We start from the raw sequence: 115,343 nt of genomic DNA on the forward strand, positions 1-115,343 counted from the left end.
CGGCCAAGGCAAAGATTGAAAGCAATCTTAAAGGTCAAAAATTCACGCTAGAGAGCATTAAAGTATCTGGAGAAAAAATAGCAACCAAAACATTGGCGGCTGACAGAGTAAACTTAGATATACCAACAGTACACTGCGAAGTAACAGCACCTACAATCTGCACTCTCCCAGAAATAAGCAGTCAGTTTGGAATTATCAACACCGAGCAATTTTCCCTTTCTGGAGACCTCAATTTTCTTGATAGTATCGTTACCATCAAAAATGGTGCTGCAGCGCTGGACAGTGAATTTAATAGTAACAATTTAGAGATTGAGACATCGGAAAAGTACAAGGTTAACTCTTCAGCCAAAGGCAAGCTATCCCTGCAACACAATAAGCTAACAAGTCATAGTCAAATTAAAGCAGGTGCAATTAAAATTGATTTAAGCGGCTCTTACGACTTATCAAAATCCTCAGGTGGAGTTGAATTTTCCGTTCCTGAAGTTACCTTTAGTACGGATCGCTCTCTAAACGATACGATCCAGGGGCTTCCCCTCAATATCGTCTCGGGCAGACTTTCTGCCGGTGGTTCTGTGTCTTTGCCCCCCCGGTCCAAAGATAGTATCCATGTTTCATTGGACGATATTGCAGCAACCTATAAGGATAGTTTTGCCACCGGAATCAGTGGAGATCTAAAAGTAGAAAACGAAGATGGGCACTGGATCACACCTACACCATACTCACTATCGATAGAATCTATTAACGCGGGTTTACCAGTAAAAAATATCCAGTTATCACTGCAACTGGATAAACAGAAAGATATTACATTGCATAATTTTTCTGCTGACTTTTTGCAAGGCAAGGTTACTTCATCAGCCCTTATTTGGAATCTCGCTGAAGAGACTCGAAAAAGCATTGTACATGCACAAGGTATTTCTCTAGAGGCTTTAGCACAGGAGACGGACTCAGAGAACTTTGAGGCCAGCGGGCTAATTAATTTAGAAATCCCCATTGTAACGGGGCCTGAGGGTATCACTGTGGAAGCCGGTCACCTTCAGGGTGAAGCTCCAGGCGGACGCTTGCGCTACTACGGAGCCTTTTCTCCGCAGATGCTGGCAAGCAACCCTCAACTCAAGTTGATAGCCAATGCATTGGAAGATTATGAGTTTCAAACACTGGAAGGCAGCATAGACTATCCAGCCAGCGGAGATCTCCAACTACAGCTAAAGCTGGTTGGGCGAAGTGAGGCTATCGATTCTGATCGAGACCTGGTGATCAACCTGAACCTTGAAAACAATATCCCAGACATGTTGCGCTCATTGCAAGCCAGTCGTGATTTGACTGAAACCCTAGAAAAGCAGCTGGACCAATAGGTCAGGAGTGAAGTAGCCTTTATTGGTATGTACAAGCCTGCTTGGTTCATCACCGGTTAAGGTTGACTCAATAAAATACTTGGGTCTGCCGGCATCCAACTCACCTGCTGAACCAGGCAGGTAACACGGGCTAGGTACAAAAAGTAAAAGGGTACCAAAGAGGTACTGTGAGGAGTGTCAGATGAAAGCCAGCCGACTGATTCCTATGGGGCTGCTATACGCTATGGTTGCTACAGGGTGTACACCCACTGTAGCGGTAAAGGCTCCCAGTGAGCCAATTACAGTAAACCTGAATGTGAAAATTGAGCACGAAATTCGGGTCAAGGTCGACAAGGACCTGGACAACCTGTTTGAAGACAAGGAAGGGATTTTCTAAGGAGGCAAATATGAAGACATTAATGAAAGCCTTTTTGGCACTGAGCTTATTAATCGCCCTGCCTGCAATGGCAATTTCCCTAAATGAAGCCAAAAGTAAGGGCCTGGTTGGTGAAGCCAATAGCGGATACATCGCTATCGTAGATGCCAGCTCACCAGAACTGGAAAAACTGGTCAAAGAAGTGAATGCCAAGCGAAAAGCTGCTTACGCTCGAATCGCTGAGCGCAATAAAATTGATATAGCCCAGGTGGCAACACGCGCCGCTGAAAAGTTGGAAGCCCGCTTGTCACCCGGAGAATACTACCAGGACAACCTGGGACGCTGGGTAAGGAAGTAACTCATAGCACGAAGACTTCAGCTCAGCAAGAAGAGATGATAAAAAACCCCACAGCCAGAAACTGGCAGTGGGGTATTATCAAGGAGTAGAGGCTACAAATTGCCAAATAGTGAATGCCCGTCGAGCCCCTGCTTCTCCATAACCTCTCTTAAACGTTTCAGTGCATCCACCTGTATCTGCCTGACCCGCTCCCTGGTGAGACCGATTTCACGCCCTACTTCTTCCAGGGTGCTCGCTTCAAAACCGCGCAAACCAAACCGCCTAGAGACCACTTCACACTGTTTGTCAGGTAACTCTCCCAACCAGCGGTTGATGCTGTCAAAAAGGTCCCTGTCCTGTAAAAGCTCTGCTGGGTCAGATTCCTGCTGATCGGGGATGGTATCTACCAAGGTCTTCTCAGAAGAGGGCCCAATGGGAGTATCTACAGAAGTAACCCGCTCATTGAGCCCCAGCATACGCTCGACATCTTCGACTGGCTTCTCAAGGAGGGTCGCAATTTCTTCTGCGGATGGCTCGTGATCCAGCTTTTGCGCCAACTCTCGAGATGCACGCAAGTACACGTTTAACTCTTTCACGACATGGATGGGCAGGCGTATGGTCCGGGTCTGATTCATTATGGCCCGTTCTATCGTCTGACGTATCCACCAGGTGGCGTAAGTGGAAAAGCGAAAACCTCTCTCTGGATCAAACTTCTCAACTGCTCGAATCAGGCCCAGATTGCCTTCCTCAATAAGGTCCAGCAGTGCCAAACCTCGGCTAACGTAGCGGCGAGCAATCTTTACAACAAGGCGAAGATTGCTCTCGATCATTCGTTTTCTTGCCGCAGCATCTCCACGCAAAGCCTTGCGCGCGTAATACACCTCTTCTTCTGCGGTCAATAGGGGGGAGAATCCAATTTCATTGAGATAGAGTTGAGTAGCGTCGAGATTTTTCTGCAAATGGCCATCGCCATCCAATCTACAAACTCTACTTTTCTCTGCCTGGGAGGGTGCGGAACTCTTTTTAGCCGCAGATTTCCGCGTGCGACTAACACCTGCTTCAGTTGAACCTAATTTCTGCTCATCATTTTCAACGTCTAACTCAGGAGGAAAGTCTTCTGCCTGGCCAGCCATAGACTGGTCTTGCCGTTGTGCTTCCATTTCCCCTGCTCCTTGTACTTTGCCAATTTCAGCCGCACAACACACTCGGACATTGATAACACAACTATCAATGCCGCAGGTATGTGGCGACAGCCACTGAATCGGCTGACCCTGGGATGGCCACGATTACAGTGACTACCTCAAGTGGTACTAGTTAAAAGTCCATTTTTATTTGCAGAGCTTTACTGCGGCCGTGAACTTACGGTAAGTAGGCAAGAGGGTCTACTGGCTGACCGTTTTTGCGAATCTCAAAGTGGAGCTTGTTGCGGTCGGTACCACTCGAACCCAGTTCCGCTATCCTTTGCCCCGCCTTTACCCTGCTGCCCTCCTTTACGAGCAACCGGTGATTGTGTGCATAGGCACTGAGGTAAACCTCGTTGTGCTTGACGATCAGCAGCTTTCCATAACCTCTCAAGGCGCTTCCTGCGTAGATCACGGTGCCATCAGCCGCTGCCAGTACAGACTCACCCTTTTCACCCGCGATATCAACTCCCTTACGCAATGGGTCCCCAGAGTGGAAGTGACTAATCACTTTCCCCTTGGCGGGCCAGCGCCAGTTGACCGATCCGCTCCGGCGAGATGCTGTTGATTGGCGCTTTGGGCTTGGTGTTAAAGATTTTTTAGCAGTGGTCGTTTGTATTGTTTTCGGTTTAGCTTTTGCGACTGGCACTTTTTGCTTCTTTTGCGTGCTGGCAGTGCTCTTGGTTGGCACTGAACCCGTCAGCCTGATTCTCTGCCCAGGATATATTTGATAAGGGGAGCGGATACCATTTATCGCCGCCAATTGGCGAAAATCCTTGCCGTAACGCCAGGCTATCGAATAGAGGGTATCCCCTTTACCTACCGTGTGGTGGGTAATTTTGATACTCGGGGGCTGGCGTAGGGAGCTTGAGGGAGCCTTATGGCTGGAACAGGAGGAAACGGCCTGCAGCAGAACCAGCAAGCCTAATATTTTAAACACCCCCCACAAACAATGACCGATTTTAGGGAGCTTGTTCCGCCAACATCGGCGCTCAAAAGGTTGCAAAAGATGACATTCCATTATTCTCTTTTTACATCAGACCACGGCATTTATGGAAAAAGTGTCTAAAGAAAAGCTCCAAAAATCTCTGGAAAAGTTTGATAAAACGCTGCCATACCGAGATTTTCCAGATCTTATTGCGGAGTGGCGCAAGACTTCTCTCTGTGCACCTTGCCAAAGAAGTCTACAGCGAGAACTAAGAGCGCTGCCACTAGAGCCGCAACAATTGCGCCCCCCAAATGAGCACTGTCGCCGGTTTGCTCGACATAAGTTAGCGGAGAAGTGTTGGATAGCAAAGGGGCCAATTTGCTTGATGCTTCGATTTCCCCGGACATTGGCAGTTTCCAGGGCCAAATAATCTTCAAACTACCCAACAAAACCCCGGCAAGAAATGCCAGTGTCCTGGCTACATATTTGTGCATCAGCCAAGACAACAACCGACTGAAGAGCATCAGTCCTATTGCCGCCCCTGCCGCAAAGCACAATAGGTTTGAAATTTGGAGTTCATGAACTGCAGCTAAAACCTTGGGGTATATCCCGATTAATAACAGCAGGAAAGCGCCGGAAATTCCCGGCAGTGCCATCGCACATATTGCCAAAGCACCTGATAAAAACAGCGTAAGTGGAGTTGCCGGTATCTCCGAAGGCCGCATCTCGCTCACTGTTACTGCAAGCGCAATACCCAGTGCAAGAAAAACCAAAACAGATGGCGACCACCGGGGGATATTTCTCACAATGGGAACAATTGAGGCGAGAACCAAACCGAAAAAGAAAGACCACACAACAATTGGATAATTTTGCAGTAAGCCACTAATCAGGTGGGCCAAGCTAAAAACGCTCAACAATACCCCAAGGAAAAGAGAGAGCAAAAAGCTCCCATTAATATAGCGCCAAGTGGATAGAAACCCCTCCTTCCGCCACACTGTAATACAATGCGGGCCTATTCGACTGAGGGAGTCCAAAAGCTCCTGGTAGATGCCGGTAATAAAGGCAATAGTTCCCCCGGAAACACCGGGCACCACATCGGCAGCCCCCATTGCCATTCCCCGCAAAAGCACTCCGGGGTAGCGACTTTTTAGAACCTCAGCAAATCTCATCGAACCACGCCACCGAGTAAAGGCACGAAACGTACCGCTTCCAACTTTTCCACATCAAACTTATTACTATCCTCACGACGAGTCACCATCGTCAGGTATTGCTGCTCAGCCCCCACCGGAATTACCAAAACTCCATTGGGAGCCAGCTGTTCTCGCAGCTCATCAGGAATCATCGCAGGTGCTGCTGCAGCCAGGATAGCATCGTAAGGACCCTCTTCTTTCCAACCAAAGCCCCCACTGCTGAGCTTGTACTCTACATTGCTATAACCCAGCTCCCCCAACCGATGGCGAGCGGTTTCCAACAGAGGTTCGACACGCTCGACGGAATAAAGTTGTTCGACCAAGCGAGCAAGAATGGCCGTTTGGTAGCCAGAGCCCGTACCCACTTCCAGAACTCGGTGCAGAGACTTGGCTCTACTCAGTAAGAGTTCAGTCATACGGGCGACAATGTATGGCTGGGAAATGGTTTGGCCATACCCTATGGGCAAAGCAGTATCTTCATAAGCCCGAATAGCCAGGGCCTCATCCAAAAAGAGATGTCGAGGTGTAGATGCCATTACATCCAGTACCTCCTCGTTGGATATCCCCTCTTCCCGCAATCGCTGGATCAAGCGATTACGGGTTCGCTGGGAAGTCATCCCCAGACCTTCTTGTCTCAAGCGATCCATATTCTTTTCTTGTCCATGATTTGTGCAACAGCGCCAGTCACCTAAATACAAATTTTATGTGCACTGTTTAACATTGACCAGCTGAGCTATCTCCCGTAGCAAAGCCGTAGCAAAAGTACCTGGTGGCAAGGCAAATTCGACGATTAAATGATCACCTTCCCACTCATAGCGAAACGCCTCCGGGGATAAAATCATGGCCCGGCGTTCCTGGCTAAGACCGCAGTGCTCCAGCCAGTTGCACCAAGGCTGCCACGGAGACAACACTTGCTCTTCCAACTGCCCCAGGGCATCCGTTGACAGGTTTCTGCCACGCCCCCAAAGAGGCCCGGTTGGGTAGTCTTCAGGCTCTCCAACGAGGGGGCTCTGCCAGGTTCCGGTGTTGACTCGTTCAGCCAAAACCTGGTTGAACAGCCAGCTACGGGCAGCAGACATGGCGAAGGCCTTTTCGCTTTTGCGGCAACGACCGTCCTCTTCAGCTAAGTTTTTTGCCAAGCTAAGGTTATTGCCATCAATCCCAAAGCGCTGTTCACCGAAGTAATTGGGCACCCCTTTGGGAATCAGCTGAAGTACTTCTTCTGCTTTGTCCTGATCACCTTCTACATTGCGCAGACGAATCTTGAAGCGATTCCCCATATGCTCTCCGCGACGCAACTTGCGTGGCCCCCGGAAGGCCTGGAGCAATGAAATCTCATCGCTGTTAATTTGCGACCAGTCTGCTTCTGGCTTTTGTCCGAGCCATACACTGAACCATTGAGTGGTAACAGCATGTCGGTCTTTCAATCCATAAAAGCTGGCATCCCGGCTTTGCACCCCGGCTAACTTCGCCAATTCCTTGGCAACCCAGGCGGTATTTGCCCCGCGCTTTTTAACCTGTAAGTAAACATGCTCACCATCTTTATCAGCCGGTGGCATAGCCAGTTCATCGACAATAAAATCTTCTGGTTCTGTGCGAAAATCGCCAGAAATTACCGCACCCCCAAGCGCTCGGGGCCAATCCAGATTCCAAACTTCAGACATCTTTGCGCTCTAATAAAACAGTAGCTTGCGCGGCGATACCCTCACCGCGACCAGTAAATCCAAGCTTTTCTGTAGTGGTTGCTTTGACACTGATCGCATCGCAATCAACACCACAGTCAGCGGCAATATTGATCCGCATTCCATCGATATGCGGAGCCATTTTGGGGGCCTGGGCAATCAACGTCATATCCGCATTAACCAGGCGATACCCTTTACTATCGATTAACCCAACAACATGTCGAAGCAGGTTTCTGCTATCCGCTCCGGCAAATTGTTCATCGTTATCGGGAAAGTGCTTACCGATATCTCCCAGGGCCAGAGCCCCCAGTAAGGCATCCGATAGGGCGTGCAGTAAAACATCCCCATCAGAATGAGCTACCAAGCCATACCCATAGGGGATTTGTACTCCTCCGAGCACTACATGATCACCAGGGCCAAATGCATGCACATCAAAGCCCTGGCCTATTCGAAAACTCACTATCGCTTATCCTCAGTCGGGGAGTAGCGCAGACGTAAAATAGTTTCTGCAATTATGATATCGGCGGGGTGCGTCACTTTAATATTGTCACTATCACCCGTTACCAATTGCGGTGAATGGCCAAAAAACTCCAGTGCGCTGGCTTCATCGGTTACAGCAACCCCTTGCTCCAGGGCTTTACCAAGGCATGAGTGCAAAGTGCTGAGAGGGGCACGTTGCGGGGTTTGCGCCAACCAAATACTTTCGCGGTCAACCGTTTCTTCCACACAGGCTACACCGCCAGTCATATGACTGCGCTTTAATGTGTCGCTTGCGGGGCGCGCCAAAAGTGCCATCGGTGAGACTTCGTCACTGAGTAAAGCGCAAATATCGCGCTCAGACACACAGGGTCGTGCAGCATCGTGGACTAAAACCGGAGTATCGCCGCTTTCTCGCCCCGCCAGGAAATCCAGGGCGGACTGAACAGAGTCTGCTCTCTCAGCTCCACCAATGACGGTGTGTACCAAGGGGTGGTTTGCTTCTTTCAGGTGAGGGAAGTAGGTATCCTGCTCCGATAGCGATACTACAACGCCAGCCAAACCTGGCCACCCAAGAATATTTTTTAAAGTCAGGGATAGAAGTGGTCGCCCGAGCAATGGCAGGTACTGTTTCGGGCGATCAGCCCCCATACGTTTGCCAACGCCGGCAGCGGGTACAATGACCCAATAATCCTTAATCAATTTTCAGCCTCTTCCTTATCCAGGAAGATAAACAGTGTTTCCCCTTCCTTGATCAGTCCCAGGTCATAACGGGCTTTCGCTTCCACACCATCAGTGCCAACTTTCAAACTGCGGACTTCCCTAAATAGTTGACGGTTTTCCCGCACCAGCGCGATATTTTTTTCTTGCTGTTGGGCTAATTGACGCTTGAGACGGGTAACTTCGGCGAGACTACCTTCACCAACCCAAAGTCGGTACTGGGTGGCGAGGAGCATAATGGTGAGTATTGCCAGCAGCCATTTCATACGAGATTACGATATTTCGCTTGTTCGTATTTATAGTACTACAAAGAGGGGCTGGCCCCTCTTTGTAGTACTTGCACGCTAATTCAAATAATTGATTACTTGAATTCAGCGCGGCCGCGATAAGGAGCGGAGCCATTCAGCTCAGCTTCGATGCGCAGCAGACGGTTGTACTTGGCTACGCGGTCTGAACGGCAAAGGGAACCGGTCTTGATTTGACCAGCAGCAGTCGCAACCGCCAGATCCGCAATAGTAGTATCTTCGGTCTCACCGGAGCGGTGGGAGATCACAGCGGTGTAGCCCGCATCTTTAGCCATTTTGATCGCATCCAGAGTCTCGGACAGAGAGCCGATCTGGTTGAACTTGATCAAGATAGAGTTACCGACACCTTTCTCGATACCTTCCTTCAGGATCTTGGTGTTGGTTACGAACAGGTCGTCACCTACCAGCTGTACTTTTTCACCAATTTTGTCGGTGAGCACTTTCCAACCGTCCCAATCACTCTCGTCCATACCGTCTTCGATAGACAGGATCGGATAGTTGGCGGACAGATCGGCCAGGTAGCTGGCAAAACCTTCGCTATCGAACTGCTTGCCTTCGCCAGCCAGATCGTACTTGCCATCTTTGTAGAACTCGGAAGAAGCGCAGTCCAGAGCCAGGGTAATGTCATCGCCCAGGGTGTAACCGGCCTTTTCTACCGCTTCAGCGATGACTTTCAGTGCCGCTTCGTTGGAAGGCAGGTTCGGAGCAAAGCCACCTTCATCGCCAACTGCAGTGTTCAAGCTGTTGCTGGACAGTACTTTTTTCAGGGAGTGAAAGATCTCAGCACCTTGGCGCAGAGCTTCAGCAAAAGATTCAGCCTTAACGGGCTGAACCATAAATTCCTGGATATCCACATTGTTATCAGCGTGCTCACCGCCATTGAGGATATTCATCATCGGCACCGGCATAGAGTACTCGCCCGGAGTGCCGTTTACCTCAGCAATATGCTGGTACAAAGGGATTTTTTTGGAAGCAGCAGCTGCTTTAGCGGCAGCCAGGGAAACCGCCAAAATAGCGTTGGCGCCGAAGTTCGCCTTATTTTCAGTGCCGTCGGCATCGATCATCGCCTTATCCAGGGCGCGCTGATCGGTAGCATCCATACCCTTGAGCAGGTCGGCGATAGTAGTGTTGATGTTTTCAACCGCTTTCAGGACACCCTTGCCCAAGTAACGGCTTTTATCGCCATCGCGAAGTTCCAGCGCTTCACGGGAGCCAGTGGAGGCACCGGAGGGGGCGCAGGCGGAGCCAATAGAACCATCCTCCAGGATTACATCGGCTTCAACGGTAGGGTTACCGCGAGAATCCATTACTTCAAAGGCTTTAACAGCGACAATCTTGCTCATTTACAATGGGCTCCGTATTGGTACTTACTGAAAATAGGTTTTCGTAAATCAGACGTTATGCACTTTTGCTATAGCACTCAGCCTAAATAGCAGAGAGGAAAGTGCTGCGCGCCCGATCAGGGCGCGCAAAAATATCTCTTTTTTATTTCGTATCCAGCGGCTCAAAACCTTTGATCAGGTCATCTACCGCTTTCATCTGCGCCAGGAATGGCTCCAGCTTCTCCAATGGCAATGCACTGGGACCATCACACAATGCTTTGTCTGGATTCGGGTGTGCTTCCAGGAACAGGCCGGCAATACCGATAGCCAAACCTGCGCGGCCCAGCTCAGTGACCTGTGCGCGGCGACCACCAGAGGCTGCACCGGAAGGATCGCGCATTTGCAGTGAGTGGGTGACGTCAAAAATCAGCGGCGCGCCACCGGAGGCATTGATCATGGTGCTGAAGCCCAGCATATCCACAACCAGGTTGTCGTAGCCAAAGCAGGCTCCGCGCTCACACAAAAGAATATTTTCGTTGCCGCACTCAGCAAATTTCTCCACCACATTTTTAACTTGCGGCGGGCTCATAAACTGGGGCTTTTTGACATTGATCACTGCACCAGTCGCTGCCATAGCGGTGACCAGATCAGTCTGGCGGGCCAGGAAGGCCGGCAGCTGAATAATATCCACGACTTCGGCAACCGGAGCAGCCTGATGTACTTCGTGGACATCGGTAATCAAGGGAACTTTAAAGGTATCTTTAATTTCCTGAAAAATTTTCAGGCCTTCTTCCATTCCCGGTCCGCGATAGGAATTGATGGAAGAGCGATTGGCTTTGTCAAAAGACGCTTTAAAAACATAGGGAATACCCAGTTTTTCAGTGACTTTTACATAGTGCTCAGCCACCTGCATCGCCAGGTCGCGGGATTCCAGTACATTCATACCGCCAAACAGCGCAAAGGGCTTATCGTTGGCGACCTGGATATTTCCGACTTCAATTGTTTTCACAGTTTACTCCCTGTTATCTCCGCCTCAACTAACTTAGAGCTAAGGCGGAATTATTTTTTAACCCTGGTTTTCACGCTGCTTCATTGCGGCGGCAACAAAGCTTTCGAACAGCGGATGGCCGTCGCGCGGGGTTGAAGTAAATTCCGGGTGGAACTGGCAAGCAACGAACCAGGGATGGTTCGGCAATTCAACCATTTCTACCAGGGTATCGTCTGCAGACCAGCCGCCAATTTTCAAACCAGCTTGCTGCAGGCGATCAACGTAGTTGTTGTTCACTTCGTAGCGGTGGCGGTGGCGTTCTACAATGACGTCTGCGCCGTAGATATCGCGAGCCTTGGTGTCTTTAGCCAAGCGACACTCCTGACCGCCCAAGCGCATGGTGCCACCCAGGTCGGACTGCTCGTCGCGCTTCTCGATGTTGCCTTCGCTATCGATCCACTCTGTGATCAGGCCAATAACAGGGTGCGGGGTTTTAGTATTGAATTCAGTACTGTTGGCACCTTCGAGGCCGAGCACATTGCGCGCGAACTCGATAACCACAGACTGTAAACCGAGGCAGATGCCCAGGTAAGGAATATTGTTTTCACGAGCGTAGCGAACAGATTCAAGCTTGCCCTCTAAACCGCGTTCACCAAATCCACCGGGAACCAGGATTGCATCGGCATCCTTGATCAGGTCAATGCCGTTCTCACCCTCAACGTCTTCAGCGTTGATAAAGTCGATATCCACTTTGCAGCGATGCTTGATACCCGCATGGGTCAGGGACTCGATCAGGGACTTATAGGCATCCAGCAACTCCATGTATTTGCCAACCATGGCAATTTTCACTTCATGCTGCGGGTTCAGCTTGCCATCGACCACTTCATCCCACTCGGAAAGGTCTGGTGCCTGGCATTCCAGCTGCAGTTTTTCCACAACGATATCGTCGAGGCCGTAACTGTGCAGAAGACGCGGTACGCCGTAGATGGTCTTAGCATCGGGCAGAGGTACAACAGCGCGCTCTTCCACATTAGTGAACAGTGCGATCTTGCGGCGGGAGTCCTCATCGATCTCGCGCTCGGAACGGCACAGCAGAATATCCGGCTGCAAGCCGATAGAACGCAACTCTTTAACAGAGTGCTGAGTCGGCTTGGTCTTGGTTTCACCTGCAGTGGCAAGGAAAGGCACATAGCTCAGGTGGATCAACAGGGCTCGATTGGTGCCCATTTCCACACGCAGCTGACGCACAGATTCCAGGAACGGTTGGGATTCGATATCACCTACGGTGCCACCGATTTCAACAATAGCGACATCGACATCGCGGCCACCTTCTACAACGCGGCGCTTGATCTCGTCGGTAATATGGGGAATCACCTGTACGGTGCCACCCAAGTAGTCACCACGGCGCTCTTTGCGCAGTACGGTTTCGTACACGCGGCCGGTGGTGAAGTTGTTACGCTTGGACATCCGGGTACGGATAAAGCGTTCGTAGTGACCCAGGTCCAGGTCAGTCTCGGCACCATCCTCGGTGACATACACCTCGCCGTGCTGGAAGGGACTCATGGTACCCGGGTCTACGTTGATGTAGGGGTCCAGTTTGAGGATGGTAACCTTGAGGCCGCGGGCCTCGAGAATGGCGGCCAAAGAGGCGGAGGCGATACCTTTCCCCAACGAGGAAACCACGCCACCAGTTACAAAAATATAGCGCGTCATGCAAAACCTTGGTCAGTTGAGCGCTCGATGAATGTCGAGCTTACAGGGCTGGCCCGGGCGGATAATCCAGCTTCTCCCGGTGCCTTTTAGACGGGGCGCCAGGGTAGCAGAAACCCCCTTAACACTCAATCGAAAAACCGCCAGCCGGGTGGTTCATCCGGGATGGCGCAGCCTGCTTTGCATGAAAAGAGCCCCGCGACAGCCACCAGATCATCCCCCAAAAATACCAATGGGACACGATCCCTGAGCCAGGGCTCAAGGGCCCACTCCTGCAAGAGCTTCTTAAGCGTTTGTGACCTGGAGCGATTTACCGGATGAGCACGCTCCCCTCCTCTGCGATAACACACTCGATAATCGCCCACTGGCCAATCCGACGAGGGCCGAAGAATGCCACCCGCTGGCAGAGCCAGATTAGAGCGGCCATCCCAGTGCCAATTTTTATCGGGTTTATTGGCAATTGGCGCCAGCTCAGGGGTCAGGTAAAGGCGACTCCGAAAACGTCGTACCACTTGCCCACCCAAATTAACTTCAAGCTGTGCATCCTCTGCCGCATGAGTCACCTGGGAAAGCGCCTGATTTAATAGGGCTGACTCTGGCGGCTGCCCCCCTTGGCCCAATACCCAATGCCGCATAAGGTTTTTACGGCGCCCCTCGCTAAGGCTGAAGAAGCGAGGCAGGGCCAGACTTTCGCCAAATCGCTCCGCCTTTAAATCAGCCTCCTCCAGGTCAGCAAGTGCCAACTCAGACAGCAAGTCCGCAGACTCCCTCAGGTTCTCCGCTGCCCGAGCGATCTGGCGACTCGCTCCCCAACGCTGGTTGAGCAGTGGAACAACTCGATGCCGCAAAAAATTACGCTCCAAGGCCTCATCCGCATTGCTGTCATCTTCAATCCAGCTCAATCCGTGAGCCTCAGCCCACTGCTCTAGCCCTTTTCGCCCCGCCCTGAGTAGAGGGCGCAGTAAGTACTTATTATCTCCGATAGTTCGACTCTCGGACATACTGGCCAATCCCAACACGCCCGCGCCCCGCATTAAGCGCAGCAGGAAAGTCTCAGCTTGGTCATCCGCGTGGTGACCGAGCAGAATTTGATCACCTTCGGACATCACCTGATTGAAGGCCTCATATCTCGCCCGGCGAGCCCCCTGCTCCAATCCGCCATCTTTGTAATCAACAGTAACCTGAATGGCTGTAAAGGGTACCGCCAGACTTTCAGCAAACTCTTTACAGTGAGCCAGCCAAATGTCCGCATTTGTATTTAGGCCATGGTGAATATGAAGCGCACGCACGGGAACCTGGCAAGTTACCAGAAGGTGCAGGAGAACAGTGGAGTCCAGACCACCAGAAAACCCCACCCACAACTGGCCGCTGGCAGGGTGGGACTTTAGTAACCCCTTTATCAGAGTTGGGAGTTTTTCATGGAGGTCTACGGGTTTCACAAGGGATCGAGCCAGAATCAAATTTTCAAAAGTATACCGCCAAACCCAGCAAAGGCGGCTAGAGCCCTTTAGCTGGGCTCTATAGCACCCTTCTCACTGCCAGCCCTGGCTTCGCAATAAAGCCGGCGGTACTCGGTCGGCGTCATACCAACCATTTTCTTAAAAAAGGAGTTAAATGTAGCCTTGGTATTAAAGCCCGAGGACAACATTACCTCCATCACGGTGAGCCCCGCATTTTGCGGCTCCCGCAACATCCGTTTTGCCTCATCTATACGGTAACGGTTTACAAACTCGAAGAAGTTGCACTGAAAATGACGATTAATCGTCTGTGAAAGCAACCTGCGTGATACCTGTAACTGCCCTGACAACTGCTCTAGGGTAAGGGCTGGAACCAAGTAAGGCTTTTCTTCCCGCATATAATTTTCAATTTGGGCTGCCAACTCCAGATCAATCTCAGGCTCCCCATTAGCATCCTGTTCCTGGTCAGAACCTACATCTTCCCCGGACTTCTCCACTTCATGCCCATCGCCCTCAAACATTGAGGAGTAACTGAGACTGAAGAAGATCATGGCACTAACCAAAACAAATACGGCGTAGTTACTAAACAGCCCCATCGCTCCAATATCCAACTGGAGCTGCCACTCCTGCGCCAACCCTACCGCCAGGTTAATCACCAGAGCCCAAATACGAACCAGCAAGAAGCCCCAGATCAACACCAGCAGCCAAGTCAGGTCAATTTTCTCAATACTGGAATGATTATCTCGAATCTGCCTGCGGCATCGACGCACCTCAAAAAGACACAAAACACCGAAAAGTACCCGAAGCGATTCACGAGCCAATCCCAACAAGTGATCGAACATTGAGCCAGTAGTTAAATTCTCCCCACGCAGCATGGCTGTCTTGGTTTCGCTATCAAATTGCCAGTAGGAGAAATATTCAAACACGACTGCCAGAAAAAAAGGCAGCAAGTACCAAAGGTCCCGCCTGGAAATCCTAAACCCCTCGCGAGTTAAGGAGCGGGTATACCAAAGTAACAGGGGGCCTTCTAACCAGTAGGCTGCGCCAAATACAAAAAACAAGTTCGGGGAAGTCTCAATGGACCAACTGCGGAAACCCTCACCAAAATTAATCAGGATATCCAGGGGAATAGCGGCTTGTGAGAACAGAAATAGCGCCAACAAGGTGTTGCTGAAACGCCGCTCACGACGAATCACTAACAACAACAGTGCAAAAAGAGCGCACTGATAACTGGTCATTATCAGAACAATATCGTGGAAATTGAATAGTAAAGCGTCCATTGATACTCAGATAGCCCTTCTACCTAGGGAGCCTCTGAATAACTCCATAATGCCTCTGCGGGTCTTGAAGGCTGCAGATGTTAGGCGCAGCTCGCTGCGAATGGCCTAGCCCTTTGCAAGAGCTGCAACGCAGCAGCTGTGGCCTTCAAGGCCCGCCCTTCGGGGCTTGCAGAGCGATTCACACTCCGCGTTGCAACTTCTTGAAAGGTCTAGACATTCCTGCGAAGCCGCGCCTTGATTGTGAACCGCTCTGCATGCCAGAGGTATCACGGAGTTATTCAGAGGCTCCCTAGAAAGATATTACCACTAAACCACCATCGGCCCGCCCAAATAAGGGGTAAAGCTTTAGGTAATACCTGAATTTGTACGTCCAGATTTGGGTATTACCACAAATCAAGACGACGAGTTTAAGCCCCAAAGACAAAATCTCCCTACCAGTATCGATTCACTAGAAAAGAACTAACTCTTCAAGCAACAAGAGGAGACCGGGATGATAAACCGTCGGAAATTTATTCAAGGACTGGCCACTGTGGGCGGGACCTCTCTGGCCCTAACCTGCACAGAGCAGCAAGCTCTTGCGGCAGCAGATAATTTTTTCAAATCGCGAAGAACTGACGCCTACCGGGCACGACTTTTCTCTATTGAACAACTCACCACCCTGCACAAAATCTGCTCCTACCTGATACCCGCAACGGATACTCCCGGCGCAGCTGAAACAGAGTGCCATTTATTTGTCGATCACTATTTAACCGGCTGCATAGAAGAGCAAACCCAGCTAAAAACCAAAAAGCTCTTACATGAGTTGGATGAGCGTGCCACCACCCGGTATGGACACCCCTTTATTCATCTTGCCCCAGAACAATCGGTTGCTCTACTCGAATCACTCGACACCGGAATAGCCCCCTTTAACCCAGACTTACAGCAAGATTTCAGGAATCTTAAATTCCTGGTGTGCCTTGGCTACTACACCAGCTTTACCGGAGCCACCCGTGAGCTTGCTTACCAAGCAATTCCCGGTGGGTTCAAAGGTTCAGTTCCCTTGGATCAAACCGGGAAGGCCTGGGGTTCACTGCCACGTATTTAAAGGAAAGTACTATGCAAAATGATGAATTATTGATCCAAAAAGAAAGCCAGGTATTTGACGCAATCGTTATAGGGTCAGGTATTAGCGGCGGCTGGGCAGCAAAAGAACTAACCGAACGGGGATTAAATACCCTGATGATAGATCGGGGCCGGATGGTAAAACACGGTCAGGACTACCCCACAGAAAACAAGGGACCTTGGGAATTCCCACTCCGTACTAAAATGAATCTGAAAGAGAAAAAAGAAATCTACCCAATACAAAGTCGTAGTATTTTTCTCAATGAAAGCACCAAGCATTTTTTCTGTAATGACAGCGACCAACCCTACTCCACAGAGCCCGGCTCAGACTTTACCTGGATTCGCGGCAATCAAGTAGGGGGCAAAAGCCTTCTCTGGTTCCGGCAGTCATATAGATTTAGTAACCACGACTTTCTCGCAAACAAACGTGATGGCGTAGGAGTTGATTGGCCCATTCGCTACAAGGATATTGCACCCTGGTACAGCAAAGTCGAACGCTTTGCCGGAATCAGTGGCAATACGGACAATATTGAGCAACTGCCAGACTCCGAATACCAACCACCATTTGAGATGTACCAGTGTGAACAAGACATCAAGTCCAGGTTTGAAAAGCAGTATCGTGATAAGCATTTCATTATTGGAAGAGCTGCTCACCTGACCAAGCCAAACCGGGAACAGGTAGCCCTAGGCCGATACAACTGCCAGGCTCGTAACCAGTGCCAACGAGGCTGCTCATTCGGCGGCTACTTTTCTACACAAAGCGCCACCATGCCAGCCGCAATGAGAACCGGCAAACTACAAATTGCCAGTAATAGCGTGGTACACAGCCTTATTTACAACTCGCAAAAGAACCGAGTAGCTGGCGTAAGGGTAATCGACAGCGAAACCCTGCAACAACGAGAGTATTTTGGCCGAATCGTTTTCCTCTGCGCATCCACATTGGGCTCAACCCAAATACTCCTCAACTCAGCCAACAAGCATTTCCCCAAGGGGCTCGCCAACAGCTCTGGTGTACTGGGCCACTACCTAATGGACCACAATTACAATGCCTCAGCCCACGGCTTTATTGATGGTTATGAAGATGAGTACTTCTCCGGGTGGAGACCAACCGGCATCCTGATTCCCAATTTCCAATATCGCCCCGAACTTTACCGGAAACACTACAAGCGCGGCTACCAGGTTTCAGGAAGCGCCTATCGGCAGGACTGGCGGACAATGGCTGCTTCCGAGGGGATTGGAAAATCTTTCAAAGAAAAACTGCAACAACCTGGGCGCTGGGGATTTTGGATTGGTGCACAGGGAGAGATGTTACCGAGACACGAAAACCAGGTCAGGCTCCACTCCACCAAAAAAGATAAGTGGGGAATCCCGCAACTACATATCAATTGTCAATGGTCTAAAAATGAGCGCCTAATGATGGAGGATGCCTGTGAGACCATGCAAGCTATGCTTAAGAATTTGGGGCTAAATGAAGTTAGTGGACAAGTCACTAGTGATAAATATCCCCCTGGAAGTGCCATCCATGAGGTAGGCACAGCACGAATGGGTAGTGATAAAACCAACTCAGTTTTAAATGGGTACAACCAATCGCACGACATACCCAACCTTTTTGTAACCGATGGCTCCTGCTTCGCCTCTTCAGCAGTTCAAAACCCATCTCTAACTTTTATGGCATTAACTGCTCGAGCCGCAAACTATGCAGCCAGCGAACTTTCTGCGGGGAGATTATAAAAGTGATAAGCCTACGAAATTTATCTCGCAATCTGTTTACAGCTATTCTCTTGACAACTTTACCTGTCTTAAAATCAGTCGCAATAGAAGTGAATATGACTACTGAGAAAATTGAACCCCAACTCGGGGTTCAACTATGGTCTGTTCGCCATGAGTTAAACCGGGACTTTTCAGGCACACTAAAAAGACTAGAAGCAGCAGGTTTTAATGCGATAGAACTGGCTACGGAACTAGGTCCGTACAAAGAAAAGCCAAAGGAACTCCGCTCTCTACTGGAGCAATTAAAGCTAAAAGTGAGCGGTGCACACGTTTCTATTACCCAGCTGCTCCCGGAATTAATAGATACAACGGCCACTTATTACCAGACCCTGGGTGCCGAATACCTAATCGTTGGCTGGGACCCGAGAAGCTGGAACCCTAACGGGGTAGACAAGTTAATATCGCAGCTTCGCAGTGCGCAATCCGCTCTTTCCAAGTACGGTTTGAAAATGGGATTTCATAATCACGATAAAGAATTTTCCACCTATCAAAACACAACTTTCTGGGACTATATATCCCAGTCTACTGATGACAATTTCATTTTGCAGTTAGACATCGGCTGGGCTTCTGCGGCAGGCAAAGATCCTATCAACTATCTAAAACGATATCCGGGGCGAACCTATACCACTCATTTTAAATCCTGGGTTCCTGATGAGAATATTAACAATAAAGCTATAGTCGGCATGGATCTAATAGATTGGCCTTCAATTATTGAGGCCAGTATCGAAGTCGGCGGCAGCCAGTGGATTATTCTTGAGCAGGAGACTGCGCCAAAGGGCATGGAAACAATAGAGGCACTTATAAAATCAAAAGCAAATCTTCAGCAATACCTTTCATCGTATATCTCCACTAGAAAGGATATGAAATCATGAAATGTCTATTCCCCGCTCTATTGACTTTGATACTTCAAGCCAGCAATTGCATAGCAATAACAGCCGCCCCAGAAACTTACAACTATTTAAGAATTCCCTATCCGCTGGAAAAACAGCACACCATTCAAGAACCAAGCATCGCACCTTCAAAAATCACCATCACCGCCACAAAAGGCAGCGATTTATTCACCAATGCCGACAGCTCTTATCAAATAGACAATGCCCCAAGATTAATTTTCATACCGAAAGCTGACTTTATTTTTTCCGCAAAAGTCTCTGTAGACCTTGAGAAAAGCTATGATGGAGCCGCTTTAATTGTTTATGCAGACGAGGGAAACTGGGCAAAACTTCTACTTGAGAGGTTTAACTCTGGCAGAAATGGCATAGCGTCTACCGTGGCTTATAAAGGTGGTGACGATGCCTATCATATAGAAACCCGGAGGGAGTATAGCTATCTAAAAATTGCGAGGAAAGGAACTACATACTTCTTTTATCACTCAGAGGATAGCAGACACTGGTCATACCTTCGATCATTTTCCCTGCAGACCTCCAAGCCCACCAGGATTGGTTTTCTCGCCCAATCACCTACAGGCCCCAAAGTACAAGCTTTGTTTTCTGATATTAACTTTGAGGAAAAAACAATTACAGACTATATGCAGGGAACCTAACGACCCGACTATCGTCTCGAAGAAAAAACTTCGAGAGAACATTAATAACAGCCTTCGAGATACATAGCTATGACAAGCGCAACTTCTGTCATAGCTATGCTTCTTCAAGCCACCCGGGAAATGCTTGTCATCAAGCAGTCCGCGCCAAGGGCCTGTTTAGACCAAGAAGATACCCAGAGAGAAGCTGATAAAATTCTTCAGGCTTTTCCAGCATAGGGCTGTGCCCACAATCATACACTTCACAATAATCCAAATTATCATTCTGGGAGGCCAGCGACCGCCAGGATTCAGCCGGTGTTATTTGATCGAAGTCTCCCCATATTAATTTGATCGGGCACCTAACTTTCTTCAAGCTGCCATGAACATCATACTTCCTACTTATATTTAGCCATTTAACTACCGACTTAAACGTTTCGTTGGTGGAGAAAATAGTATTAATATCAGCCACGCCCTTTTCATAATCCGGTTTCGGCAGGCGGTTAATATCTCGGAAGACCCGCTCACAAAGTATATTTGCTGCTCCAGGTACCGACCCGCGTAAATCAGAAAGGGAAACTCCTGCCTCCAACTCCTCAAGCCCCGGGGCTCCACTGATAACCACCCCAGCTACCAGTTCAGGATATTTTGCGGCAAAATCTAACGTAATAAGCCCACTCATCGAGTTGCCGACCAAAATATTATTATCCATATCTCCATTTAACTGGAGACACTCTCTAATCATTTCGTGCGCCGAATCCAACTTACCCATAAAAACCTCAGGGATAGATGGCTCGAAAACAGTTATTTTATGCCCCTGCTGCCGGCAAGCATCTGCAACCTGATTCCAGATCCATCCACGCGCGAAAAGTCCTGGTAAAAAAACGATATGACAAGGTGCCATTAGTTCCTCCAATTCCATTTCAAGTTAATTTATCCGCACCATCCCCGGCACCACCATGACCGAGGACCTCAAAATGCACAAAATCAAACAGGGAACCAACCCACCATAACCGCCATAATTCAATGGAAGGCCAGGTCTGAAAAGTAAACACTCGAAAAATAACCAGCAATAAGAATGCCAACTATCCAAGAGCCCTAATTTTGAGAGCGAAGTCATACTAACCAGAGTGGAATGGCAGCTTCATTTCAAATCAATTACCTTTCTGTTCCCGAGAAAATGGAACCTGCGCAAAGCCTACCCCACTCCAAAATTTAAATAAGATTAGAAAATAAAATTTATTGAATTATTTATTCGCCTGCACGTTTGCAGTGCCTGACAACTCAATACAGCACCAATAGCGGCAATAATTTTGTGACAAGTAATACTATGAAGGCGTGAAATAACAAAAATCAGGAGAGGTAGATTTATCGTGGGATAACGCTATCCAATATACTAAAAATGGAGAAGGAAATAATACACTGCGCTCGGGACCCTATGAGGCATGGATGCCGATTAGGAGCTTACAGGGATGTATTCACAGCGTGTCTCGAGTGAAGTGTATTCTTTCCTTCCACCCCAGTATTAAATATATGGGATAAAAGAAATAGTAATATCTGGAAAGAAGAGATTGGCGGGCAAAGAAGTGCCAACGGGATAGAACATCACACTGGCACCGTTCCTGTGAGAACAAATTATTTCAGCCGCTAACCGGAACCAAAAAACAGGCTCCGGTTAGAACTGAGGGTAATTAGCCCTTTAAGTGTGTTGTAACTTAACCGTCACAACGAATATCAGCAGATACTCCAGCTTCCGGGGTCAACTTAACGTTGGCAACCGCAATAGCCATCGGAGCTTCACTCTCCAAGCCAAAGGCACTAAACACCTTGCCAAAATCCGCACCGGCTTTTACAAAGCACTGCAGATCTACAGAAACCCGGGTCCAGCTTTTCTGCTCCATGGATTTCAGCGCAGACTCCAGCGGTACCTTGGCAGAACAGCCATCTCCACAGTTCATGGTAGCCACCACTGGCTTTTCAATTGGCTGATCGACACGGATATTCAGTGTCAGCGCAGATTTCTCTTCCAGGTAGACATTCAGGTCCTGCATATATTCAGCAGACAACTGAACTGCACCAGGACGCAGGCCTTTCCAGGTAATCAGTCGAGCATCTTCTTGGGAAGACATATCGATGGAGCTGACAGTGATGTTTTTATCGTCTCCGCTAACCGCGAAGTTACCGTGCACAGGTACAACCTCTGCCCCAGCTTCAGCAATATTTAACACCCAGGGAGCTTGCGGGCGGGATACCAACAGCCAGGCTTCTTCCAAACCGCCACCGGCACTGGATTCACTGGTCTCCGGCAATTCGTTGCTCACCAGGGATTCCTGTTCAGCAGCCAGGCCATAGCCCAACTCAAACAGTGGCTCGTAATTCTCGTGGTAAGGATTCAGGACATTCTGATAGCTGTGCATTGGCCAGCTGAATGGCAGCTTGCCGGTAAAGTCGTAACGGGCTTCCCCATCGGCGCCTTTAATCAGCACATCTGCAACACCAGCACCTTCAGAGCCAGGCAGCCAGGCGGCAACAAAGGCATCGGATGCATTCAATTCACTGTTAATCCAAAGCGGACGACCGGACAGGAACACACTGACTACCTGAACACCCTGCTCACGCAGTTTTTTCAGCAGCGCCAAATCCTTCTTGTTACCGCGCTGGTATTCCAGGTTGGTAATATCGCCGTGCCACTCTGCATAGGGCTCTTCGCCAAATACAACAATAGCAATCTTGGGTGCCTTACCATTGGCAAAAGTAGCATCTGAGAAGCTGCCATCCGCACTCAATACCGCTTCACCGCCAGCGGCTTTAACCGCCGATGAAATACCTTCAAAGATTGAAGTCGCACCGGGGAAGTCTGCGCGCGTGTTGCCGGTACCCTGCCAGGAGATCGTCCAACCACCACTCTGCTTGGACAAGTTATCCGCACCATCGCCGGCAACCAGAATATTCTGGTCAGCAGCCAATGGCAGCAGCTTGTCGTTGTTTTTCAGCAATACCAGGGATTTGCGTACCGCTTCACGAGCGATTGCGCGGTGCTCCGGGTTGCCCAGGATACCATCTTTGCCTGCCAGCGGCATATTGCGGTCAAACAGACCTGCGCGGATCTTCACTCGCAAGATACGGCGAACAGCATCATCGATACGCTCTGCACCGATTTCACCGCTTTTGGCCTGGGCCAGGGTGTTGTTGTACAGGGCTTTCCAGTCCGCCGGCACCATAAACATATCCAGGCCGGCATTAATCGCCGCTGCACAGCTCTCTACAGTGCAACCGGGCACGAAACCGTGGCCATTCCAGTCGCCCACCACAAATCCATCAAAACCGAGGCGCTCTTTCAAAACAGTGGTCAGAAGGTATTTGTGGCCGTGGAGTTTTTCACCGTTCCAGCTATTGAATGAAGCCATCACGGTCTGTACGCCAGCCGGCAGAGACGTCAGGTAACCCGCCGCATGGACCTCTGCCAGTTCTTTTTCCGGAACCGCATTATCACCTCGGTCAATTCCTCGATTCGTACCACCGTCACCGACAAAGTGCTTGGCAGTGGCAACCAGGTTTTCGCCGCGCAGGAATTCAGCGCTGGATTTTTCGCCCTGGAGCCCCTTCACCATTGCCTCGGCATAATCCGCAACAATCTTGGGATCTTCTGAGTAGCTCTCGTAAGTTCTGCCCCAGCGGTCATCGCGGACTACCGCGACGGTAGGAGCGAAAGTCCAATCGATACCGGTCACTGCCACTTCGCGGGCGGTAGCGCTACCAATACGCTCAATCAGCTCCGGGTCTTGGGCGGCACCCAGACCAATATTGTGCGGAAACAGGGTCGCGCCGATCACATTGTTGTGGCCGTGAACCGCATCGGAACCCCAGATCAGGGGAATCGCAACACCGCCATCGGAAGTGTCCATAGATGCCTTAAAGAAGGCGTCAGAAAGGGCCAACCAGTCTTGCGGCGTGGCAAACTTATCGTTGTTCGGGAAGGCGCCACCACCATTCAATACGGAACCCAGGTGATAGGTCTCCACATCTTCAGGAGTAACGCTGCGGATTTCCGCCTGGATCATCTGACCCACTTTCTCTTCCAGAGACATGCGGGACATGATTTCAGTGATTTGGGCTTCCAGCTTTTCATCGCGTGGTAAGGCTGGCTTGAGTTCAGGCCAGTTGTCGATGCCCTCGGCGGCACTGGTGCCAGTATCGGCCTGCGCTTTATCGGCTTTTGGCTCAGTTTGTTGGCTCTCGGAATGACACCCGGCGAGCACAGAAGCACAGAGCACAAAGCCCAGCGAAAATCGCTTACTAAAATTCACGAATAACTCCCAAAATTATTCCACGCTTGTTAACTGGCTCTACGAGTTGCGCTCAGACAAACTTCAGAGGAAATATCTCCAAAGCCCTACACCCAGCGCGACCTACTATCGCCATATTTATTATGCCGCACATCACCTGCCCCGGCAGTTGTGCACGGTCTGCCTCCACCGAGCTGAAATATTAGAAATAACCCCAGATCCAGCTCTCGTCGGAATCAAGTTCTGCTAATGCCGTATTCACCGATCGCCATAAAACTGAGTCATGGCTACCCAGTGGGCACAGTTCGCAATGACAACAAATTGCAGTACTTGTCTCTACAGGCCAATAGAAATCCGATGGGCTGGTCCAAATTGCAGACAAGGCGGAAAGGATAAATGAAGGTTCTACTCCACCGCGCTACCGCGCAGGGTTCGTGAAAAAGCGCCGTAATAAACGATATAGCAGTAACACACCAGAGGCACCAAAAATGAATACTGTATACCGGCGCTATCAGCCAGCATTCCCTGGAAAAGAGGAATAATTGCACCACCTACAATTGCCATGCATAAGATACCGCTACCCTGGCTGGTATGTTTACCCAGCCCGCGCAAGGCCAGACTGAATATAGTCGGGAACATGATCGAGTTACACAGACCCACCGCAACTATGGACCAGACCGCGATCGGGCCAGACGTCATCATCGCGATTGCTATAAGTACCACCGAACCCAGGCCACAAACCGCCAGGGTTTTTCCAGCAGAGACAAAGCGCAGCAAAAAGGCCCCGGCAAAGCGCCCAATCATCGCTCCGCCCCAGTAATAAGAGACATACTTTGACGCTTCAAAGGGAGCCATCTTTGCCACTGATGGTTCACCAAAGAAACTCACCAGAAAACTGCCAATAGCCACCTCCGCACCCACATAGGCAAAAATACCTACAGCCCCCAGGGTCAAGCGGGGGAAACGCCACAGAGAAAACACATCGTGACCATCTGCTCCTCCACCCTGTTGGTGCTCGGGAATAGCCGGCAACCTGATCCAGGAAAAGAAAGCGACCATCACCAGTAGTAGAACCGCTAACCAGAAATAAGGTGTCTCCACCAAAGCCGCTTCGCGGGCCCTGAACTCAATAATACTCGCCGCTGTATCCGGGTCAGCGGTAATAGTAAGTCCCGCAAAGAAAACTGCGCCGCCAATCACCGGTGCCAAGGTAGTTCCCAGGGAGTTAAAAGCCTGGGTCAGATTCAGTCGACTTGGCGCCGTGCGAGCACTGCCCAGCGCAATAACATAGGGATTTGCGGAAACCTGCAGCAGGGTAATTCCGGAAGCCAGAACAAACAGCCCCAGCAAAAAGACTTCGTAGATTTGCAGGCGGGCAGCGGGAATAAAGACCAGGCAGCCCGCACAAGCCACCAAAAGCCCGAGCACCAGCCCAAGCTGATAACCAACCCGCCTCAACAACATGCCTGCCGGCACGGATACCAGGAAATAGGCAGCAAAAAAGTAAAACTGCACCAAGACAGCTTTGGTGTAACTCAACTCAAAAACATTTTTTAAGTGCGGCACCAGCACATCGTTCAGGCCGGTAATAAATCCCCAAATCAGAAATAGGGACGTAAGTGCAATTAAATTGATATAACGCGGGGCAACGCCGGCCGCTACTCCGGCACGGGCATCAGTGTCATATTTAGCCATCTCGCTCGAGGAGAACCCCGATTCGGGCAACATCTGGCTCATCGGAAACCGATCCCCAAATCTAAACTATTTCTTTCTAGCGGTTGGTCCATTCACCCGGAATTTTTTCCGCCACCACATGATTTTGCGCAAAAGTTAGTATCACCTTTGCGACTGTGGATTCATTCAAGCCGTTAAAGGCCCTGCACATTTTTACCACAATTATTGGCAACTACCTATCTACTCAACCAAATTTCAAATTACCGTTTTTGACCAGATAGACAATCTAATAGTGTCGAGCTGGATAAACAGAAGTACCACTGAACTTTAGTCTCAAAGAAGTCCGGGCTGATTAACTCGCATATAAAAATAGAGAGGAGTTGTCTTCTGAATCGAGATTGCCGAAAATTACTCGACTATTCACCCCAAAATCAGATAAAAAGGACTTTCTCGGGGACAAGCCGGAAGCGTGGCGCTATCCCCTCTGGCGGGTCACGTTTCTGCAAGGTAATATTCTGCGGATAATAATGAACGCGACGATGAGCGTCTATCCCGTCCTTTTCACAATACTAAATATGCGGGAAATCATGCAGTACTCGACCCGTCTAGATACGAGACCGAACACTGAAATTCAGTCGACCCGCTGGTTTTGGAAACTGCAGCTGGTCAGCTGGGTTGGCATACTGCTGGTCACTTTTCTTTCACTGACCCTGTGGCACTCCCCTACAGAGTGGCCTCACTTCGAGCCTGTCAATACAGTATTCCAGTGCGCTATTGCATTTTTATTATCCCTATTTCTAAAACCGATTTTTGATGTCGCCTGGGAATCAGAGCTCGCCTTCCGCACCGTGATCTACCTTCTGGCTGTCGCTGTTATTTCGGGAATATGGACCCTGGTTCGAATGGAGGCCTATATACGCCTCAGTGGTGAACACTCGATCTGGTCTGAGTTCGGCGGCTGGTATTACGCCTCTTTATTTGTATTTTTATTCTGGAGCGCCCTGTACTGCGGGGTAAAATATCACTTCCTACTCAATGAAGAGCACAAGAAAATGCTGGAGGTTGCAGCAGTACATGAACGGGAGCAGCTCCGCAGACTTCAAGCAGAGGCCATTGCCAATGAAGCGCAACTAAAAATGTTGCGCTACCAGCTCAACCCCCACTTTCTCTTCAATACGCTCAACTCCATTAACGCCCTAATTCGATTCCAGCAAGCTGATGAAGCGCGGGAAATGGTTGTGCGCCTCAGTGATTTTTTAAGGCTCTCCCTAAAAGAAGACCCGATGCAGAAAGTTGAGCTTGAACGAGAGATCGAGGCGGTATTGCTCTACTTGGAGATTGAAAAAACCCGCTTTGCCGACAGGTTGTCCGTAGACCTGTCGATCGATGAAACTGTACGCCGCGCACAAGTGCCCAGCATGTTGCTGCAACCACTGGTGGAAAACTCGGTGAAATATGCCATAGCCCCCAACGAAATGGGGGGCACTATCGGTATCCACGCGCACAACACCGATGATCGCCTGGTGCTGGAAGTCTACGACACCGGTTGCCCAGATCACTTTGCCAGCGAATGTGACCCGGAATCCTCCTCAACGGGAGTGGGCCTCAAAAACGTACGCGAACGGCTATCGACGCTCTACCCGCAAGATTTCAAAATAGAACAAAACAAAAATTCTGATGGCGGTATGCAAGTACTCATCAATATTCCACTGGAAATTTCCAACCAATCAACCCACCTGACACAGGGAGAAGTTCAATGAGCAGACTCAGCGTCGTACTGGTGGACGACGAGCCCCTGGCTTTAAGACTACTGAAAAGTATGCTCGAAGAACGCAAGGACCTGGATATTCTCGCCTGTTGTCGCAATGGCCGGGAAGCTGTCCAAGCAGTTTCAGAGCACAACCCTGACCTACTCATTCTCGATGTGCAGATGCCCGGAATGAACGGTTTTGATGTGGTGCGCAACCTACAGGCAGACACCATGCCCCTGGTAATCTTTGCCACAGCCTACGACCAATACGCCCTTAAGGCTTTTGAAGTCCACGCAGTTGACTATGTACTCAAACCACTGGACCCGCGCCGACTGGAAACCGCCCTCGACCGGGCCCGACAGCGCCAGGCACAGATGATATCCAAAGGAGAGGATGGCCATCAGGAAGAGAAAAATCGCCTGATGCGATCTTTCGAAAGCAGTGCCGGCAAAGCATCAAGCGGAGAGAACGCCGCTGCTTCAACCCAGCGTCTCGCCATTAAAGACCGGGGCAGTATCACCATGGTTAGCCAACCGGATATCGAGTGGATCGATGCGGCGGGTGACTATATGTGTGTGCATGCCAAAGGGGAAACCCATGTAATGCGCAGCACTATTAAAGACCTGCAAAAACAACTCTGCCCAGACACTTTTAAACGCATTCACAGATCCACACTGGTTAACCTGAACTTTATTGTGCATATCAAGGTTTTAACCAAAGGCGAGTACTTTCTCACCCTGAGCAGCGGTGCAAAACTGAAAGTAAGTCGCAACTATCGCTTACCGATTAAAGAATTTCTCGATTCCAACAAACAGTCTGATCTGACTGCCCCCCAAGCTTCCTAACCCCCAACCTCTCTAAAACTGGCAGGGATCGCCGGTACCCCCTCCCCCACAATCAAATACATTTCAAATTGGCCATTTATTCCGGACACAAAAAAGCCGGCATAAAAATGCCGGCAAACGAGCTCAGAAGAGAAGAAAAGAAAACTTAAGCGCGTTTATCTGTACGGTGTCCTGAGAGACCGTAGTAGAGAATATAGAGGTAACAGAAGATCGGCAGAACGAACGCCAATTGGATACCAATTTGGTCAGCCAGAAGCCCCTGTAACAACGGCACAATAGCACCGCCTACAATGGCCAGGCATAAGATTCCGGAGCCCTGACTGGTCGATGGGCCCAGCTTGGCCAGCGCCAAACTAAAGATAGTCGGGAACATAATAGAGTTGCACAGACCCACAGCCAGTACCGCCCACATCGCCAGATAGCCGCTACCCGTAACAGTAATTAACAACAATACACAGGAGCCGATAGAGCAGATTGCGAGCACTTTGCCAGCAGAGATAAAGCGCATAATTAAAGCGCCGGCAAAGCGACCAACCATAGCGCCACCCCAATACAGGGAGATATAGAAGGCGGCTTCAGACTCTTCCAAACCGGCGATGGAATCCTCAGCGATAAAGTTCACCAGGAAGCTGCCGATAGAGACTTCAGCACCCACGTAGACAAAAATAGCGATCGCACCCAACACCAAGTGACGGTAGCTCCAGGCGGAAGCGGCTTCAGTATTGGAAACAGACTCAGAAGTTGCACTACTGACAATTGCCGGCAAATTCAAAAATGCGAAGACGATAGCCAGGATCGCCAGCGCGGAGGCCAGGATCAGGTAGGGAACTTCAATAACAGCAGCGCTGGCAGCACCCGCTGCAACACCGGCAGCGGGTAAAATCAGCAATGCACCAAATTGAGGGGCGATAGTGGTGCCCAGGGAGTTAAAGCCTTGGGTCAAGGTCAGGCGGCTGGGCGCCGTGCGCTCATCGCCCAGTGCTGTCACATAAGGGTTGGCGGAAACCTGTAAAATAGTAATACCGGAAGCCAGAATAAACAGTGCACCGAGGAACAGTGCATAGACTTCCATTCTTTCAGCGGGAATAAACAGCAAACAGCCAACCACCGAAATACTTAAGCCGGTCACAATCCCTTTCTGATAACCAATTTTACTGACCAGAGCACCGGCAGGCAGGGAAACGAGGAAATAAGCACCAAAAAAGCAGAACTGCACCAGCATTGCCTGGGCATAGTTCAGCTCGAAAATTCCTTTCAAGTAGGGAATCAAAATATCATTCAGGCAGGTGATAAAGCCCCACATAAAAAATAGTGAGGTCAGCGCCACCAGGGCAAACCTGTGCCCCGACTGGTCACCCGTCGGTATCTGCGCAGCATCCGTTGCTGTATTACTCTGCATTATTGCCATAATTATTAATCCTGAGACTTCAGCTCACAGGTCTCTCCGGTCGATATTTTTATCCGGGCAAACCTGTGCCTATTGCACCAATCTTTATTGTTGGTACTTTCTATCATGGAGGTAGCGCCGCCTCAGAGGGCTTTTCGATAAGGGGGTTCAAAATGGGGGCAGCGTGGACATTCAGCGGCCGCCAGGCCCCAGACTGTCTGCTATCGGGTCAGGTAAACCGCTTTCTCAACGGCCCCCCTCGAAAGAGTAGATCAACCTGTTTGAGTACTTTATTTCCCTCTTAGACTTCCCGGGAGTCCAATAACCTAGCTGCATTGACGAGACTGACCACAAGGCAGCTCTGTAAATAGTGGCTTTTTCAGGCAAAGGGACAGCGAAGGGGAAAACTCAATCGCGCGGGAAATGACACACAAGCGCAAGTGTCTATGAGTAGGGAAAGAAGGGACTAGGAAGGAAACACCAACCGCGCACAAGGGCAATATTTTTATACACTTGGCGCGGCAGGAAAGGATCTAGGGAGCCTCCGAACAACTCCCTAAAGAAAAAAAGCAGCTTAGGAAACGATATTGCCGTAGCTCATCAAGCGCTGATAGCGCTTCTCCAGCAGCTCATCAATGGGGATGCTGCTCAGCTGGTCCAGCTGCTCACTGAGACGGTCTTTGAGGTTACTGGCCATTGCATCCGGATCGCGGTGAGCGCCACCGAGAGGTTCGGGGATGGTTTCATCCACAATACCCAACTCTTCCAACACGCTGGAGGTCACCCCCATCGCCTCAGCGGCCAAAGGCGCTTTCTCAACAGTTTTCCAGATAATGTTGGCGCAACCCTCAGGAGAAATCACAAAGTAGGTGGAGTACTGCAGCATGTTCAGCTGGTCACCCACACCGATCGCCAGTGCACCACCGGAAGAACCTTCACCAATCACGGTACAAATAATCGGCGTGCGCAGGCGGGACATCACTGCCAGGTTCTGGGCGATGGCTTCACTGATACCGCGCTCTTCACTGTCGATACCCGGATAGGCTCCCGGGGTGTCGATCAGGGTCAGCACCGGCATTTTAAAGCGCTCGGCCATTTCCATAACACGCAGGGCTTTGCGGTAACCCTCCGGCTTCGGCATACCAAAGTTGCGTGCAACCTTCTCGTTGACAGAGCGGCCTTTCTCTTCACCAATCACCGCTACCGGCTTGCCATTTAAGCGCGCGATACCGGCGATAATCGCCTTGTCATCACCAAAGTGACGGTCGCCGTGCAGCTCATCCCAATCGGTAAATAAACGCTCGATATAGTCTTTTGAGTAGGGACGTTGCGGATGGCGGGCTACCTGTACGACCTGCCATGGGCTCAGGTCGGAGTAGATCGACTCGGTCAGGGTTCTACTCTTCTCCCGCAACCGGGTAACTTCATCGGCGATATTCAGCTCGTTGTCATCACCCACAAGCTGCAGCTCTTTTATCTTGCCTTCCAGCTCTGCAATTGGCTGCTCAAACTCGAGAAAATTAAAATTCATGAAATCTGCGCCTTTAACTCTTTTTGTTACCACCGGGCTATCACAGCGGCATAGCTTAACTGTACAGAACCAGCCAGTCGAGCCCGGTAGATTTTAACGCCGTTGTGCGTATTGAAGCGCCACCTGCTCACGTCCCAACAGTTCCCTGAGGGACTGGACCATCTGGTCGTTTGGTTCTACGTTCCACTGCGGCGGCAGTCGGTACAAGCCCCGAGCATCGTGGCGGGAAACCTCAAGGCTCACCCCGCACTGACCACCGGTATAGGGTTGCAGGCAAGCGGCCAGCCGCTTGGCCAGCCCCGGTGCCACACTGCCGCTATCCACTCGCAAACGCACCCCGGTCACCCGGCTCTGGCGCAGCTCATCGAGCGTGGAAACGCTGTTTACTGTCATCTTCAGGCCGCCGCTGTAATCGTCAGTGGCAACCGGTCCATCCAATACCAGCAATGCATCTTTGGCCAACTTGTCTCTATGTTCGCCAAAGGCCTCGCTGAACATAGCCGCTTCAATACGGCCACTGCGGTCATCCAGGGTAACAATAGCCATGGAATCACCGCGTTTTGTTTTCATTACCCGCATCGCCACAACCAGACCCGCAACTTTTTGCGATTCCCGGCCAGGTTTCAAATCGGCGATTCGCGCCTTCACCAGGTGTTGTAACTCACCGGCATACTCGTCAATCGGGTGCCCGGTGAGATACAGACCCAGGGTATTCTTTTCGCCTTCCAGGCGTTCACGGATACTCCAACAGCGTGTGCGGCGGAAATCCTCGTACACATCGCCTTCCGATGCCTGGGGCACCACTTCGCCAAACAGGTCCATCATGCCCGCATTGGCATTGGCCTTTTGCTGTTCCGCCGCTTTTACCGCTTCATCCAGCGCGTTAAACAGCACTGCACGGGAATAATCCAAACCGTCGGCACCATTGGTATCCGGGCCTATGCTGTCCAGTGCGCCGGAGCGCACCAGTGCCTCCAACGCGCGCTTGTTCACCTTGCGTGGGTCAACCCGCGAGCAGAAGTCGAACAGGTCGGTAAAGGGACCGCCCTCTTCCCGCGCCGCAATAATATTTTCGATCGGACCTTCACCCAGGCCCTTAATCGCACCGAGACCGTAGATAATGCGATTGTCGATATCCACCGAGAACTGGAAGCTGCCCAGATTCACGTCCGGCGGCACCAGCACCAGCTCCATGGCTCGGCACTCTTCGATAAAGGTCACCACCTTATCGGTCTTATCCATATCCGAAGACATGGTCGCCGCCATAAACTGGGCGGGATAGTGCGCTTTCAGCCAAGCGGTTTGGTATGACACCAGTGCGTAAGCCGCAGAGTGCGACTTGTTAAAACCATAGCCTGCGAACTTCTCTACCAGGTCGAAGATCTTAATCGCAAGTTCGGGGTCAATTCCTTGCTCTTTTGCCCCATTTTCAAAAGTGGCCCTCTGTTTGGCCATTTCCTCCGGTTTCTTTTTACCCATCGCCCGGCGCAACAGGTCGGCGCCACCGAGGGTATAGCCCGCCAACTCCTGGGCGATCTGCATCACCTGTTCCTGGTAAACAATAACCCCGTAAGTGGGCTCCAGGATCGGTTGCAGTTTTTCATGCTGGTATTTGGCATCCGGATAGGCCACCTGGGCGCGACCGTGCTTACGGTTAATAAAGTCATCAACCATGCCCGATTGCAGCGGGCCCGGACGGAACAGGGCCACCAGGGCGATCATATCTTCCAGGTTGTCCGGCTGTAGGCGCTTGATCAGGTCCTTCATACCCCGGGATTCCAGCTGGAATACCGCCGTGGTCTCTGCCCTTTTGAGCATTTTGAAGGTTTCTTCATCGTCCAGCGGCAGCGCGGCAATATCCAGGGGTTCCTCACCCTCTCGCGCACGGGTCTCGTCCACCATGCGCTTGGCCCAGTCGATGATGGTCAGCGTCCGCAGGCCGAGGAAGTCGAACTTCACCAGACCCGCATCTTCCACATCGTTTTTATCAAACTGGGTTACCAGACCCGCGCCAGTCTCGTCACAGTAGAGCGGCGCAAAATCGGTGAGCTTGGTGGGGGCAATAACCACACCACCGGCGTGCTTACCCACGTTACGGGACACACCTTCTAGTTGCAGGGCCATCTCCCAGATTTCCTGGCCCTCATCGTCGTGGTCGAGAAATTCCCGCAGGATCTCTTCCTGGTCGAAGGCCTTTTGCAGGGTCATGCCCACATCGGGGGGAATCATTTTGGACAGCTTGTCGGCGAGGCCGTAGGACTTGCCCTGTACCCGCGCCACGTCCCGCACCACCGCCTTCGCGGCCATGGTTCCGAAGGTAATAATCTGGCTCACCGCCTGGCGGCCATAGTTATCCGCAACGTAGCCAATTACCCGGTCGCGCTTCTCCATACAGAAGTCGATATCGAAGTCGGGCATCGACACCCGCTCCGGGTTCAGGAATCGTTCGAACAGCAGATCGTATTGCAGCGGGTCCAGATCGGTAATGTCCAGCGAGTAGGCCACCAGAGAGCCGGCACCGGAACCCCGCCCCGGGCCCACCGGGATATCGTGGTCTTTGGCCCACTGGATAAAGTCCATTACGATCAGGAAGTAACCGGGGAATCCCATCTGGATAATGATATCCAGCTCAAAGCGCAGGCGGTCTTCGTAGATCTGGCGGCGCTCGGCATAGTCCGCAGCGGACTTGTCGAGGATGGTGGCGAGGCGCCGCTCCATACCCTCATAGGAGACCTTTTCGAAGAACTGGTCTTCGGTCATACCCTCGGGAATCGGGTATTCCGGCAGGAAGTATTTACCCAGCTGGATCGGTGCGGAGCAGCGCTTGGCGATCTCCACGGTGTTTTCCAGGGCTTCGGGGATATCGCCAAACAGCTCCCACATCTCTTCCGGTGTGCGAAAATACTGCTGCGCGGAATAGCGGCGTTCGCGGCGGGGGTCATCGAGAGCGCGGCCTTCATGGATACAGACGCGCACCTCGTGGGCCTCGAACTCGCTCTCGTCCATAAAGCGCACGTCGTTAGTGGCGACCACTGGCAAGTTCAGGTTCTGGGCCAACTTCACCGCCGAGTGCAGGTAGTCCTCATCGCCGGCGCGACCGGTGCGCTGTAACTCCAGGTAATAGCGGCCGGGGAATAACTCCGCCCACTCCCGTGCCAGCTCCTCCGCCTGGGCGCGGCGCCCCGCTACCAATGCACGGCCCACATCGCCGTACTTGGCACCGGACAGCATCAGCACCCCTTCGCTGTACTCCTTAACCCATTCGCGCTTGATATAGGCGTTACCGTGGTACTGCCCCTCCATCCAGGCGCGGGAAATCAGCTCGGTAATATTGCGGTAGCCGTCGGCGTTCATCGCATAGAGCGTGATCAGCGTAGGCTTGCCTTCGCCGCCTTCGCTGAGCCAAAAATCCGCTGCGGTAATCGGCTTGATACCGGAACCCAAACAGGCCCGGTAAAATTTAATCTGCCCGTAGAGGTTGCACTGGTCGGTAATCGCCAGGGCTGGCATTTCCAGCTCCTGGGCGCGGGCGATGGCCGGCTTGATTCTTACCAGGCCATCGATCAGGGAAAATTCTGAGTGAATTCTTAGGTGGACAAAGGGTTGGGTCATAGTCGCATTTAGTTCCGGGCCCTGCGAGGCCCGGCCCCGACAAAGCGCTATCGATTGTTTACCAGATTCGGCCCATTTGCCGCGCGCGCTCGGTGCAGAGCTTTAACACTGCACGGCGCTCATCATTGTTCATGGAGCCCCAGCGGCTGATTTCGTTACCACTGCGAAAACAGCCCTCGCACAGGTCCTGCTCATTCAGGGCACACACGGAGATACAGGGGGATTTCACCGGGCGCTCTTTCGGCTGCACGGTTTTTACCGGTTGTTCAGACATCTTTAGCCTCAAGCGGGACCAGTTCACTGGCGAAATGTTTGCCGTTGGCCGCATAGTGATCGCTGCTGGCTTTGAGCAGCTCGTAGGTGGCGGGATCGAGAGATTTTACTACCTTGCCGGGAGAGCCCAGCACCATAGAGTAATCGGGGATTTCTGTGCCCTCGGTCACCAGCGCATTGGCGCCAATGATACAGCACTTGCCGATTTTGGCCCGGTTTAAGATCACGGCATTGATACCAATCAGGCTGTAATCACCAATGTCACAGCCGTGCAGCATCACTTTATGGCCTACGGTGACACCGGTGCCGATGGTTAATGGCACACCCACATCGGCATGCAGAACCGAGCCATCCTGTACGTTGCTGTATTCACCGATAGTGATCGGCGCACAGTCACCGCGCACCACCGCGTTAAACCATACGGAACTGTGCGCGAGCATACGCACATCTCCAATCACATGGGCACCGGGCGCAATATAGTGGCCCTCACCTTCCAGTTGTGGCTGCTTATCCCCCAATCTGTACAGCATTTGGCCTCCGACTCGATATGATTATGAACCGCTCATTATCTCGCGCCAAAGAGGCCGTGGCTAGGGAGAGATGATCGCGCTTTTCCCAATATTACCCGCTAGAGCAGCTCGCCCTGCTGGACAAAGTTGGCACCCTCAAGAGTGAGTAAGCGCGCTTTCAAAGACAGGCCGCCGGCGTAGCCGGTAAGGCTGCCATTGGCTCCGATTACACGATGGCAGGGAATAACGATGGCAATCGGATTCGCACCATTGGCCCGCGCCACCGCGCGAATAGCCCGAGGCTGGCCCAGCCACTGGGCTTGCTGGCTGTAACTGCGGGTTTCACCAAAGGGAATTTGCAACAGCGCATCCCAAACCCGGCGCTGGAATTCAGTGCCCTTTGGCGCCAGAGGCAAATCAAAACTTTTGCGCTGGCCGGCGATATATTCCCGCAACTGCTGAGCGGCCAAATCTGTCAGCTCCGAGGCGCCCCGCTGCCAACCGGTCCCCAAACGCAATGGCCGTTCATCGTCATAAAACTGGAGTGCAACTATACCTCTGGAGCCTCGGGAGAGCCCCTCTCCCTCCTGCTCGCAGGCCGCGATGGCAACATCCCCCCATTCTGTGGTGTAACTCTCATAGACAATCATTTTTTCTCTCCAGATTTCAGGGACTGCCACAACAAAATGGCTCCATATGCCCGCCAGGGCCGCCACTGCTCTGCCCGCTCCAGGGCCTGCTTGGGTTTTGCCTTTTCACCATCACTGCCCAGGGCTTGCAGAATACCCAAATCCGACGCGGGGAAAGCGTCCGGCATCGACAGGCCGCGCATAGCGATATAATGCGCAGTCCAATCGCCAATACCCGGCAGTGCTGTGGCTTGGCTGCACCAATCCTCCAGGGACTGATCGGCAAAACTCACACGGCCATCCAAAGTTGCGGCGACAAACTCCTGTAGGGTTTTCATCCGAGCCCGAGTCAAGCCCAGATCGGCAAAGTCTGCCTCAGCGAGACGCTCCGCCGTTGGGAATAAAAACCGCTCCCTGCCAGCATCATCCACAAACGACTCCCCGTAGCGGGCCACGATACGTCCGGCAATAGTGGTCGCCGCCGCGACACTGATCTGCTGACCGAGAATCGCCCGCAGTGCATATTCGAATGGGTCCCAAGCACCGGGCAAGCGCAGGCCCGGATTCTTCGCCAACTGATCCGCCAGCAGTGGATCTTCATTTAATACTGTTTGGATCTCCTCAATATCCGCATCCAGATCAAACAGCCGGCGCAGGCGCTGGTTCAGTAGATATAACCCTGCCCCACCTTCCTGGCCAAATATCTCCACCACCAGGCGATTGCGTTGCGGATCATGGGAAACTTCCATCACACCGCGACAGGCATCCAGCTCGAAACTGCGTGAATAGACCTCCCCCTCCACCTGCTCCACCCCGGCCAAAGCGCGAGTTCCCAAGAAAGCCAGGAGTTGTTGCCAATCTAATGGCGGGCGGTAATCCAGGTACAACCGCACCCGAGTCGCACTCGCCTTCTCCGCGCGCGCTGCATGTCCCTCCCTGCGCACCTCGGATGGAGTGCGTTGATAGATCTGTTTGAATACGCCGTTAAAGCGTCTCAAGCTGTTAAAACCAGACTCGTAGGCAATTTCAGCAATAGGCAGGTCCGTATCTCGCAGTAAGCGAAAAGCAAACAGTGCCCGCTCGGTTTGCCAAACCGCTAAGGGGCTTACCCCTAAGTGCTCAGAAAACAGACGGCGTAAATAACGGCTGCTGACTCCGAGACGCTCCGCCAGTCGCTCCACAGATTGAGGCTCGCGCTCACTGCGCATCAGTTTTAAAGCGCGCTGTACGGTGGTCGAAACCAATCCCCAGGCCGGACTGCCCGGCGCAGAATCAGGGCGACAGCGCAGGCAGGGCCTAAAGCCCGCATTGGCCGCCTCCGCCGCAGTCTCGAAATAAGTGACATTGCGCTCTAGCGGTGGCCGAGCGGGACAGATCGGACGGCAGAAAATGCCGGTTGTTTTCACTGCGGTATAGAACCGCCCATCAAAGCGCCGGTCTCGGGCCAATCGCGCACTGGAGCAAACTGCTGCATCAATCTTCATAAGTCTCTCTCGTTTCTGACTACCAGTGTATGGATTGGACGGTATCGGAACTAGTCAAAAACGGAACTGACCATTTTGAGCTGTAGACTTATAAGTCAGGAATGTGAGATCCAGAGGGGAAGAGGCCAATTGGGCTCTCTTTAGATATCTCTATTCAAGGAATGCCTAGGTTGAGAAGCCGCACCTAAGGAACCTCTGAACAACTCCTTGATGCCTCTGGCTTACAGAACAGTTCACAGTCAAGGCGCAGCTACGCAGAAATGTCTAGGCCTTTCAGGAAGTCGTAATGCGGAGTTGAATCGCTCTGTAAGCCAGAGGCACCACGAAATCATCCAGCGATTCTTTAGCTTTGCAAATAGCCAGGCCGTTGCTTTGCTCAGTACCAGCTCTATATGTGTTAGTCCCAGCGAGTAATAAAAGAGTGTACAGAGATATTTTTTCATCAGTTTGACTGTTACTTTTTCAGAATGGCTTTAATAGGCAAAAATTTATTAACAAATAATTGATTACAAAGCGAGTCCATATTTTGGATGTGTACCAAAGTGATTATTTTTATATTTGTCACGATTGACATAAGAGCAGGTAGGATTTTGATTTGAATAGCATTTTTTAGGCAAGGCGTAAGATTGATTCCAGGGTAGTAATCAGGATAATCGTGGTCAGAATGAGCACTATATAAAGGTTCAGTGATCTAGGAAGCATATGGAAATATTCGAAATCGCCGACGAGATATCAGAGGCATCCGTGACTGACGCCATCATTGCTCTGAATAATGCTTACGATCAAGAAGAGATCAAGATCTTACTGCCCTACAATTCAGGCGGGTCTGTCGGAGCGGCGATTGATCTTATCAAAGCAATTGCAGCCACGAAAGCGGATGTTATTGTGGAGCTTGATAGGTATGCAATAAGTGCCGCAGCTTTTATTTGGGTATGGTTTTTTCTGCGTCCAGAGTCTCATATTAAAGTTCAAACAACCGGCCAACCCGCTGTAATTGTTTACCATCGACCGAGAGTTCCAGTTGAAGATCACCTGCTCTTCTTGGATGATCTTCCAGATGGGCACGAGTTAAGAGCTTCGCTTCAGGAATCAACCAGTCTATTTGATGAATTGTTTGATGAGCTTATAGCTGCTGTTGGTTACATATCTGATAACGAAAATATCTATACTTACAACGAGGTTCTAATTAAGCATAAGCTTAAGCACGCTCGTGATGGGTACTACATTAACCAAGATTGTGTGATTCCAGCATAGGTAAGTACGGATATGTTAGATATCTCTTTAACTTCAGTAAAACCACATATAAAGAAAGACTCAGAGAAAAGCAAAAAAGCTTATGCGCGGCTAGACCAACTAAAGCAACATGATGAAAAGCTAAAAGCGCTGTATGCACAAAAAGGTTTAAAAAAGCCTGAGATCATGGCGTAAATCACTTAACAAACATAGACAGCAGGACCTCGCTTTCGCTCGGCCTCTGTTGTAGGCGTTATTGTGGCGGCCGGCTTTATTAGGCATAAATATAGGCATAAATATAGGCATAAATAGGACAACCATGAATCATGCCCAATAGGATTGGCGGCTTACGCTTTTTGTTCGGTGGGTGTCTAGATCTGTTCTGTTACGGTTTCGCCTTCACTACAAAGACGCTCGTGTTGGCGGCGTTAGCATATTACGAATATCAGACTAAATGAAATATTATGAGTGTCGCCAGAGAGAATTATAAAAAAATTATTGATGATATTTTTGGGATAGGCGTATGTACCATTGACACCAGCATTGACAATAAAAACAATGTGATTGGAGCACTTGTTAGTGACCAATATACTACTTTCACAACAAACTTCCTGTATCGACTTAGAAGGTTATCGAAAATATATTCTGAAAATGAACATTTAAGGGATTCAATTCAACAAGCTGTAAACCAGGTTGCTGATATTAATAATTGGGATGGAGCATTTTCAGAGCTAACGGTGTTAGATTATTTCTTTAGCTTTCCAGATACGGGGGCCGAACACCTCAAGCTAGATGTAACTATTCCGGCAGCAGAAACCCTTGCTAGTGAAATGGGCTTTTGCAATGCAAACTTAGATGGCCATTTCTCAAACTTTGATTTTTATTTTGACACTAAGGTGCTCTCTGATAAGTCAGGACAAATCGTCGACGGAATTACGAGGCAGGTGAAGAAAAGACTAGATATACCTGGCCTTACAATTCACCCTTCATTTAATGGTGACTTACCTTTTGAAGAATTCCAGAAAAACCGAAATAAATTGCTGAATGAGCTCCTTAATGGTATCCATCAAAAGAGTAAGACATCATATATTAAGAGCACAATTGTAGAGAGCTTGTCATATCGGTTGCTGTGGGGAGCAGGAGTGAGTTCTGGTGAGAGTGAGTACAGCCCTATACAGCACGCAAAAAATCATCACACACTCTTGTTTCAACATGTGAAAAAATTTCATCGGAATAAGCCAACAGTTATTGTCTTTGTGAACTTTCCGTGGTTTGGCGAAAAGATCCCTCCACTTGATGACGTAAAGGAATCTTTTTATTCAAATCTTAGTAAAAATTTCTTTAACGGCTACAGTGGGAAAAAAATTCTTGGAAGAGATATTAATGGTAAAATAAAGTCAGGTATTCTAGCCTCTGACGTGACTAAGCATTTGTCAGCAATTATTTTCATGGACGATCATTCAATATTAGGTGACTGCAATGAAAAAAATCATATTAAAGCTCGGTCATATTTAAACAATGAGGCAAAAAACGACTTTTCTGAAGCAGGGTTCATAAGTTTTCTAAAACTGAATACAGAGATTTTAAGGAACACAAATAGGACACCTATGAGTCATGCCCCATAGGGTTGGCGGCTTATACTTTTTGTTCGGTCGGTGTCTACTTCTGTTTTACGGGCTCACTACACTGCGTTTCGCTCACCTTTGCTGCCAGCGTTATGCATTTATATTATTGCAACTATTATGCGTTACAAGCCGAGATTATTCTTTTTCGTCGGTTTAGCTGATGATTAATTTTGAGATGATAGCCTTATGGATCTAAGCCCAGATAAGATATGGACCCCAAAAGAGTGGGAGGCTCATGCCAACAACCTCCTGCGGGAGAGATATACATCTGCTGACTACATTCCGATACCAGATCAACACAATGGTGATGGGGGGATTGAGGGATTCTCGATGGATGGTCATGCCTATCAAATGTATTGCTCTGAAAATACAACAACCATGTCTAAGCTTTATGAAGATCAGCGCGATAAAATGACTCAGGACATCGGTAAATTTATCAAAAACACTAATAAAATGAAGGGGTTCTTTGGCAATCTCAAAATTAAGCGGTGGATACTAGTTGTGCCTAAGCACAAGACAAAAGAAATTGTTATTCACGCCACCAAGAAAACAGAAGAGGTTAAAAAAGCAAACTTAGACTACGTTGATAATGACAATTTTAGAGTCTTAGTTTGGGATCGTGAAGAATTCAAAAAAGAAGAAGAAAGTCTACTAGCAGCAGGAATCGCAACATTAAAACTAGATCCGATTAATGTTCCTGAACATGAAGTAGTAGAGTTCCAAGAGCAGTCCCCAGAATTTTCGGAACATATGAAGCGAAAACTGGGCAACCTAACTAGTAACGCTAACGCGATAAAACGAGGTCAAGATCGCCTAACTAAATACGCAATCATCAGCCAGAATATGATGAGCGAACTAAAGCAAGATTATGGTGAGTATTATGAACAAATTGCAAGCATAACAGCTAAAAGAGCTGAGCAGCTAGACATCGAAGCGATTGACTCCAACCCAGAAACACAAAAGATTTCCTATCAGACCAAAATTCTACAAGAACAGCTTCAAAGTTCGTGTAAGTTACACAATGATAATCTAGAAACAATCTCCAATGGCACTGTCGCAGACTGGCTAATGAACTGTACATTAGGTTTTGAATAATGGATATTTTTGATACCCCGCCTAAGAACGGTATGACGTTCAATCATCGCGGCACGCCTATAGATCCTGAGTTAAGACCACTTTGGAGAATCTCTCTAATTGCTCTAATCCTCATGAAGTTGTGTTCAGGAAACAAAGCCAACTCAAAGAAGGTACAAGCGCTGTACTCCTTAGTAGCGTCTGAAAAAAAAAGACACGCTTATAATTCAAGCATCACCGAATCAGGTTCAACTTCTATTGTTAATATTAGATTTGATCCCTTGGTAGATCGAGCTGTTGACATGGGCGTCGGGGAAAAAATTTTCCTTCTTGATGAAACAAAGAACATTAAACTGACCGAAAAAGGCTTGGCATTCGCAAAAAGGATCGATAGAGATAGTAATACTTTTATTCTAGAAAAAGACTTTGTGAGCCAATTCAAGAAGAGTCATTTTAACGACCAAAAAATCAACATGCTAATTGCTGGGGACTTATCATGAGCAGCTTACGGATAGCGCAACTATCAATAAGAACCTCAACTAACGACGGTTTATATGGCGTAGATATCCCTTTTGTTTCAGGACTGAATATTATTCATGCTGAGAATACCCACGGCAAATCGACATGTATTCAATCTATAATATTTGCTCTTGGTCTTGAAGGTTGTCTTGGCCCCTCTAGAAAGGTTCCATTGAAAACCGCCCTGACGACTCAACTTAGAAAGACTGATGGCTCAAAAGCAACTATTTTTGAATCAAAAGTATATCTTCAAATAAGTAACGGAAGCGAAACCGTTACTGTAAAGCGAAGCAGTAACCCTGACAAGAAGGACCTTGTTTCAGTTTTTCATGATGCCACAGCAGAGCAAGCAATTAGCGGTAAGTCTACTTCCCGTGATTACTTCTTGCGGCTTGAAGGTTCTGCTAAGCGGGAACGAGGTTTTCACTTTTTCCTTTCAGAGTTCCTTGGGATAACTCAACCTAACGTTCTGAAGTACAACGGCAGCGAATCACCGCTATATCTGGAATCGATTTTCTCGATCAACTATGTCGAACAGACTAGAGGATGGGGTGGCATATTAAACATCCTACCAACCTACCTAGGCATTAAAGAACTATCAGAGCGAATCATTGAATATACTCTTGACTTAGAAGTACAAACAGTTTCAAAGAAGAAACAAGAGCTAAACCAGAAAAAGAAAGATGCAGAACGCATTTGGAGTGTCTGTATTGACAATCTTATTTCTATTGCAAAAAGCACAACTGGCTTTGTATCAAATGAACTTGACGATAAAATTAGCACAGATACTTACGTGTCTCAGCAAACCTATCTTTACTACCACGCTGAAAATGAACATAACACTTACAGAGATCGTGTCGATCACTTAAAATCAGAACTTATACTACTGAAGCTTCGCAATTCAGGTAATAAAGTAGATGATAAAAAGATATCTCGGTTAGAAGAAGAGCTGACACAACAAACCACTCTGCTGACCGAGCAGGAACAAGCTATCAGCCTATTGATTTCTGACCTTAACATTTCTGAAAAATATACCCGCTCTATCGAACAAAGAATTCATGATGTGAACGATAGTTTACGTAAGTACAAAGATCTACAGCGTCTTGAATCAATAGGTTCTGAGGAAGACTTTCAGTTAGTACAAAATAAATGCCCGACTTGCCACACAGAAATTGAAGACTCTTTGCTTCCTCATGTACAAAGTGAAAGTGCGAAGATCCTAGGCTTAGGAGACAATATCAAATATCTTGAAAAACAAAAGGAAGCTTTTGATGCTCTATTGAAGGGCGAGAACAAGAATACCCAGAACAAAGAAATTAGGCTAGAAGTTGCGAAGAGCAGGAATAATGAAACTCGCGCCATTATACGTGAGATTAAAAATAGCTTGGTAGATGAAAAATCAGCGCCCTCAAGAAGTGATATAAAGAAGGAACTCATTGTTGAAAATGATATTGAGACACTAGAGAAAGCCTTAAGACAAGAAGAAGAAATAAAAGGAAAGCTTGAGGAAACCCTGAAAAACTGGAAGCTATGCGACTCAGCACTAAAAGCCCTTCCAAGTCGTGGGTTTAGCAGTAGTGATTGGAGAAAGCTAAAGGCATTGAAGAATAGTTTTGTGTCTAACCTGGATGACTTTGGTTACAGCAGCAATGATCTGAGTGATTTTAAAATTTCAGAGCGAAGCTACAAGCCAACTTTAAATGATGTCGACATTAACTCCGAGGCATCAGCAAGTGACAACATCAGGGTCATTTGGTCTTACTTGTATTCAATGCTGACTCTTGACCAGAAAAACATTGGAAATACTAACCATCTAGGGCTTCTAATTATGGATGAACCGAGACAACAAGAAGCCAAAAATGAGAGCTTCGGTGAGTTCATTTCTAAAGCTACTGAAGTCAAAGCAATGAACAAGCAGGTAATCATCGGTACTAGTGAGAAGTACGATGACCTTCAAAAAATAATAGCAGACTTGGACGTTAACCTCTGTCATTTCGATTCGGATATCATACAGAAGTTGTGACATGCACTGATTCTTGTATGCTGGAATTCTTAACCATCAGAAAAACACAAATAGGACACCCATGAAACATGTCGGAGAGGGATAAATCGGCAAAATAAAAAGCCATGCTCACCAGAGGGGCATCGAAGCACAATTGTGTGGATTATTTTGTCTATTTTGGGCGTGTAGGCCTTTCAGGGCATAGAGCAAACGGGGATCAATCGGTAGGATTAAAAATGATTCAATTTAGTTGAGATATGGGGTAAGAGAGAAACTTTAGGCAATCATGCACACCTTGGGCCCAGCGTTTATTCAATAAGTTACAGGCTTTCCGTACTTCTTCAACCGACCCTACCAAACCTTTAAATCGGCTTTCAAAATTTCGGTTGAGGTAAAGCCAGTGCTCAGGTGAAATACCCAGGCGTTCAAGTATAGGAAGGGTATTCTCAGCGATAGTGCCGCGCTTTCTGGGATCCAGATGCCGACCACTCCAATCCACCAACTCCAAATAGTGGCCCAGCTAAAAAAGTAAACCTTTTGGCATATTTAAGCGCTCATCTCCCACAAACGGCAGTAAACTTTTGGGTTGCTCAGCGGTGATTGCAGAGCGAATACGCAGTTGAATATAGGTGTAATCAGAGCCTTCAGGCGTTTTGGCAATATTAGCGCGGATAGGGTTTAGGTCTACATAGGCCATGCAAGCGGCGAGGGTTTTTTCATCCAGTAAAGCCTGCGACTTAAATAGCCCCTCCCAAAAAGGGCCTGTACACTTGTCTTCAGCATTGGCTTGCCGAGCGATAGACTCGTTTAAACAGCGCATAAACCAACTGATATCTGTTAAGCCCTCCCGCCATATAGCGGTGACTTCTCTTAGTTTTTCCAGCTCACAGTGATCGAGGGTATCGCCTTTGAAATAGCGCAGAGCCAGAGAGGGAGCCCGAAACAGCTTCTCCCAACGGGTAATTGCCTCTGCAAGTTGCTTTAAGTATTCGCGAAATAGAAATACCAATGTATTTTGAGAGCCCTGAAGTTAATTGGCGAAATTTTCACCCCGAAAGCATTGCGGAGCTTGGCAACCAATTAACAATGATAGATTTCATCAATTTGCAAATGGGCGAGCAGATATACAAAAAAGTTTACATTACCTATTTTTTGGATACGAATAACTTTAGAGCACTACTTTACCATTGCACAATGATAAAGTAGCGCTTTACACTCAAGGAATGCAATTTAAACCTGTCCGTTATTTCTATTGATTCAACTTATCCGCAGAATATCGCTACTTCTTCTGCTTCACTTACTACACCGACTACATCATTGACTATCCCCCCAGCGTTTCCTCCATCTTCGAATATCTCATCTTTATTTCGGTTAGCTCGCTTTGTATTTATACCTCGAGGGAGTGTCCGAAAGGACATTCCCAATTGAATTTGAGCTTCATCCACATCCACAAGTGTTTGAGCGTCATCCAGAATAGGTTGATCGTCACCGGGTCTGGCGTCCCTGGCGTCGTAGTGATATTTCCCATTCTCTAATCTGATATCGACAACTGAACTTGGACCAACAGCTTCCAATAACTCTTCTGGTGTATCCGCCTCTCCATAAGCGCCAAAATTTGGAATAAGAGCATTAAATTCCTGTGCCCCCCCAAAAGCGCCATAATTTTGACCAACACCATTCAAAACCTCTCCCTCCCCATCTTGATCAATTTGCCCACGCACCAAGTGTGACCAGGCACCCCACGCGCCAAATCCGAAGATGGTTGCACCAACAGCTGATCCCACACCGATACCAATCTTTACTGCGGTTGAAAGATGCCCAGAAGGATCTTGCTTCATGACAGGATTCCCATCGGCATAGGTGTAAGGATTTATAACCAGGAAGCTATCTCGACTCACAAACCTCATCCGTTGCGCCGCGTAGTACCTGGCCCTCAGATAGAGCAAGCTCGATTCCGAGTCGGCATATTCTCCACAATAAGCAAATGGGTTGTCAGCAATGCTTCCGTTCTGGGATGACCTACAGTTGCCATATGCGTTATAGACATACTCGCTACTGATAGAACCTGAATTACCGAAAGTCAGAAGTACATTTTGTCTATCGAGTAGATAAGACTGGAGTTCAGATGACGAGTCTTTCTTCAGCATACGAGCGAGTCGCGACGATGCTGATATTATGTAGCTGGCCTCTGAATCCCCCTGAACTTCATTGATGATATTGGCATTGCTGGCGTTATCGTAATAATAGTGAATGATTTCCTCATCACCGGTTTGCTTGGTTGCACGCAGCCCATTGGGATAATAGGTGTAGGTCGTGTTCTCGCCGTCACTTGAGGTGAATTGTGTGAGTTGATTCAATGCATTGTATTGGTAGCTATTGCCATTTTCATCTTTAATCAGATTGTTGTTTTCGTCGTAGCTCAAAGCCTGATCTGGGGCACCAGTCACGCTGATGGTTTTAAGCCGGTTATCCGCGTCGTAGGTGTATTTTGTATCCGCACTTTCAGTAGAGGGCAGTGAGCGGGTACAAGTTTTGATATTGGCTAGCGCATCATAGCCATAAGATACGGTTTCGAGTGGGTTGCCTTGTGGGTCTACAGATGATTCCCCAATGACTTGCCCAACATCATCATATACGAATGAAACATCGCGGTTGAGTGCACTTGAGCCCCCAGGGTGCCGGTAGCTAATGGCGGTTACGAATGAGGTCGTTGCATCGTAGCTGTAGGTGAGGGTAATAGGCTCATCTTCACCCGTACTGGTAGCGGTGATTTGTTGGGGGCGTCCAAAGCCGTTATAGGTGTAAGCGAGCTTGACCCCATTTGAATAGCTCACCGAGGCTATTTTTCCCACATTAGCTTTATCGATATCCTGGGTGATATAGGTGATTCCCACGGAAACAGAGCCATCGTCCCGAGCAATTTTAGCGAGCCGACCATAACTATCGTAGGAATAGCTGCACTGATGCCCGAGCGCATCAATGGATGAAGTCAGAAGGCCCGTATTGACATCGTAGTTCCACGAAACTGTTTTCCCGTCTGGATAACTTATTGAAGAAATATTGCCATCAAGCGTGTAGGTGTAGCTGAGCAGTGCATCGCTTTCCCCATCCACGAAGCGCTCGATGGAAGTACGCTGCCCGACACCATCGTATTCATAATGAATTTCAATGCTCGAACCATTCTCGGTGTACGAATGAGAAGAGACTCGCTTGTTTAAATCATAGGTGCTGTTTACCTGTGATCCATTAAACTGGGTGATCTGAGTCCTATTTCCTACCGCATCATAAGAAAATTTTCGAGCCTGTTCCGTCAGTGTGGCTTCTTGTGTGAATTCCCCGAGTTCATTGTAACTACGATTTGACGACGCTTCTGTCTGAGACGTACCTTCAAGTGTACAAGTGCTCTGAAGCATATTCCCATTTAGATCTCGCGAGGCCACTAGTGTGCGCTTGAGATTTGCACCACCTAGACAATACTGGGTGGGGCTTTGGAGGATATTGTAGGATCTCGCTAGAGAAAACTGTTGAGGGGTCTGCTGATCCCCAATACTGGTCTGTACATTGAGTTGAAAAGCGTTCCACAAGCGTGTAGCGCAGGCGTACTGATTAGCATTGTGCCTATCGAACTTTTTAGCCGAAGCGACAAGTCTTTGTTTATATTCTTTTTTAGCTCTTTTTTTGAATTTACTAAGAAGTGGGCCGCCAGACTTCTCAGGACCGTAAGTCACTTCAGTTGATTTCAGAGAATTAAAGGAGCTTGCTTTCGTACAGGCTACCGAATCATATTCGTATCCCGATATATTGCCAAGGGCATCAGTCTTAGAGGCTAATTGGCTGCGTGAGTTATAGGCGTATGTGACTTTTGATGCTTCGCCTAGAACACCCAATTGTACGCTGAGACGCCCAAGCTGATCATAAGTATTCGTCGTTAAGGTTCGCTCTGCCCCACCCTTCACAGGATAATCACTTTGCTGGATAAGTTGCCCAAACCCGTTGTAGTAGTACTTCTGTTCGTAACCGTTGGCATCGAGCTTTCGCATTATGTTATTGGTAAGATCGTAGCTCCATGTTGTGGTATTACCCATAGAGTCAGTGCGTATTACGGTTGCTTCAGCGAGGTCATAGTTATACGTAGTGATCGCACCCACGGCGTTGCTGGTTGAGATTGGGAAACCAGTACATAAATCGTAAACCTCATTAGAGGTGTTGCCAAAGAAATCGGTTGTCGCATGCGTCAATGTGTGTGCGGTAGAGTCAAGAATATTTTCGAAGGTCGTGTTGGTTTTCGCAATTCCAGAATGATCTGGTGCTGCTGAACCCCAGGTACGCGTGGAGGAACTGGGACGGCCAGCAGTGTCATACTCAACAGAGGTCACGAGTAGTGGATTAAGTAAGCCATTCACTTCAGTCCCGCGGGTGGATGTGAGGATGTGCTTCTTATCATCTGAAAGCTTATTGTCCGTTCTTATAATCTCTGGTGTTTGACTAAGTACTCCTCTGGGTTTGTAGTCGTATACCTTAACGGAAGTGGGCATACCAAAACTGATATCGTATTCAACCTCTCCCTTTTTGACGAGCTGTAATTCACCCTCTATCTGTTCGTACTCTTCGATAGAGGCAATTTGACCATTGTCTGTGTAGCTGCGAATAATTTTAGCGGGTCTGGTGTCTTCTTGCTCGTTGTAGAAGGTGCTTAGCTTTTCTGCAATCAGTTGATAATTCGGATCGAGCTGGTTGTAGGGGGGGAAGTCGCCGTCCGTTTCACCAACATAAGTGTACACTATTTCTTGGATGCGTTCGCTTCCATCTGCTGTGAAGGTGGTCGACTTTAGAAGAAGGTGCAGATTGTTGTACTGATTAACAACCAACGTTTTGTTATTGTTGATCGTGGTGTAATACCTGTAATTATTGTCATCACTTTGAAATAAAGTATCTGATGTTGTAGATGCGACCTCATACGTAGGGTTTCCAAGATAATTGTGGCCATCTGGACCACTTTGCTCAGGGTGATAATTATAGGTTGTGCTACGGGTTTCTTCTTCATAGGTGTTGATCACCTTGCTCACGACATCTTGTTGCTCTTGTTGTCCAGAACTATCTTTGTAGTAGATTGTACTGTAGTCAAACGTCGAGCTGACTTTATTGGGATAGTTGACGTTCGAGAGGAGCTTGCTATTTATAAGACCTCCGTTGTAAATAAAGTGCGTGGTCAAGCCCATAGGGTCAATGTAGGAAACCAGCGCACCCTCAAGTAGCTGGTAAGAATAGGTGATCGGGTTAGGGTTGGCATCGGATTTTGGGTAAATCACGTCGATGGAATCACTACTGAGTGAAATCGATAGGTTTTGTCCGTATGCATCAGTAACACTGATAAGCTTCGCCTGTGTAATGGAAGCATCGCTTGAATCATAGGTAAAAAGCAGATGGTTTCCATTTTTGTCGTCCCAACAGATCAATTTCCCCTGGGCATCGAAATACTGATGATGGCCGTCTAAAAAGGTCAGTAGGTATGCATAAGGGGTACTTGGGTCATAGGGCAAATTAGGGTATTGCCCTGGACTATACTGCGTCATTTCAAGGTTTTTCTGGTAGTAATACTGCAAGCCAGAAGGACTTTCCGGACTCAAAACATAGGTTTGGCTACCGTTGAGAGTCAAGATCCCATCATTAATGTAACTTAACGAATAGGACCATCCTACAGGTAGACCAAACAATTGTTCATAGGAACCTACGGTCTCCTGCGCGTATGTGATCCCGAGATTCACATCCATCGAGAGAATCCCTTTTAGAGGTGGCGATGGGATCGTAACGCTGAGTAAACCAGTACGGGGATTGACTTGGGTAAGAAAATTCTTCGCATAATTTTTGGCGACGGAGGATGAGTTAGAGCCAGTGGAGGTGCTAGCGATATTGGTGGTACTAGAAAAGTTTGCCATCTGGTCGAAGTTTGACACGTGCTCACCTTATATAAATATAAAAGCTACGCAAACAGATTAACTGTGTCTTGTTATCTCCACACGCCTTACCCTACAACCTGACAGCTGCTCACTTCGACTTTAGAGCTACGCTCTTATGGCGCGTGAGCACAGGCTGGCTAATTGTTTGCATTGGTGTAAAAAGAGATGATGACTATGAGCCATCAATGAATTCCGAAAATATAATAATTCTGTTTATGCACCTCCACGGTACCAAACAACGAGGTGTGCTGAGTGACTCTTGGCATCGATCATAGACAGTCGCGAGTAGTATGCCTGTACGGAATTAAGGGTTTCATTCAGAAAATTGACGGCATTTTGATACATTGTGCTATATCCGTCTGAATCGTCGAAGGTTTCGTAATTCCAAGTCTGTGACAATGTGTCAACTGAGCCAGCGGGTGCCGCGTCGTCTGTGTAAATAATGACACTCCTGCAATTGCCGCCATGTTCGTTTGAACTTGCGATTTTTACCGAATCGCGGCCATTCTGGCTTAAGCTATTAAGGCTATTTTGTACCTGCCCCCACAAAGTATCGCTGTCTGACTCACCGTCTGCGTAGGATTTATAGATGTAAGTGTTTGTAGCCATGTTAGTTCCCATTAATGTTTGTGATATATACAGGTACAGGCCTGCCCATTTTTAACAAAAAACCCTCTTAATACGGCAGAAAATTTTTCAAGATAAAAGGTAATTTAAGTGCCAAATACTAAAGCTTTTCCGATCAGTTTTTGCTTATAGATACTGACAGAAGCTTAAAAGTAATTGGCGCTTGAGCAAACCTGTTAATTAAAAATACTAAAGAAAAAAATATTTAAACCATAGGCGGTCACTGAGAGAGCTTAGCTCTTCACTTAAAAACTTTTCTGAAATCGCCTATGGAGAATCCAGTAAACACTATTCTAAATTCAATGTCGATAGTCATGAAAACGCAAAGAAAACTTACAGCCATTTAGTTGAAGCTTATAGCACTTAGATTTGAATTTTTCAGCCGAAATTGATACTTAAGTATTACCCCTCCCACAAGGCAAATCCCTCAAGGTATTTACCCTTAGGCTGCTAACGTTCTACAAAATAATTATTGAATTTCAAAGAGTTTTAAAAAAGAAATGATCCACAACCACCAGGAATAAGCACCTCAAGACCACTTCCACAAACCAGATAGATTGTAGTTTTTCCTTCAACCTAGTCATTCAAAGATATTTTTACTTAATAGTTGGATTTTTGTTAAATAGAGATATACGGCCGGAGATAAGTGTCTTGAGGAGTATATTAAATCTGTAATGGCGCCATAATGTCATCCACATCCCGCCAATCTGATATTCTTCACAAATACAAAGGAAATTTATATTTCTTGCAATCCTGAAAATCACTTGGGAACAGATGTTCAGAAAATTCGCACAAACATGCATTTAGCTAAGCTAGAATTCCAACTCCCCCACCCATCAAAAATGCCATAACGAATTGCTACAATTTACATCCTACACTCCGTTTGTATTGTGCTAGAAAATATTAGCACAACACAAGCTCCAATCAGGCCGCAACTGAGCAATGCGTTAGCACTATCAAAAATCGAAAAATTTGCATTAAGAGGTAATGTAGCTCATGATCTTGTGTCGTGAGAAAAAAACGGCAAAACCTCGATTATCACTATTTTTCCTGCATATAATCATAAAGAATGAAAATCTTTTAAATTTGCTAATATTTAAGAACGATATGAGCAGGATTTAACTGATGGAGAAGACTTGCTTGAATATCCATTGCCTATTATTGGCTTTGACTCCAAAAGACTGCCGAGAGGTAATTGGAGTTTTTGCCTAAATGCAGCAGATATTGAATGGGGATTTTTTTCTGATTGGCCGGAAAATGCATAGCAAAGCACTCTTGTTCGGCACTACCGTGGCTGGAGCCGCTGATACGCATCCGCTTCACAGCAGTCACGAAGCTTGGCGTTGTAAGCCATGATAAGAAAGTGCCCACAATGTGGAAAGCAAGCGGTAAAAGTCAGAATGCTGTCTTTTTCAAACCGCATGCACTGTGAAAAGTGCTTCTTTCAGTGCGAGTACACTTCGTTGTCAAAATGGGCACTCGCATTTATAGGCGCCATTATTCCAATGCTGGCTGTTATATTGGGTTTGGCCAGTAAGAGTTGGGTTGTGTTCGGTATAGTACTGATCTTAGCCCCATTTCTGGGCGAGTTACTGTTTGCAAAGTACTATTCTTTAAAGCCTGTAGGTGTACGAGCGTTAAGTACAAAGTTACGTGGTAAAAGATGATAACAAGTTTATCAATTTCGTTCCGACCGCGAAAAGCGCGGCCTCCACAGGATAGCCTGCGCGTTACTTCGGCTGCTCATTAGCAAGGCGTTGGACTTATTTGATGATTCACAATATATTTAAAGTAATGTTGCTGGCCATCCTCTTAACAGAGATCTCCACTGCTACAGCTACTTCGATCGGTTTTTGCACGCCTCATGTGGAGTATTAAGGAGAGCTAAATATTGAAGGCAGCTTTGTAATGGTTCTCACTATTGCGAAGAATGGAAGATTGATTGATGCTAAACCAGAGGACATTAATCCTAAAGAATTACGCGCTTATGCAGAATGCTTGGCAAAGCATTCAAATTATTACCTATCTACATGGCTGCCAAATCCAAGTGAAGGGCTGCATAGAATTCCCATTTTATTTAAAGTAGAGGCGTAACTTTTTCTGATCCGTTTAGAGTGCATCAGCCTAGCAAGCACAAGCAGTTATGTGCTGGTCGCTGCGCTCCCATTTTTGCACAAACGTATTCAGTATTGGTCGTCCCTGTTGTAGCTGTCATTTATCATAAATCAATAAAAGAGGATATATTTTGATAAAGCTCTCTATAAGTATTGATGTTTCTAACATTAAACAAGCTGAGGATTTTTATATTAAAGCTCTTGGTTGTAAAAAGCTAAGGGATCAAGCTGGAATGTCAGTAATTTCAGTAGAGAACTGTGATATTTATCTACAAGAGAAAGAGGTTGAATCAGCAGCAGCCCCCACCGAGACAGCTGAGCGAAATTATTCTCGTCATTGGACCCCCGTTCATATTGACTTTCTAACTGGAAACGTAGATGAAATAGTTAAGCGAATTGTTAAACTAGGCGGAAAGCATGAAGGAGGAGCAAGAGGTGACTGGGGTACTATTGCATATTGCTCAGATCCTTTTGGTAATGGGTTTTGTGTAATTAATGAGTAAAACACATACCAAGGACATTAGTCGACCAATGCTGGCTGGGCCTATTGGACGTATATTCTTGTAGACGGAAATGTTGCTACGAGAGGTTGCATTCTAGAACTAGATTTAGAGAAAAAATGGATCAAATATTCTAAGTAAACAGGGAATTCCCCTCAAGACAACCCCTTTAAAAAGGAGACCCACGGAGAAATGTGTGGTATCTTGAAACCTGCGAAGGAACTTATAAGGAGATATGGGTGGATCCTAAAAGTCTCTAATTCTCTCGCGTGAAGAATCCCGTGCTATTGAGCCTAGTATTAAACCCGAATCTTTTATATTCTTGAATGATACCGATCCGAGAGTATATTTCGAGAATGAAATCCAAGTTGTATCGACAAGAGTTCCACCGAAAAAATAGCCATTAAAACAATGGCCGATCAGTTTGTTCCAGGCCTCCAGCCTTACGCGGGACGACTAACGCTCCTGTTGCGGTCATTATGCTCTGTTCAGCTCTCTAACTTCAATAAATAATAAAAAGGAATCAACGGATGATTGAAAGTGCCCAAATAATTCAGCCTGTAATTGCCTTGATAGCTTGGTCTATGGTTATGTGGTTGTGGATGTACGCAACACGATTGCCTGCAGTAAAGAAAGCTAAATTAAAGCTTGATCCGAATGCTCCTCGCGGAGAGCAAATGTCAACCCTGCCTCCCCATATTCGCTGGAAAGCTGATAATTATAATCATCTCATGGAGCAACCAACTATTTTCTATGCTTTGGCAATATCACTTGCAGTCCTTGGCGCAGGAGATGGCATAAATTTTATTCTGGCATGGACGTATGTCGGTATTCGAGTAATTCATAGTATTGTGCAAGCAACCTTCAACAAAGTTGAAATCAGGTTTTTAATATTTGCTCTATCAAACATTCCATTATTAGCCTTAACAGTGAACGCTGTGCGAACCACGTTTATGTAATAAAACCAGTGGTGGGCATAACAAGACGTCGGCATTCGATAGCAAGCTGCCCGGGACGCCTACGGCGCCCTACAACTTCATGATAGCGCCTTATATGAAAGCACATATACCTTATGAAGAAAGATCTGGAAGAAATCCAGATTTTGTAGTCAAGTACAAGATAGACCTATCTGAAGAGAATAAAAATGTCAAGCCGGGTCAAGGAATGAGAGTGGATTTTCTATATGACGGGGATGATCCGCAAGTTGAAGGTATACACATGATCTGGCCAGAGATTCTTGATGAAGATGGCAGAGTCATAAGAGATACTACTCCGGGTAATATTCCTAATGAAGGCTTTGCCAATATGTGGATATTAAGTGAAGAGCGCCGTGAATATCACCATAAAAGGCTTAAGAATGGTACAAAAGGGACTTGGTGGCGCGGTGGTCGCATTGCTAATGTCACGGTAGTTCAGATCAATGCTGTTAAATAGTACTTACAAATTGTGGCACAATCGCCCACAAAGGATACAGGCTGGACTCGGTACACGTCGTTCCGTTCGCCTGTGTGCAAAGCGTTAAAAGTTATGAAAACTATCGCAGCATTTATTTTGTTTGCTCTATCTTCTAGTGCCTTATCATATCAGGCAGTTTCAATAGCGGTCAGATCACTATTAGAATCAGGGAGTACAGATAGCTTCGTTCACACCGGAAACAGTACACAGTCAGAATTCAATAAGCAGCGAAATATTGCTTCGTCATGCACCCTCAACATTCTAGAAGGCGATGCCAAACAACCAATAGGTGATGGTAGCGCTAGCAATCATGCTCTTATTATCTGCCCTGGCTTTAGAGCTCTTGGCGTTCGTTTAAAACCTGAAGAGTCCGGCAAATACCATATATTGGGTTACTGGTCCCAGTAAGCTTTTAACAAGTTGCTGAGTCCCACCACCTATACTCCGTTCGCTTTGTGCTGTACGCTACGCTAGCACAAAGCGGCTCCATTCTAGCGGCACCTGTGCAAGGCGTTATGCTTAAGGAAGAATCGTGGATGTAACTACACTGAGAGAAAAGCAGGAAGAGTTTTTTCAGTCAGGTAAAATCAACAAGGCTGAATACAATGAGCTCTCATCGATTCACCAGAGGATATCTGAAATGTCATCGAAGGCTGAAATTAGCCCAGAGGAAGCTGACAAGATAGGTGAACTATTGCAATCTAGCTCAAACATTCTATTAAAAGATGCTATCGAAACAGATACCACCTTTACTCAAAAGTTAACAAAGCGAAGTAATCAAAGATTCAAACAATGTATCTCTATATTACTTATAGCCATGTTTATTAGTATATCAGTTATAATCATCAAAGGGCTTTAAACACACAAAAAGTTTAGAGAAAGGACTGGCAAGCCTGTCACCTAATTTTATTTGTGATTACGTGCCAGCTTCATCAGTCCATATTCACGGCATTATGCGTAATTAAACATAGAGTATAAAATGAGTAAAGAACAACCAAATAATCTGCTACACGGTATTACTCTTGAGAAAGTTGTTACACGTTTGCAGGAGCATTATGGCTGGGATGGTTTGGCAGATAGGATCAATATCAATTGCTTTAAGAGCGACCCATCAATTAAGTCTTCGCTCAAGTTTTTACGCAAAACCCAGTGGGCACGAGATAAAGTCGAAGATCTGTATATCTCAACTTTTGAAAATAACTCTCCGTGGGCTAATCGTAAATAAGCACTATTTGGTAACCACATAGATGTCTCTGTGACAAGGCAGGGACAGGCGCATAAATCGGGTATGTCGGTAGTTTTAGCTACCAGCTCCCAAGCTACCCATCGTGCCAATCCGCAATAGTGGCTAGCTGGTCCTATTTATGAATCAGCGGCCACGCTGACAGCTTCACGGCAACAAGTTAAACAGATCTCCCCAGATAAGAACGTGAACTTTCACTACACAACTGCATCATTTACTCTACCCATTAGATCACCCGGCTTCGGTGTGCTTGGCCACCTCGCCTCCAGGCTAAGCCTTATAGGATGCTTCTATTCGTCAGCTCGTAATTTTTCTAGCGGCCTCCTCCCCACAAGACCTCGCGGTATTGCGGTTGCCATTCGCTAGTAGTTAGCATTTAATGGAAACGATTAAACGGTGATCCTCATACAGGAGGCTTCCACCTCATTAGTTCACGCCCATGCTGGGCGTACCAAGTAAAGGTACCCGAGATCAAAAACGCCACTTAACTTTGGTTTTGACACAGGGCTCTAGGCGTTCCCTATAACCCGAGGCAACATGAATAAAAGAGACAGCCGCATCTGTATTTCGATATATATTGTTCTGGGTACTGTTAGTATTCATTTGCTAGGCGAAATATATGCTGCAAAAATGATGGAAGAACTGGCTAGGAATCCGTCTCCAGATTTGTATGCAAATAATCACGGATTCCAATACATGGCGTTCTGGGTTACATGGGGCATAGCTTTGTCATTCGTCCTCGCGCTATCAACAATAATACTCAATAAGGTTCTGAGCAGGGGATATGTCAAAAACACATAAGAAAACGTTGTTATCGCCATGTTTGGCATCTCTAGGACAGCCTGTATTGCAATCCGGCTGTCTAAACGAAGGTCATTAAATATCATATGGATAAGCTTAAAAAACATTCAATACTTGTGGTTGTTATGGGTGCGACCATGCTGTGGTCGGCATTTTATATAGCCCCTCCAAAAGTATTTGATCTGCCTCTCTATTTAGATATTTTTCTAAACCTCAAAAGCTACTTTGCTCAAGGATTTCTTTCTGGGATTCTGAGCTTGATTCTCGCAAAAAAAAGTTGGCATTTCCAAATACGCCGTCTTTAATATTGGTATAATTATTTCCGCCCTGATTTTGACTCTAAATTGTATTAGAGTACAAGCTATAGACCTATACTATGCACAGTACTCAGTACTACCATTAATTATTGGTATTGCAGCCGGAATTACCGCAGCTGAATATATGCAATATTTAACAAAGTAAGGCAAAATTGCTCTGTGGGCTGGACGTGTTAAAGCGTACTTTTGCTCGCAGTTAAATTAGCTGATGTAGCGTTTTTTGGGTTAACAATAGTTGAGGGGAGTCGTACAAACACATAATGAGTTTGTCAACGGTCGCCTATCAGGATAGACAACGTTATGCATGGTTTAACCACAAGGCAGTCCATTACAAATAGCGTAAGGTGAACATGCGAATAGTACTACTCATATTTCTAGCTTTAAATATCTTTGGATGTGCCGCGCAAAAAGAGACTATTTTTATTCCCGCTTCTCCGCTAACAAGGAAAGAGGTTGAAGAGGAAAAAGAACGACTCAAAAACGATCCAGAATGGGCTGATTTCGATGTGGAAGAAATCATCGGTGACGGAAGGGGTATGTTCACATATAGGGAAGAAGATATTCGAGCAGCCCTGACCGGGATTAATAAGTCCGACAAAAGGCTATCATTGTGCTCGAACTCTATCATGAGTGGAGCCACGTCTATTGTATTCGTGGCTGAAACTGATGAACCTCATCAGGTAAAAATAAAGTCTGCTTCATGTAGTCCTGTAGGTGGTGGCCTTTCTTGCCGACCAGTAGAAACGGACTGGGAGTACCAATACAAGGGAATCTATTTCAGTGCCGGCATACTTGGCTATGAGAAAGCCATCGACGTAATATCAGCCTTTGAAAGACTTGGTATTGAAGGTCTCCCTGATTGGCATCGCAAAGTATTTGGTGTAGGCTCCGTAAATTCAGTCGAGAAAACTATGAATGGCTACCTTATAGGGGTTGGCGAGTTATTTTGTGGTGGGTGTGTATCAGAAATACTCGTCACCACCTCTCATGATTCAGAGTCTAAAATTCAGAAACTAACTTATGTAGACGCAATAGACAGCATATGTATATAGCAGAGGAATCACCTAACAAAGCCAGCCAGAGAGACCAAAAACCTCCTATTCAGTATAGTTCTTTAGCTCCTGCTCGCAGCGCTAAGGTAGCAGAAAAATTATGAAGTGGTTTTTGTTTCTGATAATTCTTGGAGTCAGTGAGTTGGCAGTTATTGGGTGGCTTCATTCAATACTTGGGCTTTACACGTTAATTGGTCTTTATATTGTTACTACTGCTATTGGTGCGGTGTTTCTATATGTACAGTATCCAGAATTCAAACAATCCAAGAGGGCCAGCAAAAGCATTGGCAAGAAATTAAGCAAGCAATTTGAAGGTAAAGGCCACAACTTATCACCGGAGCAATTAGAAAAGCTAAGGCCCTTCTTATTTATGGTCAGATATGGGATTGCTTTTTTCCTAATTTTTATTCCGGGTGTTATCTCTGATATAGTTGGCATCGTTATGGTGTTGCCCGTTGTAATTAGCTTTTTCATTAATCGCAGTATAGATAAAGCGATTTCCAAAGTGGAGGCACAGCCTTAACAATGCACTTTACCGGGCTCGACAAAACTATCATTTTTTGCAAAGAGCAAAAAAACACACCATTTTTTCTACATAATTAAGCGTAGCGTTATACCTAAACATGAATAAAAGAAAGTACTGGAAATGTATGTTATTGCTACCATTCTTGGCTATGATAATACCAGCAATACTTGTGGGTATGCTGATGGCTGGTATTGGCTATATTATCTTTGCAGTATTCAGTTTTTTCATAGTTGATCGCCTGAGCGACAAAGAGATAAATATATATTTGATTTTCTCTCCTGTAATCGCAAGTGTGTTTCAAATATTTAGCCTGATCAATCCACTTTTATGGTTAGGTAAAGAAAGCATCAGTATCAATAGTGCCATTGAGTTCATGGAACTTTTGTTTATAGCAACTATATTCTTTGGCTATCTTTTTTTGTTTGTTGCAATGGCTATTTATAAGCTACTTAGTTGGCAAGGTGTGTTTAGTGCTCAAAAGGTATAATAATACGTCCAATGGCCGCCCACTACGTGGGTTGGACCGCGAAAAGCACTGCTTCACAGCAACGTGGCCCATTAACTCTGTGTTAACAGACTAGAGGAAGTATGGAGCTAGAAACAAGACAGAACGCATTTGATCTTAGAAAGGCTTTAGGTGCTCCAGAACACCTTTAAATGCACGCTACTCTTGTAGGCGAAGCTGCCGATCTACTTCTAAGCGGGTTATCTGGTATGGAGGTACCTGTTTAAGGAGAGTTAATGAGAATGAGGATAGCACTCCATGACATCGGAAAAATCATTCACACTCACGATATGACTGGCTCTGAACATGAACCAGATGGCGAAAACCTATTGTTAGAAAAGGGGACATCTCCCAGATTGGCAAGATGTTGCATGCCATTTCCTCGCTGGCAGGAAATGGTATCCTCTCTTGAAGAACTGCTTATAGCTCTATTGGGCAAGCTATGGAAGGGTAATCGAGTTGAAGATCTTGAGATCTTGAATATCGATCACATAGCTCAACAACAGTCGGTGGATCGGTGGCACATGTATGAGCCACTAGATTCGCTATTAGAATCAATCGCAGCTGATGGCTATACCCGTCGCATCAGCTGTTAACAAGCCAAGACATGGGAACAAAAACCACCGTTGGTGGTATTAGACATACGGAACTAAGGAGAAAGTTTGAATATCAATTGGAAACCGAAGGCATGGATTGCGGTACTGTTAGGTGTAGTCCTACAAGCGTTCACATTTCTGTACTTAAATAGGCCAAAACTGTTTTGGCTCTATGTCCTTCTTTCTTGTATTGTTTCTATACTTGACTGGAAGTATCAAACTCTATTTGCGGCCATTTTTTCATTGATCTGCCCAATACATGCGTATTTTGTTGTAAAGAATTTTGAGAGTTCTAGTGAGCGGGGTTGGTACTCCAAGTGGTGGGGCATCCCTGCCATCTATATTACGTTTTTTACAACAGTCTTTCTATTTAGGTCTTTCCTATACGAGCCTTTTCTTTTTCCTTCCGCATCAATGCAACCAACAATAGATAACGGAAACTACATCGTTGTTCAGAAGTTAGGCTATCGCACATATGGAACGTATGGTGCTTCTTTAACCAGCGGGAATATAACTTCAACAGATCTAATGCGGAGAGGAAAATTGTATGCGTTCTATCCGCCTCATAAGGACACTCCTTTTATCAAGAGATTGATCGCTCTACCTGGTGATAGGATTGCTATCAAAGGCAATGACATTACTATTAATGGCTCTTTATTAACCACAAATCTACTATACGAAACAGATCATCTAGCAGTCTATGAGCAGCACTTGAATGGTATCACGTATTTGATTCAACGAATGAAAATGCGTCCAGCTAGTGATATGGAGGAAATTGTAGTACCTGAGAAAAGCTATTTCTTCATGGGTGACAACCGAGACAACTCAGCAGATAGCAGGTTTTGGGGCTATGTTACCAGCAATCGCATAATTGGAGAGGTCGTGCATATCTTCAAGTAAAGGCCTAATAAAACAATCAAGCGAGACGGCTTAGAGCCGTCGGTTATTTTAGCGTTGTGTATACAGGATAAATCCGTGTCAACCTTTCTAAAAATAATATTTTTTGGTGCAACAATACAACTAAATCAAAATCCAATTACAGTTAATGACAATCCAGTAATACTTATCCCAGCCCAAAAGTTAAATGTGGTTACTATGGGGGCAAATCTAAAAATTGATACATCTAGTGAGATTAATGCTTCTGCTATCCTTGAGGCACGTGAAATAGCTGATAGAAAGTACCCTGAAGGATGTGTTACCGCAGAATTAATAGCCTTAGATGATAAGGCTTATCTTTTTCAGAATACTGGCATGATATGGTCTAATAACAGTACTATGATTACTCTAAGCGCTAAGGACAAGCTTAATACTAAACTTGAATTTAAAAAGGTAATACTAAAATCATGTAATGTTATTAGAAATACAACTATCAAATGGTCAAATTACAAACACTAATCGAGATACTTAATAAGTTTGTCTTGTTCGATCCAACCATGAAAAGTATAGCCCCACAGGACGCGCTAACGTGAACATCAAATCAAAGCGTATGTTTACTTAGGCACTCAAATGAAATGGGTTAAGCGAAGTATATTCACAATCATCGTATCTATAGTCGGGTATCTATTTTTTCTGCACGCTGGGACGGCAAGTGATGGTGACGAATATTTGAAATGGTATTATAAAATCGAATTTGCCATAGCGATTGTGTGTTGGTGGCCAGTATCAATATATCTTGGCATTCAAGAGCTATTGGATATAGGCAACACTATTCTAGGTTTTGAAGTATGGGTAATCCAGGCTCTAGGTTATCTAATAGCCTTCAGTCTTTATGAAAGAGCTAAAAAACATAACTCAGGTGTCCGGTAGTTTCTAGCTACCAGCCCCCACACCGCCTATCGTGCGGGTCAGAGATGGGCAGCTCCCTCTCAATAATGAATCTCTACTCAACAATACTGTCGAGCAGCTCTTCATTTGAGTTGGAACAATCTTGGGGGCCCATAAATTGGGCACCTATGGCATATTGGTAGGTGAGTTCAACACTAACCCAGCGATTACATGCAGCAAATAGGGATCGCTAGCAAAGGCATCCTATATCAAAACCGCTACCTCACCATGGTTTTGACATGGATGCTTTGGGACATCCGTAACAACAGCGGGGCTATCAACGATCTCCTCTTCCAATTGCCCGCTCCTTTTGTACACGTATATATATTTCTTCACGGTGAACGGGCAGGGATTTGGGAGCAAGTATGCCTATCTTCACTTGATTACCTTTAACTTCCAGTACGGTAATTGAGACATTTGCTCCAATCCTTAAATTTTGACCCGTCCGGCGCTTTAAGACCAACATATTTGTTTCCTCTAAGGCTCAAACCATTTGTTGGCCGCCCTTAATGGAAGGCTTTATAAGTAACTTTTTGAGGATATATGAGGTGGTGCACGAGAACGGTAGGCATAGAAGAAGAAAAGGCGGGCACTACGCTCCCAGAGCTTGGAGAACCTCTCCAAACTGCTCAATACTCTCCAGTTTATTGAAGACGAGCGGGTTTCTAGCGTATGATCCATATAGCCATTTTGATAGTTCGGTTATCAATTTGGTTAGCTGGCCCCTGGTGTTCCACCACCTCGGGTCAGCGCCTTTTACTTGCTTTTACGTCACAATACCGCTCTCCTTTGACGGGCTGATTCTTAGAAAATTATTGACTTGGTTAAACTTCTTTGGTAGATAGATTTTTTAAAAGGCAGCTCAACGCCGACCAAAATACCAATAAGTATCCATTGATTTTACGCAGCTTTGACACTAAAACAAACTTAATAAAATCCAATAAGATTATTTTTGTGCCTATATTTTTTAACTTAGCGATTTGAATAATCTGAGTTACGCATATAATTAGCCACTTATGCTGATGCTTCCATTAGGCTCACACGAAAGAATTCAGAAGAATAGATCTTCAATACTGCTACTTACCGCAAGCCCCCTTCTTCTTACAGTCAAAATTGCTTAGTATTTTTAATATATTGTGAGGATTTTAGGTAATCAGTCTATTAGGAATAGCAATGGTGTTATTTTATAACCCTTTAGGGTTTGGACTTTTTGATGCGACACCCCCTAAGAACTCACTTCACTCATAGGGTGAAACTATAAATTCTAAATGTTCGTAGTGTATCTCAGAAAGTGAAGCCCAATCGAAATATACGTGTATCGAGCCCGTTAGCCGTGCCTTAATAGCCAACATAAAAAACCGGGAAAGGTAACCCGTACTTTCACCTCCGTGCTTGATACTAAGAAATTAATTTCACCACTACAGCGCCTGCTGAAGAGCCCTCTCCGCGCCACGATTTAACTCGCTAGGGGTGAGATTGCGGAGTAATTCAGGTGTAGCACAACAGTTAGCGACTAGCGCTTTTATCACTTAAGCACACCAACTCTGGTGCCGCTCATCCAAGGGCAGTGAGCCGATATAAATTCCTATGGAATTCCTGGCTTGTTTGTGTAGAGTACGCCTGTCTACTGCTAGCTTCCATTACTACTGCCAAGTGTGTTGGTTAGTGTGGGAACTTAGGCTGCAATTAATCCTTTGCTTGGTCTAGAATTGGCTCCAATGGTGGGGCTCTACCTATCCCCTCGCGGTGGAGGCATTAAGATCAAGTTCGAATTAGAGCAACCATACAAGCTTGCGAGGACATGCACTACTTTAACAAACTGCTAAGCCCCCAAAGAAAAGCCCATCACTGGCAAGTTGCCTTAGTTATTAGTCCACACTAATTGGAACATCGTATTTTATGAGCAAGAAGGCATTTGGAATTAATGAATTTATTATCCTCACCACCCTACTGGCAATGCTTGGCTTGCTGGCCATCCGGTTTTTGAATCCTGAGATGCTAAATCTGTCCATTTTTAATACTCGGGCAGGCTCCTTTTTACTTGGCTGCGCATTTTGTTACTTCACTCTAAATGAGTTCAAAACGGCCATAGCTAAAGATGAGTGGGGCCCAAATAGAATTGCAGGCATTATTCGTGTTCCCCTATATTTCGCTGCAGCTTTATTTCTATTTTACTTGACCGCAAGCGGGGGGAATTAATGGGTAGCGAGAGAATTCCTGTCAGAAATAAGAGCCCCTATAACTGGTAGGTCGCAACAATTATAGAGAGGTTTCAATTTGATGATGAGGAACTCGACAATATACGCTAGCGCTGCCGGGCATTCTCACATGTTGTGATATTAAATCGCTCTTAATCTATACAGATTTCTGTTGAGGTATCTCTACTATGCTTAGTCCGAAACTCTCGTGGAGATTGCCCTGTCCACTTCTTAAAGCTTCGTGAAAAACTACTGGTATCACTGAATCCTAATTTGTAGGCGATTGACGTGATCGGGGTATCGTTTTGCTTAAGATACTGCATAGCCTGATACTGGCGTATTTCATCTAGCACAGTCTGATAGCTGGAACCTCTTTCTTTTAGTTTTCTATACAAACCACGGCAACTAATACCAAGCTCCTTGGCCACGATCTCTTGTGAAAAATTACCTGAAGCCATCAGATCAACAAGCACTCTACTGGCCATACTAACTATGTCATTCTTCTGCAAACGCTCCAAGTAACTAATTAGGGCTTGCTCGTTGACCCTGACCAGCTCATCGTTTCCCGAAGAGAGCTTTCGATCAACAAACTCTTGTTTAAATCTAATCTCACAAATGTCTGCCGAAAAGTTAATTGGGCACTTATACATCAATTGATGGCTCTCAAGGGTGGCAGGTCTGGGCCTCTCCAGGTTAATAGAAATCAAATGGTCATGTACATCAGGGCATATCTTTCTGATGGACTTTATTAACAAAGCCATAAAGGCATCTATAGCATGAATACTTGGATCATATGGGAAATTGTCAACCTTTTCCCAGGATACTACTACTTGTTTCTGTTCACCATGAACATTGATTCGCATAGCGGTGGTAACCACTTCTGAGAATCGAGCAGATCTTAGTAAACTCTCCCTGATGGAGCTACTGGCCAAGTGGGCATAACTCAGGGCATGAAGGTTTGTATGACTCACATACTTAGTGACTTGCAGGCCGATACAATCATCACCTGATATGGATTCAGCGAGCCCCCATAGTTTTTTCATATTCTCTAAAGGAATTCTCTGGTTCGCATCCACTATGCATTTGGGGTCAATTTCTGCACGCCGCAAAATTTCTTGGGTAGAACAGAATGGTTTTAGGGTCTCAATAATAGGTAATACCCAAGTTGCAATGGTCGTGTGTCCATACTCAGCCATCTACAAGTGTGTCCTAATTGGTCAAGAGATTGGCTTTATTTGCAAAGAAACCTAAAAGCCAAATGATTAGCATCTAATCAATCACTTCCTTATTTACCAAGATTATCCTAACGATCCTGACATGTTAAGAGGATCTAGTCACCTAAAAGATAGCCAACCGACGTTGGTAATTGGAAATATGAAAAATCCCATAAAAAGAATAGCACGTCTGGTAGGGGTTACATTATCCATCACTCACCTAGGTGTTGCTGCTAGTGAGCCCACACAGGTTTTCTGGGGAGATATGCACCTTCATACCTCCTATTCGTTCGATGCCTTCTTAAGCCAAAATTATTCGGCAACTCCAGACACTGCTTATCGCTGGGCCAAGGGACAGCCGGTTATTCACCCCTACACTCATGCGAAAGTACGTATAGACACCCCGTTGGATTTTCTCGTGGTTTCAGATCACGCTGAAGGGCTGGGTGTTATGAGGGCAGTGGTGAATAAGACAGATGAGCTAGACAGCGATATGTCCTTATACCAGTCGATGATGCGCTGGTTTGCCAAGCAGCATATCCGATATAAAGTATCTATTAATGAAGGTATGGATATTTTCAATGAGTTACTGCCCGCTAAGGCTCTCGACACAGTAGCTCCCGCCGACCCTGTCCAGGACCCGGCTAACAAGTTCCCAGAGCCGGTTCTTGGTGATTTGGATAAAACCCGGACAAGTGCATGGAGCGCAATAGTCGATGCTGCAGAGCGCCATAACAACCCAGGCACCTTTACCAGTTTTATTGGCTGGGAATGGAGCTCAACCCCAACAGGGGCCAACTTACACCGGGTTGTGGTCTCCCCTGATGGGGCGGATAAAGCTAAGCAGTATCTTCCTTTTGGGGCTGATCAGAGCCAGTACCCAGAAGATTTGTGGTACTGGTTAGATGAGACATCTAAACGAACTGGCAGTGAATTCATTGCGATTCCCCACAACTCCAATGTATCCAAAGGCTATATGTTTGCAGAAACCACTCTGCGTGGTGAGCCAATTGATACCCAGTATGCACGTACACGCATGCGCTGGGAGCCCCTGGTTGAAATAACGCAAATTAAAGGGGACTCAGAAACCCATTCAACGCTTTCCCCGGACGATCCTTTTGCCGACTTTGAGAATTATCCATTTTACCTACAAGCTGACCCAGAGTCGTACCGTGTTGCCAAAGGTGACTTCGTCCGATCGGCCTTGCGTTCTGGGCTGGAAATACAGAAAAAAATTGGTGTAAACCCTTATAAGCTGGGGTTCATAGGGTCCACAGATTCACACACTGGTATGTCAACTGCGGAGGAGAACAACTTTTGGGGCAAGTTTGCCCACGACTCAGTACCAAGCAGCAAGCGAACTAACACTGTCATTGGCGGAACCAAGGCTACAGGTTGGAACATGTCTGCTTCTGGACTCGCCGCCGCTTGGGCAGAAGAAAATACCAGAGAAAGCCTTTTCGCTGCATTTAAACGCCGTGAGGTATACGCCACTACAGGCCCTCGAATTCAGGTGCGCGTCTTTGCAGGCTGGAATTTTCCGAAACACGCTATCGATGCTGAAAATATTGCTGAACTCGGTTATTCCCATGGAGTACCTATGGGGGGTGATTTAGTCAAACCACAAGGAACTGACCAGCCAATTCAGCTACTTATACGCGCGACAAAAGATCCCAAAGGAGCAAATCTGGATCAAATCCAGGTGGTAAAATCTTGGTTGGACGCAGCGGGAAAAAGTCATGAGAAAGTAATTAATGTTGCTTGGTCTGGGGAGCGCACTCTTAATAACCAAGGCCAGTTAAAGCCAGTGGGTGATACCGTGAGTCGAGAAACGGGGCAATACACTAACAATATTGGTTCTATTGAGTTATCGACCTTGTGGCAGGATCCAAGCTTTAATGTAAACGAAAGAGCATTTTACTATGTTCGGGTATTACAAATCCCTACTCCTCGCCATTCACTTTACGATGCAGTGGCCGTAAAAGAAATTAACAACGGAAATATTCAGATACCCTCTGAAGGACCCGCTGTTATCCAGGAGCGCGCTTATACATCCCCAATTTGGTATACCCCCTGATACCGATAGGATACCTCGACGCTACAGCAAGCAAATAGCATATCTAAAAAAGTAGCTTGCATACTGATATCAATACTCTCTGCAGGTTTCAATGGAGGAAGCTTCATGCAGCGGAAATTAGAGATTCTGAAAAGGGAGCCTCTGGTACACTTTTCTATTATCGCTTTAGTACTATTCATTGTAGCAGAGTTATTAATAGAGGAAAATGGAACCAACTATGAAGACACCTTGCTTATCAGCGAGGACATACTAATTGAGCACCTTCAATTCCAGAAAAAAACATTTGATCAAAATTTTGCACGACGTTATTGGGAGGGCTTGCCTCCGCCAGAAAAGTCCAACCTGATTAATGATTACATTAAAGAAGAAGTACTTTACCGAGAAGCCCTTAATCTAGGCCTACAGAAGCATGATCAGATTATACGACGGCGCCTTATTCAAAAGCTGGACTATGTAAATGGTGGCTTTTCCAGTAACACTGACATTAGTGAAGAAGACTTGGAAAACTACTTCCAGCTTCATCACGAAAAATATCGAATTGAAGCATCTATTACCTTCACTCATGTTTTCTTTGATTTTAGACGTCATCCTAAGGACAAGTTAGAGAAGACTGTTAAACAGAGCTTGAACCACTTAATAAAGCAGTCAGTTCCATTCGAGGAATCCGCCTTCTACGGAGACAGATTCATCTTTCACCGGAATTATGTAGATCGTACTCTCCATCTAGTAGCCAGCCACTTCGGCGATGAATTGGCAGAAAGTATCTTTCAACTACAATTGAATACCTGGTCCGGTCCATTTGAATCTCCGTATGGTCTACATCTAATTTTGGTTAGTGAAAACAAAACAAGCCGTCTACCCAGCTTTAGAGAAGCCTCCCCCTTAGTACTTGAGGATTATCGACGAAATAAAATGGAGGAAAACAAACAACTTAGGATACAAGAGCTGTTGGCAGGCTACAGAATAGAGAGGGATGCCTCGATACCATATGTACCTGTGGATATCACCTATGCCCGCTAAAAATCCCTACAAGATCATCAAAGCCCTTCTATTCTTATTGTTACTTACAACAATTAGTAATTGTAGTTTTGCTCATGACGGAAGACCGATATACATTGAGTTAAAAGAAGTCACGGAAAGTAGATATATCCTTCGATGGAAAATCCCGCCTATCATGCAGCCAGGCACTGAACCTGAGATACATTTAAAGGGCGAATTCTGCCAAATACAACCAGAGATAACAGGGCCTGCCGGACCCAACGTGAAGAGTTACCTATGCAGGAACCCCCACCCAAACAATTTTACAAGGCTATATAATCCCCTAACAATAAAAATCACATACCCCATTGCCAATCCAGCCTTATCGAGCTTAATTCATTTTGAAAAATCAGACGGTGACACTATTAATCTCTTTAATGGCCCCAAGGTCTTAAAGATAAATTTACCTTCCCGCCTAACTATTTGGGATTGTGTCAAACAATATATTGAAGCAGGTTTCTTACATATATTGGAGGGCTATGATCATTTACTATTCGTGTTATGTTTAGTCTTTATCGCCAGAAATTTTAGAAGCACTTTAATAGCGATTAGCGGATTTACGTTAGGCCACTCCCTCACCCTGGGACTCGCAAGTTTAGATTTATTCACCATAAGAGTAGACGTTGTTGAAGTGTTGATCCCATTGAGCATTATGCTGTTAGCAGCAGAAATTGTATACGCGCATAATGGACAGAATAAAATGAGCTTAACCCGACGCTACCCTGCGATTGTTGCCAGTGGTTTCGGTTTGCTTCACGGGTTTGGGTTTGCCAGTGCACTAACGGAATTAGGCCTTCCTCACAGCCATAAAATCACCGCATTATTTAGCTTTAATATAGGTGTAGAACTGGGGCAGATATTATTTGTTTTGGTTTTGATTTTCTTATCACCTACAGTTCAGTGGATATTCTCGAACTGGAAGATCTCAATTTTGTATCAACACTTTCTAACACAATCAAAATACGCTATTTATCCAGTTGGAGTAATCAGCGGGTATTGGGCAATTGAAAGGACCGTTGGGCTAATTTCCTAAACAAACAAAGCTTGAATCACAAAAGCTGCTTCAAGACTTACAATCTGCTATCCTCACGCAATCACACAGATCACGGCCTGCAGTAGAGGCCAGATACAAGTATGAATTGACCGCCACTCAATAGAAATTTGTCTAGCTTTGTTAGCCCACACCAAAGTCAGATACAGGCCTTTGTAGAGTTGGAGCAGTTTTCATGACCAAATCTATCACCACTGAAAATAAAGATGTTAAATTTTAGAACAGCACTTATAGAAGACCTTCCTGATTTACTTAAGCTGGAACAGTGTCTTATCGAAGCCGAAAGGCCATACAATTCATCCATTAAAGCTGAATCAGCATTCTATTATGATATGGAAAAGTTGATACTATCTGATGACTCATATCTTCTGGTAGTTGAAATCGAAGGTGAGGTTATTGGAACGGGATATGCCCAGATTCGAAGCTCAAAAATATCCCTTGATCATGAGCGGCATGCTTATCTGGGATTTATGTATGTATCACCAGCGCACCGAGGAAAGGGCATTAACTCAAAGCTAATAGAAAAATTAATTGCATGGGGCAAACAGAATGGAGTTCAAGATTTTTATCTTGATGTTTACTCTCAAAATAGCTCAGCGATAAAAGCCTATGAAAAAGTTGGCTTCCAACCAGCACTTATGGAAATGAAGTTAAATCTTAAATAGAAAGTTCACAGCCTATAAACCCAGGTGATGTCGATGCCTTTGGCTCACCTGATTTACATCAGGCGATTTCAAAGAGTGTTATTAAAGAAGCCTTAGCCAATATACTTCGATCTAAATACCTTCCTGCAAGATTTATAATCAACTTGAAATGGCGGGGTAATTCCCCATCTTAGTAGCGGCTTAATCAGGCTCAGAATCAGATTCCACTTTAGAAAGAGTCAAGAGCAACAGCAAATCAAGCTGTCAAATTATCTATTCCGTTATATTTTATGGCGTAAATTTGTCTTCACTAATTACACGCTTTATCACCCATAAATTATCCCGCCAAAATTTCGCTATTCATCACACTTTTAGTTAGAAAGAACGCATAGTTACCACACTCATAAACGGTTGTGCGCCATAACTTTAGTATTAGAAATACGCACAACCAAAATAATGACATCTATCTAAAAATAAGCCGGAGTCCAAGTGCGCCAGCATAAATGATTTATTGCAGGTGTATTTTTTATAGGTCTACTGCGCTTGTCCGACAGATAACAAAAATGGATTTTGTTCGGGAGATTATGACCATGCGTCTACCTTCGCTTATTGCGATACTATTTTCATTGGTGCTTTTAAGTGCCTGCGGTTCTGATGGAGGCCGGGGCGATGCCGCCGATGACTTGCTCCCGCCCCCTGGCGTCACAGACTCAGATGGTGACGGTATCGATGATGATAATGACAATTGTCCGAGTGTTAGTAATTCAGACCAGGATGATTTAGATGGCGACGGCAGCGGTGATGCCTGTGATACTGATGACGATGGCGACTCCCACCCAGACACTTCAGACAACTGCCCACAAACCCCAAATTCGGACCAAGCCGACAGTGATAGCGACGGCATAGGCAATGCCTGTGACAGTGATCTGGATGGCGACAATGTCCCCAACGATTCTGACAACTGCCCTGCTGATTCAAATAGTGAGCAGGGTGATATCGATGGCGACGGCGTCGGGGATGTGTGCGACAACGACCGCGACGGGGACAATTACACCGACAGTTTGGATAACTGTCCGGACGTAGCCAACCCAGACCAATCAGATCAGGACAATGACGGTATCGGCGACGCCTGTGACGAAGATAGCGATACTGACAATGACGGCCACGACGATGGCCAGGATAACTGCCCAGCCGTATCCAACCCAGATCAAGCCGACCTTGACGGCGACGGCATTGGCGATGCTTGTGACAGCGATGACGACGGTGACGGCGTAGACGATCAAGACGACAACTGCCCAACCGCAGCCAACTCCTCACAAACCGACCAGGATGGCGATGGTATAGGTGATGCCTGTGATGACGATGCGGACAGTGACGGCATCGATAACGAAGATGACAACTGCCCATCCACCCACAACCCGAGCCAAGACGATAACGACGGAGATGGCATTGGCGACGCCTGTGACAGCGACGACGACAATGACTCTGTCGATGATGAGGTCGACAACTGCCCCAGCCATAGCAATACCGACCAAAGTGATATCGACGAAGACGGTGTCGGTGATGCCTGTGATAGCGACCAGGATGGTGACGGTATTGATAACGACGATGACAACTGCCCTGCTACCGCCAATTCAGACCAAAGCGATATCGATGGTGACGGGCAAGGCGATAGCTGTGACAGCGACGATGACGGCGATGGTATAGACGATAGTAATGACAACTGTCCGGCCGTTGCCAACGATGATCAAACCGATACCGACGGCGACGGCACCGGCGATGCCTGCGACAGCGATCGCGATGATGACGGCGTTGAAAATGAAAATGACAATTGCCCGCTGGTACCCAACGCAGATCAAACAGATACAGATGGTGACGGTTACGGAGATGCCTGCGATGACAACACCGATGTCGACGGTGATCAGGTACCTGACAGCGTCGACAACTGTGTACTCATCCCCAACACCGATCAAATAGATCAGGATGGAGATGGTGTCGGGGATGCCTGCGACGAAGACCTGGATGGAGACGGCACCGATAACGATGCCGACAATTGCCCATCAATACCCAACTCAGACCAACTCGATACTGACGGGGATGGCAGCGGCGATATCTGTGATAGCGACGACGACAACGACGGTGTCGATGACACAGCCGATAACTGCCCCACTGAATCCAATAGTGAGCAAACAGATACCGACGGGGATTCAGTCGGTGATGCCTGCGATCCAGACCTCGATGGAGACGGCATCTTTAATGACGACGATAACTGCCCCTACGTCAGCAATACACTACAGGAAGACAGTGACAACGATGGAATCGGCGATGCCTGTGACGGCGACAACGATAACGACGGAGTAGACAACGCCTACGATAACTGCCCGGATACTGCCAACAGCGATCAGTCCGATATCGATCAGGACGGCATTGGTGATGTCTGTGACAGTGATAAAGATGACGACAATGTGCCCAATACTTCCGATAACTGCCCGTCTATTCCAAATAGCGACCAAGCCGATCAGGATGGCGACGGCATCGGCGATCTCTGTGATGACGATAGTGATACCGACAACGATGGCCACGACGATGGTGAAGATAATTGCCCGACGACCCCTAACCCAGATCAATCAGACACGGATGGCGATGGTACCGGCGATGAATGTGATAGTGATGCCGATGGCGACGGCATAGACAACACCGATGACAACTGTCCACTAACGCCAAACGACCAAACTGATACTGACGGTGACGGTATTGGGGATGCCTGTGACGAAGACCTGGATGGTGACGGCGTTAATGATGACGTCGACAACTGCCCAGTGATTCCGAATCCAGGGCAAGAGGACGGCGATAACGACGGTGCCGGAGACGTCTGCGATAACGACCGCGACGATGACGGCCTTGATGATACCGTCGACAACTGCCCGGCGATTCCAAATCCAAACCAAACCGATACCGATGGTGATGGAGAGGGAGATGCATGCGATTCAGACATGGATGGGGACGAGGTAGAAAACGATCTCGATAATTGCCCCCAGACTCACAATCCCGGGCAGGAAGATTCTGATAACGATGGTATCGGCGATGCCTGCGATCTCGAATCAGGCCTGTCCTGTGCAGCGTTTGAAGACTTGGAGATCGTTAACGGTGTAGATGCAGACCTGACTTACGGAATTGAACAGCCCTGTGATGGATGTTCTATTACTGCAGTAGAAAGGGTATTTAACGGCGTCCTATCTGATGCAGCCAGAATGGAAGTTGTTAGCGGTGCGGGCGGCTCTACCCATATTCAAATCAACCACCACTCGGTTAAAGAGGGACGCCATGTGGTCGGTTTCCTGGTAGAGCACACCACACCACTGCTGGATATCATCTACCTCAACACCATCACAATCAGCACCTACCTGGATGGAGTAGCTACTGGGGAGTCCACCAGCGGATATCGTCTGGCCCCATTCAAAGTCAACGGTGCACGCAATCACCGCCTGCTATTAGTCACCACCAATAGCGACTTTGATCAGGTGAGATTAACGCTGGAAGGATTGAGCTTTACCAATAATCAACTGGATGTTTACTTGGCCTGCTCAAAAGCTGTGGGCCAGCCATAACTAAAAGAAGAAATAAAAAGCCCCGGTACGCCGGGGCTTTTTATTTACAATCAAATTGAAAGGAATAAAGCATATAAGGAAAATTAATTACAACCTTTAAAAAAATAAAGAACGCAAGCCAAAGAACTTTTTTACCCCCACCTATCCCCACACACCAAAAATTACAAAATCAAAGGTCCTAAAAAATAAAACTTTTTAAAACATTCAAAATAGGGCTGAACAAATTGACAGCGGCGCGCCTTATAGTTACTAACCAGTAAGTTAACTATATATTATCCGGATTATTTTTAGCCATAATTGACAGTTAAACTTTTAGTTACTCGAACGCCTCTCAGAAACCATTTCAGCTGCAATTAGACTTTAGAAAATATGGGCTTGCCATTATCAATGGCATGCAGATGTATCTATAGATTCGGAGGTAAAATACTTGACGAGGAACTCCATGGCTTTTTCAATGATTAGCCAACGTCATCAAGTGACTTCCCTGTCATTTCTATCCGGTACCTCCAGGTTATTAATGCGCCAATCAAGGAAGTCACCGCTAGTGCACTAAGCAACATACTTGCGCCAATGTCGCTAAGTAAAATTGGAAAAAAAAATGCGATTGCGACACCCCCGAACTTTGAGACGGATGCGGCCAATCCCGCACCAGCACCACGATAGCGGGTCGGGAATACCTCCCCAGCGATTAGATAAGTCTGAGAATTTGGCCCCAGATTATTCATCAAGTTGAACAACATAAGCCCCCCGAAAATGAATGGTAACTGCTGGCTAGTGTTTAAAGACTCTCCATAGGCGGCAATAAGAAGGCCGAGTGCACAACCAAGGAAGCCAAGAACTTGCAATCGGATACGCCCCACCCTATCCACAAATATAATTGCTAGAATAACGCCAACTACCAGCATTACATCGATTAATGCTGCCCCTTTCGCCGCCTCGACTTTGTTATGGATTAATTCCGAAATGGAGTGTGCATGGGGTGACGCATATCCAAGCACATTCGCTAAAATTACTGGCGTGAAGATACCAACGCCATAGGTTCCCAAATCCTGCAAAAACCAGGGAATAGAAGAGAGTTTGATTGCTTTTCGAGATTTCTTATCCTGAAGTAAATGCTTAATACTCGATAGTTCACCTATCTTTTTCTCATTCGTCTCCGCTGTGGCAACATTCTTCAATAAGAATCTGGACGGGTATGGAGGATCTCTTTTCAACAGTTGGCTGATAGATTTCTCCGCCTCAGGCATCCGACCTTTAGCCAGAAGCCACATCGCACTCTCTGGAATATAGAAACGACCAATCGTGATCAAAATCGCTGGAACAATCGCCGCAGCATACATATACCGCCAAGCTTCCAGAGAGGGGTACCAAGAGAGGACCAAAAATGCGAGACCTGTCCCCACCAAAATTCCAACAGCCTGAAAACTAAAGGCTCCGAGAACTAGCCTGCCCCGCATCCTCGATGCCATGCTTTCAGAGATCATCATGTGAGCTGTGGGATAATCACATCCAAGCGCCAATCCCAGACCAAATAATGAAATAACAATCACGAGATAAGAATCTGCGAAGGTTAATATCACCAGGAAAAAGATAAACATGATCATCTCAGCGATGAACATTTTCCGCCGGCCATAATGATCGCTGAGCCCTCCTAGGGTTATCGCTCCAACCAGAATTCCAAACAATGTCGCCGATGTCACAAAGCCCATACTAAAGGCGGTCAAACCAAATTCTTTAGCAATTAAAATGTGGGATACCCCAGTCATGAAGACGATCATTCCCTCAAAAAATTTACCAGCTGTCGCAAGCCACCAAATTCGCCACTGCATTGGCGTAAAAATATTCTGCGGAATCGAGGTTCCATCACACCAAACGGGAGTTTCGTCAATGTAATAGTCAGCCGAATGGTGTTCGCTGAACCGCGCATTTTCAGTCAATGACGGATTTGGAGTGCCATCGGGCTCATTTCTCTCCATAACTACTTCTTTAAATACCCCAGTGAATTATGGCGAACACTAGCATAAAGTGATGACAACTAAGTGATCGAATATCAGCATTAAGAAAGATTCGAAAGCATGGTCTGTTATTACATTAGACTAAGGCGGTCCGTGATGCTTTTGTAGGTAAAGACATACCATAAGGCAGCTACTATTTTCAGCCCTTGAAGGCTGCAAGGACTTTAGTGAACAGTGAAGTGCCTTAGATAATCACCGACAGTACGAATTAACTCCACAATGATCGCACTTACCCACAGAACGTAACCAGGTTTGCACTGACCAGTCTATTTACCTGCGGTTTATTCTTAAAACTGCTCATTATCAAATAAGTTTATTAACGCTTTAAAGCCTTCTCGACGCACAAAACTTCTTTTATCACTAATGTTAGACTGGAAAACTCTGAGATTCAGAGTTCTTAAAAAAAGCTCAACCAGGCAATGCGCCATTGAATACCCCTCGGCAGTCATTGACACATTGATTGGCTGATTTGATTTATTTGAATCACTACTAAAAATTTATACAAAGAAATAATGGTTACCGCTCCACCTAGATGGAGCGTAAAACCTACTGCAAACCGAGTATTGTATTATTATCCCCAAATTGAGCTGCAGTGGCCAGGTTATTAACCGTTGTCTGACTCAAACGCAACTGGTTGGTATCACCATCTTGCACAGCTACTGCCGTGTTAAACCCCTGTAGCTGTGCTATTAAAGAATCATTAAGTAAACCACTTAACTGCAGAGTTTCTGCAGAGTTGAATTCATTACTTTGAGCCGTTTCTGCAGTATTAAGACCACCATACTGTTCAGTATATGCTGAATTAAACTCTCCAATTTGTTCATGTATCACTTCAAGGCTAGTACCATTCTGCAAAATGAGACTATCATGCCCTAGCCCTTCTTGAACAACCTCAGTAAAGTTATTATTCCCCACTTGAGTAGAAACCGAGAGTGACGCAGATGCTGAGTCCTGCATAACAAACATGGTCATTGAATTGCCAGCTTGAAAACCAAATGCAGTGTTTTCCGCACCAGAATCCTGACTCATTAAAAAGTTTAAGTCTTCACCCACTTGAACCATAGTCGCCATGTTGCCGAAACTGTCTGTTTGAGAGATAAAACCAGTATTTGATGTCCCCAGTTGGGTCACATTAGCTGAGTCATTAGCACTATCAGCCTGAATTATAGAAACATCATGACTCATTCCCTCCTGCAGGATAAAAACATAGTCACCCTCTGTATCAGCCTGTAAGGAATTAGCAGAACTTCCCTCCCCAAATTGGTTTTCAATGGCGACAGTAGAAACTGCCCCCATTTGTACTGAATCTGCATTCAGATTGTTCCCTACTTGCCGCTGAATTATCGTGCTAAATTCTGTTGAAGATTCCTGCATTGCCACAGCTTGATTAGAATTACCAACTTGCAACTGTATAATTGTGCTTCCGTTTACGGCAACATCACTCTGATCACCAGATGCAGTGTTACCATCCCCAATTTGAGTGAGTTGATAAGTATTATCAACTGCTACCCCTGCTGCACTGGCAATTGAAAATAAAACACCAGTTAAAAGAGAACTTCTTTTCATCACTAATACTCCCTTAAGATGAAAGCTCCAAAATTCACGCCTCGTAAGTGGCATGAAAAGATAAAGCTGTTTGCAAAATGAAACACAGGCCAACAAAAACAAGCGACTAGTCATGGACTTTCAGAAACATCATTGCCATAAACTAACAATACTCAATGATAGAGAAAATCATCTAGTGACAACTGGACATACAAGTAACTCCAACCATTCAACCAAATTAATAGGACCTTACAATGCCAATCGATAAATAACGGAAGGCTATTGCAACCCTAACACCGTATTGTTATCACCAAACTGAGCAGAAGTAGCAAAATTTCCAATTGTCGTCTGGCTAAGACGCGTGGAGTTGCTAGCTCCGGTTTGGATAGCGACGGCTGAATTAAGTACATCCAACTGTACAATTAAGGACTCATTTAACAAGCCACTAAATTGAAGTGTCTCAGCTGTATTAAATCCTGCGCTCTGCGCGGTTTCGGCAGTATTAATTCCACCAAACTGCTCTGTATATGCAGTATTAAAATCACCAACCTGATCATGCACCGCCTCAAGACTAGTGCCGTTCTGGAGTATAAAACTGTCATGTCCCACATTCTCTTGTGAGGATTGAGCAAAATTGTTGTTTCCACCTACTTGCATCACAATAGAATTTGAAGCTGAGGCTGAGTTTTGCTCGATAGCTAAGTTAAGAAGGTTACCTGACTGAAAACCTACGGCTGTATTCTCTGACCCCATAAATTGATTGATCAGGTAAGTTAGATTTTCCCCAATCTGGATCATAACACCGGTATTGCTGAAGCCATCTCTCTGCGATGTAGAGCCATCATTATTGATCCCCACCTGATCCACTCTCGCATAATCATTAACACTATTACGGTGATCTACCATCGCCAGGTTGCCAGATCCAACCTGCAAAATTGAACTTGACGTCCCCTCTGCATTAAACTGAAGCGAAGATCCAAAGTTGTTAACTCCAACTTGATTAATTATAGAGCTAGTAAAAACAGTTCCTTCTTGCGCAGCATCTGTTTCGTTTGTATCGCCCGTCTGATACTGAACAATCGAGCTAGAGACCGTTACTCCCTCTTGTGTTGCCATAGCATCATTGTTATTACCAATTTGTACTTGAATAATTGTGCTACCAACTACTGCGGAATCACTCTGATCAGCCGATGCGGTATTACCATTACCGATTTGAATAAGTTCGTAGGTATTATCAGTCGCAATAGCTAAGTTTCCAACGAGTAGTAAAGCGACACCCACACCGAGAGGTCTGTACTTAGTCATCTAATACCCCTTAAAGATGATTAATCCAGCACACCAAACATAGGCCATCAATCTCCCAGAATTTCTCTGGGAGATTGTTTACCAGAAGAACAGCCAAAAGACTCCCAAGTATTACTGAAGCCCCAGGACCGTATTGTTATCACCAAACTGAGCAGAGGTGGCAAAATTTCCCACTGTTGTTTGACTTAGTGTCGTCTGATTGGAGTCTCCTGTTTGCGCCGCAATGGCAGTGTTAAAAGCCTCTAACTGCACAACTAGTGCAGTATTCAGCAAACCGCTAAACTGAAGAATCTCTGAAGTACTAAAGTCTCCACTTTGAGCCAACTCAGCAAAGTTCAAACCACCGAACTGCTGAATAAAACCACTACTAAAGTTACCGATCTGTTCTTGAACCCCTTCTAAACTTGTTCCATCCTGAATACCAATACTGGTATTCCCCACATTCTCCTGCCTATTTTCAAATATATTATTATTGTTATTTTGATAAATAAATGAGTAAGAATCGGAAGCAGAAATTTGTGAAATCCCGGCATCTAAGGCATTTCCTGTCTGAAAAATTACGGCCTGATTTCCAGCGCCACCAATCTGGTCAATTGCAAAATTCAGAGCCGACCCGACCTGTAAACTAAAGGCTGAATGCCCCAAACTATTTTCTTGAGTAGCAGAACCGTTATTAGAGCTACCTATTTGAGTTGCGCTAATTGAATCATTAGCACTATTTCTTTGTAGTGCAGAGACATTATTGGTATCACCCACTTCATTGACATTAATGGTACTACCCAATGTATTGAATTGAGTAATTAAACCATCATTATTATCACCTATTTGCGTAACTATAACGGTTGATAGCACAGCTCCAATTTGGTACACCTCCATAAAGTTACTGTCGCCAACCTGGATCTCAATAATGCTACTAAATTCGGTAAACAACTGCTGTTCACCTAAGATCTGGTTATTGTCACCGATTTGCGTTTGACTAATAAGACTATTGGTAACACTGGGATCACTTTGTTCACCTGTTGCAGTATTTCCAGAGCCTACTTGAAAAACTATGTAAGAATTGTCAGCTGCTATAGAAGTCGCACTTGCTACTGCAATTAAAAAACCTATTGAAAGAGGTTTTAATGTATTCATCACAAACTCCTTTGAGTAACATAATTTAGAAATAGACAACCATCCGCGCCATCGAGCAAAATAGAGTAAGCGCAAGATCTAATTACATTACTTTGATTCAGGTTTACTGTAAGCCTAAAACCACATTTCCATCCCCCACTTGAGCAGCAGAGGCGGTATTACCAGCGGTGGTTTGGGTAAAAGTAATTTGGTTGGAGTTACCCAACTGAGAAGTGGAACTGGTGTTAAAACTAGCTAACTGTGCAACAACAGAAGAATTACCTGTCCCTCCAAGCTGTAAAATATCGGCTTCATTAAAGGTCCCAGCCTGTGCAATTTCGGCAGTATTAGTGCTACCATACTGTTCCGTCTGAACCGTACTAAACCCTCCTACCTGGAACACCTCTACACTGTTTGACTCACCAAACTGTTGGGAATAAGCATCGTTATAGAGGCCCGACTGCTCATGGCGAGCATCCAATCCCTCACCCTCCTGACGAATTTCGCTATAGTGGCCAATTGATTGCTGCAGCGTGTCTGCGCTATTACCAACTCCATCTTGAACCACTATTGCAGTGGAATCAAAAGCAAGAGTATGACTGACGTTTAAGGAGTTGGAGTTCCCATACTGCTCGGTAGTAACACTGTTTCCAATACTCGAATTTTGTACAACGATTGTGCTTTGATCACTACCTTCCTGATGCATGGAAATAGAATTCCCAGCTGTGCCGTTTTGCAATAAAGTAGCAGCGTTTGCATCCCCAATCTGAACAATACTTACAAATTCTCCCAGCGTATTTGTTTGCATGAAGGAAGCTTCATGGCTATCTCCAATCTGCACAATCAATATAGTGCTTAACTCTGCAAACTCTTGCCCGGGTGCCGCAGAGTTATTATCTCCAATTTGCTCTACCAGGATACTTGAAAAGACCGATCCCGCTTGGGTTGCTTCAATATAGTTACTGTCACCTACTTGTGATTGCTGAATTAAACTAAATGAAGTAAACAGATTCTGGATTGCATACACCTCGTTATCATCGCCCACCTGGACTTGAACAACAGTATTGCCAATAGCCGATGGGTCACTTTGCTCTGAGTTTGCGGTATTACCTGACCCTACCTGAAGAACATCATAGGTGTTATCTCCAGCAAAGGCGGCAGTCCCGCTCATGGAAAGTAAAACAGCTGCTGCGATAGGTCTGTACATGTTCATCTAATACTCCTTAACGATGACAAGTCCAGCTAGATAGCTTTTACGACAATTTTTTCAGGAAAGCAGCATCATTGAGTAAAACAAATATTGAGGTTGCGGCATGTAATACACGCCACATAGGGGGAGCGGTGACAGTTGAATGACTAGCTTCATAAGTCAAACTCATACTACTTCGCATACAAACAACAATATTGCGATACTTCTTGAGTGATAAAACGATGCTGAATTCAGTATTGATAAGAAACAAAGGTTTTTCTATGAGAGATTAGTTGTATGCTAGTGGGAAGAAAGTATCCTGTTTACACAGGCGAGCAATCAGAGAGTGAGTATTTCTTACTAATAAATGAAGGAGCAGCCATACAATTCGACTACTCCATAGATTATTATTTAATCTAAACAACTCGGATCAGCCGTATCAAAAATATTTCCATACCATAAATTTGTAGACATACAGGCATCCGGATTTGAATCAACCAAATCACCATCAGGGTTACCCGTTGCTATGTTTCCGGTAATCAAATAATCACTTTGCCCCCCTCCCTCCATTGATATTCCAGTCTGTCCATTATTTGTCACTATATTTTGAACAACCAAGCCACCAGAAGATGGGTCAATAACTATTCCCTCACCATTGTTGTTATCACAAATATTCTGAGCAACAAATGAGTTATCACCGTTAATCAATATCCCGCTAGAGGTTCCTCCTTGGTTATCTATAAGAAAATTTCCAATTACTTGACTGTTAGAACCTTGAATTTCAATCCCTCGATTAAAGAAACCAGTAGCAGTAGAAGCATTCACAATATTATTTTCGCTTATTAACCAAATACCGACGTCGATACCATCTTGCACAGTCATCGTTTGAATACTATGAAAGCCATCCCCATCCACAAAAATACCTATTGCACATCCATCCACCACTCCATTTGAAAGAACAGCCGCGCTGCCGAGGACGTCAATACCTCTAGAGGATCCACCGCCACATTCCAAGGTGAATCCATTCATATCTAAACTTCCAGTTGGACCCTCAATCGTTAGCGCCGGCGTACCACTACAATTTAATAGATCTTCAGTGAGAATCTCTGCGCTTGTAATAGTATCTCCACACTCCACCGCAGCCACTGACACAAAGGGAAGAGCCAATATTGCTGACACTAGAAGCTTCACATCCATTAGTTTCATGAGCTAAACCTTTAAGTCTATAAAAACAACAATTAAAAAAAGTTCGCATCCGAAGATTTTACTTTTATCGGAGGCGAAGCATTTTTTAGTCTAGCTACGGTTATTAACTTAACGATAAGAAATTTTCTCATACCTTAAATTTTGAAATTAAAACAAATTGACACTAAATAATACTTTCGGCCTAGGACCTAATAAAATCCAAGCACACCAAACGACGTAATGCCTTTATTAAAATTAACGCCTTCTATTTAGCAAGTAGCTATGCAAAGCCTATTAGCTTTTAAACGCTCTCTGTCTACTCAGGATCAAAATCTAATAAAAAAGGAATGGGCAGGCTATTCAACTTATTCATATGCGCATAAGCACAAGAATTGGAGTCAGCCTATTTAGCAATACCTATAGAGGCATCAGGCATGAACTAAAGGTAAAATAATCATTCCAATAGTACCCATATATCATCAAAAAAGGGGCTCTAAATAGAGCCCCTTTTTATTATCCTGATGTCTGTGGATGGGTATCAGGTAAAGGATTTTGAATACTACTCTCTACCAAGGGCTTCTCCACAAGCTCAGACCAGACACTGTCCGCTTCGATTTTTGCCTGCCGCTTGCGAAGATGAATCAAGAGTAAAACAAATGATGCACCTATCAGTAGCGCAACAACGTCAACCGCCCATACCGGAGTGGCAGCTCCTAACAACTCACCTTTGATAAGTGAGCTAATTGGTATCAGGAAAATAGTGGCAATACAGAAGGCAAGAAGCTGTCGAGCAGCAGCCATGGGACGACGTATAAATGCCCAGATCAGCGCAAATAAGAACCCTGTGTAATAAGCGGCTTTCTGCCAAAACTCAATATCCACCTGCGCATGGGGCAGCCATTTAACTGCCAGCATACTAGCGGCGACCCCCAAGATAGTGCCCAGCCCAGCCCCCACTGTGAGCTTTGCCATTACCACTGATGAGGTTGTTTGTACCGGCAGCGCCCCCTGCCCCCTGCGTTTCTTGCGCCGGCTTTCAATCCACAGTAGATTGCCGGTGAAGAAAATCAGTGCGCCCATAATACCGAGAATAAAGTACACCCAGCGCACGGCATTTCCACCAAAACTGCCAAAATGCAGGGAAAAAATGCTTAATACCGTGCCACTATAACCATTGAAATTACTGGGCAGAATGCTGCTGTAGGGAACTTCGCTCAAGTAGGGGTTACCGAGGACATAGGCATACTTAGCACCTCGCACCACCTCTCCGTGCATGATTCCACCTACACGCATGCGCGGAGCGCGGGTATCCAGATTCAAATAGAGGATTTCCGCCATCTGGAATTTGGGTTCCCCCTTCTGAATTGCAGCTTCCAACTCTGTGACAGGCACCAACTCAGAGAAGCTCTTCACCTCTGCTGGCGCCGGGCGAGTGAACATAGGGGAATCACCGTAGACCGCCACGCGCAGGGCACCATAAAGCGGATCATGGAAGGCAAATACAAAGGCGGTAAAAGCAATAATCAGGTGAAACGGCAGAGAGGTGATACCCAGTACATTGTGAAAATCCAGCCAGTAGCGCTTGCGGTTCTTACCCTTTCTGAGTACCAATAAGTCCTTGAACCAAGTGGGCAGGAAAACAATCAGCCCTGAAATCAATGCAACAAAATACAACGCCGCCACAACACCCAATACATAAGTACCAAAAGCATCGTGGCCCTCACCACCGGGAATACCGGCAGTGCGATGTAAATGATCGACAAATTCGCCAATGGCGGAAACCGTAAAACTTTGAGTGATCAGCTGCCCTTTTTCATCGAAGCTGGCATACCAGAGAGTATGGTCATGGGTTTCTTCATCCTCTATTTCCCAACTCACCGGTGCCGCCTGCAGACCCGCCAGTGGCAATTGGACGGTCATCTGTTTTGCCGCTTCCGGGTGTGCCTGCAGAACTTCGGAAATAAGGCTGTCATACTGATCGATAGAAATACTTGGCAGGGTGGTCTCAGGCTGCAGAGCCCATTGATTGAGGGGCCCTTTAAACATGGTCAAGGCGCCAGCGACAAAAGCGATATACAGAAACAAGCCCGCAAGAATTCCGGTCCAGGTATGCACGCTTTTATAAGTTTTAATCAATTCAACGCGCATATTCTTAGACTCCGAATCTCGCTACCCACAACAGGGTAAACAGCACCAAATTTAGCCCCAGGTAGAGGGACAACATACGCCCGACACTAATAAACAGGTAAACCAGACTTACCAAAGTGAGCCAGACAGGAGTAATCAACCACATCACGAATTGACTTTTATCATCGACCACTACATCACCGGGGCCCCACAGAGCAATCAATCCAGCAATGGCAATTGCGATGGGTAATCCCAAGAAAACTGCACACAGGCTTTTTACCCACCAGTGAGGTTTATAGCCTTCTAACCCTTTTTGAATTCTCTTCTTTTTCTTTGCTAAGACTTTGCCTGGCTTATCCAGCACTCCGCTAAAAGGCAGCAGTCCCAGCGCTAACATAAAAGTGCTAAGAAGCGTAAAGGAAGCTGACATTGCCGAAAAATTTTGGTGGAAAAGTGCCCAGGAAATGACAAGGAGCGCAAAACTGATGAGAAGAGCGGGGTAAAACTGGATTGGCCTCTGCTCACGCCACTGCTGATTGGGACAGCCTAAATAAAAGACAGAAGACGCAAGGACACAACTCAATAGTCCGAGTCCCGTTAAAACTGAGGAATACATTTCTAGTTTCACTTAAGGGTTAGAAGCACTACCACTAAAGTGGTAGAAAATTGTTTGCCAGGCACTGATCAATCGGTGCAGCTAAGCCGTTGCCAGACGAAATAATAGTGAGAGTTTATTGCGGCAATTCCCTATTTGCAAATAAGAATGATTAGCATTATATTCGCTGCCGATCTTCCTTGTCGTCCTGACTTCTTTACCTTGCTAGGGATTACGCTATGTATAAACGCCACCTGCTCAGCAAAGCCGTTTCACTCACTATTCTTGCTTCGATTGGAGCGACTGCGATCGCCGCAGATGAGAAGAAAGAAGAGTATGCGCCGCAGGCAATGGAAAATGTCATTGTTATTGGTGAGAAAACAGAGCGCTCCCTCAAGGAAACCACTTCTTCGGTATCCGTAATTACCGAAGAAACCTTAAATAGCATGCAACACCTGAGCATCACCGATGCGGTGTCCAATATCTCTAACGTGGTAGTACTTTCCGGCGCTACTCCGGATATTCGCGGTGTGTCCGGTAACGGTTCAGCCACCGGCTTTAACTCCTTTACCGGTGGTGCCAAAGCCCGTGTCTCCACGTTAATTGATGGTGTCGCCGAGCCATTTGTCGCAGACCTCACGGGTGATTCCGGTATTTGGGATGTAGAACAAATTGAAGTATTTCGTGGACCCCAGTCCACCAGCAATGGCCGTAACAGCATTGCCGGCTCTGTATTTATCAAAACCAAAGATCCCAGCTTCGACTGGGAAGGTGCAGCTCGCGTAGGTTACCGCGACCAGGACGGCTATATCGATACTTCTGGCATGATTTCCGGCCCAATTGTTGATGATACCCTCGCCTTCCGCCTGACGGCCCAGCAACTCACCGGCGACACTATCAGCAATGCCCAAGAGTATGAGGACAACCCCGCTGACTTCGACCTGAACACTCTGGAAACCCAGCGACTAAAAGGCAAGCTTCTGTGGACACCCACTGAAAAGTTAGAGGCATTATTTACTGTGTCCACTAACAGTGAAGAGGGAAATACCGGGCGTATGTACTACACCCTAACCGGTGTTGATGACTACGAAACATACTTCTATCGCGATATGGACACTGAATCCACAACTACCAGCGTTAAAGTGGATTACCAGATCAACGATGATATCTCTATTGAAGTGCTGGCAGCTTATATGGATTACCAGTGGGGCTTTGATTCCTACGAAGAGGAAGCCAGCAGTCAACAGTATGTTCGTATGGACGAACAGAACACCACCATCGATGCAAAGTTAAACTTTGGTCTCACCAGTGACACCCTGCACGGGTTTATTGGCTTTGCTCACTTCGAAAGAGAGCAAGAATTTGACAGTACTGGTTCCACCACCTATTTCGGTGATGACGAAAGTACCTCTACTGCACTTTATGGTGAAGTAACTTACGCACTGACAAACCGACTGAATCTAATTAGCGGTTTGCGTGTGGAGAATGAAGAACAAAATCGTGATTTCAATTTTAACAATGGTTTCTTGATTGCAGGCCTGGACACTGATGAAACCATCACTCTTCCAAAGCTTGCCTTGCAATACGACCTAACTGAAGACACCGTTGTTTCTGCCAGTGCCCGTAAAGGTTACAACGCGGCAGGTGGTGCCCTTAACTTCAGCGCAGGCGACTATTACTACTACGATGAAGAAACCGTTAATACCTACGAGCTGGCCGTTCGCAGCTCCCTGGCAAACGGCACTATCAACCTGAGTGGTAACCTCTTCTTTAATGAATACTCCGGCTACCAAGCTCTAAGCTCTTCCCGTGTTATCGTCAACATGGATGAAGTTGAGACTTATGGTCTTGAACTTGAAGCCGTAGCTATGCTGACCCCGCAATGGGAATTGCGTGCCGGCCTGGGCTTGTTGGAAACCGAAATCACTGACGCCGGTGTTGACTACGCCGATGCGAATGGCAATGAGCTCAACTCAGCGCCCAACGTCACTGCAAATCTAGGTACGAAATTCTGGGTTACCGATGCGTTCAACGTAGGTATTTCCGCAAATTATGTAGGTGAGTACTACGGTGACTTTAGCAACACCGATGAGAGAGTTGCTGGGGATTACGTTTTGGCACGACTGAATGCGAACTATGAAGGCCAGGACTGGACTGTTTCAGCTTATATTAATAATGCCCTGGATGAAGAAGGTTACTTAACCGTTGAACCGGTCAGTGCACGTTATCCAGACGGCTACGCAGCCATTGTTGAGCCCCGCAATATTGGTGTTTCTGCTATCTACCGCTTCTAATTAGCTCCTTTACCAACAGCTAAAAATCCGGCCCCTAGTTGAGTTTATCTCACACAGGGACCGGAATTCCGATATCGTCCTAAGCCTCGCCCTACTGCACAATTATTACCATATTGCTGTTTCCAATCTGGGAAACATTAGCATTTTGAAAATCGTTAACCTGGCTAACGGTAAACATATTTAAGTTACCCTGCTGTAATGCCGTGGCAACACCATTCGCTCCGCTTTGGATAGTCGAACCCATATTAGTCAAACCGATCTGAGTGGTACTTGCCAAATTAAAGCTGCCAGATTGAGCGTGGATAATAGTGTTAAATTCATTTTGCTGACTAATAGCACTGGTATTATTATTATCTGTTTGATTCACTGTAGCATTATTACTATTTCCCAGCTGACTCAATGTGGAAGTATTCGTGTCAGAGTTAAACTGCGACACAGTAGCCACATTCAAATTCCCTTGCTGGGCAGTTACCGCCGAGCTCGTCGTGCTATTGGTTTGAACAACCGTACCGGTGTTGTTGTCACCTACTTGATTAATAACTGCTGTATCAGTAGTACTACTTGACTGTGTAACAGTGGCAAAGTTAACCAGATTAAACTGATTAATAGTTGCAGTACTGGTTGTAGACGCCACCTGATTAATTACGCCAACATTAGTATTCCCATTTTGAGTAATAACGGCAGCCACAGTATCAGATGAATTCTGAGCAACCGTGGAAGAATTTAAATTCCCTGTTTGTATCTGATTAACTGTGCTTCCGGTATTTCCGTTTACCTGAGTGGCAGTGGCTGTATTAGTGTCGCCAGTCTGGGTTTGGCTGATAAAGTTAAATGTAACGGATGGATCACTTTGATCCGCTGTCGCGGTATTACCTATTCCACTTTGGTTCTGAACCGCAACATTGTCGGAGGCAAAAACACCCTGACTTGCAACAGCAAGCAGGACCGCAGCCGCCAACGGGGCACACCTTTTCATATTTATCTCCTTAGAATATGAAATGTCGCAAAATTAAGATTCTTATACTGCATCAACACACAAAATTAATTAGCACCATATGCAACAACATTAAGAGAAAGCGATTTACGATCAGCTGCGCTTAATTTTGCTAAAACAAATACCGGAACTTCAGCATTTATGCTTATAAACTCTTGCTTCTCAAGGACTCAATCCCCAGCTTCCTTCAGGAATCTATGCTTGATGCTGTGTTGAGTCTTATCTCCGATGGCACTTTCAGCAATAGGAGAATAGTGCGGAAAATATAGGAAGAAAGTTCCCCCCCTATTTAGGAAAACAGCCATACTGTAGGCGAATCCATTATTTTTAACGCCATCACTACACACATACAACGAAACCTCTCAAACACACCCTCTCTTAATATCAACCAGGCCACAAACCACTCTAGAAAATCACGCCCTTACTAATTGACACGCCACCAAAGAACAATTATGGAAACACTACGCATATTTGAACCGAAAAGCCAACCTTTAAACTCATCTATAAAACACCAAATAATAAAAATCCAACTCCTCCAGCACATATCCCATCAACATAGTTAATCAATAGGAATTATTCTCCATAAATATGAGAACAACTTCCTATTGTCATCAACCAAACAAAGACCAAAATTCGAGATATTTACACCCTATCAACCACTTCAAATATCAGACAATCACAATAGGAATATATCAATGAAGGCGATTTTAAATATTAAAACATCAATAATCGCAGCAGCAGGTTGTTGTTTAATAAGTGCACCGGGCATTGCTTTAGCCGTAAGTTGTGGTGATATAATCTCTACTGCCGAAGTATTGGATGCGGATATATCTAATTGTGCGATTTCTCCTGCCATCACAATAATGGGCCCTACCGGTAGTCTCGATCTCAATGGATTTTCATTATCCTGTGATGGCCTGGCTGGCACAGGAATTCTACTGGAAGGAACTACAGCTGTACTTATTAATAGCCAAGCATCCAGTGGCATCATTACATCATGTGATATAGGCGTATCTGTAGAAGGCAGCGGCCTTCACAATGTCATCGGCGTTACAACGCAAGAAAATGGATCTTTGGGAATGTCAGTCAGTAGCAGTCGCAATATTGTCAGCGGCTCAATCAATGACTTTAATTTTGGTAATGGCATTATCGTTCTCGGCGACTGGAATAGTTTTTTTGAAGTAAGCGCCACCAGCAATGGGGAAGGTGGCATTATTATCTCAGGAGATAACAATCAAGTTTTCCAAAGCACCGCCAGAAATAATACTTTTTCTGGAATAGCAATCCAAGATGCAAACTACACCAATATTATACTAAACACTACATCAAGTAATAATGAATACGGTATTTCAGTAAGTAATTTTGGGCAAGTAGGGAATCTCATAACAGGAAATACTGCTGAATCCAACGACATAGATGACCTATTTGATGATAATACTCCTGCCTGTGTAGGAACCACATGGTACGGTAATATTTTCAGCTCATCAAATGACGCCTGCATAAACTAGCTTAAAAAAAATTGCGGGATTCAAGGCATTAAACTTCTAGCCTTTGAATCCCGTATAAAAACAATTAACGCTTATCTATATCTTACTTCTGAGAATATCTCTCTATAACTGAACCAGCCTAGCAAACCAAACTCTCCTCTCACTACATCAATCCACACTGGCCGACTGGATATCCCTCAGGAATAAATATGAAAACGAAAATCTAAAGGGAAATCAGGCTTTCAGCAATTACACTAGCTGCAGTGTCCGCAATACTGTGGCGACACCATTAAACTGCCTGCAAGCCTATCAACTTATCGTAAAACGCTATTAATTTGACGTTACACAATCTCCGGAGGTAGTAGCGTCAGGTGAATTTCCTACCCAGTTATTCTCACAGGGGGCAGAATTATCATCTTGCAAGTCAAAATCCACATTGCCAGAGACAGTATTGCCTACGATATTGTTTCCAGTCTGGCCAAATAGCTCCATTAAGATTCCTGCAGTATTTGACCCTTGAGTGCCATTATTCTCCACCGTATTCTGGCTGATAAGACAGCTACTGGCGCTATTAATTTGTATTCCAGTTAAAGTATTATCCGATACTGTATTTGACGATATTATTGAACTGCTACCATCTACCTGTATACCCGTTATTTCATTTCGACTTATGTCATTAGAAAACAGATTATTTGTTCCCCCCGCGATTATAATACCTGTACCTGCATTATCCGATATATTTGATATGGTTAGCGTATTATTACTACTAACAAACTCAATACCAGAAGAAGTATTACCAGAGGTGTTCAGGCCGAACAAATTATGAATACCGGAACCTTCCACAGAAATACCTGTATTGCAATTAGATACAAACCCATCCTGTAACACCCCGCCCGATATTATGGCCGCAAAACCATCGACCAAAATTCCCACTGTAGTTCCATCACAACTCAGCGTATAACCATTCAAATCCAGATATCCGGTCGGCCCAGTTACAGTCAAAGCCGGGGTAACATTGCAGAGCAAATCTTGATCCAGTATTACCGGACTGGTTATGGTGTCTCCGCACTCAACAGCACCATTTGCTAGTGAACACAAAGATGCAGACAATAAAGAAGCCGCCAAAGAAGTTATCAATGCCTTGCTTATCACAGATCGAGATATAAAGCTCACGAGAGTCCTCCCAAATAAAGCTCAAATACAGAAAAGATATGTCATGCTGATTTTGAGTCAAAAACTGGTAACAGCCATGGGAAATTTGTCCGCAAAATTTAGTAAAATAGTTTAAGCGGGGAATGGAGCATATTGATATACAAGCTACAGGAATATAAATTGTAAAAGATAACACCACTACCGAAGCCACCATAGTGGCACTATCTTTTTATATCCGTATATTTCAATCCAGGCAGCTAGGATCTACAGTATCAAAAGTATTATTTCGCCATAAATTTGTACCATTGCAGGGATCACTGTTTAAATCTTGCGCATCGAAATCTTCATTGAGAATCCCCACATTTAAAATGATCAAATTATATTGCTGATCAAAATCATTCATTAAGATTCCTGCCGTTCCCGCACCTGAAGTGCCATTATTTTCCGATGCATTTTCAACGATCCAGCTATTACTGGAATCATTAATCTCTATTCCTGAGCCCATATTCTCAAAACAGAAATTCTCTGTTATATATGACCGATCACCATCTATCTGAATGCCACTCAAGGTATTTTCTTCAAAGGTATTCTGGAAGACGTTATTCCTCTCTCCAGTAACAATTAGTCCAACCCCCGTATTTGTTTGAGCGGTACAGGCTGTCATATAGTTGCTATTGCTCACTAATTCAAATCCGGCACTGGCATTTGCAGTGGTCGATACCGCTTGAATATTATGGAATCCATCTCCATTCGCTAAAACACCCACCTCACAATCTGCAACCTGCCCTCCTCGAAGTAGCGCTGCACGCCCCTCTAACAGCACTCCAACTTCACTACCATCACATTGAACCTCGTACCCGGTCATATTCAAGCGTCCATCTGGGCCTATGACAGTTAAAGCGGGGCTGACATCACAAGTGAGGTCCTCATCCAAAGTAACGGATGTGGTAATCGTATCCCCACATTCAACATCATCAGCCAGTGCTATCTCAGGGATGGATAGATTAGCCCCACTTATCAATATAATCGTGACGACTCTATTAACAATAGATTTAAATATGTTCATATTTTCCTGCTGGAGTTACGTACATGATTAAAAACTTCCCACTACGCTAGAAATTTTGATCCAACAAACAAAAAGAACCATGAGAAATTACTACTGAATCTACGATGAATTATCATAAAAATTAAAAAACCGACTATCTAATCGCATACGGTAACATAGCAACTTTTCGCCCCAAAAATTAGACAACCTTATAAGCTGAAAAATATTTAGCCATATTGTTTACTCAAACCCAAATAAACAATATACAAATACAATTTGCAATAATATTTACGTGAAGTTATATATAACCTCTAAAATTTTGAGCTAAAATAATAATCCTATGAAACCACTAATTAAATAATCAAATCAATTGAAACAGAAAAACCGGAATTCTTATTGCAGAATAATTGCACTCTGATTACTACCCAACTGATTAATAACCGCTGTCTGTCTAACTTGAAGACCTTGACTTACGGTATACATATTTATATCCCCTGTCTGTGAGACTGAAGCCAAATGTGATACTCCAGACTGTATTGTTGTACCTATGTTACTTGTACCAATCTGATTGGTAACTGAACTATTAAACATACCAGCATGAATAGTTGTTGCCTGGTTCATTTCCACCTGCTGATTAATGGTGGCGCTATTAAAACTATCTGTTTGGGATATGAAAAACATATTACCATCCCCTTGTTGGCTCCCTATAGCTACATTACTATTAGCTACATTATTAGCTGACATCGAAAATTGGACGGCGGAAACGAAATTATTATCCCCCACCTGAGTGATCATGATTGCACCTTGCAAACTTTCTCTCTGCTCTGAAATAATAGAATTGAAATCCCCTACCTGTTTCAGGGTAGAACTATCATTCATGCTTATCATCTGGGTGATTTGCGCATTATTATTATTACTTAACTGCTCAATTATTGCCGCACTTGAATCTGCCTGTGCTTGAACACAAGATGCCATCAAGGGAATTACTAAAATTGAAGTATAGTTTTTCATGCTTATATCCTCAGTAGAGTTAATCTTATATAACCTGAATCATCAACCATCACTTATCTGAAGCTCTCTAGTATTCAAGGAATACCACTAGAATCCAAATGCCCCTTCAGCCTAAACTAGTGTACTCACACAAATTTAAGACCCCGGCCACCTCTACCCAACATAATGATCAATATATCCATGAATAGCGGATACACAATAGGAGAAAAGCACTAGAAAAATGAGATAACTTTCCTTTTGAAAAAAAACAGTAAAATATTGCCACACCACTCAACAAAATATTCGTATAAATCCTCCCTTTATTTACCTACACTTTCTCTGGCTAACTTTTACCCTCTATAAACACAAACATTTACTACTAACAACTTAGGTATTTAAGTAAAGATGTGAATAGATCAAAATATTAACTAGGCTATCATGCCGATTGCACCATATGCCGCTATAGAGTTCAACCTCTACAGTAATGACTGACTGAGACATGGAAATTTTTAAATACTCTATAATTCGGCCAAATTGACGGCCAGGACTTTTCGAGAAAGCTTCATTAAACGCATCTTTGGGGTTGTAACCCATACGAACTTCCCAGGATCATACATTCAGCTATTAAACCGATGTCGAATTGAGCAATAACAAATCGCTATAAACAATTTCATTTAAAAAATATGTTAGATAACTATCTAATGATTAAAAAACTATGGTTTTAATAATCTGAGAGAATAGAAAAAGTATCAGATATGGAGTAAGTGCCCACACTCACTCCATCACTTAACTAACAAGATATTAAGTCTTTGGCCGAACGGCTTTGATATCCTGATCTGCAGCCCAGTTAAGAACGTCTTCACGACGCAGCGCCGTTGCCATTAGGTCCGGGAATTGATCCGGTGTACAGGCAAAAACCGGAGAGCCTATCGCAGCAAACTCTTCCGCCAGCGACTGGTCATAAGATGGACGCCCATCATCACTGAGTGCCAGTAAGGTAATCACATTTACATCCTGGCGAACAAGGTTAGCAACCCGTGCTTTTAACTCCTCTTCATTCCCCCCTTCATACAGGTCGGTAATCAGGATTAAATGTGTCTTGCCAGGCCGTTCAATTTTATCCTCGCAATAAGCCACCGCCTGGTTAATGTCTGTGCCACCACCCAGTTGCACGCCAAACAAAACGCTGACTGGGTCTTCCAGGTCCTCAGTAAGATCTACTATTGCGGTATCAAAGCAGACCAGTTTGGTTTTCACTGCCGGTATTGAAGCCATTACCGCTGCAAAGATTGAGCTGTACACCACCGATGTCGCCATGGAGCCGGACTGATCGACACATAGAATAACTTCATCCAGGTCCGCAAGTCGGCGACTTTGTCGCATAAAACCAATCAATTTCTCAGGCACCACTGTGTGGTAGTCATGTTGGTAGTGCCTGAGATTTTGCTGAATAGTTCTATGCCAGTCGATATCGGCAAAACGCGGCCTAAAGCTGCGTTTTGATTTATTGACAGCTCCCCTAACCGCTTCTGTGGTCTTTCGCTCCAAACGCTCCATCAGCTCATCGACCACTTTCTTGATGACCTGGCGAGCAGTCTCAATAGTCTTCTCGGGCATCACTGAACGAAGACTAACCAAGTCAGCGACCAGGTGAACATCCGCTTCAATCGCTGACAAAAACTCAGGCTCCATGAGCATCTGCTTGAGGCCAAGGCGTTCAAACGCATCACGCTGGACAACTTGTACCACAGAAGTCGGAAAGAACTCGCGGATATCACCCAGCCAACGGGATACTTGCGGAGACGAGCGGGACAACCCGCCTCGACCTTTTTTACCAGACTCTGAGTCTCCGCTGCCATAAAGCGCACTTAACGCTTGGGACAAACGCATATCCCGCTCAGAAAGCCCGGACTCACCTTCATCAGCCCCTAGCACCAGGCGCCAACGGCGTTCCTTTTGCTGGTCTTTATCGACCGTTATCTCATCGGGTTGTTGCTCTTCAGACACTTCGTTTACTGCGCCCATGTCTTGTCCTTCTGGATTAATTTGCCGATACGCAATAGATGCTCTGACCACAGCGGCAAAACTTCGGGATTAATGGCTTTGGATACCGAGTGGTTAGATCGGGCACCGAGTACCAGCTCCATCATGCGCCGACGCTCCATCGCATCGAGACTGGAAAATACGCGCCGGAACAAGGGCAAGTACTCGATAAATACTTCTTCGTCCAGATGCAGCAACCAGCGCTGTACCGCTCCCATCAATACCGGGTCGTACAGCAGGCGCTCAACCGCTTCGGCAAAAAAGCCCTCAAAAAATCGTGCTGCATCGGCGGCAGCTACCGCTGGAGACAGGGATTTTTCCAGCAATTGCTGTAAGCGATATCCATCAAATCTTTCAGCTTGATACAAAAGACGCGCACAAAGGCCGCTGACCTGTAAACTGGAAAGAGAGCTGTCTACCAGTTGCTCGAAGGCTTGCCACCAGTCCTCCATGATTTCATCACCCAACTCTGCCAATTGCAGTGCCTGATGAGCGCTGTGAATACTGTTTCGCAGCCGTAGGGACTCTTCATCGTTAAGATTGCGACAGGCGTACGGCAGGGCCAGGGCAGATTGCATGGCTAAGCGTTCTACCAGGCCGGCAACTTGCTCCAATGCTAATTCTCGCGCGGTACCATAGCGTTGTACCTGAATTAACGCCGGCAAGCTGTCGAGAAGCTCGATACCGTCACTGGCCAAAGCCGCTCTCTCGGCCAATCGCTTCAGGCCCGCTTCAGAAGCCCGGTGCAACTGAGATTCGAGGGACAGCAAAACCACTTCTGCTAACTTGCCCAAATGACTCTCAGCCGAGATCGCCTCGATAAGTTTATTGTTAGCCGCTTGCTCAATGGTGGAACCGTAAACTAAGTTTTCCACCAATTTTACTGCATACTCCGGCTGCCAGCTGAGCACCCAGTTTTCCCGGAAAGTACCGCGACTTTTTCCGGTATGGGAGGGTTTACCCCAAGGCACTTCCAGCACAGCAAGACGGTGCAGTAACGTAGATTTATTCAGGCCGATATCACTGCGTAAATCCAGGGAAACTTCTTTATCCAGAGCGGTGGGCTTTAGCTTGGTCTTTTTCTGCCAGCGCTGTAGATCCTCCAGCAGGGGCACCAGTGGGGCATCCTCGGGGATAGCCCCAACTTGCTCCCCCAGAAGCAACTCTCTTTCTACCTGCTGCCAAATAAGGCGCTCGCCAAAACAGAGGCAGGCCACAGCGGCTTCAATAATTTCTTCAAACCCCGGAGCTGGACGATTTCTAACGGTTGCCAAACTGCGGCTCAGGCGCACGGCTTCAATAACCGAAGCCGTAGAGACCACTTGCCCACTTTCGCGCAATGCGCGCACCAGCCGCCCAAACCAAAGCTCCAGCCACTGCTCGCCGGTGCCCTCGCGCCAAATATGCTGGTACCACATAGGTGCAGCAACCCCGGCCCCGTAACCGGAAGCCATCGCCAATCGCGGTGATGTCCAGGGTATCCAGGTGGTTTTCACTTTGCTCTTGGGCAATTTCGCCGGCAGCTGTTTAATCAGTGCGCGGTCATCTTTTGCTGTATGCTTTTCACGAAATGCCGGTAAGTGCCAGGCCCCGCAGACTACAGCGACCTCACCTTCCACCCCTTTCTTTTCTTTGGCAATTTCCAGGCGCATATAGGCTTCGCGCAGTAAATCCCTTTGCGATAACGGCGCGGTTTCAGTTATTTCTCCGCGCAGCACGGTCATCGCCGACTCTACCCGGGCAAATATCTCCGCACTGTCATCGTTATTCTGCTCGATCAGGTCATTCCACCAGGCCTCACCATCTTCATAACCCGCCAGCTTCGCCAAAAGGCCGATAGGATCAGAGGTATCAGATGGTGGCTCTGGCTCGCCTGCCACCGCAGGGGAATCAGACTCTCCGCCGTTTTGCTCCGCTTCAGGGTCCTGGGCTTCAGATTGGAGTAACTGCGCCAGCTGGATATTAATGGGCAGATCAATGAATTTAACTTCTACCCCCTGTTGTACAGCCCATAGGCAGGCCTGGTACTCAGGGGAGTATTCCACAAACGGGTAGTAAAGGCTGGAGCCGGGCGACTCTGCAGCATAGCCGAGTAGCGCTACCGGCGGCTGCATCTGTGCGCTAGCCAGCAGAGGCAGTAATTCACTGCAATCAGCGGGGCCCTCTATCAATACTTTTTTTGGCTTCAGCTGATCCAACGCGGCGACAAGGCGCCGCGCAGAACCGGGCCCGTGGTGCCGAATACCAAAATAATGACAATCCACCTTGGACACGGGATATCCCTTACAGTACTTCGTTCATGGTGTGGTAGTAACCGGCAAAGTCTCGGCGCTTTTTCAGGACCGTTTCCAAGTACTCTTCCAATACAGCTTTATCCTGCACTGGATCTTTGACAATGGCACCCACCAAATTACTGGAAAGCTCTTCTGCACTGAATTTACCATCGCCAAACCAGTTCGCCTGGCTCAATCCACCCACCATTACCGCAATTGCCTCAGCCGTAGACAAGTTACCGGACGGTGTTTTCAGGGTTATTTTTCCATCCAGTGTTTCACCACCGCGCAGCTCGCGGAAAATGGTCACTATTTTCTCGATCTCTTCGCCGGCGTTTGCCGGTACTGGCAACTCCAGGCTCTCACCCATTTCTGCCACGCGGCGAGAAATAATACTGACCTCTTCATTCATATCATCGGGCAGCGGCAATACCACAACATTGAAACGACGCTTTAACGCGGAGGACAATTCATTAACGCCCTTATCGCGGTTATTGGCTGTTGCAATCACATTAAAACCGCGCTGCGCATAAACCGCATCATTCAACTCGGGGATCGGCAACATTTTCTCTGACAGCACAGTAATTAATGTATCCTGAACATCAGAACCCATACGAGTTAGCTCTTCCAAGCGACACAAAGTACCCTGCTCCATAGCGCGATATAAAGGCGTTGGCACCAGGGCTTCTTTGCTGGGGCCCTTTGCCAGTAGCTGAGCGTAGTTCCAGCCATAGCGAATCTGGTTTTCATCGGTGCCCGCCGTACACTGGATCACACGGGTACTGTTGCCACAAATCGCCGCAGACAAGTGTTCAGACACCCAGGACTTTGCCGTACCCGGCACACCGAGTAACAGCAGTGCTCGATCAGTGGCGAGGGTAGCAACAGCAGTTTCAATTAGGCGACGGTTGCCGATATATTTTGCACTTATCTCAGCACCTTCAGCCGTTGTGCCGCCCATCAAGTACTTCACGACTGCCTGCGGAGACAGGCTCCAGTTCTCTGGTTTTTTGCCGGTATCTTCCGCTTTTAAGGCATCCAGTTCTGATTGATAGGTAATTTCAGCAGGTTGACGAAGTACATCACTCATGGGGAATCCTTTTGTTTTACCTGCCCGGAAATTCACTGCTTATTTTATGAATTTTGCCGGGCAACGATCGGTCTTAAAATTAAATCTGTGTTGGGTGTATGGACTAAAGCCCATCCACGCCGGCAAGCTCGCTATTAAATCGAAGACAGTCAGTTGCGGGGTCTGCCCGTAGCACACCCTGCTCAAAAAGCGCTTCCAGTAACTGCCGAGCGGTCTCTCTGGGTAACATCAAGCCCAATGCGGTCAACTCCCGCTGGAGATAAATAGACTGTAAATAACCACTCTCACTTAACTCCTCAACAACGAGCTTTAACAGCACCTTCCAGGGCGACGTTTTTTTCAAATCATCCCAGGAAAGCTCCGTAAGCGGTTCGGGCAAAAACTTGAGTAGATCCTGAAAATCCACTTTGGCCTTTTTATTGCGCAAAAGTCCAAACATCAATTCGGCACGGCGGGACTGTTCCAGGCGCGGCAATAAACTGTGTAAGAGGGACATACCGGCCTCACCGGTATCCAGGTAGCTCTCAATATTGGTGACCAGCAGGGCAATAGCCTTATCTGGCAAAGTATCTACCGCATTGGAAACAAAACTGTGGTTGTCATAATCGCGATTTTTATCGAGCTGCCAAGCCCCGGCTAAGTCAGTCACGCTGATATCCAGTGCTTCCGCAAGGCTTTGCAGAGATACCTTCTGCAAAAATTCCGAGCGAATGGCTTGCTGTTTTTTGCTCTTGAGCTTACGGGGCAATAGTTGCAACTGCTTCTTTACCAAGCCCACTTTTTTTAATTCGTAAAACTCAGCCAATTCCTGCGCAGAAAACTCTTCCTGAGTATTAGATTCAAGTTCCGATGACAATCCCAATCGAGATAAATACTGATTGGCAAGACGTGCCACCTTTTGTGAACGATCTTTAAGCAGGGACTGTAAATATTCCCCATCGGACTCACTCAGCCGGATAGCAAGAACTCGCACGATCCTTAAACGCTTATCAGCGGGTTCGCGCCCGGCGCAGGTCTGGATCAAATTCAAAGCGGCGGGGGGGTTGCTGAAGCGCAACTCCCTGAGCTTTGCCAGGCGACTCGCGGGATACCAATCATCCCAGTTTTCCTCAGTTAACGCTTCAGAATCATCAATACTACCCCGCTCATTCGCGGCCCATTGTGACCAGGGAAGATATACTTCCGGCAAGCCTTCATCATTACTTGAGGGAAGCCAGTCCGCAGGATGGGCAATATATCCCCGCTGTAACAGCAACTTCAGGAGCAATCCGGTTTGCTCCATAGAGCGGGACTGAACACTTTCAGTCACCCGTCGAAAATGGGCCCGCATTGGGTAGGGAAGCACGGGCTTATTCAACTCGGGCAACAAGGGAAATTCGCGTAACTCCCCCGGAGCTTGGGGCTGGTAGAGTGCGCTTTGATGCTGGCTGAGAAGCGCTACCGCCGCTGATGCCAAGCGCTCCTCTTCCAGGCCTTCAAACAATGGACGCCAGGACTCAGGTAGGGCGTTCGAGCTCTAAGGGCAAATCACTGCCCACCATCCAACGCTGCTGTAAGCGCTCTACCAACAACTGCTCTTCCTGGATTTTCTCAGGCGTTAGCATGCGATTGTCCCCCACTCATCTGTCCGCGCGCTGTGCAGTTCAGCACTGCTTCCATCCCACAAAATAAACGCCGCCTGTAATTTTGAACCCAGTAATAGAGAAGGAATCTGTTCATTGTTGAGCGGTAGCGTTTGCTGACCACTCGAGCAGCGCCACCAGTAATGGCCGTTGGCACAGCGCAGTAGACGCCCCCCTTCAAGAAGGTGCGGTACCTGCTCTATCCAGGGTTGCTGAGACAGCTGCTTTTGGTAGTGGGAGAACACGCTCTCTTGCTGGGCTGGCCATCTCTGATTCACACCATCCTGCACGACTTTAAACTCCACAGGGAAAGCTCTCAGGGGCATGCGACCGGGATAAAAAACCAACTCCCCTTCTACACTGGCGCCGATACCAATTCCCACCTCCCGGCGCCCCGCAGAAGCCGGATAGTGATCCAACAACAGGGCAAATACTGGGGTATTACTATCAAGCTTGAGCAACCAGGAAGCGTGGCTCACCAAACCATCGCGGCGGGTGCTCACTTTCTCTCCTACATTCTGCCAAATGCCCCTTTGCCTGAGGCTGGCTGGGTTTTCCAAGACCTGGTCACGGTTCTCGGCAACGGCAATCGCTCTGCGAGCATCCACATCTTCCTCATCGGTTAGCCAAGCACTGCTGAGTAACATTAATTGCCCCAGCTCCTTGAATACCACTTCCGCCTGTTTCTGTGGTCCAAGCCCCAGGGCCTTGGCTGGAAGCTCATCAACCCTGGATGCCAGGCCGGCAGCTTTGGCATCCACTAAGCGCGCAGAGATATAGCGGCAGCGCTGGCGAAGTTCCTTGAGAAATCCCACCATGCCAGTACGCAATTGATCCTCAACCCACTGCTGGAATTCACCTAGTCCAGTGGCGATACTCTTGTTGGTTTTAGCGCGTGTCTGCGCTGCCCGCTTAGCCCTGGCCGCTTCCTTTTTTTTCTGCGCCTCTTTACTTTCCGAGGTTTCCTCAGAAATACCGTGAATGTTTTTATTGGTAGAAGCTTTTGTCTCAGCTTGGGCTTCAGGCTTACTCTTACGCCGCCGCCCCAACCACTCCACTACCCACTCCGGTGTTTCAGTCTCAATAAAGTCATCCGGGCCGTCGGCGAATTGCCACAAAAGGGCTAGAACATGCTTGCAGGGAAACTTACGTGAGGGGCAGGTACACTTGTAACCGTGATCTACTGTATCTGCCATGGTGTAATAGGGATTGGCCCCCGACCCTTGGCATTGCCCCCATATACAATTTACAGAAGCCGCTTTACCGCGCAAAGGCCATTTAGCCGGCTTCAACAGTTTTTTGGCTGCGTTTAAAGAAGCCTGGTCTGGGGCCAGTTCTTGCACAACCTCTAGGGAAATATTCATCTCTTGCCTTATACAGCCCAATACTGTACATAAATACAGCAATCGCATCTATGTAGCTATAGTGGCGCATAAAGTATCACGCAGCCCACAGAGATTAAAATCTAATTTCTCAAATTTTGATTTTGCCGTCACTCTTGTTGATTTAAGACAAAAAGTACACTCGGCGAGCATTTATTTGGCACGATCGAACAAGCTCTAAAGAAACAAGGTGTTCTCTCCTGCCAGCATTAGAGGGATTTCGCCTAGCCTCTCTAAATAAGTTACCATTTTCAGGAACTGGCTATATTGGCACCAATTCCAGCCAAACCTAATCGCAACAAGATATCCTTCTCTATACGATTAGGTCCATTGGATATCAACGGCCAGTGAAAAATGCAATTAAACTAAATACGATATTTGCTGTCATTAGCACATGCTTTAGCATGTCTAGCTTCTCTCAGAGAATTGCCAAACTTATTGAAAAATCTGAAAGCTTTCCTTTCAATGAGACAATAACCCAAGAACAAATTAAAGACTTAGGGTTTAAAAAAGGCAGCTATGATATAGAAAAAAGCAAAGAATACATCAGGTATTATCACGCTCCTGCTTCATCTAAAGACGGCATTCATTACTCAGTCAAATATGACACCGACGGCAAAGAAAGCACCGTTAAACTTGATTTACCAAAAGATGCACTGAAAGAAAAATATTCTGGAACAGTGATTTTATTACATGGGTTCCGATCATCAAAAGAGTTCATGTTATTTTCTGCTCAATACTTTCGCTTTCTTGGATTTCAAGTTGTAGCTCCGGACCTCCTTGGTCACGGGGAATCGAATAGCACCAAAAAATATGGTGTAGGAGATAGTGAAATTATCAATAAACTTATTGATGCACTAATCAGTAAAGGGGACATCAAGGGCAAGCCTTTGTATATCGTAGGAAACTCCATGGGAGCCTTAACGGCTCTCTATATCTCAGCCATGAGATCTGACTTAAGTGGCATTATTTTGCTTGCCCCAATGGTCCCTTTTGATCAAGCCGTGTATAACTACGGTAGGCTCAATCACCCCATACTTAGCCGGATTATTCCTGAAAATAAAATTCTAAAAGGGGCAAATCTGGCTCTGGAGCAGTCCGGTATTGAACCGAGTGATACCAATATACTCCCCCTTCTCTGTTCATCCAGGCTCCCCATACTGTTAATATCCTCCCCCTCGGATCTAATTGCCCCTTATGACAATTATATAGGTTTAGATCAATCAAATATTAATTTGGTGAAAATTCCCAACAGAAGCCACCCAAGCATATCGACCATTGGAAATATTGAACACGAAGCAATTATCAGCTGGCTTAATAAACTGTAAGATATTTACGCGATCCAAGAATTTCTCAGCTTTAAGGATAAATCACAAGGTCACCCTTAAATAAGGGCGTAGATTTATCAAATCTAATTGATCATCTGCCTCGGTGAAAACATGATAATAGCCATACCCAGCATTGCTACAGCGGCACCACTCACATCCCAAACGGTGGGCTTAACACCGTTAACCAACCACAACCACATTATTGAGGAAAAAATATAAACTCCCCCATAGGCGGCATACACCCGGCCCGCTGGAGCCGGATGCAATGTCAATAACCAGGCAAATATCGCCAAACTTATACCGCCAGGTACTAGCAACCAAATACTTTTGTCCTGCTTTAACCACAAGTAAGCCGTGTAGCAGCCTATTATCTCTGCAAGCGCCGTAGCCAGGAACAAAGCTATAGTTTTTATTTCAAACAACAGCATGAACGTCTAGATATTTAGCTATTTACCGGACAAACATTTTCAAGACGCATTGTGAAGGCTCTTTTCATATATGAAAATTGTTCGATGGTCTCCATATGCTTACTCAGGGAGTTTCTTGCACGTGTGAATTTTCTCTTTTCCGCCGCATTCATTCCCTCGTTAAACATATATAAACTTTGCAGTGGCGCCATCGCAGTTTTCTCTGTGCGATAAAAAACATCATCAGACATCGCCAAATCAACCTTATCCCGTATGGAGCCATCCGGCATAATTTGTACCGATACGCTGGGAACGTAATTCGCAATAGGGCCGTCAAAGTTAAGAACGGTGGATTCCTTCTCACTCAACTTCTTCGCCACATAAACCTTAAGCTTGTTATTGCGCACTTCCAATTTTACAAACGGTTTAATAATTTTAAACTTCTCCTTATCCTCCTCAAATAGTTTCACGGATGCTTCAAGCATTACCAGGCTTTGAGTATTGATAAAGCGTTCATATTCTTCCAAGTGGCACGATGCCTGTACCCCACTACTCAACAAGAAACATAGACTAAAGGCTAATCTTTTCATTGATCTAAATATTATCCTTAATATTTGATAAATTGATCGCCTCAAACATCAACTGGCGCACTGGTTAACCCAGCACAGTTTAGACCTCATTGGCATCACTATTAGCCAGTGATTGCGCTTGAAACTTTCTTACGATAAAAAATACGTACCCTGCTTCTTTTTCCGATTAATTTACGCCACTAATAGTAAAAAAGGTGAAGCTGTTACAGCTTCACCTAACGGGTTTAGTAATTAAAAAAATCCTGATCTTTGCGGAAGTTAGTCCCTACCGATAATCCGACAGTACTACCGGCGGCAGTTCAGCGGCCTCTGACATCCACTCTTTTACGCTGTCACGCGCCAGCAACCGGTCTATCCACAGTTTAGTAAGCGGCCAGGGCTGCAAATTTGGGGCGTGGGAGAAAATTCTTATCACGGTTGGCACAAAGGCTAAATCTGCCAGGGACAAAGCGCCCATCAAGTAAGGGCCACCATTTTGCTCAAGCTCTCCTTCCCAGGCGGCAAATAAGCGCTCCGCATCCATCTCTTCTTCAGGGGTCATTAAACGTTTATCTGGATAAAATGCACTTTCAAAGGACAGACGTGGACACAACCCGGACAACCCAGAATGTTGCCAGCTAAGCATGGCCCGTGCTCGCGCCCGCATCAATGGATCTTGAGGTAACAGTTCACCAGAGCCTATGTCATTGGCATATTCCATAATGGCCAAGGAGTCAAAAATAATCATATCTCCCTCTTCCAGTACGGGTACTGATCTCGCAGGGGATAACTCTCCTATACGCTGTAAGTTCTCGAATCGCTGTGGCCGACGAATATCTACAACCACTTCCTCAAACTGAACTTCCTGTTCACGCAGTGCCAGCCAAGCCCTAAAAGCCCAAGTGGATGCATTTTTAGTACCCGAGTACAGAACACGAGACATAATTAATCCATTGTTATAGTTGAATTATATTGATCAATTTATAGCTTCAATTATACCGTTCAACAGCTAAACAATTAGAATATAGCATCAAATTTATTGCGCATTAACTGTACTGCCATTCATGGTCATCAATGAATCAGCACAAACAGCTATTTTTTTGAATCCCTTCACAAACTTGGAGGAGATTAAATGGCGACTCAAGTTAAAGCTAACTCTCTCTATTCAATTGAATCGCCAAAGAAGTACAACTTAAGTTTCTCAAATAGCTTAAAAATTCAATCTAGGCAGCTCGGGTTTTTAGTAATGGCATCATTAGCGTACCAGGTGTTGGTGCCACTACAAGTAGGGTCAACCGTATCATTCAAATCAAAGGGATCATTACCTGAAGAGATATTCCCAGTTATGATATTATTAGTTGAATTGGTGGATTCCAGTACGATACCACCATCAGCAGTATCTCCATCTCCATTATCTGTTGTTATATTTTGGGAGATTACATTACTGGATGAGCCTTCGATTAAAATTCCTGCCCCACCATTATTGGTGGATATATTATTAAATACACTTGAAAAGCTATCATCTATCTGAATCCCATCAGAGAAACTGCCGGTGACGATGCAAGAAGAGAAAGTATTGAAATCATCATCCATATCAACACCCACCCGACCACTGTTGGTAATTATGCATCCATTAATAATGTTAAAGATACTGTCAATATCAATACCATCGTCAACACTATTAATAAGTTCAGTTCCTATGACCGTGTGATAACCCACACCCTCTATAAAGATATTGTCAAAACATCCATCAATGGTACCGCCAATCAGCACCGCGCCTTGCCCCTGGATACGTATTCCAGCACCACCAAATCCCGCGCCTGTAGCACAGGTCACAGAGAAGCCTTCCATACTCAAGCTACCTTCAGGGCCAACTATAGTCAGGGCATCTGGATCAGCAGCAGTAAGGTCACAGGATAAATCCTGTGTAAGCACTTCGGCGGTTGTAATAACATCACCACAGGATACCTGAGCTGATGCTACAAAAGAGTATGACGCTGTAAATAGCCCCATTACGCTTAATATTAATAACTTAATAACTGACTGTTTAATATCCATGTAGAACCTCTGTCAATTTTAAATATGAATTGGATTTCCTGGCCTGGGATACAGACTGCCTCCTTAGTTTGGACCTGACTATTAATTCCGCCATAAGAAAAAGTACCTAAAGTACTAAGCTGCAATCAGCGGGGAAACAGCAAATCGAAGGGGGGGGGTAAAAATTAGGGGCACAAAAAAACCCGGCCGGTGCCGGGTTTTTTTAACAAAAGATAAGGATATTACTTCAAGCCAAGTACTTCTTTACCCTGGATAAAGGTAACGTCAACCGGAATACTGGCCTCAGCCAAGCGATCCAAATCAGCCTGCAGTTCAGGGCCAATTACGCCTTTGGTCTCCAGCAATGATTTGGCTTTCTCGTAATCGCCATCACCCTGAATAGTAATGATTAAACGAGACAAGTTGGTCATCGCCTGTTGCATCTTTTCAAAATCAACACTGTATTGACCAGTCTTGGGATCGCGAGTGAAGGCACCCTGCTCCTTAAAGTAGTTAAAGCGCATCATGTTGGCTTTACCGTGGGCACTGGCCGCACCAAAACGTACGCTGCGGAAGATACCCGCCAAGAAGGTGACATAGTTATCCATCAACTGGCCTTCTTCCAACTCACCTTTTTCATGCAAGCGGGTAACCATGTACAGACCGAGGATATCAGCCTTACCTTCTTCCAGGGCGGAAGAGGTTTCCTTCAAAGCCTGGCGAACATTATTTCCGCCTTCTACGGTCTTTTTAATTCCCAAACCGTGGGCCACTTCGTGGAACATGGTGTTGGCAAAGAATGCCGGGAAGGTAATGTTCTTGCGCTGATCTTCTGCGATCAATACATCGCTGATCGGCACCAGGATCTTGTCAAACTTGGCCTGCATTGCATTCTTCAGCTGCAAACGGCGAGTGCCTTTGGCCAGCTGTACTTCCTCATCATTGGGAAGGTTAATGGCGATAGTCTTGGAGCCAGCGTTACTGTGGCCAGCGTAGAAGAGTACATCGTAGGCATTCAAGTCTGAATCTGTTCCCGGCTCTTCAGATTTGTATTTTTCCTCAACCGGCAAACCCTTCTGTAGCTCGGGCAGCAGAGCGGCAAACTTGGCCAGTTTTTTACTCCACTCTTTGTCTTTCAGCAGGACGTAGGACTCATAAGCGGTACGATAGGCAAACAACTGGTCTTCATAGTTTTCAATAGGACCAATAACCACATCGATATCATTCTCCTTCATATCCATCCAGGCCATATCACTGGGGCGGAAATTATCGGAGAGAAGTGCATCGGCACGCATGGTGAGGTAGTTAGCAAATTCCTTGCTCTCAGCCAATTCAGCTGCCTGGCGCAGAATACTAGCCGCCTTATTCAGGTCCGCATTGTAGGCTTCGTTGTAAGGCACCAGTTCGAGACTGCCAGACTCATTGCGGCGTACCAGGGAGTACAAGCCGTCTTTTCCTGCCTGGTCCCATTTCTCGAACTCTTCGCGGGTCATATCCGCTGGGTAGAAGTTAGCACCCAGGGGCTTATCTCCATAACCAACAATAAACGGCTTATTGTCGTTAAGGCGATCCCAGGGGCCATAGTTGATATCGGCAAACTTACGAGCGCGGTTGTCTTCAATATCCGGCAGCAATTCCTCAGCTGGGCCGTAGGATTGCAACCAGAACAGGCGATCCATAATCTGGCTGGCATCAATCAGCAGGCCAATCATTTTGCGCTGGTTGTCGGAGAGACCGCTTAGATTTGCAGTGAGCTCAACCGGTACATAGATATCAAAACGCTTATCCGCATCTTCTACCTTTTGGCCTGAGGGCACAGGTACCGTCTTGGACTCTACAATCTGAGCCTCAGCTTCCGCTTTGGCAACTTCTTCGGGCTGCTGCTCTTTTTTGGAACAAGCGCCAACAAGGGCCAGTGCCAACACTGCTGCCGCTATCTTGGTAGCCTGAAAAGGAATGGTCATATCGCTCTGCCTATCATTTTTTTGTATCGGCGCCACATTAGTCTGGCTGTAGGGATTTATCAACCGTCATGGCGTAGGCACCTCGGCCGCCTGGGTCTCAGTTCCACGCTCCTGTTGCTGCATACGCCAGAGGGCCGCGTAGTGTCCGTCAGCCTGCATCAATTCCCGGTGGGCTCCCTGCTCGACTATTCCGCCCTGATCCATTACCAGAATGCAGTCAGCATCCACAATTGTGGAGAGGCGGTGAGCGATCACTAACGATGTCTGCTCGCGGGCAATATCCTGCAGGGATGCCACTATGCCCTGCTCTGAGTGGCTGTCGAGAGATGAGGTCGCTTCGTCAAAGATCATAATTGGAGGCTTTTTCAGCAGGGCCCGAGCGATAGCAACCCGCTGCTTTTCCCCTCCGGACAATTTGAGACCCCGCTCCCCCACCAGGGTATCGGCCCCCTCTGGCAGCTGCTGAACAAAGCCTTCCAACTGGGCGTGGCGGATCGCCTCATCCACCTCAGTAACTGAGGCATCTACACGTCCGTAACGCACGTTGTCCCGGATCGACTGGTTGAACAACACTGCATCCTGAGGCACAACACCAATAGCCCTGCGCAGCGACTCCTGGGAAACACTGCGAATATCCTGGCCATCAATGGAAATGGAACCGCTGTTAGCGTCATAAAAACGAAACAGGAGCTTAAAGAGGGTGGACTTACCTGCACCGCTAGCGCCAACAATTGCCACTTTTTGCCGTGGTTCCACAACAAAGCTGATACCTTTGAGGATCTGGCGATTATCTTTGTAGCCAAACTGGACGTTATCAAACTCAATTCGGCCCTCCATCACAGTGAGGGGGGCCGCCTGGGGAAGATCTTCCACAGCAGGTTTTACCGCCAGTAAAGAGAACATCTTCTCAATATTTGCCAGTGCCCCTTTCATCTCCCGGTACACAAAGCCGAGGAAATTTAGCGGTATAAAGATCTGCATCATAAAGGCATTCACCAATACGAAGTCACCTATGGTCATAGTGCCTTTGGTGACTCCTACCGCGGCAAGAACCATTGCTGCACACATAGCGCTGGCAATAATCAGCGCCTGGCCACTATTTAGGCCAAACAAGGACAGCCTGTTCTTACGCCGGGCCTTCTCCCAACTGGCCAGCTCCCGGTCATAGTGACCGGATTCATGTCGCTCATTGGCAAAGTATTTAACGGTCTCATAGTTGAGCAGACTATCAACTGCACGGCTACTGGCCTGTGACTCCGCCTCATTCAACTCCCTGACAAAGCGCGTACGCCATTCAGTGGCTACCACAGAAAAGCCGATATAAATAATCACTGCGGCCAGCACTAATAGCGCAAATAACCCGCTGTAATTCCACCAGAGCAACCCCGCCACCATAGCTATCTCTACCAGCGTGGGTACGATATTGAAGACCATAAACCGCATCAGGAACCCGATGCCGCTATTGCCCCGCTCGATATCCCGAGAGAGCCCGCCGGTACGGCGGTTCAGGTGAAAATCCAGGTCCAGTTTGTGCAAATGCTGGAACACTTCCAACCCGATCCGGCGCTGGGCCCGCTCAGTGACACGGCCAAAAATCGTGTCTCGCAGTTCGCCAAACAGAGTGCTGGAAAGGCGCACAGCCCCATAGGCCAACAGCAGCCCCAAAGGTAATGCCACTGCCTGGGCCATACCCCCAGCACTATCCAGGTCATCGACAATATGTTTGAGCAAAAATGGCAGGGTAACGCCCGCAACCTTGGCGCCAATCAGGCAGAGGATCGCCAAGACTACGGCGCGACGGAACTCCAATAGGTAGGGGAAGAGGGTTTTGAGTGCACCCCAGTGCACCTCATCCAAAGAGACAGTGGATTTGGGTCTCGGCATAATCTATCCAGGAGGAGAAAACAGGCGCCCATTATAATTCGTCAATAGAACTTATATAGACGCTTGTCTCTAAAGCGCCGCCTCAAAGTAATACCTTGAAGCACCTATCCTCACACCCCTCTGGCAGGCCGTGACACTAATGATTTCGTCAAGGCTACAGCTTAAGCCACCAAATCACAAAACATCATTGCAGACCTGCCTAAGACACAAAGCAATAAATCGTTGCTAGTCTTTCATATGCTCCAGCATATAAGTTAAAACTTCGTCACGGTCATCTACCAACTTTTCTATCAGGTCAAGATGATCCCGATTATTCGCTAACTTGAAATAACAGGGATTATCCATTTTTAGCATTTTCTCCTGATACTCTTTCGTCTGCCGAAAAAACTCTGGTGTATCAAATTCAGGCACAATTAAATGTAGCGGGCATTCAGTTGTGTCAATACCAGGCTCTAACAGCTGGGGGCTCACCTTTTCGGCGGATTCCATCGACATATTAATGATGTCATTGACAAAACTATTGACCAGTGGGCGAATGTCAAATAGTCCCGCCAGGGAAAATGCACCTTTAAACTTACTTTGAGCAGATGCCGGTACACCAAATTGACTCCAATCCGTTTGATGCAACAGTGCTACCAGTTGGCCACCTGCCGAATGCCCCACAAGATACACAGATGGAGCCCCTCTTTCTTCAGCCTCTTTCAGTATGGTAGCCATTGCCCACTGCATCTGTAAGACAATAGACTCCATTGGAGTATCATTTTCCCAATCCGGGGCCATACGGTAACCCGGCATATAAACCGCAAATCCTTCTTTATTAAAAGGCTCGGCCAGAAAAGAAAATTGCTCTTTTGAAAACCACTGCCACCAGCCACCGTGAATATAAATTACGACCGGTGCATCCTCAGCAACTTCGTCTGACCTGAAAACATCCATCGAGCCAGCTAAATCACCTTCCCCAAAATTGACAGTTTGCAAACCGCCCTTAATCCCGTTGCGATATGCCGAGCTACGACTGCCAGTAAACTCAGCATGAGACGGCAGCAGCAGATCGGTTGGAAGGCGGCGGGTCCACAAAGTAGGGTTATATTGCTCGTCCGTTTTCTCACGGGTAAAACTATTCCAAAATTCACTCACGGCTAGCACCCTTACTTTTCGCTAGGATTTATAGCTTCGAACTGGTCATCACGCAGTAGCATAGTACCGTCCTCTTGTAGGACCCAGAGTTCACGAGTGATGACACCTTCTGCGTTGTTCATTTTCCAATTACTTGAGAGTACGGTTGAGACTTCATCCACTACTTCAATTTTTGCGCCAATATAGGTCACATCTGCAAAACCCTGATCTACCAGATTTTGCCAGAAAGCTTGTATATTCTTTCGACCGTCGAACAGGCCAAAGGGTTTGGCAGTCATCTGAGCCCGCTCTTCATACATGGATGCACACCCAGCTGCATTGCCACTATTGAAGTAAGACTTCCACTGTTCACTGGCAGCTTTTGTTTTCTCAATCAGAATGTCGCTCATATCAAAATCCTCTTCTGTAATAGGTAACGACCTTGTGCCTATAGATTGCCCCATGGCCATGGTTGTGATAAACATCCATTAATTGATATTAGTGTTTAGGAAAATTAAACAATGAAGCCAAGCCTGGAGGATATGCAGGTATTCCTAGCTGTTGTAGAGGCGCGCAGCTTCACACTGGCAGCTGACCGCCTGGAGCGCACCAAATCGGCAGTAAGCCAAGCAGTTACCAGGTTGGAGTCTGATATCGGCACCCGCTTGCTTTACCGCAGTACCCGCTCCCTATCTCTCACCGAGGCCGGCTCAGAGTTTTACGCCCATTGCCGGGAGATCAAAGATATTTATAACTCAGCAATAGCGGGTCTTAGGAATAGCGGTGACAAATTGGCGGGCTCCCTATCGGTAACAGCGCCTCACGCACTGTGCGAGCCAGTAATTATTCCTGCAATCATTAAGCTGGCCGAGCAGCACCCGCAACTGAGAATCAGGCTGTTAGCCAATGACTCACCCATGGATTTGATTGAATCGCAGGTAGACCTGGCCATTCGCGTAGGCAGTCTTGCACTTCAATCGGCTAAAGTTTCAAAGTTAGGATTGTTAGGAGAAAGCCTCTACGCCAGCCCGCAGCTTATTGAAAAGCTATGTGGCATTCCCTCAGACCTTACTGAACTACAAAATTGGCCGCATATCGCTAATGATTGGCAGGGCATGCCATTAAAGTATGAATTGAAAAATGGGATTCAGGTAAAGGCCACGCCTAAGGTTCGCTGTAACTCCCTACACGATATAGTACAGTTAACCGAAGCCGGAATTGGGATTGCCAGGTTGCCCGATATTATCGCTCGAAAAAAAGTGGATACCGGCACACTTTGCCCTATAACATCTGTTGCCGCTGCGCCCATCCATTATATGCATCTGTTTTCCAAAAGGCCGCCAACAAAAGTACAGACTTTTATTAAGGCTATTAAATCCCAATTGCAAACCTGTAGTAAAAATTAATGGTAGAGAAAGGTTTAGTCTATTTATAACTATCAAGATAACCTCATAGCAGCCCAAATAGACCTGCATTTGAAACTTTAGAAATTCACTCTATCGGGAGCTACCTGCAGCCTGTTAACTCAATGGGTACAAAGGGGGGGGTACCCATTTAACAAAGAAATGCAAAGATGAATTGGTGGTATAGGCTGAATAGATATTTTACCAGGCAACTCCATATTTAAATGACCAGAGCTGCAAGCTCCAGTCATTTAAACAACTGAGTTCTAACCCAGCCTTCAATTCCAATCAATTGCAGCGGAAATACTTAAACGTAGAATCCTGGGTATAACGCACTAGTACCTTTCCGCCAGATGTCAGAGAGTACACCTCCTCTGACTTCCAAGCTTCTCCTTCACCTTGCATATTGAAAACCAGATGAAGATTGCCATCACTTTGGCTAGCAGACATCAACTGGCCTGAAGACTCCGTAAATTGAATACGACTACCTGCCAGAGTCATCGAGTCGGCCGATGAAGAAGCGTTACAGGATTCCTCGGTTCCAGCCCATTGTCCCTGATACTTAGGAGGTACAGTGGACATTGCACAAGCCTGGATTAATCCGATTCCCAGCAACACACAGAAAAAAGAGAGAGATCTCATTCAAGCAATCCAATAACGTATATAATAAGAAAAATTAAGGATATAAGAACCTTACAGTATATCTAGTACTTACGTCTCAAATAAATCCCACCATTAGCTAAAACCGTGAAATAGTCACCAAACGACAAAGGATTTTAGGGCTTGGTATTGCTTCACTTTACACAAACAAACACTTCCCGATTTTATTAATAATTCACTCAAGGTTACTTACAGGATTCCGGGTTAGATAACAGGTTTTGATTAATACTCAATTAATATCCTAGGTGCGCCCCCCAAAAACCATCACTAGAAACTATCCTCTTCAATAGCTACTGGCGATAAAGGTCAAGGTGAAGAAATGGATGAGATTCAACAGCTAAAAGATCGACTAGCGATTAGTGATCTACTCGCCCGTTATACATTAACTATCGACAGTAATGATGCCCGAGGCTGGGCTTCATTATTTACACCCAATGGCCGATTTGAGCACGGCAATATTATGATTCGAGGAAGAGAAAAACTGGAGCGCTACGCAGCGGTTCACAGCAAGTTGGGAAGCCGGCATATTACAAGCTCCCCCCTACATTTTATTTCTGAAGATGGGCAATCCGCCTCAGGGAAAGCAACGACCGTAGAAATCATAGCAACACGATCCGGCTATCGCATTTCTGCTGTTGGAGAGTATCGGGACAAACTCGTTAAAATCGATAATAACTGGTTAATCGAATGTCGACGAGGAGAAGAAGTTAAACTTCCTGAAGCCCCTGATTTCCCAATCCTCAGCGCCGACCCTGATGCCGGAAAAATAATGAAAATATTAATCGATGCTTGGGATGACTTAGGTGAGCCAATACCTGAACCTCCCCCAAAATAAAACTAAATCCTATTTAGTAAGCTGAGCTAATTAAGTGCACGCAGCGGCACATCATCGCGGCGCCCTATTGATGCCCCTAATATTTTTACTAAAAATTCGGTTAATACCCCTGCAGTAAAGCCCCAGATTTCATAGTTTTCATACATATACGCCGGAAGGTATATTTCCTGGTTATCAATAATAATACGATCAGTGCGAATACGCGGGTCTGCAAGAAAGAAAGACAGGGGGACTCGAAATACCGCATCCAATTCTCCTGGGTTTGGGAACAATTGGATATCCGGTGAAATTATCCCTACCCAAGGAGTCACATGTACTTGCCAGCGGGTAGTGCGAGGCCAAAGGGGGCCGAGTACGCGCACGTCATCCATAGGTAGGCTGACTTCTTCTTCCGCCTCACGCAAGGCGGTAAATTGAAGCGATGGGTCTGTGGCATCCCAGCGCCCCCCAGGGAGAGAAACTTCACCGGAATGTGTGGAGAGATTTGCAGAGCGCTTAGTTAGAATTACTTGAGGGTCCGGCTCTTCTGTCAGGGCAATCAGTACTGCGGCATGGCCTTGCAGGTCAGGTCCTGCCGGAACCCTTGCTTCCAAGTCCTCAATTTGCCCTACGATTTTCTGTTCAATAATCTCTAGCATAAATCTGTGCCCTGCCCCGATCGCTGCGGGGGCTCCATAACATTCATCATACCGTTTTTCAGCGGTAACACTGAGCGATATGCCACAATATCCATTTGTGACTTACCACCCTACCACACAATCAACAGCTTGGCTCAGGTGGATTCAGACCCACCATTCGCGGTCTTATCCTCATCAATTTTGGGGGTATAGCCCCCTTTCAGCTTTTCCCGCACCGTTTGCACCAAGGCGTAATACACAGGCACTAGCAAAGTTGCGAAGAGACTCGCAGCCAACATGCCGCCAAAGACCACCAGCCCCAGGGAAACCCGGCTTACTGCGCCGGCACCGGTGGCGACCAGTAGTGGAATTACCCCTAAAATAAAGGACATGGCCGTCATTAAAACCGCGCGGAATCGCAGGCGCGTGGCCGACAGAGCCGCATCCACAATAGACCGACCCTTATCGCGCTCCACGCAGGCAAACTCTACTATCAGAATCGCACTCTTTGCTGCCATCCCAATCAGTAATACCAAGCCGATCTGCGTATAGAGATTGTTGATAGACCCCGCGATAAATACCGTAAACATTGCGCCACCGATCGCAATGGGGACGCACAACATCACCGCAAAGGGGATAGTCCAGCTCTCATATTGGGCGACCAAAAACAAGTAGACAAATATAACGGCCAAAGAGAACAGGATTGGGGCCAGATTACCCGCAGTCACCTCCTGTAAGCTGATGCCCGTCCACTCATATCCATAACCTTCTGGCAACTTTGATGCCAAGTCTTCCATAGCATCCATCGCCTGGCCACTGGAATACCCCGGTGCCGGTGATCCATTGATAGTGACGCTGTTATATAAGTTGTAACGGGTTATTGTTTGTGGCGCGACCACCGGGGTAATAGTTGAGATAGAAGTCAGCGGTACCAAACCGCCACTATTGGCACGAACATAAAAGCCAGCCAGATTTTCCTCTTTATCGCGAAATTGAGCATCGGCCTGAGCGATTACACGAAAGACCTTTCCATATAGGTTAAAGTCATTGATGTAATAGCCACCCAAAAAGGTTTGCAACGTTAAATACACATCCGGCAGGGGGACCCCAAGCACATGCGATTTTTCTTTATCTACTTTTAATTCAAGCTGCGGTGTAGCGGCCTGAAAACTGGTAAAGGCCTGGGAGATTTCACTGCGCTGATTGGCATTGCCCAGCAGGTCAAACAAGACCTGTGACAATTCAGTAATACTGCGCCCCTGTAGATCTTCGAGTACAAATTCAAATCCACCAACAGTGCCAATACCTGGAAGTGGTGGAATGACAAACGGCAGCACTTGCGCATCGGGAATTGCAGATAATTTTTTCTGTACCCGATCCATAATGGCAAACTGGCTATCTTCCCTATTCGTGCGGTCATCCCAGGGTTTTAGCACAGCAAACATCATTGCCGTGTTGGAAGAAACACTGCTGGTAAGCAGGTTGTAACCGGGCACACCAACCACATGAGCCATACCTGGCTCTTCCATTAGAACATCGGTCACTTGATTGACAATGGGTCCGGTTCGCTCCAGGGAAGATCCATCAGGCAACTGCACGTGCAACATAAACGTGCCCTGATCTTC

The 115,343-nt window shown here is 46.5% G+C and carries 96 protein-coding genes (2 of these 96 cut by a window edge); 40 read left to right on the forward strand and 56 right to left on the reverse strand.

Annotated features, from left to right (window positions below):
* From ACJJIR_RS15235 to ACJJIR_RS15245, 3 genes are all read left to right on the forward strand, one after another.
* On the forward strand, window positions 1-1,352 hold the final stretch of the coding sequence (locus tag ACJJIR_RS15235; RefSeq protein ID WP_444905985.1) for an intermembrane phospholipid transport protein YdbH family protein. The gene continues 1,639 nt to the left of window position 1, outside the view; the window shows 1,352 of its 2,991 coding nt (coding positions 1,640-2,991); its start codon lies beyond the left edge, outside the window; its stop codon occupies window positions 1,350-1,352.
* 181 nt (window positions 1,353-1,533) lie between these two features.
* Entirely contained in the window at window positions 1,534-1,728 is a 195-nt protein-coding gene (locus ACJJIR_RS15240; RefSeq protein ID WP_282931815.1) for a YnbE family lipoprotein, read from the forward strand.
* Between the two features lie 10 nt (window positions 1,729-1,738).
* The gene (locus tag ACJJIR_RS15245; RefSeq protein ID WP_282931814.1) at window positions 1,739-2,065 is read left to right on the forward strand and encodes a YdbL family probable chaperone protein; all 327 of its coding nucleotides are present in this window, start codon (window positions 1,739-1,741) and stop codon (window positions 2,063-2,065) included.
* A 92-nt stretch (window positions 2,066-2,157) separates the two neighbouring features.
* Here the strand turns inward: ACJJIR_RS15245 and rpoS are convergent, their stop codons facing one another.
* The 13 genes from rpoS to ACJJIR_RS15310 form a co-directional block, all read right to left on the reverse strand.
* On the reverse strand, window positions 2,158-3,204 hold the full coding sequence (rpoS, locus tag ACJJIR_RS15250; RefSeq protein WP_413664895.1) for an RNA polymerase sigma factor RpoS: 1,047 nt from the start codon (window positions 3,202-3,204) through the stop codon (window positions 2,158-2,160).
* 199 nt (window positions 3,205-3,403) lie between these two features.
* Complete coding sequence (locus ACJJIR_RS15255) at window positions 3,404-4,165, reverse strand: peptidoglycan DD-metalloendopeptidase family protein (RefSeq protein WP_444905986.1); 762 nt, start codon at window positions 4,163-4,165, stop codon at window positions 3,404-3,406.
* A gap of 194 nt (window positions 4,166-4,359) precedes the next feature.
* A complete protein-coding gene (locus ACJJIR_RS15260; protein ID WP_444905987.1) occupies window positions 4,360-5,322 on the reverse strand; it encodes a DUF368 domain-containing protein in 963 nt (320 codons plus the stop codon).
* Window positions 5,319-5,990, reverse strand: coding sequence for a protein-L-isoaspartate(D-aspartate) O-methyltransferase (locus ACJJIR_RS15265; RefSeq protein ID WP_282931810.1), 672 nt, complete (start codon window positions 5,988-5,990; stop codon window positions 5,319-5,321). The genes ACJJIR_RS15260 and ACJJIR_RS15265 overlap by 4 nt, the downstream gene beginning before the upstream one ends.
* Before the next feature lie 54 nt (window positions 5,991-6,044).
* Window positions 6,045-7,007 carry a tRNA pseudouridine(13) synthase TruD gene (gene truD, locus ACJJIR_RS15270; RefSeq protein ID WP_444905989.1) on the reverse strand — a complete coding sequence of 321 codons (963 nt, stop codon included), beginning with the start codon at window positions 7,005-7,007 and terminating at the stop codon, window positions 6,045-6,047.
* Window positions 7,000-7,485, reverse strand: a complete 486-nt coding sequence (ispF, locus tag ACJJIR_RS15275; RefSeq protein WP_444905990.1) for a 2-C-methyl-D-erythritol 2,4-cyclodiphosphate synthase — start codon at window positions 7,483-7,485, stop codon at window positions 7,000-7,002. Before ispF ends, truD begins: the two co-directional genes overlap by 8 nt.
* Window positions 7,485-8,204, reverse strand: coding sequence for a 2-C-methyl-D-erythritol 4-phosphate cytidylyltransferase (gene ispD / locus ACJJIR_RS15280; protein WP_444905991.1), 720 nt, complete (start codon window positions 8,202-8,204; stop codon window positions 7,485-7,487). Before ispD ends, ispF begins: the two co-directional genes overlap by 1 nt.
* Window positions 8,201-8,488, reverse strand: a complete 288-nt coding sequence (locus ACJJIR_RS15285) for a septum formation initiator family protein (protein ID WP_282931806.1) — start codon at window positions 8,486-8,488, stop codon at window positions 8,201-8,203. The genes ispD and ACJJIR_RS15285 overlap by 4 nt, the downstream gene beginning before the upstream one ends.
* 95 nt (window positions 8,489-8,583) lie before the next feature.
* Window positions 8,584-9,870: a phosphopyruvate hydratase gene (gene eno / locus ACJJIR_RS15290; protein ID WP_444898143.1), complete on the reverse strand. Its 1,287-nt coding sequence runs from the start codon at window positions 9,868-9,870 to the stop codon at window positions 8,584-8,586.
* Between the two features lie 142 nt (window positions 9,871-10,012).
* A complete protein-coding gene (kdsA, locus tag ACJJIR_RS15295; RefSeq protein ID WP_444905992.1) occupies window positions 10,013-10,858 on the reverse strand; it encodes a 3-deoxy-8-phosphooctulonate synthase in 846 nt (281 codons plus the stop codon).
* Window positions 10,859-10,915: 57 nt separating this feature from the next.
* A complete protein-coding gene (gene pyrG / locus ACJJIR_RS15300) occupies window positions 10,916-12,550 on the reverse strand; it encodes a CTP synthase (RefSeq protein WP_252085084.1) in 1,635 nt (544 codons plus the stop codon).
* A 125-nt stretch (window positions 12,551-12,675) separates the two neighbouring features.
* Window positions 12,676-13,986 (reverse strand): tRNA lysidine(34) synthetase TilS, encoded by a 1,311-nt coding sequence (gene tilS, locus ACJJIR_RS15305; RefSeq protein WP_444905993.1) that lies wholly within the window; start codon window positions 13,984-13,986, stop codon window positions 12,676-12,678.
* Window positions 13,987-14,054: 68 nt separating this feature from the next.
* The gene (locus tag ACJJIR_RS15310; protein ID WP_444905994.1) at window positions 14,055-15,284 is read right to left on the reverse strand and encodes an AraC family transcriptional regulator; all 1,230 of its coding nucleotides are present in this window, start codon (window positions 15,282-15,284) and stop codon (window positions 14,055-14,057) included.
* 490 nt (window positions 15,285-15,774) lie between these two features.
* On the opposite strand from ACJJIR_RS15310, the gene ACJJIR_RS15315 reads away from it, so the two are divergent.
* From ACJJIR_RS15315 to ACJJIR_RS15330, 4 genes are all read left to right on the forward strand, one after another.
* Window positions 15,775-16,368: a gluconate 2-dehydrogenase subunit 3 family protein gene (locus ACJJIR_RS15315; RefSeq protein ID WP_444898146.1), complete on the forward strand. Its 594-nt coding sequence runs from the start codon at window positions 15,775-15,777 to the stop codon at window positions 16,366-16,368.
* A gap of 11 nt (window positions 16,369-16,379) precedes the next feature.
* Window positions 16,380-18,116, forward strand: a complete 1,737-nt coding sequence (locus tag ACJJIR_RS15320) for a GMC oxidoreductase (RefSeq protein ID WP_444905995.1) — start codon at window positions 16,380-16,382, stop codon at window positions 18,114-18,116.
* 95 nt (window positions 18,117-18,211) lie between these two features.
* Window positions 18,212-19,027, forward strand: a complete 816-nt coding sequence (locus ACJJIR_RS15325; protein ID WP_444905996.1) for a sugar phosphate isomerase/epimerase family protein — start codon at window positions 18,212-18,214, stop codon at window positions 19,025-19,027.
* Window positions 19,024-19,695, forward strand: a complete 672-nt coding sequence (locus tag ACJJIR_RS15330) for a DUF1349 domain-containing protein (RefSeq protein ID WP_444905997.1) — start codon at window positions 19,024-19,026, stop codon at window positions 19,693-19,695. Before ACJJIR_RS15325 ends, ACJJIR_RS15330 begins: the two co-directional genes overlap by 4 nt.
* A gap of 130 nt (window positions 19,696-19,825) precedes the next feature.
* Here ACJJIR_RS15330 and ACJJIR_RS15335 read toward each other — a convergent pair whose 3' ends face one another.
* The 3 genes from ACJJIR_RS15335 to ACJJIR_RS15345 form a co-directional block, all read right to left on the reverse strand.
* Window positions 19,826-20,575 (reverse strand): alpha/beta fold hydrolase, encoded by a 750-nt coding sequence (locus tag ACJJIR_RS15335; protein WP_444905998.1) that lies wholly within the window; start codon window positions 20,573-20,575, stop codon window positions 19,826-19,828.
* Between the two features lie 811 nt (window positions 20,576-21,386).
* On the reverse strand, window positions 21,387-23,978 hold the full coding sequence (locus ACJJIR_RS15340) for a glycoside hydrolase family 3 protein (RefSeq protein WP_444905999.1): 2,592 nt from the start codon (window positions 23,976-23,978) through the stop codon (window positions 21,387-21,389).
* 384 nt (window positions 23,979-24,362) lie between these two features.
* Window positions 24,363-25,694 carry a sugar MFS transporter gene (locus ACJJIR_RS15345; protein ID WP_413664879.1) on the reverse strand — a complete coding sequence of 444 codons (1,332 nt, stop codon included), beginning with the start codon at window positions 25,692-25,694 and terminating at the stop codon, window positions 24,363-24,365.
* A gap of 524 nt (window positions 25,695-26,218) precedes the next feature.
* On the opposite strand from ACJJIR_RS15345, the gene ACJJIR_RS15350 reads away from it, so the two are divergent.
* Window positions 26,219-27,391, forward strand: a complete 1,173-nt coding sequence (locus ACJJIR_RS15350) for a sensor histidine kinase (RefSeq protein WP_444906000.1) — start codon at window positions 26,219-26,221, stop codon at window positions 27,389-27,391.
* Window positions 27,388-28,227, forward strand: a complete 840-nt coding sequence (locus ACJJIR_RS15355) for a LytR/AlgR family response regulator transcription factor (protein WP_444906001.1) — start codon at window positions 27,388-27,390, stop codon at window positions 28,225-28,227. The genes ACJJIR_RS15350 and ACJJIR_RS15355 overlap by 4 nt, the downstream gene beginning before the upstream one ends.
* Window positions 28,228-28,372: 145 nt before the next feature.
* Here ACJJIR_RS15355 and ACJJIR_RS15360 read toward each other — a convergent pair whose 3' ends face one another.
* The 7 genes from ACJJIR_RS15360 to ACJJIR_RS15390 all read right to left on the reverse strand — a co-directional run bounded on the left by ACJJIR_RS15360 (window position 28,373) and on the right by ACJJIR_RS15390 (window position 37,652).
* A complete protein-coding gene (locus ACJJIR_RS15360) occupies window positions 28,373-29,635 on the reverse strand; it encodes a sugar MFS transporter (RefSeq protein ID WP_413664876.1) in 1,263 nt (420 codons plus the stop codon).
* Window positions 29,636-30,188: 553 nt separating this feature from the next.
* On the reverse strand, window positions 30,189-31,145 hold the full coding sequence (locus ACJJIR_RS15365; protein WP_444906002.1) for an acetyl-CoA carboxylase carboxyltransferase subunit alpha: 957 nt from the start codon (window positions 31,143-31,145) through the stop codon (window positions 30,189-30,191).
* A 93-nt stretch (window positions 31,146-31,238) separates the two neighbouring features.
* Entirely contained in the window at window positions 31,239-34,757 is a 3,519-nt protein-coding gene (gene dnaE / locus ACJJIR_RS15370) for a DNA polymerase III subunit alpha (protein ID WP_444906003.1), read from the reverse strand.
* Window positions 34,758-34,815: 58 nt separating this feature from the next.
* Window positions 34,816-35,031 (reverse strand): DUF1289 domain-containing protein, encoded by a 216-nt coding sequence (locus ACJJIR_RS15375; RefSeq protein ID WP_226646208.1) that lies wholly within the window; start codon window positions 35,029-35,031, stop codon window positions 34,816-34,818.
* Window positions 35,024-35,560 (reverse strand): gamma carbonic anhydrase family protein, encoded by a 537-nt coding sequence (locus ACJJIR_RS15380; protein ID WP_252085074.1) that lies wholly within the window; start codon window positions 35,558-35,560, stop codon window positions 35,024-35,026. The genes ACJJIR_RS15375 and ACJJIR_RS15380 overlap by 8 nt, the downstream gene beginning before the upstream one ends.
* Before the next feature lie 98 nt (window positions 35,561-35,658).
* Window positions 35,659-36,189 carry a methylated-DNA--[protein]-cysteine S-methyltransferase gene (locus tag ACJJIR_RS15385; protein WP_444906004.1) on the reverse strand — a complete coding sequence of 177 codons (531 nt, stop codon included), beginning with the start codon at window positions 36,187-36,189 and terminating at the stop codon, window positions 35,659-35,661.
* Window positions 36,186-37,652, reverse strand: a complete 1,467-nt coding sequence (locus ACJJIR_RS15390) for an AlkA N-terminal domain-containing protein (protein WP_444906005.1) — start codon at window positions 37,650-37,652, stop codon at window positions 36,186-36,188. Before ACJJIR_RS15390 ends, ACJJIR_RS15385 begins: the two co-directional genes overlap by 4 nt.
* Window positions 37,653-38,354: 702 nt before the next feature.
* Between ACJJIR_RS15390 and ACJJIR_RS15395 the strand changes: the two genes are divergently transcribed.
* From ACJJIR_RS15395 to ACJJIR_RS15420, 6 genes are all read left to right on the forward strand, one after another.
* Complete coding sequence (locus ACJJIR_RS15395) at window positions 38,355-38,906, forward strand: Clp protease/crotonase-like domain-containing protein (RefSeq protein ID WP_444906006.1); 552 nt, start codon at window positions 38,355-38,357, stop codon at window positions 38,904-38,906.
* A 12-nt stretch (window positions 38,907-38,918) separates the two neighbouring features.
* Entirely contained in the window at window positions 38,919-39,080 is a 162-nt protein-coding gene (locus ACJJIR_RS15400; protein WP_444906007.1) for a hypothetical protein, read from the forward strand.
* Between the two features lie 269 nt (window positions 39,081-39,349).
* Window positions 39,350-40,510: a hypothetical protein gene (locus tag ACJJIR_RS15405; RefSeq protein ID WP_444906008.1), complete on the forward strand. Its 1,161-nt coding sequence runs from the start codon at window positions 39,350-39,352 to the stop codon at window positions 40,508-40,510.
* A 186-nt stretch (window positions 40,511-40,696) separates the two neighbouring features.
* Entirely contained in the window at window positions 40,697-41,605 is a 909-nt protein-coding gene (locus tag ACJJIR_RS15410) for a hypothetical protein (RefSeq protein ID WP_444906009.1), read from the forward strand.
* Complete coding sequence (locus ACJJIR_RS15415) at window positions 41,605-42,084, forward strand: hypothetical protein (RefSeq protein WP_444906010.1); 480 nt, start codon at window positions 41,605-41,607, stop codon at window positions 42,082-42,084. Before ACJJIR_RS15410 ends, ACJJIR_RS15415 begins: the two co-directional genes overlap by 1 nt.
* Entirely contained in the window at window positions 42,081-44,126 is a 2,046-nt protein-coding gene (locus ACJJIR_RS15420) for a hypothetical protein (RefSeq protein ID WP_444906011.1), read from the forward strand. Before ACJJIR_RS15415 ends, ACJJIR_RS15420 begins: the two co-directional genes overlap by 4 nt.
* A 499-nt stretch (window positions 44,127-44,625) precedes the next feature.
* On the opposite strand, the gene ACJJIR_RS15425 is transcribed toward ACJJIR_RS15420, so the two are convergent.
* The 3 genes from ACJJIR_RS15425 to ACJJIR_RS15435 all read right to left on the reverse strand — a co-directional run bounded on the left by ACJJIR_RS15425 (window position 44,626) and on the right by ACJJIR_RS15435 (window position 50,671).
* Window positions 44,626-45,114, reverse strand: coding sequence for a hypothetical protein (locus tag ACJJIR_RS15425; RefSeq protein ID WP_444906012.1), 489 nt, complete (start codon window positions 45,112-45,114; stop codon window positions 44,626-44,628).
* Between the two features lie 253 nt (window positions 45,115-45,367).
* Entirely contained in the window at window positions 45,368-50,059 is a 4,692-nt protein-coding gene (locus ACJJIR_RS15430; RefSeq protein WP_444906013.1) for an RHS repeat domain-containing protein, read from the reverse strand.
* Between the two features lie 216 nt (window positions 50,060-50,275).
* A complete protein-coding gene (locus ACJJIR_RS15435) occupies window positions 50,276-50,671 on the reverse strand; it encodes a hypothetical protein (RefSeq protein ID WP_444906014.1) in 396 nt (131 codons plus the stop codon).
* Window positions 50,672-52,597: 1,926 nt separating this feature from the next.
* On the opposite strand from ACJJIR_RS15435, the gene ACJJIR_RS15440 reads away from it, so the two are divergent.
* From ACJJIR_RS15440 to ACJJIR_RS15505, 14 genes are all read left to right on the forward strand, one after another.
* Window positions 52,598-52,783, forward strand: coding sequence for a hypothetical protein (locus ACJJIR_RS15440; RefSeq protein ID WP_444906015.1), 186 nt, complete (start codon window positions 52,598-52,600; stop codon window positions 52,781-52,783).
* Window positions 52,784-52,934: 151 nt separating this feature from the next.
* Window positions 52,935-53,306, forward strand: a complete 372-nt coding sequence (locus tag ACJJIR_RS15445; RefSeq protein ID WP_444906016.1) for a VOC family protein — start codon at window positions 52,935-52,937, stop codon at window positions 53,304-53,306.
* A gap of 527 nt (window positions 53,307-53,833) precedes the next feature.
* Window positions 53,834-54,262, forward strand: a complete 429-nt coding sequence (locus ACJJIR_RS15450) for an MAPEG family protein (RefSeq protein WP_444906017.1) — start codon at window positions 53,834-53,836, stop codon at window positions 54,260-54,262.
* A 94-nt stretch (window positions 54,263-54,356) separates the two neighbouring features.
* Window positions 54,357-54,737, forward strand: coding sequence for a hypothetical protein (locus ACJJIR_RS15455; protein WP_444906018.1), 381 nt, complete (start codon window positions 54,357-54,359; stop codon window positions 54,735-54,737).
* Between the two features lie 93 nt (window positions 54,738-54,830).
* Complete coding sequence (locus ACJJIR_RS15460; protein ID WP_444906019.1) at window positions 54,831-55,166, forward strand: hypothetical protein; 336 nt, start codon at window positions 54,831-54,833, stop codon at window positions 55,164-55,166.
* A gap of 124 nt (window positions 55,167-55,290) precedes the next feature.
* Window positions 55,291-55,617, forward strand: coding sequence for a hypothetical protein (locus tag ACJJIR_RS15465; RefSeq protein ID WP_444906020.1), 327 nt, complete (start codon window positions 55,291-55,293; stop codon window positions 55,615-55,617).
* A 120-nt stretch (window positions 55,618-55,737) separates the two neighbouring features.
* Entirely contained in the window at window positions 55,738-55,983 is a 246-nt protein-coding gene (locus ACJJIR_RS15470) for a VF530 family protein (protein WP_444906021.1), read from the forward strand.
* 905 nt (window positions 55,984-56,888) lie between these two features.
* A complete protein-coding gene (locus tag ACJJIR_RS15475; RefSeq protein ID WP_444906022.1) occupies window positions 56,889-57,107 on the forward strand; it encodes a hypothetical protein in 219 nt (72 codons plus the stop codon).
* Window positions 57,108-57,469: 362 nt separating this feature from the next.
* On the forward strand, window positions 57,470-58,171 hold the full coding sequence (locus tag ACJJIR_RS15480; RefSeq protein WP_444906023.1) for a hypothetical protein: 702 nt from the start codon (window positions 57,470-57,472) through the stop codon (window positions 58,169-58,171).
* 100 nt (window positions 58,172-58,271) lie between these two features.
* Complete coding sequence (locus tag ACJJIR_RS15485; protein ID WP_444906024.1) at window positions 58,272-58,694, forward strand: FxsA family protein; 423 nt, start codon at window positions 58,272-58,274, stop codon at window positions 58,692-58,694.
* Between the two features lie 127 nt (window positions 58,695-58,821).
* Complete coding sequence (locus ACJJIR_RS15490; protein WP_444906025.1) at window positions 58,822-59,184, forward strand: hypothetical protein; 363 nt, start codon at window positions 58,822-58,824, stop codon at window positions 59,182-59,184.
* A gap of 254 nt (window positions 59,185-59,438) precedes the next feature.
* Window positions 59,439-59,798 carry a hypothetical protein gene (locus ACJJIR_RS15495; RefSeq protein WP_444906026.1) on the forward strand — a complete coding sequence of 120 codons (360 nt, stop codon included), beginning with the start codon at window positions 59,439-59,441 and terminating at the stop codon, window positions 59,796-59,798.
* Between the two features lie 66 nt (window positions 59,799-59,864).
* Window positions 59,865-60,698 carry a signal peptidase I gene (gene lepB / locus ACJJIR_RS15500; RefSeq protein ID WP_444906027.1) on the forward strand — a complete coding sequence of 278 codons (834 nt, stop codon included), beginning with the start codon at window positions 59,865-59,867 and terminating at the stop codon, window positions 60,696-60,698.
* A 75-nt stretch (window positions 60,699-60,773) separates the two neighbouring features.
* Window positions 60,774-61,193, forward strand: coding sequence for a hypothetical protein (locus ACJJIR_RS15505; protein WP_444906028.1), 420 nt, complete (start codon window positions 60,774-60,776; stop codon window positions 61,191-61,193).
* A gap of 706 nt (window positions 61,194-61,899) precedes the next feature.
* Here the strand turns inward: ACJJIR_RS15505 and csrA are convergent.
* Window positions 61,900-62,088 (reverse strand): carbon storage regulator CsrA, encoded by a 189-nt coding sequence (gene csrA / locus ACJJIR_RS15510; protein ID WP_444906029.1) that lies wholly within the window; start codon window positions 62,086-62,088, stop codon window positions 61,900-61,902.
* 1,433 nt (window positions 62,089-63,521) lie between these two features.
* Here csrA and ACJJIR_RS15515 point away from each other — a divergent pair.
* Window positions 63,522-63,821: a hypothetical protein gene (locus tag ACJJIR_RS15515; protein ID WP_444906030.1), complete on the forward strand. Its 300-nt coding sequence runs from the start codon at window positions 63,522-63,524 to the stop codon at window positions 63,819-63,821.
* A gap of 151 nt (window positions 63,822-63,972) precedes the next feature.
* On the opposite strand, the gene ACJJIR_RS15520 is transcribed toward ACJJIR_RS15515, so the two are convergent.
* A complete protein-coding gene (locus ACJJIR_RS15520) occupies window positions 63,973-65,016 on the reverse strand; it encodes an AraC family transcriptional regulator (protein ID WP_444906031.1) in 1,044 nt (347 codons plus the stop codon).
* A 178-nt stretch (window positions 65,017-65,194) separates the two neighbouring features.
* Here ACJJIR_RS15520 and ACJJIR_RS15525 point away from each other — a divergent pair, with 178 nt between their 5' ends.
* The 5 genes from ACJJIR_RS15525 to ACJJIR_RS15545 all read left to right on the forward strand — a co-directional run bounded on the left by ACJJIR_RS15525 (window position 65,195) and on the right by ACJJIR_RS15545 (window position 73,452).
* Entirely contained in the window at window positions 65,195-67,111 is a 1,917-nt protein-coding gene (locus tag ACJJIR_RS15525; protein ID WP_444906032.1) for a DUF3604 domain-containing protein, read from the forward strand.
* Between the two features lie 105 nt (window positions 67,112-67,216).
* On the forward strand, window positions 67,217-68,131 hold the full coding sequence (locus ACJJIR_RS15530; protein ID WP_444906033.1) for a peptidylprolyl isomerase: 915 nt from the start codon (window positions 67,217-67,219) through the stop codon (window positions 68,129-68,131).
* Complete coding sequence (locus ACJJIR_RS15535; RefSeq protein ID WP_444906034.1) at window positions 68,121-69,182, forward strand: HupE/UreJ family protein; 1,062 nt, start codon at window positions 68,121-68,123, stop codon at window positions 69,180-69,182. Before ACJJIR_RS15530 ends, ACJJIR_RS15535 begins: the two co-directional genes overlap by 11 nt.
* 224 nt (window positions 69,183-69,406) lie before the next feature.
* On the forward strand, window positions 69,407-69,865 hold the full coding sequence (locus ACJJIR_RS15540) for a GNAT family N-acetyltransferase (protein ID WP_444906035.1): 459 nt from the start codon (window positions 69,407-69,409) through the stop codon (window positions 69,863-69,865).
* A gap of 542 nt (window positions 69,866-70,407) precedes the next feature.
* The gene (locus ACJJIR_RS15545) at window positions 70,408-73,452 is read left to right on the forward strand and encodes a thrombospondin type 3 repeat-containing protein (protein WP_444906036.1); all 3,045 of its coding nucleotides are present in this window, start codon (window positions 70,408-70,410) and stop codon (window positions 73,450-73,452) included.
* A 458-nt stretch (window positions 73,453-73,910) separates the two neighbouring features.
* Here ACJJIR_RS15545 and ACJJIR_RS15550 read toward each other — a convergent pair whose 3' ends face one another.
* The 8 genes from ACJJIR_RS15550 to ACJJIR_RS15585 form a co-directional block, all read right to left on the reverse strand.
* On the reverse strand, window positions 73,911-75,428 hold the full coding sequence (locus tag ACJJIR_RS15550) for an MFS transporter (RefSeq protein ID WP_444906037.1): 1,518 nt from the start codon (window positions 75,426-75,428) through the stop codon (window positions 73,911-73,913).
* A gap of 585 nt (window positions 75,429-76,013) precedes the next feature.
* Window positions 76,014-77,033: a hypothetical protein gene (locus ACJJIR_RS15555; protein WP_444906038.1), complete on the reverse strand. Its 1,020-nt coding sequence runs from the start codon at window positions 77,031-77,033 to the stop codon at window positions 76,014-76,016.
* 258 nt (window positions 77,034-77,291) lie between these two features.
* Window positions 77,292-78,317 carry a hypothetical protein gene (locus tag ACJJIR_RS15560; protein WP_444906039.1) on the reverse strand — a complete coding sequence of 342 codons (1,026 nt, stop codon included), beginning with the start codon at window positions 78,315-78,317 and terminating at the stop codon, window positions 77,292-77,294.
* Between the two features lie 111 nt (window positions 78,318-78,428).
* A complete protein-coding gene (locus ACJJIR_RS15565) occupies window positions 78,429-79,451 on the reverse strand; it encodes a hypothetical protein (RefSeq protein WP_444906040.1) in 1,023 nt (340 codons plus the stop codon).
* Between the two features lie 103 nt (window positions 79,452-79,554).
* Window positions 79,555-80,643, reverse strand: coding sequence for a hypothetical protein (locus ACJJIR_RS15570; protein WP_444906041.1), 1,089 nt, complete (start codon window positions 80,641-80,643; stop codon window positions 79,555-79,557).
* A 387-nt stretch (window positions 80,644-81,030) separates the two neighbouring features.
* Window positions 81,031-81,825, reverse strand: coding sequence for a right-handed parallel beta-helix repeat-containing protein (locus ACJJIR_RS15575; protein ID WP_444906042.1), 795 nt, complete (start codon window positions 81,823-81,825; stop codon window positions 81,031-81,033).
* Window positions 81,826-82,317: 492 nt separating this feature from the next.
* Window positions 82,318-83,952 carry a PepSY-associated TM helix domain-containing protein gene (locus ACJJIR_RS15580; protein WP_444906043.1) on the reverse strand — a complete coding sequence of 545 codons (1,635 nt, stop codon included), beginning with the start codon at window positions 83,950-83,952 and terminating at the stop codon, window positions 82,318-82,320.
* 4 nt (window positions 83,953-83,956) lie between these two features.
* Window positions 83,957-84,361: a hypothetical protein gene (locus tag ACJJIR_RS15585; RefSeq protein ID WP_444906044.1), complete on the reverse strand. Its 405-nt coding sequence runs from the start codon at window positions 84,359-84,361 to the stop codon at window positions 83,957-83,959.
* Window positions 84,362-84,765: 404 nt separating this feature from the next.
* Here ACJJIR_RS15585 and ACJJIR_RS15590 point away from each other — a divergent pair, with 404 nt between their 5' ends.
* Entirely contained in the window at window positions 84,766-86,820 is a 2,055-nt protein-coding gene (locus tag ACJJIR_RS15590) for a TonB-dependent receptor (protein WP_444906045.1), read from the forward strand.
* A gap of 91 nt (window positions 86,821-86,911) precedes the next feature.
* On the opposite strand, the gene ACJJIR_RS15595 is transcribed toward ACJJIR_RS15590, so the two are convergent.
* Window positions 86,912-87,796: a hypothetical protein gene (locus ACJJIR_RS15595; RefSeq protein WP_444906046.1), complete on the reverse strand. Its 885-nt coding sequence runs from the start codon at window positions 87,794-87,796 to the stop codon at window positions 86,912-86,914.
* Between the two features lie 713 nt (window positions 87,797-88,509).
* Between ACJJIR_RS15595 and ACJJIR_RS15600 the strand changes: the two genes are divergently transcribed.
* Window positions 88,510-89,322, forward strand: a complete 813-nt coding sequence (locus tag ACJJIR_RS15600; RefSeq protein ID WP_444906047.1) for a NosD domain-containing protein — start codon at window positions 88,510-88,512, stop codon at window positions 89,320-89,322.
* A gap of 309 nt (window positions 89,323-89,631) precedes the next feature.
* On the opposite strand, the gene ACJJIR_RS15605 is transcribed toward ACJJIR_RS15600, so the two are convergent.
* From ACJJIR_RS15605 to ACJJIR_RS15640, 8 genes are all read right to left on the reverse strand, one after another.
* Window positions 89,632-90,474 (reverse strand): right-handed parallel beta-helix repeat-containing protein, encoded by an 843-nt coding sequence (locus ACJJIR_RS15605; protein WP_444898195.1) that lies wholly within the window; start codon window positions 90,472-90,474, stop codon window positions 89,632-89,634.
* A gap of 223 nt (window positions 90,475-90,697) precedes the next feature.
* Window positions 90,698-91,519: a right-handed parallel beta-helix repeat-containing protein gene (locus ACJJIR_RS15610; protein WP_444906048.1), complete on the reverse strand. Its 822-nt coding sequence runs from the start codon at window positions 91,517-91,519 to the stop codon at window positions 90,698-90,700.
* Window positions 91,520-91,891: 372 nt separating this feature from the next.
* Entirely contained in the window at window positions 91,892-92,509 is a 618-nt protein-coding gene (locus tag ACJJIR_RS15615; RefSeq protein WP_444906049.1) for a hypothetical protein, read from the reverse strand.
* A 780-nt stretch (window positions 92,510-93,289) separates the two neighbouring features.
* Entirely contained in the window at window positions 93,290-94,513 is a 1,224-nt protein-coding gene (locus tag ACJJIR_RS15620; RefSeq protein WP_444898198.1) for a VWA domain-containing protein, read from the reverse strand.
* Window positions 94,501-96,804 carry a DUF5682 family protein gene (locus tag ACJJIR_RS15625; protein ID WP_444906050.1) on the reverse strand — a complete coding sequence of 768 codons (2,304 nt, stop codon included), beginning with the start codon at window positions 96,802-96,804 and terminating at the stop codon, window positions 94,501-94,503. Before ACJJIR_RS15625 ends, ACJJIR_RS15620 begins: the two co-directional genes overlap by 13 nt.
* A gap of 10 nt (window positions 96,805-96,814) precedes the next feature.
* Window positions 96,815-97,894, reverse strand: coding sequence for an ATP-binding protein (locus tag ACJJIR_RS15630; RefSeq protein WP_444898200.1), 1,080 nt, complete (start codon window positions 97,892-97,894; stop codon window positions 96,815-96,817).
* 103 nt (window positions 97,895-97,997) lie between these two features.
* Window positions 97,998-99,377 (reverse strand): DUF5691 domain-containing protein, encoded by a 1,380-nt coding sequence (locus tag ACJJIR_RS15635; RefSeq protein ID WP_444906051.1) that lies wholly within the window; start codon window positions 99,375-99,377, stop codon window positions 97,998-98,000.
* Window positions 99,378-99,491: 114 nt separating this feature from the next.
* Window positions 99,492-100,880, reverse strand: coding sequence for an SWIM zinc finger family protein (locus ACJJIR_RS15640; protein WP_444906052.1), 1,389 nt, complete (start codon window positions 100,878-100,880; stop codon window positions 99,492-99,494).
* A 365-nt stretch (window positions 100,881-101,245) separates the two neighbouring features.
* Here ACJJIR_RS15640 and ACJJIR_RS15645 point away from each other — a divergent pair, with 365 nt between their 5' ends.
* A complete protein-coding gene (locus ACJJIR_RS15645; protein WP_444906053.1) occupies window positions 101,246-102,226 on the forward strand; it encodes an alpha/beta hydrolase in 981 nt (326 codons plus the stop codon).
* A gap of 83 nt (window positions 102,227-102,309) precedes the next feature.
* Here ACJJIR_RS15645 and ACJJIR_RS15650 read toward each other — a convergent pair whose 3' ends face one another.
* The 8 genes from ACJJIR_RS15650 to ACJJIR_RS15685 form a co-directional block, all read right to left on the reverse strand.
* Complete coding sequence (locus tag ACJJIR_RS15650) at window positions 102,310-102,648, reverse strand: YnfA family protein (protein WP_444906054.1); 339 nt, start codon at window positions 102,646-102,648, stop codon at window positions 102,310-102,312.
* A 20-nt stretch (window positions 102,649-102,668) separates the two neighbouring features.
* Complete coding sequence (locus tag ACJJIR_RS15655; protein ID WP_444906055.1) at window positions 102,669-103,160, reverse strand: hypothetical protein; 492 nt, start codon at window positions 103,158-103,160, stop codon at window positions 102,669-102,671.
* 328 nt (window positions 103,161-103,488) lie between these two features.
* Window positions 103,489-104,145, reverse strand: coding sequence for a glutathione S-transferase family protein (locus tag ACJJIR_RS15660; protein ID WP_444906056.1), 657 nt, complete (start codon window positions 104,143-104,145; stop codon window positions 103,489-103,491).
* 275 nt (window positions 104,146-104,420) lie between these two features.
* Window positions 104,421-105,260, reverse strand: a complete 840-nt coding sequence (locus ACJJIR_RS15665; protein ID WP_444906057.1) for a right-handed parallel beta-helix repeat-containing protein — start codon at window positions 105,258-105,260, stop codon at window positions 104,421-104,423.
* 221 nt (window positions 105,261-105,481) lie between these two features.
* The gene (locus ACJJIR_RS15670) at window positions 105,482-107,203 is read right to left on the reverse strand and encodes a DUF8614 domain-containing protein (protein WP_444906058.1); all 1,722 of its coding nucleotides are present in this window, start codon (window positions 107,201-107,203) and stop codon (window positions 105,482-105,484) included.
* Window positions 107,204-107,269: 66 nt separating this feature from the next.
* The gene (locus tag ACJJIR_RS15675) at window positions 107,270-109,087 is read right to left on the reverse strand and encodes an ABCB family ABC transporter ATP-binding protein/permease (RefSeq protein ID WP_444906059.1); all 1,818 of its coding nucleotides are present in this window, start codon (window positions 109,085-109,087) and stop codon (window positions 107,270-107,272) included.
* 225 nt (window positions 109,088-109,312) lie between these two features.
* Window positions 109,313-110,224, reverse strand: a complete 912-nt coding sequence (locus tag ACJJIR_RS15680; RefSeq protein ID WP_444906060.1) for an alpha/beta hydrolase — start codon at window positions 110,222-110,224, stop codon at window positions 109,313-109,315.
* An 11-nt stretch (window positions 110,225-110,235) separates the two neighbouring features.
* Window positions 110,236-110,613: a Cif family virulence factor gene (locus ACJJIR_RS15685; RefSeq protein WP_444906061.1), complete on the reverse strand. Its 378-nt coding sequence runs from the start codon at window positions 110,611-110,613 to the stop codon at window positions 110,236-110,238.
* Window positions 110,614-110,724: 111 nt separating this feature from the next.
* Here ACJJIR_RS15685 and ACJJIR_RS15690 point away from each other — a divergent pair, with 111 nt between their 5' ends.
* Window positions 110,725-111,609 carry a LysR family transcriptional regulator gene (locus ACJJIR_RS15690; protein WP_444906062.1) on the forward strand — a complete coding sequence of 295 codons (885 nt, stop codon included), beginning with the start codon at window positions 110,725-110,727 and terminating at the stop codon, window positions 111,607-111,609.
* Between the two features lie 285 nt (window positions 111,610-111,894).
* Here the strand turns inward: ACJJIR_RS15690 and ACJJIR_RS15695 are convergent, their stop codons facing one another.
* On the reverse strand, window positions 111,895-112,248 hold the full coding sequence (locus tag ACJJIR_RS15695; RefSeq protein WP_444898210.1) for a hypothetical protein: 354 nt from the start codon (window positions 112,246-112,248) through the stop codon (window positions 111,895-111,897).
* A gap of 337 nt (window positions 112,249-112,585) precedes the next feature.
* Between ACJJIR_RS15695 and ACJJIR_RS15700 the strand changes: the two genes are divergently transcribed.
* A complete protein-coding gene (locus ACJJIR_RS15700; protein WP_444898211.1) occupies window positions 112,586-113,101 on the forward strand; it encodes a nuclear transport factor 2 family protein in 516 nt (171 codons plus the stop codon).
* Window positions 113,102-113,127: 26 nt separating this feature from the next.
* On the opposite strand, the gene ACJJIR_RS15705 is transcribed toward ACJJIR_RS15700, so the two are convergent.
* On the reverse strand, window positions 113,128-113,739 hold the full coding sequence (locus ACJJIR_RS15705) for a CoA pyrophosphatase (RefSeq protein WP_444906063.1): 612 nt from the start codon (window positions 113,737-113,739) through the stop codon (window positions 113,128-113,130).
* 134 nt (window positions 113,740-113,873) lie between these two features.
* A protein-coding gene (locus tag ACJJIR_RS15710) for an efflux RND transporter permease subunit (protein ID WP_444906064.1) crosses the window boundary here: on the reverse strand, window positions 113,874-115,343 show its end. 1,704 nt of this gene lie beyond the right edge of the window; only the last 1,470 of its 3,174 coding nucleotides appear in the window; its start codon lies off the right edge, out of view — the gene reads right to left on this strand; its stop codon occupies window positions 113,874-113,876.

The sequence above is a fragment of the Microbulbifer maximicatervae (SeqCode) genome (genome assembly GCF_052467385.1).

Coding starts and splice junctions, on each gene's coding strand:
- ACJJIR_RS15240 (WP_282931815.1), top strand. CDS start 1,534: ATGAAAGCCAGCCGACTGATTCCTATGGGGCTGCTATACGCTATGGTT.
- ACJJIR_RS15245 (WP_282931814.1), top strand. CDS start 1,739: ATGAAGACATTAATGAAAGCCTTTTTGGCACTGAGCTTATTAATCGCC.
- rpoS (WP_413664895.1), bottom strand. CDS start 3,204: ATGGAAGCACAACGGCAAGACCAGTCTATGGCTGGCCAGGCAGAAGAC.
- ACJJIR_RS15260 (WP_444905987.1), bottom strand. CDS start 5,322: ATGAGATTTGCTGAGGTTCTAAAAAGTCGCTACCCCGGAGTGCTTTTG.
- ACJJIR_RS15265 (WP_282931810.1), bottom strand. CDS start 5,990: ATGGATCGCTTGAGACAAGAAGGTCTGGGGATGACTTCCCAGCGAACC.
- truD (WP_444905989.1), bottom strand. CDS start 7,007: ATGTCTGAAGTTTGGAATCTGGATTGGCCCCGAGCGCTTGGGGGTGCG.
- ACJJIR_RS15285 (WP_282931806.1), bottom strand. CDS start 8,488: ATGAAATGGCTGCTGGCAATACTCACCATTATGCTCCTCGCCACCCAG.
- eno (WP_444898143.1), bottom strand. CDS start 9,870: ATGAGCAAGATTGTCGCTGTTAAAGCCTTTGAAGTAATGGATTCTCGC.
- pyrG (WP_252085084.1), bottom strand. CDS start 12,550: ATGACGCGCTATATTTTTGTAACTGGTGGCGTGGTTTCCTCGTTGGGG.
- ACJJIR_RS15310 (WP_444905994.1), bottom strand. CDS start 15,284: ATGGACGCTTTACTATTCAATTTCCACGATATTGTTCTGATAATGACC.
- ACJJIR_RS15315 (WP_444898146.1), top strand. CDS start 15,775: ATGATAAACCGTCGGAAATTTATTCAAGGACTGGCCACTGTGGGCGGG.
- ACJJIR_RS15320 (WP_444905995.1), top strand. CDS start 16,380: ATGCAAAATGATGAATTATTGATCCAAAAAGAAAGCCAGGTATTTGAC.
- ACJJIR_RS15325 (WP_444905996.1), top strand. CDS start 18,212: ATGACTACTGAGAAAATTGAACCCCAACTCGGGGTTCAACTATGGTCT.
- ACJJIR_RS15330 (WP_444905997.1), top strand. CDS start 19,024: ATGAAATGTCTATTCCCCGCTCTATTGACTTTGATACTTCAAGCCAGC.
- ACJJIR_RS15335 (WP_444905998.1), bottom strand. CDS start 20,575: ATGGCACCTTGTCATATCGTTTTTTTACCAGGACTTTTCGCGCGTGGA.
- ACJJIR_RS15345 (WP_413664879.1), bottom strand. CDS start 25,694: ATGAGCCAGATGTTGCCCGAATCGGGGTTCTCCTCGAGCGAGATGGCT.
- ACJJIR_RS15350 (WP_444906000.1), top strand. CDS start 26,219: ATGCAGTACTCGACCCGTCTAGATACGAGACCGAACACTGAAATTCAG.
- ACJJIR_RS15355 (WP_444906001.1), top strand. CDS start 27,388: ATGAGCAGACTCAGCGTCGTACTGGTGGACGACGAGCCCCTGGCTTTA.
- ACJJIR_RS15360 (WP_413664876.1), bottom strand. CDS start 29,635: ATGGCAATAATGCAGAGTAATACAGCAACGGATGCTGCGCAGATACCG.
- ACJJIR_RS15365 (WP_444906002.1), bottom strand. CDS start 31,145: ATGAATTTTAATTTTCTCGAGTTTGAGCAGCCAATTGCAGAGCTGGAA.
- dnaE (WP_444906003.1), bottom strand. CDS start 34,757: ATGACCCAACCCTTTGTCCACCTAAGAATTCACTCAGAATTTTCCCTG.
- ACJJIR_RS15375 (WP_226646208.1), bottom strand. CDS start 35,031: ATGTCTGAACAACCGGTAAAAACCGTGCAGCCGAAAGAGCGCCCGGTG.
- ACJJIR_RS15380 (WP_252085074.1), bottom strand. CDS start 35,560: ATGCTGTACAGATTGGGGGATAAGCAGCCACAACTGGAAGGTGAGGGC.
- ACJJIR_RS15385 (WP_444906004.1), bottom strand. CDS start 36,189: ATGATTGTCTATGAGAGTTACACCACAGAATGGGGGGATGTTGCCATC.
- ACJJIR_RS15390 (WP_444906005.1), bottom strand. CDS start 37,652: ATGAAGATTGATGCAGCAGTTTGCTCCAGTGCGCGATTGGCCCGAGAC.
- ACJJIR_RS15395 (WP_444906006.1), top strand. CDS start 38,355: ATGGAAATATTCGAAATCGCCGACGAGATATCAGAGGCATCCGTGACT.
- ACJJIR_RS15400 (WP_444906007.1), top strand. CDS start 38,919: ATGTTAGATATCTCTTTAACTTCAGTAAAACCACATATAAAGAAAGAC.
- ACJJIR_RS15405 (WP_444906008.1), top strand. CDS start 39,350: ATGAGTGTCGCCAGAGAGAATTATAAAAAAATTATTGATGATATTTTT.
- ACJJIR_RS15410 (WP_444906009.1), top strand. CDS start 40,697: ATGGATCTAAGCCCAGATAAGATATGGACCCCAAAAGAGTGGGAGGCT.
- ACJJIR_RS15415 (WP_444906010.1), top strand. CDS start 41,605: ATGGATATTTTTGATACCCCGCCTAAGAACGGTATGACGTTCAATCAT.
- ACJJIR_RS15420 (WP_444906011.1), top strand. CDS start 42,081: ATGAGCAGCTTACGGATAGCGCAACTATCAATAAGAACCTCAACTAAC.
- ACJJIR_RS15435 (WP_444906014.1), bottom strand. CDS start 50,671: ATGGCTACAAACACTTACATCTATAAATCCTACGCAGACGGTGAGTCA.
- ACJJIR_RS15440 (WP_444906015.1), top strand. CDS start 52,598: ATGGTTCTCACTATTGCGAAGAATGGAAGATTGATTGATGCTAAACCA.
- ACJJIR_RS15450 (WP_444906017.1), top strand. CDS start 53,834: ATGATTGAAAGTGCCCAAATAATTCAGCCTGTAATTGCCTTGATAGCT.
- ACJJIR_RS15455 (WP_444906018.1), top strand. CDS start 54,357: ATGAAAGCACATATACCTTATGAAGAAAGATCTGGAAGAAATCCAGAT.
- ACJJIR_RS15460 (WP_444906019.1), top strand. CDS start 54,831: ATGAAAACTATCGCAGCATTTATTTTGTTTGCTCTATCTTCTAGTGCC.
- ACJJIR_RS15470 (WP_444906021.1), top strand. CDS start 55,738: ATGAGTAAAGAACAACCAAATAATCTGCTACACGGTATTACTCTTGAG.
- ACJJIR_RS15475 (WP_444906022.1), top strand. CDS start 56,889: ATGGATAAGCTTAAAAAACATTCAATACTTGTGGTTGTTATGGGTGCG.
- ACJJIR_RS15480 (WP_444906023.1), top strand. CDS start 57,470: ATGCGAATAGTACTACTCATATTTCTAGCTTTAAATATCTTTGGATGT.
- ACJJIR_RS15485 (WP_444906024.1), top strand. CDS start 58,272: ATGAAGTGGTTTTTGTTTCTGATAATTCTTGGAGTCAGTGAGTTGGCA.
- ACJJIR_RS15490 (WP_444906025.1), top strand. CDS start 58,822: ATGTTATTGCTACCATTCTTGGCTATGATAATACCAGCAATACTTGTG.
- ACJJIR_RS15495 (WP_444906026.1), top strand. CDS start 59,439: ATGAGAATGAGGATAGCACTCCATGACATCGGAAAAATCATTCACACT.
- csrA (WP_444906029.1), bottom strand. CDS start 62,088: ATGTTGGTCTTAAAGCGCCGGACGGGTCAAAATTTAAGGATTGGAGCA.
- ACJJIR_RS15515 (WP_444906030.1), top strand. CDS start 63,522: ATGAGCAAGAAGGCATTTGGAATTAATGAATTTATTATCCTCACCACC.
- ACJJIR_RS15520 (WP_444906031.1), bottom strand. CDS start 65,016: ATGGCTGAGTATGGACACACGACCATTGCAACTTGGGTATTACCTATT.
- ACJJIR_RS15525 (WP_444906032.1), top strand. CDS start 65,195: ATGAAAAATCCCATAAAAAGAATAGCACGTCTGGTAGGGGTTACATTA.
- ACJJIR_RS15530 (WP_444906033.1), top strand. CDS start 67,217: ATGCAGCGGAAATTAGAGATTCTGAAAAGGGAGCCTCTGGTACACTTT.
- ACJJIR_RS15535 (WP_444906034.1), top strand. CDS start 68,121: ATGCCCGCTAAAAATCCCTACAAGATCATCAAAGCCCTTCTATTCTTA.
- ACJJIR_RS15540 (WP_444906035.1), top strand. CDS start 69,407: ATGTTAAATTTTAGAACAGCACTTATAGAAGACCTTCCTGATTTACTT.
- ACJJIR_RS15545 (WP_444906036.1), top strand. CDS start 70,408: ATGGATTTTGTTCGGGAGATTATGACCATGCGTCTACCTTCGCTTATT.
- ACJJIR_RS15550 (WP_444906037.1), bottom strand. CDS start 75,428: ATGGAGAGAAATGAGCCCGATGGCACTCCAAATCCGTCATTGACTGAA.
- ACJJIR_RS15555 (WP_444906038.1), bottom strand. CDS start 77,033: ATGAAAAGAAGTTCTCTTTTAACTGGTGTTTTATTTTCAATTGCCAGT.
- ACJJIR_RS15560 (WP_444906039.1), bottom strand. CDS start 78,317: ATGACTAAGTACAGACCTCTCGGTGTGGGTGTCGCTTTACTACTCGTT.
- ACJJIR_RS15565 (WP_444906040.1), bottom strand. CDS start 79,451: ATGAATACATTAAAACCTCTTTCAATAGGTTTTTTAATTGCAGTAGCA.
- ACJJIR_RS15570 (WP_444906041.1), bottom strand. CDS start 80,643: ATGAACATGTACAGACCTATCGCAGCAGCTGTTTTACTTTCCATGAGC.
- ACJJIR_RS15575 (WP_444906042.1), bottom strand. CDS start 81,825: ATGAAACTAATGGATGTGAAGCTTCTAGTGTCAGCAATATTGGCTCTT.
- ACJJIR_RS15580 (WP_444906043.1), bottom strand. CDS start 83,952: ATGCGCGTTGAATTGATTAAAACTTATAAAAGCGTGCATACCTGGACC.
- ACJJIR_RS15585 (WP_444906044.1), bottom strand. CDS start 84,361: ATGTCAGCTTCCTTTACGCTTCTTAGCACTTTTATGTTAGCGCTGGGA.
- ACJJIR_RS15590 (WP_444906045.1), top strand. CDS start 84,766: ATGTATAAACGCCACCTGCTCAGCAAAGCCGTTTCACTCACTATTCTT.
- ACJJIR_RS15595 (WP_444906046.1), bottom strand. CDS start 87,796: ATGAAAAGGTGTGCCCCGTTGGCGGCTGCGGTCCTGCTTGCTGTTGCA.
- ACJJIR_RS15600 (WP_444906047.1), top strand. CDS start 88,510: ATGAAGGCGATTTTAAATATTAAAACATCAATAATCGCAGCAGCAGGT.
- ACJJIR_RS15610 (WP_444906048.1), bottom strand. CDS start 91,519: ATGAACATATTTAAATCTATTGTTAATAGAGTCGTCACGATTATATTG.
- ACJJIR_RS15615 (WP_444906049.1), bottom strand. CDS start 92,509: ATGAAAAACTATACTTCAATTTTAGTAATTCCCTTGATGGCATCTTGT.
- ACJJIR_RS15620 (WP_444898198.1), bottom strand. CDS start 94,513: ATGGGCGCAGTAAACGAAGTGTCTGAAGAGCAACAACCCGATGAGATA.
- ACJJIR_RS15630 (WP_444898200.1), bottom strand. CDS start 97,894: ATGAGTGATGTACTTCGTCAACCTGCTGAAATTACCTATCAATCAGAA.
- ACJJIR_RS15640 (WP_444906052.1), bottom strand. CDS start 100,880: ATGAATATTTCCCTAGAGGTTGTGCAAGAACTGGCCCCAGACCAGGCT.
- ACJJIR_RS15660 (WP_444906056.1), bottom strand. CDS start 104,145: ATGTCTCGTGTTCTGTACTCGGGTACTAAAAATGCATCCACTTGGGCT.
- ACJJIR_RS15665 (WP_444906057.1), bottom strand. CDS start 105,260: ATGGATATTAAACAGTCAGTTATTAAGTTATTAATATTAAGCGTAATG.
- ACJJIR_RS15670 (WP_444906058.1), bottom strand. CDS start 107,203: ATGACCATTCCTTTTCAGGCTACCAAGATAGCGGCAGCAGTGTTGGCA.
- ACJJIR_RS15675 (WP_444906059.1), bottom strand. CDS start 109,087: ATGCCGAGACCCAAATCCACTGTCTCTTTGGATGAGGTGCACTGGGGT.
- ACJJIR_RS15685 (WP_444906061.1), bottom strand. CDS start 110,613: ATGAGCGACATTCTGATTGAGAAAACAAAAGCTGCCAGTGAACAGTGG.
- ACJJIR_RS15690 (WP_444906062.1), top strand. CDS start 110,725: ATGAAGCCAAGCCTGGAGGATATGCAGGTATTCCTAGCTGTTGTAGAG.
- ACJJIR_RS15695 (WP_444898210.1), bottom strand. CDS start 112,248: ATGAGATCTCTCTCTTTTTTCTGTGTGTTGCTGGGAATCGGATTAATC.
- ACJJIR_RS15700 (WP_444898211.1), top strand. CDS start 112,586: ATGGATGAGATTCAACAGCTAAAAGATCGACTAGCGATTAGTGATCTA.
- ACJJIR_RS15705 (WP_444906063.1), bottom strand. CDS start 113,739: ATGCTAGAGATTATTGAACAGAAAATCGTAGGGCAAATTGAGGACTTG.